Origin of the sequence: Bacteroides sp. AM23-12 (assembly GCF_003434395.1) — a bacterium.
GTDB lineage: Bacteria > Bacteroidota > Bacteroidia > Bacteroidales > Bacteroidaceae > Bacteroides > Bacteroides thetaiotaomicron.
Genome location: NZ_QTLF01000001.1, coordinates 115,343 through 230,685 on the forward strand (window position 1 = coordinate 115,343; position 115,343 = coordinate 230,685).

Here is a 115,343-nt window from a genome sequence, read left to right on the forward strand (position 1 = left end):
ATAAAGCAGTAGCTCTTGCCGCCAAATATGATCTGAAAGTCATTATGTGTACTTCGACTGCCACGCCTCCGGTATGGATGAGCCGGAAGTATCCCGAAATCCTGTTGAAGAATGAAGACGGTACGATTCTTGATCATGGTGCCCGTCAGCATGCCTCATTTGCTTCGCCGCTCTATCGGGAATTATCGTATAAGATGATTGAGAAACTGGCACAGCATTATGGCAATGATTCCCGTATTGTCGGATGGCAGCTTGACAATGAACCTGCCGTACAGTTCGACTATAATCCGAAGGCGGAACTGGCTTTCCGTGATTATCTCCGTACAAAATACAATAACGACATTCAGCTGCTGAACGACGCATGGGGAACCGCTTTCTGGAGCGAAGCTTATTCGTCTTTTGATGAGATAACCCTCCCTAAGCGTGTCCAGATGTTTATGAATCATCATCAGATTCTGGATTACCGTCGTTTTGCCGCAAAGGAGACCAATGATTTCCTGAATGAACAATGCCTGCTGATCAGGAAATATGCGAAGAATCAATGGATAACTACCAACTATATTCCCAATTATGACGAAGGTCATATCGGTGGCAGTCCCGCACTCGACTTCCAGAGCTATACACGCTATATGGTGTATGGCGATAACGAAGGCATCGGCCGTCGCGGTTATCGGGTGGGGAATCCGTTGCGTATTGCATGGGCGAATGACTTCTTCCGTCCCATACAGGGTACATACGGTGTGATGGAGTTACAACCGGGACAAGTAAACTGGGGCAGTATTAATCCGCAACCACTTCCGGGAGCTGTCCGTCTGTGGATGTGGAGCGTATTTGCCGGTGGAAGCGATTTTATCTGTACATACCGTTATCGGCAACCTTTATACGGCACGGAGCAGTATCATTATGGAATAGTGGGAACGGACGGCGTAACCGTTACTCCCGGCGGAAGAGAATATGAAACTTTTATAAAAGAAATCCGGGAACTCCGGAAGCATTATGCTCCCCGCGAAACGAAACCTGCCGATTATCTGGCCCGTCGTACCGCCATTCTTTTCAATCCCGAAAACTCCTGGAGCATCGAACGGCAGAAACAGAACCGTACATGGGATACTTTTGCACATATCGAGAAATATTACCGGACTTTAAAGTCATTTGGCGCCCCTGTTGATTTTGTCTCCGAACAGAAGGACCTGACAGAATATCCCGTGGTGATAGCTCCTGCTTACCAACTGGCTGATAAGGAATTAGTAAGTAAATGGATTGCCTACGTGAAGAATGGCGGTAATCTTGTATTGACCTGTCGTACAGCACAGAAAGACCGTTATGGCCGTTTGCCGGAAGCTCCTTTCGGTTCAATGATCACTCCTCTGACCGGAAATGAAATGAACTTTTATGATTTGCTGTTACCGGAAGATCCGGGTACTGTTGTCATGAATGGAAAGCAATATATGTGGAATACATGGGGAGAAATACTGATTCCCGCATCAGATTCGCAGGTTTGGGCGACGTATGCCAATGAATTCTATGAAGGTGGTCCTGCCGTCACGTTCCGCAAGCTGGGCAAAGGCACGGTGACATATGTCGGAGTGGACAGCCATAATGGTGCATTGGAAAAAGATATCTTGAAGAAATTATATGCGCAACTGAGTATTCCCGTGATGGATTTGCCTTATGGAGTTACGGTGGAATACCGGAATGGTTTGGGGATAGTGCTGAATTATGCTGATCGTCCTTATACATTCAACTTACCTGAAGGAAGTAAGGTTTTGATAGGGACGAAAGAGATTCCGACAGCAGGGGTATTGGTATTTTCATTATAAATAGTGGTTGATAAGATTAAAAAGATAATATTAGGTGATGAAACAAATTGTTGGATTAGTGTTAATGCTGTGTTGTACACAGATGTTGGCTCAGGAGGTTTTTCCTGATGGTAAAGCAATCCCTGACTGGTTCAGGGAAAATAAGGAAGTGAATGTGAATGCTTTGGGAAAGAAATATAGCATTACTAATTATGGAGTAGTGAATGATAGTACGATTGTACAGACGAAGAAAATACAGGAAGTCATTGATCTGGCTGCTCAGAATGGTGGTGGAGTTATAGTCATCCCTAAAGGTACCTTTTTAAGCGGCTCTCTTTTCTTTAAGAATAATACTCATTTACATCTGGAAGAAAATGCAGTATTAAAGGGAAGTGATGATATCAGTCATTTTCCGGTAAAAATGACTCGTATGGAGGGGCAAACCTTAAATTACTTCATGGCTTTGGTAAATGCAGACGGACTGGATGGATTTACTATTTCGGGAAAGGGGACATTGAATGGAAACGGACTTCGGTACTGGAAATCATTCTGGTTACGGCGTTCTATAAATCCGGATTGCACTAATATGGAAGAGATGCGTCCTCGCATTATTTATTTGTCCAACTGTAAAAATACTCAGATTGAGGGGATCAGGATTATGAATTCTCCTTTCTGGAGCACTCATTTCTATAAATGCAGTTTTTTGAAGTTGTTGAATCTTCGCATTACTTCGCCTGCCAGTCCTGTAAAAGCTCCCAGTACGGATGCAGTGGACCTTGATGTTTGTAATAATGTGCTGATAAAGAATTGCTATATGTCTGTCAATGATGATGCGGTAGCACTGAAAGGTGGAAAAGGACCTTGGGCAGACAAAGATGCCAATAATGGAGAAAATTATGATATTATTATTGAAGACTGCACTTATGGATTCTGTCATAGTGCCTTTACTTGCGGTAGTGAATCTATCCTTAGCCGAAATGTGATTGTTCGTCGTTGCAAGGTAGATAAGGCACGTGCTCTTCTAACCTTTAAAATGCGTCCCGATACACCACAAAAATATGAATATATTCTGGTAGAGGATATTACAGGAAATGTGCAGAATTGCCTGAATATAGCTCCTTGGACACAGTTCTACGATTTGAAAGACCGCAAAGATACCCCTCTTTCTTATTCTAATAACATTACGATGCGGAATATAGACATTGATTGTAATGTGTTCTTTAATGTTAAGAAGTCCGATCAATATAAATTGTCTGATTTCTGCTTTGAGAATCTGACAGTGCGGGCTAAGAAAGGAAAAGTAGATCAGAGTATAATCGATTCATTTGTGATGAATAATGTGAAGATAAACCAATAAAACGACAGAACAATGAAGATCTTTTCACTCTTTATCTTGAGTTTATTAATCACTAGTAACAGTTTGTCGGGAGCAGACTGGAATGTGTATATTGCCAAATACAAACAGGATAAGGCTTGTGCTATCAGTTATACTTTTGACGATGGATTGGCGGAGCATTATACACTTGTCGCTCCTCAATTGGAAAAAAGAGGTTTCCGGGGAACATTCTGGATCTGTGGTTCCAAAATTAATAAAGATAGTGAAACCATTAGCGACACTACACGAATGACCTGGCCACAACTCAGGGAAATGTCAGATAATGGTCATGAGATATCCAATCACGGTTGGGCGCATAAAAACTTTGCACGTTTTCCTATAGAAGAAATCAAAGAAGATATTTTAAAAAATGATAGTGCGATATTTGCCAATATAGAGGTAATTCCCCGTACTTTTTGTTATCCCAATAACAATAAAAAAGCAGAGGGAAGGAGAATTGCTGAACAGAATCGTGTAGGAACGAGACTCAAACAACGCTCTATTGGCAGCAAGTCTACTCCTGAAGATTTAGAAAAATGGATGAATACATTGATTGAAACAAATGATTGGGGAGTAGGGATGACACATGGATTAACTTATGGATATGATGCTTTTCGTAATCCCCAGCGTTTGTGGGATCATTGGGATCAGGTAAAGGCGAAAGAAGATAAAATATGGGTAGGAACATTTCGTGAAGTAGTATCTTATATAAAAGAAAGAGAAAATACGCAGCTGAATGTACTAAAGAATAATAATAAATTACTTATTACCCTGAAACTTGAACTCGATAAAGAGATATTTATTGAACCATTGACTATGGTAATAGCAGGCCAAAAGGTTAAGAAAGTTATTGTTCGGCAGGGAAAGAAGAAATTGCCGGTACAGATATCAGCTCATAAAGTAACCTTTGACTTTAATCCGTATGGTGGACTTATAGAGGTCTTGATTAAATGATTTTTGAGTAGTGTTAGTGTAATTGTAATCTTTAATTATAATATATCATGCAGAAAAAACTATTTTGTATTATAATTCTCTTTTTGTCACAGGTTAATTATATCGTTGGACAGAGCAAAGGAAATATAGTAGAGGGAAAATTTCTTCATATAAAAAATGATGTATTTTGGAATACTGAGAATCGGCAACCTATTTATAGTCAGGGAGGAGGTATATTTAAATTTGTCGATCCGAAGACACAAAAAGAAAAATTCTATTGGTATGGAGTACATTACAAAGAAGCAGAACTTTACCGCCATGACTCTTCTGTAACATATTCGGACAATCATTTTGAATCGGTCACCTGTTATAGTTCTATGGATCTGGTCAACTGGACTTTTGAAGGAGATGTATTGACAAAGAAGGAGGTAAAATATGACAAAGAACCAACTTGGGTAGGGCGGTTAGGAATAGCTTATGTTCGGGAACTGAACAAATATGCGATGTTTGTCCAACATGGAAGTCAAGTGTTAATCACTGTGTCGGATACTCCTGCAGGAGAATTTAAATGGTATCGGCAGATTAACATGAAGAATATGATTGGCACTACTAATACTGGTGACCAAACCGTGTTTATTGATGAAGACACAGGAAAATCATATCTGATTTATTCGTATGGTCGTGGCAGGAATAAAATTTATGTTTCTGAGATTGGAGTAAAAGAGGGTATGATTGACTTATTAGACTGTACACAAATTTTTCATGGCGAAGGTCGTGAAGGAAACTGTATGTTCAAATATAAAGGTAAATATTATATGTGTGCTTCTAATTTGTATGGCTGGGATTCTTCGTATGCGTATTATCTGATGGCCGATGATATAAGGGGCCCTTATATGCCGTCTAATGACATGAAAATAATGGATGGATGTACTGCAGACTATGCTCATGTCACGCAAACAGGCTTTTTTTACACAGTAAGAGGAAGTAAAGAAGAAACTGTCATTTATTGCGGGGATAGATGGGCTAATTTTGCAGGGAACGGACTGGGATATAATCAATGGTGTCCGTTGTCATTTAATGGAGATACTCCATATTTTAATTCACTTAGTTCATGGCATCTGAATATAGAAACTGGTGAGTGGAGAGTTGCCGACGACAATAATTATGTGAAAAATGGTAGTTTTGAGGCTGATAGAAAGTATATCCCAAGTGCTCGTAAACCTGTTCAAGAGCAATTGTTGGGTTGGACTACTACTATAATCGAAGGTAATCAGATAGCTGTTGGAGATTCTTGTTCACCAGTGTTGAACTACATGAACAGTAAGGATGACCGGAAAGTTGTTGTTGGAGAGAAAAGTATGAATATTAGTGATCATATTAAATTCAAAAGAAAAGTATCTCAGGTGATAACTTCTTCACCTTATGTTCCTTTACAGGATGGCTATTACACATTGTCTGCAAAAATCAGAAACAGTAATGGTTTTACTAAACTTGAAATGTATGCTGTCAGCAACGATAAAGTCTATAGTTATAGTATCAAAGAGGAACAGGCGGCATGGACGACTATTGAACTGAAGAGTGTGCTTGTAAAAGATGGTAAAGTTGAGATTGGGTTTGTTGCAGAAGGGAATGCGAATGCTTATTGTCATATTGATGATGTAGCGTTGGTTAAACGGGGACAGCATGTATATGAACTTTCAATTCCGGAAGTAGCAAAGAAAATATACAACGGACATTTGAAACTGGGAGGAACTTCTCCAACAGGAGGAAGCATTGAAGTAAATAGCTTTTATATGATGGAGAATGGAAAACCTGTAATTCCTATTATGGGAGAGTTTCATTATAGCCGTTATCCCGTGGAGCAATGGGAAGAATCCATCTTAAAAATGAAAGCGGGTGGATTAACTGTCATTCCGACTTATGTGTTCTGGAATGTTCATGAGGAGAAAGAAGGTGTTTTTGATTGGTCGAGAAATAAAGATTTGCGTAAATTTATAGAACTGTGCCATAAGCATGATATGTCTGTAATCGTACGTATAGGTCCCTTCTGCCATGGTGAAATACGAAATGGAGGTCTTCCTGATTGGTTGTTTGCAAAACCGCTGGAAGTTCGTTCCAACGACGCGAACTATCTGAAATATGTAGGGCGATTATATAAAGAAATAGCTGCTCGGTTAAAGGGGTTATATTATAAGGATGGTGGTCCGGTCATTGGTATCCAAATAGAAAATGAACATCAGCATTCGGCTGCTCCATGGGCTATTTGTTATCCGGGAGAAAGGAAAGATTTTACGTCAGCTACGTATGATTCATCTATTACCATGGTTGGTGTAAGCGCTCAGGAGAAAAAGATTACAACAGCTGAGCTAGGTGAATTACACATGCGTACTTTGAAGGAAATGGCGGAGAAGGAAGGTATGATAACTCCTTTGTATACAGCTACCGGATGGGGAAATGCTGCGGTAATAGGAAATGAAGCCATACCTGTAACGGCCGCTTATACATATCCGTTTTGGGCAGAACCATTTATGTCGCAATTCTGCTTGTTTAAGGATATTCAACGTAATCCGGACTATGAACCTGTTCGTTATGATACGGAGAAGTATCCTTCTTTCTGTGCTGAAATGGGAGTCGGGATTCAGATGATTTATGCCCGGAGGCCTATAGTAAAAGCTAAGGCGGCAGAAGCTTTGATGGTACGGACTTTGGGAAGTGGAGCGAATGGTATCGGCTACTATATGTATCATGGGGGCTCTACACCCAAGCGAAGCAATAACAGTGGATTCTTTAGTGATGAACCTATGGGAGTACCTAAGATTTCTTATGATTTTCAGGCACCTATCGGAGAATTTGGATTAATACGTGATTCATATCAGAATCTGCGGGTTCTTCATACATTCTTAAAAGACTTTAGTAGCTTGCTGGCTCCTATGGAAACCGTTCTGTCTGAGGGGTATGACCGGATAACTCCGGATAATAGAGAGACGTTGCGATATGCTGTCCGTGTAAAGGATAATTCAGGTTTTATTTTTATGACTAACTTCCAGGACCATGATACAGCACGCATTGATCAGGAAAATATACAATTCAAACTGAACCTTCAGAGTGAGAAACTGATGATTCCTGCCAAAGGTACTTTCACCTTGAAAAAAGATGTAAGTGCTATTCTGCCTTTTAATTTGCGTATGGAAGATGCGGTTTTGAAATATGCGACAGCCCAACTGTTGACTAAGATAGAAGATAATGGTTTCGAGCATTATTTTTTCTTTGCACCTGAAGGACTTACTCCGGAATATAGTTTTGATAAGAGTACTTTGAGATCGGGCAAAGCATTTTATACACCAATGCCGGGAACAAAAAGTACATTTACGGTTACTACTAAGCAAGGAAAGAAATTGAAAGTTACAACATTGACTCGTGAGCAAGCCTTGAACACCACAAAAGTAAATGATCATATTTTGATTACCCGTGCTACTGTCCTGCCGGAAAAAGATAAATGTACTCTGCTTAGTCTGGGAGAGAATCGTATTGATTATATTCTTTATCCTTCACATGTCGGTTGGAAACAGCAGTCTGCTGAGGTGGAAGCCGTTCATGTCACAGCTGATTGGAAAAAAGTTGGCGTACGTAGAATGACTGTACATGTTGAGCAGCCTTCTTTGCCTCAGGTTAATGAATATTTCTTGCGCATTCATTATGTGGGAGATGTAGCAATGGCATTTATGAATGATTCGATGATACTTGATCATTTTTATTATGGTGCTCCATGGACAATTGGTCTGAAGCGTTTCCAAAAGGAGTTGAAAGAGCATGATATGAATTTCTATGTCCGCCCTTTACATAAAAAAGCTTCTTTCTTGAATGATCTTCCAAGTGAAGTTATTCCTGATTTTACACAACAAGAAGAAATTTGTAATATTAGTCATGTAGAGATTGTCCCCGAATATAAAACAACAATTAGGTTCTGATAATATTTGTAAGGCAATAGCCTTATCTTTGTCACACTTGAATAATTAAAAATAAAATAATATTATGGCAACAAGTTTTATTAAATGTATGATGAGTATATGCTTTTGTTTGTTAACTGTACTTTCCTCTTTGGCAGGTGGGAACTATAAGACAATAAAAGTAAAAGCTCCTTTCCCCATGCAACCGATTAAAGTGTTTATTTATCCGGACAGGGATTTTAAGATAACAGATTTTGGGGCTGTAGCAGGCGGAGAAATTAATAATACAAAGGCGATTGCTGCTACTATTGACGCATGCAACAAAGCGGGTGGCGGGCGTGTCGTTGTTCCGGCAGGTACCTGGCTGACAGGTCCTGTTCATTTCAAAAGCAATGTGAATTTGTATCTGGAAGAGAATGCCGTTCTGAGTTTTACGGACAATCCGGAAGATTATCTTCCGGCAGTAATGACTTCATGGGAAGGGTTGGAATGCTATAATTACTCACCGTTGCTTTATGCATTTGAATGTGAAAATGTAGCAATCAGCGGTAAAGGCACTTTGCAACCGAAGATGGGAACTTGGAAGGTGTGGTTCAAACGCCCTCAACCTCATTTGGAGGCGTTGAAAGAACTTTATACCAAGGCGTCTACCGATGTGCCTGTTATTGAACGTCAGATGGCGGTAGGTGAAAATCATTTGCGTCCGCATCTGATACATTTCAATCGCTGTAAGAATGTGATGCTGGATGGATTTAAGATTCGTGAGAGTCCGTTCTGGACCATTCACCTCTATATGTGCGATGGCGGGATCGTCCGTAACCTAGATGTGCGGGCACATGGGCACAATAATGATGGTATTGACTTTGAAATGAGTCGTAATTTTCTGGTAGAAGACTGTTCTTTTGACCAGGGTGATGATGCTGTTGTCATTAAAGCCGGTCGTAATCAGGACGCATGGCGTCTGAATACCCCTTGTGAGAATATCGTGATCCGTCATTGTCAGATATTGAAAGGACATACCTTACTGGGCATCGGCAGTGAGATCTCCGGTGGTATACGGAATATCTATATGCATGACTGTACAGCACCTAATTCAGTGATGCGTCTTTTCTTCGTGAAAACAAATCATCGCAGAGGAGGATTTATAGAGAATATCTATATGAAAAATGTAGCGTCCGGAACAGCCCAGCGGGTACTTGAAATAGATACGGAGGTGCTTTATCAGTGGAAGGACTTGGTCCCGACTTATGAAAAGCGAATCACTCGTATCGATGGCATCTATATGGATAAAGTAACTTGCGAATCGGCAGACGCTGTATATGAACTGAAGGGAAATGCTGAACTTCCTGTGAAGAATGTGCGGATAAAGGATGTAAAGGTCGGTTCGGTTAAGAAGTTTGTGAAGAAAGTAAGTAATGTTGAAAATGTGGTAGAAAAGAATGTAACTTATCAAATGGAGGATAATAAAGACTAAGCAAAAAAGTTCATATATGAACTTTAATTTGTTTTTGAGTTCATCCCTGTTTTTTTACATGTAAACTGTACATAATTCCAGTTGAGAATGTGGATGATTCTGTACTTTTGACCATCGCTGAACTACTAATCTGAAATAAAAAGGATACTTTTCGAAGTGTCGGCATTGTGCACTTTTTATGGAAGCTTGGTGAAAGATCAGCGATGTGTTTTTTGTGAACTTACAGATCATTATTTGTTTAACTAAATTCTTTTAAAATGAAAAATGCCTTGTTTTTTCTGGCAGCAATTTTGTTGCTTACAGTTTCGTGTACTGACAATCAAATCCAGTTGAATGGTGATGAACCTGAACCGACTCCTCCGGCAGAGCGGGTCGAGCCTCCTTTGAAACGTGCATTGTGGGCTTCGATTAACGGAAGAAAAGATGCTTCTTACTATCCCGAATACAATAATAAGATATTAGTGAGCTGGCGTATGTTTCCCACCGATGATTCTTCTACAGGCTTTGACCTTTATCGGAAGAGCGGTAATGAAGAAGAGGTGAAACTTAATGAAGAACCGATTACTTTGTCGACAAACTTCCAGGATATAACTGCCGACCGTAATAAGGATAATACGTATCGGTTATGTTTTGCCGGTTCTGATGAAACGTTGGATACTTATACCATAACGGCAGTACAGGCATCGGCCGGACTGCCCTATATTTCCATACCATTGGCCGGTACCACAGGTGTCAGTTCAGAGTATTATTATGATGCCAATGATGCCAGTGTCGGTGACCTGGACGGAGATGGGGTTTATGAGATTGTACTGAAAAGGCTTTTGAGAAGCAGTTCTTCGACAGAGGACGAAGAGGATGAGTCAGAAGCCGTACAGATGGGACCTTGGCATACTACCTTGCTGGAAGCATATAAATTAGATGGTTCGTTCTTATGGCGTGTAGCTTTGGGCCCGAATGTCCCGGTGGGTAATCTGACCTCTTTTGCTGTCTATGATTTTGATGGTGACGGAAAATGTGAAATAGCGGTTCGTACCGCAGAAGGCACTGTCTTTGGAGATGGAACAGAAATAAAAGATACGGATGGGGATGGTAAAGTCGATTATCGTGTCGAAGGCTCGGCTCATATTCATGGCGGACCGGAATTTCTGTCGGTATTGGATGGTATGACAGGAAGAGAGTTGGCTCGTACTGATTATATCGCGTTAGGTAAAAGCGAAGACTGGGGAGATAACTATTACAAACGTTCTGCCAGTTATCGTGTAGGAGTGGGATGTTTTTCGGGTACTACCCCCTCTATTCTGATTTGTCGTGGAGTATATGGAAAGATGGTATTGGAAGCCTGGGATTTTCAGGGCCAAGAGTTAAAGAAGAGATGGAGATTTGATACTTCAGACGGTGTGCACGGTGATTATGCCGGACAAGGAAATCATAGTTTAAGTGTGGGAGATGTGGACGATGACGGGTGTGATGAAGTTGTATATGGAGGTTGTTGTATAGACCACAATGGTAAAGGCTTGTGGAACTCCAGGCATGGACATGGAGATGCCTTGCATTTAGGTAAGTTTGACCCGTCAAGAAAAGGACTGCAAATCTGGTCTTGCTTTGAGGCTTGTCCTTTTAAAGTAGGTGCTGCTTTGAGAGATGCGAGAACGGGAGAGACTATCTGGGATTTTCCGTATAGTGGAGATATGGGACGTTGTCTGGTAGCCGATATTGATCCCGATAGTCCGGGCTGTGAAATGTGGTGGTATAAAGGTAATGCACATTCCTGTACGGGAGCTGATCTCGGATATGGAGCCGGTTCTAGCAGTATGTCTTACAATATGGCTGTCTGGTTCTCCAATTCGTTGAATCGTCAATTATTAGACCGGAGTAAGATTGATGCGCCCAAAGAAAAACGTGTATTTACTATTTATAGATATGAAGTGACTACTATCAATAGTAGTAAAAGTAATCCCTGTTTCTATGCGGATATCTGGGGAGACTGGCGCGAGGAAATTATTCAGGTAACAAGTGATCAGACTAAACTACGCCTGTTTACGACTTGGTATCCGACAGATTATAAATTTCCTTATTTGATGAGTGATCATGTTTATGAAATGAGTGCTCTCAATCAAAATATAGGATATAATCAACCTACGCAGTTGGGTTATTATTTAGGGTCTGATTTGTATAAAAAGTAAGTAATCATATTTAAACAAAAGTCTCAGGTAGTTTGTCTCTACTTGAGACTTTTTTTGTTTTACGGGTGATAAACGATAAATAATCTATGTAAATGTACAAACTTCTATGTACTGATATTGAAACCGGGATTATCTTTGTGCTACTATGAAACTATTAATATACACAAAATGAAAAAACTGATTTTATTATCTTTATTGACTCTTCAATTTGGTTTGCTCGCTGCACAAAATGCTGATGGGCAGGGGCGTTTGTCTCGCTTGTTTAATTTCGGATGGAAATTTCATGCAGGTGACTTGAAAGATGCCTATTCTGTAAACTATGATGATAGTAGCTGGCGTGTATTGGATCTGCCTCATGACTTTCAAATAGAACAGCCGTGGGATAAGGGTGCAGGGGGAGCTCGTGGTTTTAAAGCGATGGGAACCGGTTGGTATCGTAAAACATTTAAAGCCGATCCTGAATGGAAAGGAAAACGGGTATTACTCGATTTTGAAGGAATTATGTTAATAGGTGATGTCTGGGTAAACGGTCAGAAAGTAGGAAGTACAGACTATGGGTATATTGGCTTTGAAACGGACATTACTAAATTACTAAGATATGACGCAGATAATGTGGTAGCTGTCAGTGCTTCTACCGGCAAAAAAGGAGGATCACGCTGGTATACGGGAGGAGGTTTGTTCCGGGATGTCCATTTGCTGGTTAAAGACTATGTTTCCATAGCCCGTCATGGCGTGTTTATTTCTACTCCTAAAGTAACGGAACAAAGTGCAGATATCAATGTACAGGTTGAGGTGGAAGGTATTTCCGGGAAACAGCTGGATGTGGAAATCAATGCCAGAATCTTTTCTCCGAAAGGTGAATTGGTGACGGAAACAAAGGGAATGGCTCCTAAAAAAAATAAACTGGCTACTGTTGAAGTCCCACTTCCGGTAGTTGCAGTTTCCAATCCCCAGCTATGGTCTTGTGAAACACCGAATCTCTATAGAGCAGAAATAACATTGGTCCGTGATGGAAAAGTTATCGACAATGTAACTGAGAAATTTGGTATTCGCACACTTGAATACTCTCCGGAGTTTGGCTTTAAACTGAATGGTAAGAAACTATTCTTGAAGGGTATTGCCAATCATCATGACTTAGGTGCTGTAGGAGCAGCGGCATTCGACCGTGCTATTGAACGGCAGTTCGAATTGCTCAAGAAGTTCGGTTATAATCATGTGCGTACATCACATAATCCATATTCGAAATCCTTTATGGAGTTGGCTGATAAACATGGTATTCTGATTGTAGATGAATTGATTGATAAGTGGAGCGACAAATCATATTGGGGTGGACGGGTTCCTTTTACTCAATTGTGGTATAAGATGATTCCCGAATGGATTAAACGCGACAGAAATCATCCTTCGGTTATTATGTGGAGTTTAGGTAACGAATTGCAGATGAGGGAAGATCTGGCTGGATTCCCTACCGGTGATTGGGGTGTTACGACTTATCGAATTTTCGATGTGCTTGTAAAGCGATACGATTCTACACGTAAGACAACGGTGGCTATGTATCCTTCGAGAGCTGGTGCCATCAGTAGAAAAGATGCAGATTTCAATAAGAAAGTTCTTCCTCCCGAATTGTCTACGGTGACCGAAGTTGCCAGCTTCAATTATCGTTATCCTGATTATGCGAAGTATCTCGAAGCTTGTCCCGATTTAATCGTGTATCAGAGTGAAGCAACAAGCAGTGAACTTACTGCTCCTTTTTTCGGTATGGACCGGGATAAGATGGTAGGACTTGCCTACTGGGGAGCTATTGAATACTGGGGGGAATCGAATGGCTGGCCTAAAAAAGGGTGGAATTATTCATTCTTTAATCATGCTTTGGAACCCTATCCTCAAGCGTATTTGATAAAGAGTGCTTTCAGTGATGAACCTTTAGTTCATATCGGGGTAGTCGATAGTGAGAAAGAAAGTATTGAATGGAATGATGTCATAGTAGGTCGTATGCCTCTTTCATCTCATTGGAACAGAGTTGAAGGAAGTAAGCAGAATCTGTTTACATATACAAATGCTGATGAAGTGGAGTTATTGGTTAATGGGAAATCTTTGGGTATTCAGAAAAATAAACGTGATGATATACAAAGCCGCAATATGATTTACTGGCAAAATATACCTTATGGCAAAGGAGGAAACATCATAGCGATTGCACGTAACAATGGAAAAGAAGTTGCTCGTCATATGTTGGAAACGACAGGCAAGGCGAAAGCTCTGAAAATAGAGTTGGAGAATGCAGACTGGAAAGCAGATGGAATGGATTTGCAGTATGTAAAGGTATATGCTGTTGACAGTAAAGGACGGGTGGTACCTGCTACTGAAGGTGAAGTTACGTTTGAAGTCTCAGGTGAAGCCAGACTGATTGCCGTAGATAATGGTGATCATATGACAGATGAGCTTTTCTCAGGAAACCACAAGAAGTTACATCAAGGATTTGTAATGGCTATATTACGTTCCAGTCAGACTAGTGGAAATGTGAAGATCAAGACTTCTCTGAAAGGATTGAAGAGTGCGGAAAAGAAGATGATGACTAAGTAATAAATGAAATAATAAATAAGGGGCTGTTTTAATCAAATAGCCCCTTATTTATATGCTATAGATACAACGCAAACAAACTTAAGTTCCAAGAACAATTTTCAGTTCATCGTTTTATCTTTATTTTAAAGTGTTTTTACTCAGGATTACCGGAAGTCAAACATCAGATTCAGATGTAATCCTTCATCTCCCGATTTGATTCGGATATTTCCCGGTTGACTGTTAGGACCTTGTTGCTCGATCGGCTTGAACGAGCAGATTGCCGGAATATCAAGCAAGAATGAAAGATCACCTTCAGGGAATGCAGGCATGGTATCTTTTACCCGTCCTGCCGGTTCTTCCGGAGTGAATACCCGGAAGAAAGTTCCGTCATTACGTGAATAAACGGTAAATGAAGTCTTCTCGCCCTCCAGTGTAGCCCAATAGAGATTGGCATGGTAACCCTTGAACTCAGGATATATCAGATTCTCAAAACTTTCTCCGGTAATGGTGTTGTTATAATCTTTGTGCCAGATACCGTAGTTCGTTCCTGGAATTCGGTTTTTCCATACTCTGTATGGCCCGCGTCCCATCCATTTCATGCCCGAACAGTTTTGTTCCGGATAAGAGAAGCTAAGTCCGAGATTGAAAACCTGTGCATCCATGAAAGCATCGTCGAAGCCACCGCCACCGGAACCGCGATTTAATAAGATTGCATCCATATAAAGCAAACCTTCGTTTGTCAGACGCCACACAATGGAATCTGCCGCACCTTTATATTTGGTACAATAAATGGCGCCATCGGAGGAATGACGAGTATAGCTGAGCGAAGGTTCATATCGCATCTTCATACCTACTGCTACCGGACCATCTTTGAATGGAATCTCAGTCTCACCGGATTTAATGTGACGGATCATACCGGTTGCCGCATCGAAGGTTATGCTGACTATGCTGCTCTTTAGTTCAATGGCGTCAGACGTTTGTCGGGCTTCTGCTTTTTGAGGAGCAGGCGTGAGTGTCGTTTGTGACAGGTTACGTTCAAAATATTGTTTTGCCAGATGAATCGGATAAGTCCAGTTACAGATACTTTTTCCTTCTCTATCAAAAGCCTCCAGTTCAAGAACATCACCTTTCCGGAATGAATCGGGCAGTTCAAAACGGGCAGTACCTGTTTCTCCCGGATTAATGGATGGAAGTTGCACTTTCCCTTCAGCGATTACCTTTCCTGCTTCTGCGTCTCCTTTGAGCGGAGTGCCGCACGATAAAACCTTATAAGTCATACGACACTCTTTCAGATTGGTAAAAGTATATTCATTGGTCAGAAGGAAACTGCCGTCGAAGTGGTTAGTAATGAGAAGAGGTTTCAACTGGATAGGCGACCATTGTGCACGGATGGCATAATAGCTTCCTTCTTTCTCTCGACGTGGTCCTACTACTCCGTCGGGTGCATTGGACTTGTCAGAGTCGAGTATTCCTCCTTTATCACTGCGTTTGGGAGCCTCATCGCAATATACCCAGATGAACCCTCCTGCAAACAAGGGATTGGTACACCAGCGATCCCAAAAGTCGCGCAGGCCGGCTCCTCCTCCCTGATCGTACATGGCGTGCATAAATTCGGTCGGCATGAATACTTTATAACCATTGGTGAAACGTGCTACCCCTGTCAGATAAGTAGGATAGTGATGCGTATCCAAGTCGTTAAAGTCAGCCCAGGGATGTACCATATGTCGTTTTTGTAATCTGTCATATTGGGCAAACAAAGGATCGGTTTGCGTATTCCAGCCTCCTTCGTTTCCGTTACTCCAAAGAATGATGCAGGGGTGGTTAACATCCCGTTCAATCATTTCTTTTACGAGTTTTGCACCGACTTTGGAGTCGTAACCGTTTTGCCAGCCTGCCAGTTCATCCATGTAGACAAGCCCCAGTGAGTCGCACATATCAAGAAAATGTTCATCGGGCGGGTAGTGCGAACGCACTGCATTCATATTCATTTCTTTGATGAGCAGGGCATCCATTCGGCTTAATGCAGCACTGGTGGTACGCCCTCCGTCTACAGAAAATGAGTGGCGGTTGATTCCTTTGACCACTAGTTTGGTACCGTTCAAATATACGCCGTCCTGGGGAAAGAATTCTACGGTACGGAAACCAGTGCGTGTTTCTCTGGTTTGTACGATTTTACCTTCGGGATTCTTTAATTCCAATTTGGCTACATACAGATTGGGATTCTCTGTAGACCAGGGAATGATGCTTGCCCATTCACCGCTAATCATCTGCTCCTTATCGGAGTTATTGATTGGATGAGTGATTGTTGTTTGTCCGTTGGAGGTATATACGGTTTTCCCGTCTTTTAATGAACGGACAGATACGATGATTTCATGTCCTTTGGCATCTCCTGCCATATCTACGGCGACCTGTAATTTCCCATGGTGATCAGCATTTAGTACGAAATGTTCCATGTGTACCTGTGGCAGAACTTCCAACCATACAGGACGGTATATACCGCCAAACAACCACCAGTCAGCTTTCCGTTCGGCGGCATTGATCGATCTGTTGGCTGATTCTTTGGCAACTTTCACTTCAAGCTGATTCTTTTTTCCAAGATTGAGTAATTCGGTAATATCATAATTAAAGCGATAGAAACCTCCTTGATGCATCTCACCTGCCGGCTTGCCGTTTATCATGATTTCTGCATCAGTCATCACTCCGTCAAAGAATATCTTTACCCGTTGCCCTGCCCATGATTTGGGGGCGTCAAATTTATAGCGGTAAATTCCGGTTTCATCACTGGGGCGTTGTCCTTTTATGGTATACCATCGACCGTAGGTATATTCTCCGAATCCCTGTAGTTCCCAGTTACAGGGAACCTCGATCTTTTTCCATTTGCCACTATTCTGTCCCGCAGAACAGAAAAAATCCCAGGTCTTGGTGTCGTCAATGCCTGTTCCCGAAAGATAAATGCGTTCGGGATGGGGAACTTGTGCTTGTATGGTAGTCCCATTCCACATTGCTGTGAAAATCAGAGATACCAGTAAGCATCTAAATTTCTTGTTCATTCTATAATTGATATTATGAGGAATTTATTGTTTGGATACTGTAAAACGATCTATATCCGGTGCCCATCCGAAGTCATTTCCCATTCGTACCGTATTGTAACCTTGTTTTAAGCTGACAGGGATAGTCACAGATTTCACTTCATTGTTACTGTTCAAATCTTTGAGTACTGTTTTCGTTCCATTGACAGAAACTTCCAGTTTGCGGTTTTTGTCGCAAGAGTAGAAAATAGTCATTTCATAGTTACCTCCCTTTTCGCTGTATACTTCGCTCCATTCGGCAAAGTTCTCTTCCCGGCCGCCGAGTCGGGATATTTTCATTCTGCCGGAACAATCGGAGGCAGGTACATAAACAATTGGTTTGGATTTCTTTCCCAGATCGTCGTAGCAGGGAAGATATGCCCATTCAGCCTCATAAGATACGGGTTCCAGTCGTTTTTCAGCTTCCATTTTGCATATCATTACGCTGTGTGGCTGAACAGTCTGCCGTATTTCTCCTTTCATTTTTCCAAGATCCTTCTGTTTGATTAAGTCCCGTACTTTTACGTTACCACCCAGTTCAAGGGTTTCAAAAGGAACGATAAAGTCACATGGCTGGTCGGAAGGGTTATACAATGCTACCGCTCTTGTCAGTCCGCGTTTCTGTTCGATGTCCTTTACCAGTACATAGCTTTCATTTTCATGTTGAACGACGTGTGCCTGAAGCCCTAATACATCCTGATTCAGTGCGATCAGTTCTTTGTTTTTGAGTAGCTTCAATGAGAAATCGGGAATCGTATTCATATCACATCCGATTAGCAGGGGAGAACTCATGATGCACCACATTCCAAAATGGACTTCTTCTTCGTTGGGTTTCAGTCCACGTCCGATTTCTAGCATATCCATGTCGTTGTAATGTCCGTCGGTAGCATAGGCGGAAAGATATAAGTTCTTTTCTATAATACCTTTTACTGAATTCCATCTGGGACGGATATCAGGACTGATACGCCAGGAACGTGTCAGTCGTTTTGCCCAGGTACCGGGAAAAGCCCATCGGCAGATATTGATAGATACATCCGTTCTTCCTGTATTGGCAATAGCTTGGCAAATCGTGCTGTAGCGCTTTTCTTCGTCTAGCCCCAGTTCGCGTCCGCCACAATAATCGATCTTGATAAAATCATAGTTCCATTCTTTAAGATATAAATCCATATCCTGCTGTTCATGGTCGTATAGTCCGGAGCCCACTCCATTTGCGTCGTTGTCATAGATAGAGCCGCAGGTGTTGTCTCCTGCATCCGAGTAAATTCCGGCTTTTAGTCCCAGCGAATGGATATAGTCTGAAACCACTTTCATTCCGTTGGGAAAACGGTCGGGATGCGGATGCATTTTCCCCGTTTCGTCCCGATGCCCGAAGAAGCCGTCATCTATATTGATATAGTTGTAGCCTGCCTCTTTCAGTCCGTGATTGATTAATGCGTCAGCTTGCTGTTTTATCAACTCTTCACTGATATTTACATGATAGGTGTTCCATGAACTCCATCCCATAATAGGACGGTCGATGTCTTTCTGGGCAAAAGTATTTGCCATAAACATGGTAGATAAAATGCCCCAGGCAATCAGATGTTTTTTCATACGTTTGTAGTCTTTTGTAGAAATGGATAACTTTCTTGGCAAAGATATGCAAAGTCGTAGCTTGCTCCAATGGCAAATAAGTATAGAAAGATGGAAAATCGTCCGTTTCTTGGAGAATTTGGGCGTAAAAACCGGATTAAAGCATGAAAAGTGTATGAATTTAATGGAAAACGTATGAATTTACATGTACTGACATTACAACTACCCTTATCTTTGCTAGCAAATGAAAAATACATAAAGTGATGACACATTTAAAAATCTTTTTATTGTTAATCGTTTGTGCGTTATCCGTTTTGGATGGGAAAGCACAGACTGGTATAGCGCTTACTGACGAACTTAACGGCAAGCGGATCGGAGTAATAGGTGACAGCTATGTGAGAAATCATAAAGAGCCGTTTGAGAACACATGGCATTATAAGTTTGCAAAGAAGCACGGTATGGAGTATTTTAATTATGGAAAGAATGGGAATAGCATAGCTTATTCCAGCCCGCGATGGGGAAAAGCGATGTATCTGCGATATGCGGAGATGGCGGATAGCCTCGATTATGTCATTGTCATTGGCGGACATAATGATGCATTTAAATTGGACTCTATCGGAGGTATTGATAACTTCAAGGATAAAATGGAAATTCTGTGCAAAGGCTTAGTCGAGAAATATCCGACAGCGAAAATCTTTTTCTTTACCCGCTGGAACTGCAAAAACTTTAAAGGAAGTGACTCGGAGAAAGTAGTGGATGCTATGATTGAAGTCTGCGGCAATTATAGTATTCCTATTTTTGATTGCGCAAGAAAAGGAAGCATCTATGCCGATAATGATACTTTCAGAAGAATCTATTTCCAGAAAAGCAAGAATAATACTGATACGGCACATCTGAACAGTAAAGGACATGACCGTTTTCTAAAAGTTGCCGAGAGTTTTCTGCTGCAATATTAATCTAAAAGAAAATAGTCCTCTTTAATTTTAATATGATGAATAAAAGATTATTTTGTATTCTGCTGTTGGTACCAACTGTTTGGTTGGCCTATTCACAAACATGCGATTATATCCCCCTGCAGAAGCAAGTAGGTCCTGAACATACAACGGAAAATATTGCACCTGTACAGGCTCCTTTCGCTATGCCCGAAATGAATCGTCCGGTCTTTAAAGATGTTGTGTGTTCTATTGTGGAAACAGGCGCCAAACCTGAGAAAATGGTTACGAAAGCGATCCAGAAGGCGATAGATAAAGTCAGTCGTGACGGAGGAGGAAAAGTGGTTATACCTGCCGGTATTTGGAAAACGGGTCGCATAGAGTTGAAGAGTAATGTAAATTTGCATTTGGAAGAGGGAGCCGAACTGCATTTTAGTGGAAATATAAACGATTATCTGCCTGTTGTCCTAACTCGTTTTGAAGGAGTGGAAGTCTATTCATTAGGAGCTTTGGTCTATGCTAATAATCAGGAGAATATAGCTCTGACCGGTCATGGAAAGCTGGTAGCTCCGACTACCGACTGTGAAATATGGAAACGACAATGTTATGAGTCGATAGAGAAATATGTAGAGCAATATCCGGATGTAAAAGAACGTATTGCAGATGGTAAAAAAGGACGTTCAGTCTTTCTCCCTCTGTTTGTTTCTCCGACAAACTGCAAGAATGTATTAATCGAAGGAGTTACACTGGAACGGTCACTTTTTTGGAATATAGTTCCTGTATATTGCGATGGAGTGATTATACGTGGTGTGACGGTAGACTCTCACGGACATGGGCGTACAGATGGCATTGATATCGAGTCTACACGAAATGTACTGATAGAGTATTGTTCGCTGGATTGTGGAGACGACTGTTTTACGATGAAGTCCGGACGCGGAGAAGATGGAATCCGTGTCAATAAACCCTCTGAGAATATAGTAATACGTTATTGTCTTGCCAAAAGAGGATGGGGAGGCATTGTTTGCGGAAGTGAGACAGCTGCGATGATTCGCAATCTCTATGTACATGATTGTGTATTTACAGGCACTAAAAGTGGATTGCGTTTTAAAACCCGTCGTAGTCGTGGTGGCGGGGGCGAGAATCTGACTTTCGAACGTATTCGGATGAATCTTACCGGTGCTGCTTTCTGGTGGGATATGTTGGGTGAAGAAAAGCATGTCGGCGATTTGGCAAAGCGTTTGCCGGCTCGTCCCATAACACCTTTGACTCCGTCTTTCAAGAATATTACCATTCGTGATATCATTGTTGAATCAGCTTCCTATTTTATAGACTTGAACGGTATTCCGGAGACCCCGGCAGAAAATAATCTGATAGAAAATTTAGTGGGGAAGACCAATAAACTGATACGGATGACAGATGTGAAAGGTTTTACGTTGAAGAACATAACCATTCAGAGTAAAGACCCTTCCATCTTTATTAACGATGGACGCGATGTTCTCTTTGAGCAAGCACATTTCCTGCTACCGGGCGGAAAAGTAAAAATAAAAATGCAAGGTGACTTGACGGAAGAACCTCGGTTGATTCGTTGTTTGGTGAAAGAGTATTGAGAAAAAGGATTATATTCATTTTAAATTTAATATCTATGTTACAACGCACTATCTTTTTTTTGTTCTTGCTGGGAGGCGTCTTAGTGTCTTTGGTTGCTAAAGCTGATGATAATCCGCGTACTTTTATCTTGCTGGATAAGGGATGGGGATATAGGCCTGTCAGTGATACGGGATTAAAATCTTCTATGAAGCAAGTAACTGTCCCTCATACATGGAATGCCAATTATATACCGGGTACCCGCTCCTACAACAGGGAAATGATGGTATATAGACGTGATCTTGAAATAACCCCGGATATGAAGGACAAACGGCTTTTCCTTTATTTCGAAGGAGTGAATTCATCGGCCACTGTTTTGGTGAATAATAAATCCGTAGGATCGCATAAAGGAGGGTATACGGCATTTTGTATGGAAGTGACAGATTATGCAAAACAGGGTACTAATAAACTGGAAGTATGGGTGACTAACGCATACAATCCGGAAATTCTGCCTATCAGTGGTGATTTCAATATATACGGTGGTATTCATCGCCCTTGTCATTTGCTGGTGACGGAGCAGGACTGTATTTCACCTTTGTTTTATGCTTCCCCCGGTGTCTTTATACATCAGGATAAAGTGTCGGAAAAGCAAGCTCAAATAACGGTGGAGACAATGCTTTCACTTAGAGGAAAGAAGCAAGGATTAAAAGTCCGGACTACGATTGAAGATGTCAAGGGAAATATTATTTCACAGAATATAGAGCAGAATGTAACCAATGAAAACGTAAAGCAGCCGTTTGTGATTGATCATCCTGTATTATGGAATGCCAAACAGAATCCCCATTTATATAAGGTGATAGTCGAATTACTGGATAATGGTAAAGTGATAGACCGGGTAGAACAGCGAACCGGTCTGCGCTATTTTTCAGTAGATGCTGATAAAGGCTTCTTTTTGAATGGTAAATACCTTGATTTATACGGTTTTTGCCTGCACGAAGAAGTAGAAGGCAAAGGTAGTGCATTGTCTGCAGAAGATCATGAGCGGGATATGGAATTAGTCAAGGAATCCGGTGCGACATCGTTACGGTTAGTTCATTATCCTCATTCGGAATCTATCTATCATCTTTCGGATGAGAATGGAATCGTATTGTGGACCGAGATACCGATGGTAGGTCCCGGTGGATATGATTTTTGTGGATTTATCAACACCGACGGACTTAAAGAACATGCCCGGCAAGTTTTGAAAGAGTTGGTTTATCAAAAGTACAATCATCCTTCCATATGTTTCTGGGGTATTTTTAATGAGATAAGAACCAATTATGATAATGCCGAACCGTTTGCCCGTGAATTGCATGAGCTTTATAAAGAAATCGATCCGTCCCGACTGACTACCTTAGCCAGTTGTGATGATCCTAAATTTTATCAGAACTGTTCCGACCTTATGGCATGGAATAAGTATATCGGATGGTATGGCAGCCGCAATGCTCCCGAAACAGCCGGCAATTTCTTTGATAAAGCGAAAGCAGCTTCCAATGGAAAGCCTGTGGCTATATCGGAATATGGTGGCGGGGCTAATGTGGAGCATCACTTTTCGATGAAGGAAAATGATGTAAAGCCAAGTGGGCAATTCCATCCGGAGGAAGGGCAGACCTATATTCATGAAGGTAACTGGAGTGCATTTGCGCAACGCCCGTATATGTGGGCAAAATACATCTGGGTATTTGCCGATTTTCAGTCTTCCATTCGTAATGAGGGTGGTAAACCCGGTATAAATGATAAAGGACTTGTCACTTATGACCGGAAAATTAAAAAGGATGCCTTCTATTTTTATAAAGCGAATTGGAGCACGGAACCAATGATTTATATAACGAGCCGTCGGTTCACCGAACGTCCGGAAGCGAATGTCCAGGTGAAAGTTTATAGTAATCTTCGTGAAAATACACTATATGTAAATGGAAAGAAAATAGGTAAACAGAAGAGTGACTCTCTCCATCGTGTAGTGTGGCAGAATGTGACTTTAAGTAAAGGGGAAAACCGGATTCGGGTGGAAGGAAAATCCAAAACCGGTGTGATTGAAGATACTTGTGTCTGGTATTTGAAGTAGAATTTCACCTTACCGTAGCAGATATAAATGATAAAGACAAAGTAGTTGTTTATCATCTCTTAATTTAGTGAACTTGGAGGGGTTACCGACAGTTCCATTTTTGATTGATAAAAATAATAAAAAGTAATAAGCGAAAGATGAAAAAGTTCTGTGTATTTTTGCTCATAATCACCCTGTGCAGTAGTTTCAACTTTGCCCAAAGTAAAAAAGCCGTTTCTATTTTGGGTGATTCCTATTCCACATTTGAAGGTTATCTGCAACCTGATACAAATAGTATATGGTATTATACCCTTCCAAGACATAAGACTGACGTTGTCTCTGTACGTCAAACTTGGTGGCATCAATTGATCAGAGAAAATGATTATCGGCTTTGTGTCAATAATTCTTTTTCGGGAGCTACTATTTGTAATACAGGATATCGTAAAGCAGATTATTCCGACCGTTCCTTTATAACTCGTATGGATGAGCTGGGATGTCCGGATATCATTTTTATTTTTGGTGCAACGAATGACTGTTGGGCAGGTGTTCCGCTTGGTGAATATAAATATGAAAGATGGGCAAAGGAGGACTTGTATCAGTTTCGTCCTGCTATGGCTTATATGCTCGACCATATGATTGATCGTTATCCTAATGTCGAAATCTATTTTCTATTGAATTCCGATTTAAAAGAAGAATTTAATGAGTCAGTCAGAACCATTTGTAAACACTATGATATAGATTGCATTGAATTATACAATATAGATAAACAAAGTGGCCATCCTTCAGTCAAGGGGATGGAACAGATTTGCGATCAGATAAAAAGGTATTGTACTAAATAGGCTACATTTTCATAAAGCCATTAAAACTTTATTGGCATTTATTGAAAGTGTATCAAGCATTTTGTCAGATATGATATGTTCGTATTATTTACGTAAAGCATTACGTACCTTTTTCCCTGTTTGTTATCATTCACTCATGAGGGATTGATTTACTTTTGTCGTAATACTAATAGTATTAATCAAACGAACTATCAAACTAACTAACAGAAGAAAAACATGTACGGAAAAAAACTTAAATTAGTATTAATGGTAATGTTGCTACTTGTGAGTAAATCCACTTTCTCTCAAGTAACAGAACGCGAACGTCCCAAAGAGTGGAGTCAACTGGTGAAAGGTGCCCGGTTTATGGATCGTTTTCTGCCGATGAAAGGCAATCAACTGTCATCCGACACATGGGGAACCTCCGATGTGCGTCCGCGTTATGTTGATAATGGTATTGAAGACCGTGTCTGGTCCTATTGGGGTGGAAATATCCGGAAAGGAGAAGACGGTAAATATCATCTGATGGTTTGCGGATGGCTGGAAGCCTCTCCTAAAGGACATATGGAGTGGAGAAATTCATGGGTGTTCAATACCGTGAGTGATAATCTGACCGGTCCGTTCAAACCGGTTAATATCATCGGAAAAGGACATAATCCGGAGATGTTTCAGGCAAAAGACGGGCGATATGTTTTGTATGTCATAGACGGACGTTATGTTGCGGATGATATCAACGGAAAATGGGAATATGGAAAATTCGACTTCAATGCGCGCGATCGTAGAATCATCGAAGGATTGTCCAATCTTTCGTTTGCCCAACGGGAAGACAGTTCATATGTAATGGTCTGTCGTGGCGGTGGAATCTGGATCAGCCGGGATGGTTTGTCGGAATATAACCAATTGACAGACCGTCGTGTTTATCCGGATGTGAAAGGACGGTTTGAAGACCCTGTCATCTGGCGCGATCATATCCAGTATCATCTGATTGTCAATGACTGGTTGGGCCGTATTGCCTTTTATCTTCGTTCAAAGGACGGAGTCAATTGGGTAACTGATCCGGGAGAGGCCTACATGCCGGGAGTTGCCGTACACGAGGACGGACATTCTGAAGGCTGGTTCAAGTATGAACGTCTGAAAATGTATCAAGATAAGTATGGCCGTGCTATTCAGGCTAATTTTGCGGTCATTGATACTTTGAAACATGAAGATAAGCCATTTGATAATCACAGTTCAAAGAATATCAGTATTCCATTGAATCCGGGACTATTGCTGACAGTGTTGAATGATAAGCCCATTACCGCCGGAACGAAGACTATCCGGCTGAAAGTACAGGCAGAAGAAGGTTTTCATCCACAAACCGATATGGATATCAGCTCTTTGCGTTTTGGCGCTTCCGAAGAAGTGAATTATGGCAGAGGAAGTAAAGTATTGAAAACAGAGAATGATGGAAATGACCTGATCATTACTTTCGACGGAAAAGGAAATGGGATTACCGAGAATGAATTTGCTCCTAAATTGATAGGCAGATATAAAAACGGAAAGATGCTTTACGGATATGCGCGTTTGCCGTATGTTGATTATGTGGAACCGATTCTTTCTGCGCGTGCCCCTGTATTCTCTGAATCGCAAAAAGGCTGGAACGGGAATATTGAAGTACAGAACTTCGGACAAGTTAGCTCACAAAAGGCTTCGGTCAAGATAGAGTATAAGAAAGAAGGCAAAATGGTCAAAGTGGCTTCTGCTGCCGTACCTGCTTTGAAACCCTATGAAAAAGCTGACATCCGCTTTGCGACAAAGGCTGATTTTGAAAAAGGTGAGGACTATAACTTCCTTGTGACTGTTTATTCCGGCAAGAAAGTTCTCTCTACTTTCCGTTTGAATCGGAAGGTCGTTGAATAATTGAAAGACTAACAATTGAAAGATTACCATGAAAAAGAAGATCACATTTTTATTGATGTTTGTACTGTCGTTGTCAATGGTTTCAGCACAAGGTACTTTCCGGTTTGGGACATCTGCAACACCCGAAGGCAAAACTCTTCTGGTGGATAGCAAGGGGCTTATCCTTGACGGCAAGCATATCATTCCCGTCATGGGAGAGATTCATTATTCCCGCGTGCCGGAGTCGGAATGGCGCCGTGAAATCCGTAAAATGAAGGCCGGTGGTATCAATATCATTTCTACATATATCTTCTGGATTCACCATGAACCGGAAGAGGGAAAATGGAACTGGAGCGGCAATCATAATCTGCGCCGCTTCGTCCGGATCTGTGCAGAAGAAAATGTGATGCTGGTGTTGCGTCTTGGTCCTTTCTGTCATGGGGAAGTGTATCAAGGCGGAATTCCTTCATGGGTACATGAGAAAGCCGGGCAGAATCCTAAGTATAAGATACGTGCCCGTACTTCTGGATTCCTTGAAGATTGTACGGAGCTTTATAATACTATATTTGCTCAGGTTAACGGACTTTTGTGGAAAGATGGCGGTCCTGTGGTCGGCGTGCAGATCGAGAACGAAAGTCGCGGTCCTTGGGATTATCTGGAGGCATTGAAAAATATTGCAGTGAAGGCGGGATTTGATGTCCCGTTCTATACACGTACCGGTTGGCCTGCACTTCGGGGAAAAGAGGTTTTCGGGCAACTGTTGCCGCTTTATGGTGACTATGCCGACGGATTCTGGGACCGGAAACTGGAGGATATGCCGGGCAGTTATGCCGATGCTTTCATTATGAGAGACAAACGTATGAGTAGTGCTATTGCCACAGAGACATTCTCTAAGGAGGAATTGTCGGAAGATTCCCCCTCTCTCAGTTCAAAATTGTCATATCCCTACTTTACTTGTGAGTTGGGCGGTGGTATGATGCCGGCGTATCATCGTCGGATAAATATCAATGGAAGGGAGCTTAAACCGCTGGTTATATGCAAGCTGGGTAGTGGCTCCAATCTTCCGGGATACTATATGTATCATGGTGGCACCAATCCATACAATCCTCTTCACACTATGGGAGAAACGCAAGCCTCTCCGGGTACTAATCATAATGACCTGCCTCATATGACCTATGATTTTCAGGCTCCTCTTGGCGAAGTGGGACAAGTATTCGAGACTCCCTTTCATGAAGGACGTTTTATCCATCAGATGTTGACAGACTGGGGCAGTGAACTCTTGCAGATGAATGTTGACTCATTAAGCAGGCATTATGCCCGCCGGGGTGCTTTCGAATTCTATAATGACTATGTGCGTATCAAGAATGAGAGCGGGACGTCCCATGTCACTTTTAAAGACTATCGGACTGAGGGTGCAACCATTGACTGGACTACTGTAGAACCGTTCTGCAAAGTGGATGGCCTTATCTATTTCATCGAAATCAGGGGTAAAAAGCCTCAAATCTCCGTTGACGGCAAGGTCTATACTTGTAAACTTAACAAGCAGCAGAAGGCGGGCAAGCTCAATGTCTGTGTGCTCTCATACGAAAAGGCAAAGACTGCCTATAAAATTGACGGTAAACTGCTTTATGCCAAGAATGGCGGTATTCTGTATAAGAGTGATTCATGCATCGTGGAGGAGGTATGGACAAAGTCTCCTGTCATTGCCGCCACAGTCACGGAAGTGAAAAAAGCGGATGCTCCCCGTGTTGTCCCCATGGGGCGTCAGGCAGTGGCTGCGCAACCTGTAGAAGAGGACTTTGCAAAAGCTGCGGTATACACTATTAACTATGATACATCTGGAATAAATAATTATGATAATCTTTTTCTCCGTATAAATTATCGGGGTGATGTGGCCCGTGTGTATGCTGACGGCAGGCTTGTAGCAGATAACTTCTGGAATGGAAAGGAGATGTGGGTCCGTATGGCAGATCTCGTCGGCAAAAAGGTGGAACTAAAGATTTTACCTTTACGTAAAGATGCCCCTGTCTACTTTCAGAAAGAACAAAAAGCTATGATTGAGGCGACCAAAGGTGACTATATGCTTGGGCTCGATTCGGTAGAAGTTATTGAGCGTCACACACTGGAGTTTAATGATACTTTTTAATGTCACTTGTCACTTTGTAGAACTAACCGGTTCATTATCAATGAAAAACGGGTGACAATAGATGGTGATAATAGGGTGATAATAGAATAGTAACCTCTTTTCTATTATCACCCTTATTGTATCTTTTGCTGATTTAATCTACTGATTATTAGGCTTTAAATACACCACCCGGTTCCCATATCCGCGAGTGTTAAGAACTCCGTTTTCTACCAGAAGATTCAATTCCCGTAGTGCTTTTCCCTTCAATAAACCCGTAATCTGAGAGTATTCTCTTCGAGTGATGAAGTGATTCTTTGCTAAAAAGGCTTCCAGTCGGGAACGGCGTGTCTCTTCCGGCAAGTTCGATGATTCTTGAAATCCGAATTTGGCACGGGTGACCGTCCCCGAACTGCGTCGGCGAAACCAGGGAGTAGCTCTGAAATTTACGTTGTCGAAAGAGATGGAGACCGAACGGATCTCTTTCTTGTCCATCACCGGACGTGCTTTCAAACTAGAGGAGAAATATCCGATTTCTCCCAGTTTCACATGATACCCCTCACTTAAATAATAGGATACCTTCTCTTGAAAAGCTACCATGATACCTGCCAAATCTCCCTCGGTGAAAGAAGAGGCTTCGGCTATTTCACGAAATAACCGTTTGCTGTCAATGGTTCCTTTGGATACAATTCGGGGATACAGAGGCTGTACTTCTCCGTCTCCCTTTTCATTCGGTTTTCGCCGAAAGTCATAATCTGCTGCCATAGCGTCACTTGTTTTTTGTTGGTTAATAGGATTGTTACTCAATTGATACCGCGTGTGTTAGTACAAACACTAGTAACCTTAACATGTAGACAAGGCTCGACTAATATATTTTGTCTGTTTCACGTTTTCGTTCCACGTACGTGAACCGTTCGGACTATGTACGTGAACCCAATAGTTCACATACGTGGACCGATGGGACCATGTACGTAAAACGATTTCTTATCACTACAAAGATACATTAATCTAAGCTTCTAAACAACTTAATGAACGTTTTATTTACTATTAATTCAAGGAGCTTCCGAAAGAATGGAAAGGCGGATAAATAATCTGTAATAATAATGAATAGAAAGGTTGTTTACTGTCTGTTTTATGCCTACCTTTGAGGGATATACATAAATATTTAAGAAAAGTAATGAAGATAACACAAATCAGGGAGAAAGATGGAGTCGAAGTATTAAGTGTATTAGATTTTAACTTGTTGATAGAGAAGATAAAAACAGAGATTAAGACCCGTCCGGTGACCGGATTGCGCCAAGCCCTGCATTTTGTTTTACCCGGAGAATCTTGCAGTTTTGCCGGGAAACTTCCCAAAGTAATACCCGCTGCTGTTTTCGGACGTGTGAATGGCGTGAAGCGGATGAAAGTATATAATGGCATCGTGGAACTGACCGTAGGTCCGTTGGCGGGAAAAGTAGAAGTGGAGATGGTCAAGAAGAAAGCGGCTGAATTGCCGCAGACTATGTTTGCATATATGGGATCAAGTGGAAATTCCGTGAAGATATGGACTCTTTTTACCCGTCCGGATGGTACGTTGCCGCAGACGCAGGAAGAAGCTGAAATTTTTCAGGCGCATGCGTATCGTTTGGCGGTGAAATGCTATCAGCCGCAAATCCCCTTTGATATTCAGTTGAAAGAGCCGGTTTTGGAGCAATATTCACGGCTGAGTCACGATCCTGAACCTTTCTATCGGGAAAATTCCGTGCCGTTTTATCTTTCTCAGCCCTTCGGGATGCCGAAAGAAATGAATTATCAGGAGAAGCTGCCCCCGGAAAAGTCTCCGTTGAATCGTGCTGTTCCGGGATATGATACGGAAGATGCGTTGGCATTGATGTATGAGGCTGCCTTGCGAAAGACTTTTCAGTCGATGGAAGAGGGGTGGAGGCGGAATGATGATTTGCAGCCCCTGGTAGTCCGGTTGGCGGAAAATTGTTTCCTTTCCGGTATTCCGGAAGAGGAAGTGGTGAGGAGGACTATTCACCGATATTATCATTCGAAGCAGTCTGTGCTGGTTCGCGAGATGATAGGCAATGTGTATCAGGAATGCAAAGGCTTCGGCAAGAAAAACGGGCTGACAAAAGAGCAATATCTCAATATGCAGACAGAGGAGTTCATGAACCGGCGTTATGAATTCCGCTATAATACACAGATAGGTGAAGTGGAATACCGGGAACGATGCTCATTCTATTTTCGTTTCCGTCCGTTGGATAAACGGGCGCAGAATAGTATTCTGCTGGATGCGCAAAGTGAGGGTATTGCGGTGTGGGACCGGGATGTGGACCGTTATCTGCATTCAAACCGTGTATCTGTTTATAATCCATTGGAAGAATTTATTTTTCATCTTCCTAATTGGGACAAAAAAGACCGCATTACGGAACTGGCAGACCGTGTGCCATGTGCTAATCCGCATTGGACGATGCTTTTCCATCGCTGGTTCCTCAACATGGTAGCTCATTGGCGTGGGTATGATCGGCAGCATGCGAACAGTACTTCCCCTTTGCTGGTAGGTGCGCAGGGGACACGCAAGTCTACCTTTTGCCGGGATCTGATACCGCCGGGGCTTCGCGGATATTATACCGACAGTATTGACTTCGGCCGGAAGCGGGATGCGGAAATGTATCTGAATCGTTTTGCGCTGATCAATATTGATGAATTTGATCAGATTACTTTGACGCAGCAGGGTTTCTTGAAGCATATTCTGCAAAAGCCGGTCGTCAATCTTCGCAAACCGTATGGCAATTCGATACAGGAGTTGCAGCGTTATGCTTCGTTCATAGCGACCAGCAATCAGAAGGATCTGTTGACTGATCCCTCCGGCAGCCGTCGTTTTATGTGTGTTGAGGTGACGGGTACGATTGATACGGCTCGCCCGATAGATTATGAGCAGTTGTATGCACAGGCTATGTACGAGATTTATCATGGAGAGCGATATTGGTTTGACGATAAGGATGAGGCTATCCTGACACAAGGGAACCGGGAGTTTGAACAGACTCCGCCGGCTATCCAGTTGTTTTATCGCTACTTCAAAGTTGCCGGGGATGATAAGGAAGGGGAATTCCTGTCTCCGGTAGAAATATTGGATTATCTGCAAAAAAGAACGACTATCGCTTTATCTTCCGGCAAGGCATACCATTTCGGAAGGCTGCTTCAGAAAGAAGGGATACCTTGCAAACATACGAAGAAAGGGACGGTGTATCGGGTGGTTAAGCTGTAAAGAGGGTGTGGTGAAGGTGACAATAGAAAGTTGAAACTTTTTATTGTCACCTTTATTATCACCGGTTATTGTCACCCTCTTTGTGTTGATAATGAGTTGGTTATCCTGAAAAGGTGACAAGTGACAATAAGAATGGAATAATATAAAGTATGGTTCTATAAAAGTATAATAACTGAATGTTGGTTTAGCATCTATTATCTACTCTTGTGTTATAACAGGTATTCCTTTGTCACTCAGGCCCTCCGCACTAACCTTCATCCGTCGGCATGTGGTATTGTTATAGAAACTAATTTGTGCTTTGCCTTGGCTGTTGGTTTTTACATTCGGATTCCAATACAAGGTACGGCGAAAATCAATATCGCCGGGTACACTGTTGCTGTGGTTAATATGATAGAACTTTTTCACTTGTGAATAACCGTAATAGAAAGTATGACGGATTCCTTTCTGATAGCCGTCATGTAAACCATCATTGTATGGATGAACCATAATGATGACAGGAGTGTTGGACAAAGAAGCTACTGTTGCCAGATCTATATCTGACGGAGAGGCGGCTTCAATTCCCTCTTCTTTGATTTTCTTGACGGCCCAAAGTTGTGCGTAACGATCATAAAGGGTTATCTGCCGGATATTCTCAATAGGCATTTGTTCCGGAGATAACCCTCTTGCCGGGTAGCGAGTCGCTCCTTTCTCTATTTCGAAAAAGTAAACGATGTTTTTACCGGCATATTGAAAGGGACCATCTGCGCTGTCTCTTCGCAAATGTGGAATGTAATTTTCCATATATTCTCCCAGGGTTCCGGGATAGTTCTTACCTAAATCAATCAGTTCGTTGACATCTTTTTCCACATCATAAACGAACTCCGGAGATAATTCTTTTTTGATTCTCTGTTTTTTAATGGTGACTTGCGGCAGATATTGCATTTCATCAACAAAATGTTGTTTTAAGCTGTCCTCATACTCGTCCGAGAGAACTGTAACCGTATCTTTTACCAATAAATCAGAGTAGGAGTAACTACGTGGAACAGGACTGAAATGACGGTCCAGCATAATCCGGCAGTGTTTCAGCTTTTTCTTTTCTGTAACAGACAGGCTGAGTTGCCATTTACCTTCAAGTTTGGCACTGTCCGGTAGCATGAAATAGAAGAGACCATTAGCATCTGTTTTGCAATGGCTGTGAAAGCTGGACTTGTCTTGGTTCATCCAGAAGATGACATCCGCATATGCTTTTGTCTTGTTTCTGAGCATCTCCATTATTTTACCGTTTATCGGAAGGGCTTGTTCGATATAATGTTTTACTCTGAAAGGTGATATATCTGCCATCGTCTGCCAGTCATAGCGACACCAACCTTGAACCATCATCAATAAATCTAACTTCATTCGGGTGGCGCGATCGTCTTTCTCAAAATATTGCATAGGATTGGCTACATATCCTTTTATATCAGAAGAAAGTAGCAAGTCGGTCAATATATTGTCTTGATACGAAGTGTAAATCTCCGTACCGGCATCACGCACAGAGATGGAAAAAGTACTTTCAACCGGATTCCCGTCGGAATCGTTGAGTGAAAGGCCCATATTTACTTTTTCGAGAGGTGCATAAGTCGGTTTCTCTGTCTGGGCGGACAGCTGATGGTATTTTAAAGGATGTGTATTGAATGAGAGGCGCTCGGCAAGGATATTCCCTTTTTTGTCGTATAAGGTGAATTGTATACAACCGGCCGGAAGACGGGATTTGGGCAGTTGGAAAACGTAAGGAGCATCTGCCAGCCTCATAGCCTCTACTGCATAGACTGTTCCACGACAAGATACGGATACTGCGATGGTGTCACGGGGGAGGACAGGGGATTTGGAGATTTCTATCTGGTATGCTTCTTCATTGCTATCATTTATGCGCATTACATAGCCAACTGGAAGTATGTCCGAGAAATTAAAGTCATACTTTTTACCTTCATGTTCGACAATTACTTTGTAGGAGGTCGTTTCCGGTAATAGCTCAAAGAAGCCCATGCCTTGATTATAGGTTGACAGGAAGGAAACTGAGTTGCCAGATGAATTATAGACAGCGCCTGTTATATGAAGATCTTCCCCTTTTTCTCCCCATGCTTTAAAGCCGATGCGTGAAGCTAATCCGACGACTGCATTACCGCCTTCGGGAAAAAAAGCGATATTAACTTTATCTCCTTTCTTTTCTATTTTACGCTTATTCTTTACTCCAAAGCCACTGTCCATTGCTTTTTCGGAGTAGTTACCGTCCTTTTCCGGTTCATCGTAAACTGGGAAGACGCGGGAGAAGACACAATCATCTCCAAAGTTCAGCATACCTCGTGTATAAGCACGAACTTCGTAGAAACCACTACGGTAAATCCTTTTTAATGGAAATTCGCCATGACATTGACCATTTTCTATCATTAGTTTCCGATTGGCTATCACTTCTCCCTGTGGGGTCAGAAGCTCGACATGCAGTACCTTACTTAACGGACTGAAACGGTGGTGTTCTGCTAAAACATTGTATGCTTTAAACCAGATGGTATCGCCTAAGAAGTAGCCGGTATTATCGAAATGCAGATATACTTTTTCCTGAGGGTTGCGTTTGTTGAATTGATTGATCTCTTTGATATAGTCAGACAGGACCTTTGTCGATTGGGATTGGGCAACTAAAGGCAACACTAATATATGCGCCAGTAATAGTAAAGCAGATATTTTTCTCATATTCCAATAGTATTAGTGTTCGTTTTCTTGCTGATTGCTTTGTTTGTATCAGTTCTTATGCTTGCAGTATTTAATAGAGTGGGGCTGACTAAAAAGTCAACCCCAGCTATAATTAAATTAATGAGTAGAAGAGGTACTATCAATGTCCCAATGAACAAAATAGTCGCCACTTTCGATCTTAGCACGAACTTTGGCAGCTGTTGCTGCATTTTCTTCGCTATATTTGGAACAAACTAAATCAGAGATGATAGTAGGGTCATTATAGCGTTTTGCCATACGTATCATGACCGGAAGCGTTTTGCCTTCACATGGCATTTCCAGACAGATTTCTTTCAGGAGCTCGATATCATTATGACGTTCATTACCCGGTTCTTTTTTCATGTCACGGCATAATAGACCTTTACTTGTACTGGATGCTCCCCATGTTCCACGCATGCCGGTATCAGCATAAGCATGTGTGACGGCACCACCTACACGTGTCCAGTCATTGGTGAATCCCGGATAAGTAACTCCTCCGTCCGGATAATAGCTGCTCACTCCTTCGTTCATTAACACATATCTTTCTTCAGAACGTTCGGGAAGATGGTTGAATGCTTCGATCAGCATGAAGTAAAGTTCTACGTTACGATAAATATAAATAAAGTTATCGGCTGCGTAACTCCATTTCTGCATTCTCCAGTTGCCATATGAATCCTGACTGAAGTGAGTGTTGAATCGTCCGTCACGGGAATCTTCCGAAGTGAAAGCGTTCGGATTAAAATTCTTGTCAGAATAACGTGCTATGCCTAATTCTGATGGTCTCAGGATAGGAGCGGAATAAAGATTCTGCTTGGTTGCATTTGTCTGATTCTTTTTGTATTCATACGTGATTACTGAAACTGCCGCTTGTCCATTAGGATTATCTCCTCTGAACACTTTTGAATAAGCGTTGTGGTAGTTGGCCTGGCACATCCATTTGGTGTAACTAGAGGCAGAAGCAAATGCTTCATTCATTTTAGGCAGAATCAGATCAATGACATCTTGCCATCTTCCTTGCCATAAAGCGAGTTCTGCTGCCAATGCGAAATATTCCGGGGTCATAAGGTCCCAAAATGTATAGTCACCTGCTGAAAGTGAACTGTCTGAGGCGATCCATTCTGTCCATGGCATGGTATGATTTCCGTCAACTCCGTCGAAGCCTGTTTTCAGATATTCCACACATTTGGCTATTGTCTGGTCTAAGTTCAGTTTGGGATATTGGGAATAATCTTTCATTTCGTGCATCGGATCGTCAAACCAAACGACTTCGTTATAGATTTTCGCCATAGTAAGATATACCCATGCTTTTACTCTTACAGTGCTGGCAACTAATCCTTTGTAGTGCTCCATATCGATGCTGTAGAGATGTGCCTGTTTGAATTCATAGATTTTCTGAAGATAATCGTTGCATGAGATGATCAAATCATAATATTTGGCCGGATCGGCATATTTATTGCCTGTCAGGTCCGATTCATAATTGGATAACGCATACATGTCGACATCTCTGTCAGTAGGAATCATCATTTCAGCCCGGGAATCAGTCAGGTAAATGGCTTTGTCGCCAATAGCCTGCATTTTCGTTGCGACTCCCAGAAAGCCTGCATACATTTCACTGGCTTCCTTTATATAGTCATCTCCTTTCAGCATTGTGTTGTTGTCCGGTTCAAAGAAGTCGGAGCAGGCACTAAGCCCCATCATGGCTATACCACACAACATGCTTTTTAATAGTATATTCTTTTTCATTGTCGTTAGAATTTCAAATTAACACCAAATTTTACAGATTTCGGTTGCACCATCTTTGCATAATCCAGTCCTTGAGACGTTTCGCTGTAAGAGTAAGAGAATTCCGGGTCTAGTCCCAGGTATTTCGTTGCTGTCAAAAGGTTTTCGCCTGATACGTACAAGGTACCTGAACGGAAGAAATTAAGTACGGTTTTATCAAAACTGTAACTCAAAGTCACGCTTTTCATACGAAGATAAGAAGCATCTTCCAACCATCTTTCAGAGAATGAAGTACTGCGATAAGGGTCATTGTGCTGTACGCGTGGCATATCGGTTACTTGTCCGTCCAGTGACCAGCGATTCAGTACGGCGATACTTTGGTTGCCCAGGGTATTCATGCCTTCCAGCTGATTTCGTACGGCATTGTATGCCATATTGCCTTTAGAATAGCTAAACTCGGCACCAAGTGCAAATCCTTTGTATTTAAATTGAGTATAGAAACCTCCGAAGAAATCGGGAGCTGCACTTCCTAGAGCGACACGGTCTTTGCTGTCGATTCTATGATCTCCATTCTGATCTACATAATGCATATCTCCGCCCCGGAAATAGTTACCGTTATCTGCCATTAAATTAGCAGCTTCAGCTTCTGCCTGTGTGGAGAATACGCCTACTACCTGATATCCATAGAACTGATAGGGCGACTTTCCGACTTCTGTTATCCAGTTTCCGTTAATGATTCTTTCTTCACCGCCCAACGAAGTGATCTTGTCGTCGTAATGAGCGATATTACCTCCTACAATCCATTCGAAGTCGCGGGTGCGAACCAATGAGGCTTGCACGGAAAGTTCCACTCCTTTATTGTCCATTTTGCCGACATTAGCGTAGTAAGGTGCGGAACCGTATATGGACGATGTAGGCTGCATACAGATCATATCACTGATCTTATTGTTGAAATAATCAAAAGATACATTTAAGCGGTTACGGAACAATGACAGATCCAGTCCTAAATTAAGGGAAGCATTCTTTTCCGGCTTTAAATGTGTGTTCGGTACATTGACGCGTGCAATGGCGGAGATATCCTGGTAAGCGGCTGATGAGTAATAGAACGTACCCATGTTGCTTGCGAAGCGGGTATTACCGGTCAAACTATATTCAGCACGTACATTTAGCTTGTTGATCCATGCTGAATTTTGAAGAGGCTTCCAGCCTTTGCCCAACAAGGTTACTCCTGCAGACGGATACACATAGAAACGATTGGCACTTGTTCCTGTAGACGATGCTCCGTCTACTGATACATTGACAGATGCCTGTACCAGATTGTTGTAAGTATAGTCCGCATGTCCGTAATAGCTCATCCAGTTCCACTTATTCAAGTAACCATAAAAACGACGTCCGTCGGCTTGTGTATTGCCCAGTGTCTGATAAAAGTCATTATCCGTGTTACGTCCTTCACCCACATCAAACTCGTTTTTGGTGGTGAGGATCTGTGCACCGGCGATGGCATTCAGCTGGTGGATACGATTGAACATTTTAGAATAACGCGCATTCAGATTCAAATACATATTGCTGGTTTCACCCACACCGGAACGAACCATGTTGTTTGCTGTACCATAAGTGTCTGATATGGGAACGATTGTTTTGTCCGTCAATCCGGGGATAAACATAGACTCATTGTCATAGTTATAGTACATTCCTATCAATCCGGTGAATACCAATCCGGGCAGTGGGGTATAGTTTACACCTGCTCTCAGAGTTAAATCATATTGGCGGTTGTGCGCATCTAACGTATTGACGATGGCCAATGGGTTGCTTATTGCAAAATCCATGGTTGTACATTTACCGAAATAGTAAGGTGAATACGTACTTAATATATTTCCATCCTTATCCTTGTTGTACGGACTTAGTACCGGTGATTGTGCATAGGCGGCCAGGATAGGGTTGGTTTTGATGTTCATCCCTTGTTCCTGAAAATGTCCGTTTAAGTAAGCCAGTCCGATAGTGGCAAAGATATCCACTTTCTTGCTTACGAGGATATTACCGTTCAGTTGGGTATGGAAACGTTCTGTACTGGTGCTTTCATATAGACCGTTTTCTTTGGAATATCCTAACGAAAGGTCATATTTGGCAATTTCGTCACCACCTTCTACACGGAAAAGATGATCAGTCGCATACCCTGTGTTGTACATCAAATCCTGCCAGTCTGTTTGATTATTATAAGTGTTGAGATACAATGGGTTATTAGGATCTTTCAAGAAAGGAAAGTTGCTATAGAATTTATCCATATCACTATAATATGTCATACCCGCGTCTGTCAGGTAGTTCAAATAATCTTTTCCACCCAGCAGAGGAATGCGTTTGTCACTCCAGGTTACACCGTATTGTCCGTAATAACTAACTTTGGTTTCCATGTCGTTGGAGCTGGCACCATCTGTCTGGATTAAAATAACTCCGTTCGATCCCATTGAACCATACATGGCGGCTTCTGCTCCCTTCAGTACTGTGATATTCTGGATATCATTGATATTGTATGCCTGAAAGATATCACGTGTTAAGCCTCCGATGATCGGTGATTCATTTTTGTCCGGCAAGTAGGGTACACCATTGACTACGATCAATGGTGCGTTGTCACCTGTCAGTGAACGGATACCCCGGAGATTATAATAACTGCCTTCGCCCGGCATACCGCTACCGCGTTTCACTTGTAAACCCGCTACTTGTCCTGTCAAAGCCCGGTCAATCTTAGCACTTCCTAACAGGAAATCCTTCTTTGCAATATTCGTTGCAGCAGTATAATCGGAAATCTCTGTATTATCTCCCCGGAAGGGTAGCACAACTTGTTCGTTGTGTTTGTACTGATTGTCTGAAATCATCATGATCACCACTTCCGTTCTTCCGTTCAGCAATTGCCGAACGGGAAGGTAACCGGGTGCCCAAACTGATATCACTCCGGATTTGTCTCTTAATTTAAAAGTGAACTCTCCATCGGCTTTAGTAGTCGCATTCAAGGTATCTTGTACAGACACTACAGCATCTGCTATAGGTTTATTAGTGGCAGAGATAATCTTACCTGTCAGTTTGTAGTTTTTCTGTCCGTACATGCAAGTTGCAAACAACAATGGTAATGCAACTGCAAGTATTCTTTTTATATTTTTCATATCATTCCTTATCTAGATTAATAACAATTTGCAGTCGGGCGGATGCACCAATGTTCGGGATTAAATGATGTTCCTCCATTGTGTGTAGCCACAAATTTTACATGAAGTTCAACAGGTTCGTCTCCTTCAATTGTAAATGTTCCGACTTCTCCACCATCTCTGTCATACTTATTATTTAAGCTTGATGGGTAGAATTCCGGAGCTCCACCGCCGCCACGATCGTGAGAATAACTACTCCACTTGGATCTTACTATCGTTCCTAAAAGTTTCCCATTGATATAAATGTCGCAGTCATTTTTCATGTTTGTATTCTTACCTACACCAAAATGAAATGTGTATTCACCAGGAGGTATTATGTATGGTTCAACGTCATAAGAGTTATCATTATGCAAATCAAATTTAAATGCAGTGAAATCTAATATAGTAACTTTATTATTGGGGTCTTCAGCTGTAAGCCATAAATATTCGTTACTAATTTCAGGCCATCCATATCCTGGAGTCCATGGTTTAACTTCTACGCGCGTTGTTCCTGTATATGGGACTAAGTTAGTACATGCGAAATATCTGTTTTTATCTTCTTCACTCATATATTTATACCATTTGAAGAGATCTTTGAAACGCCATATTAATACATCTTTTTGTGGCAATTTTAAAGAAGTGATGTAATAAGCAATCCCATTACTCATTCTTATTGGATTGTTAAGATCTACTTTATTAACAGTAGTTCTCCATTGCTTGCCAAAAGCGGAGGTAAGATCAGGTTTTAGGGGATTTTCGAACACCTCTTTATCGTATTCTACATCTTTGAAAAACATTGCTTGAAAGCACCAGTTTTCCAAAATAGAATCCGGACGCTCGATTTTCCACTTTTTAAGTTTTGCTTTACCTTCATCTAAAGCTTTTTTTATTAACTCATCAGATGGAATAAGAACAGTTATTTTTTTGCTTTCAGATGCTAAATCCAACCCCTTATCTAAAAAATAAGGGTTTTTTATAGTGAACACAGAGTCATAAACTGTATTTCCTGATTCATCTACTCCAATACTAAGACTGTTGTTCCTGTCGAAAATCTTTATGTTTCTTGAGAGGATTGCATTTTTGAATATGGAATACTCGTCTGATAAACCTTCTATGGTTTCCAACAATGATTTAGGAGTAACAATAATGTTATCTAATTCATAAACATAGCCATTGTTCACCTTTACCACTTTCTTTACTTTACAGTTGCTGTTGAAAATAATTTCCTGTGATCCGTTTTCTTCTGATGTTGTTTTGTTAATCATCACATATTTTCCGTTCCACATCATCAGGCGTTGACCGTCTTCGATGGTATTTGGAGAAAGGGAGGCAGTCGTTATATGACTTTTTGCCATGTAGGCTTTCTCTTCGTCGATGCCGTCGTCCGAGCTTCTCATAGTAGTCATTAGCGCATTGTCAACGACAAAAAGTGTGTAAGATACTCCGGCAGCTTCCATTTCTTTAAAGATACCTGTCTCTTTGAACAGATTGCATATAGAACTGTATGATTGTTGTGATTCTAAATATTCAATAGCTGGTGCGTCCACAATAGTCATTTCCTCATTATTGATGACAGTTGCCTGCTTATTGTAATGGTTATCCCATTCGTCCGTACAAGAAACCATCAATCCTCCCCATATGATTGCAGCGGATAAGATATATTTATATACTTTCATAATCTGATTCAATTTATTGGTTCAAACAAAATATAATCGACCTGGATGCGGAAGTCTTTTGAAATACTGGCCGCCGGATCATTTAAGGTGATTCTCATCGTATATTCCTTCATATCGGGAATTTCTATTACATCGTATAATACTGTATCAAATAACCCCATAGTTACCAGATAATTGCCATTAACGTCTGTGTCGCTCGGAAGGCTGGAGTACAGAGGGTAAGATACGGAACTTACATTCTCCATTTCGGGAAATTCCACATCTATTTGTCCTCCATTACTTCCACTACCGTAGGAACGGAAATTCTTCATACTGTTAGCATAAAAATAACGTAAGGTCACTTTATATTTTCCGGGAATCATAACAGGAGATTTCATTTGTACCCATCCTTTATAACCCAGTGAAACTGTCAGTAAATCACCATGTAAGAATCTTCTAGTTTTATCTTGATTATCATAGTTTGCATTACTGCGCAGAGTTCTGTAGGCCAGATTACCAAAGTTACTAACCGGCATTCCTTGAGAACCTACTTTATATTCATAACATGCCAGTTTGGCATCTTTCAGTTCTGTTGACGGTTCTGTTTTTGCATCTATTTCTTGTTGGAAGATCTGTCCATCTACTCCGTTAGAACCAATATAGTTGGCTACTTCCGGATAGTCGGCTAAGTCCCAGTAAATGATAAATGGCTTAAGATCCTTGCAAATAGGAAGCAGGCCTTCCAGCTGTTGTATATAACCGTTCTTTGTCTGATAGTCGCAGTCGCTTTCACGGAAAACGGTTCTCATTTCACTGCCGCCATCATAATTTAAGTAATAATTGTCATCTGCTTCCTGAGATATTTTAATAGCTGCATTTTCGCAAGCGGTTCCCCATATCTTACAAGTTGCTACTGTATCTACATCAAACTTTTTGAGATTATCGACCTTGTAACGTCCGTTCAGAATGTGATAAGCTGCATAACGATTCAGTGTATTGTTCTTATTCTCATAGTCTTCGCCGGCTCCCAACTTCTTTACCAAGTCGTCACATGAAGAAATCCCTTTACTTTGGAAAACGTCATCGGGCACTCCCAATATAGTATAGTTCCGTCGTACTTCCTGTTTGGTCCCGTCGGGCATCGTGATGGTGTCAGCAATGATATTCAAAGTGTCATGCCATCCGGTTCGTTTCAACGCTTCTGCAAGAATGTTATTCTTATTGTTCTCGAATAATTTCTGATAAACACTTTCAACCATCGGACGCATTACATCATCCAATACATAAACAAAGCCGTTGGAAGTATGTATCGCCAGTTCTTTTACGTGCGCTTCTCCATTCATATACATAGCGTTAAATCCTCCTTCAGACGCATCGTCTGCATTAAAGGTTACTTCCAGTATATCATTGGACAGAGTCTTGTCTTCCAACTCTCCACCTTTGGAAAATTCTTCCAATGTGATCGTATCATTCACCAAATGGTATTGTACCAGCTGTCTTACATAGACTTTTCCTAATTCTTCTACCGAAGAAACTTTCTTTTCCTGATAGAAAGCTTCCATAGCCTGATTGGTAGGAGCGAATAGGGTTAATTTGGCAGTTGCTTGATTCACTGCATTATACATATCTGCATATTTCATAACCTTGATCCATTCTGAAAAATCATCAGGGCGGGTGCTCAGGTAAGATGAAATAGGTTGCATGTCATATACTGCAAAAGTTTCATCCTTATAAGGATCGTCGCAGGAATAAACAGCAGCGACAATGATCAATATACAAATTCTAATCAAATTTTTCATAGCAATATAATTAATCGGTTACACCCGCATAATACGGATTTTGAACTAACAATAAATTGGCATCAATTTCACTTTGACTGATCGGCAGATACCAAGCATATTCATTACTCAATACAGAACGCAGCCAAGATACGTTGGCCGTTGAATTGTAGGTTACAATCATTTCAATAAATGAATCTTTATACCTGTAATTTTTCATTTTACCGAAGCGAACCAGGTCATACCATCTTTTTCCTTCTGCGGCAAATTCTATATTACGTTCATGCAGTACGGCTTGCAGCATTTCTTCTTCTGTTGCAGATTCAGCAGTTAAGTCCAGGTCTTTTAACCGGGCACGGTTGCGTACTTTATTAATGATTTCCAATGCCTCTTCATAACCGGCAGCGTCTTTCCAGATGAGTGCTTCTGCTTTCATTAATAAGATTTCGGCCATACGGTAAATGATGTAGTTGGCATCGTCATTCGGACGTACCTGGCTTAAATCCTGATATTCCGATCCTTTGTATTTCCAGACGCAATACTGTTTTTTATCTGCTGTTCCTGTTGCATCCAAGTCTGCATATGCTCCCCATTTAGCACGTACGGAAGCGGTAATATCACCAGCGCCATTCTCGATACTTTCATTATATAAATCTTCGCACATGGCTTCTGTATATAGATATGGTGCGGTAGCGCTGAGTGTAAAGTAGTAAGAAGGTGAGGTCCCTTTGTTTTCTTCCTGTTGGGCAAAATTCTTTTCGTCCCAATTGATCTCAAAGATGGATTCATTACTGTTTCCTTGAGTAAAGATAGTGATCCACTGTTCAGGAACTGCCATGAATACGGGGCGGCGTGTAGCTGTCGCATTAATCAGCTGATTGGCATATTCTATACAGCCGTCGTAATCTTCGCTCCACAAGCAAACATCTGCCATCAAAGCGTACAACGCCCATTTAGTAGCACGCCCTTTACTGGCACCTTCCCATTGGTCATCTTCAAAAAACTCTTTAGCAGCTCCGCTATCCAGTGCGGTTTGAATGTCCGACTTAATCTGAGCGATCATATCTTCTTCTGAAGATTTTGCGATATCGTAAGGAGCAGAATCATCTACATAAGGTTCTGTTACAATCGGAGCTTCTTTAAAGTTGCGAACCAAGTAGAAATGGCACAATCCGCGTAAGAAATAAGCTTCGGCTAAATGTGAATTCATGGTGACTTCCAGATAGGTTTTATCTTTAGCTTGTACTTCCGGTGCATATTTAATCACAGAATTGGCCATATTCAGTATTTTGTATATGGATGCCCAACTGCATAAAGCGTCAGAAGCCGTAATCTGGAAATTCTGCAATTTCTGTTTTTTAGTATCACTGTAGGCGTAGATAGAAGCACCTCGTAGCTCTCCCCAATCAACCAGTGTCCGGGTACAGGCACGCAAAGATGAATATCCTGAAGCTAATACCGCTTCTACATCTTCTTTAGCTTTCCAATAATTAGCTGTTATCTGCTCATTTTTAGGATAAACTTCAAGCCAGTCACTACAACTGCCACAAAGTAAACTCCCGAAAGCGAATAAACATATTAATATCTTTTTCATATCTGAATAGTATTAGAAACTCATATTTAAACCGAAAGAAAATCTCTTAGCGACAGGGGTCGTAGCTGTATCTATGGCCAGATTATCTTTTACAGATACTTCCGGATCCTGTCCTGTATAGTTAGTCCATGTAAACAAGTTATATCCCGTTACGAATACACTTAATGAATTTACATTAAATCTATTACAAATCTTTCTTGGGAATCCGTAACTTAATGTCATTGATTTCAAACGTACGAAAGAAGCTTTTTCTACGAAGCGGTCTGATCCCAGATAGTTTCGTCCTTCATTGTACAAAGCACGAGGTATATCCGTATTATCCCCTTCGTTCTTCCAACGACGAAGTACAGCTTTGCTTTGATTGCTTGAGCCATACATGGATTCGTTGTTCATACGAGCCATATTGACGATAGATTGTCCAAAACGTCCATGGAAGAAAGCACTTAGAGTCACTTGTTTGTATTTGACAGTTACTCCTCCACCTCCGGTTACTAATGGTTGAGTATTGCCGAGGTAAACAATATCGTATTTGTTAATAACACCGTCATGATTAATGTCCTCATACATTGCATCACCGGGATAGCATAGATAGGAACCGTTTTTCATCACAATGGGGTTACCTTTCAAGTCATTCATGACATTACCTTCTGCATCTCGAGCATAAGTAGCGTCTTTATTCTGATAAACACCCTTATAACGATAACCGAAGAATGAACCGATAGGACGGCCAACCTGTGTAATATATGCATATTCTCCATTTTTCACTTCATCGGCATTCTTTATTCCTTCTGTTACACCAGACTGTAATTCTGTGATTTTATTCTTGTTGCGTGATACATTAAAATAACCACTTACGCGCCAATCTTTATTTTCAAAGAAAACCAAATCTGTACGGAATTCCCATCCTTGGTTTCTGGTAGCTCCCGAGTTGAAGTAGGCAATATTAGAAAATCCTGTTGTAGAAGGTATTCTGTAATTTTTGTTCAAAATGTCTTCTCTGTCCCTCCAATAGTAATCAAAAGTAAATCTCAAACGGTTGTGTAAGAAACCGAAATCAGCTCCAATATTATATTCCTTAAGAGATTCCCATTTTAATTGATCCAATTGCATACGGTTGGGAGCAATGGAAGACATATTCATATAATTATCTCCTGTTGATTTAAATGCCCCCATATATACCGAATTTCCTTTAGGAGGTGTACCACTTTCTCCATAGCTCAGACGTATTTTTGCCAAATCCAACCACTTTTCTCTTGCAGCAGCAAGAAAAGGTTCGTCCTGAATATTCCAGTTTACACCAAATGCGGGAAAATAACCCATGCGTTGGTTGCGTCCCATTGCCGAACTGCTTTCTATGTTTAACAATGCCTGGAATACATAACGTCCTAACAATGTATAGTTAATCATTCCCATTCCAGAAATGCTGCGACCTTCGGATTCGCCTGACCCCATACTCTGTACAGATGTTCCTACTATTGGGTCGGATAACCCGGATGAGGCCATTCCGGATGTTTTACTAGCGTAGCTGGAACTTGTAGACTGGCTGGTATTCCAACGCAGGTTGGTGATCAAATTGTGTTTGCCATTCCAGTTTTTCATAAACTGAAGTTTGTTTTCTGTTTGTATAGACAAACTTTCGGACATTCCATCATAAGCTTGATTGGCAAAAGCGTTCATCCAAACTGAACCTGTTACAGATTGTGGCAGGAACTTGGTGTTTTTAGATGTATTCATCTTGATAGATACATAACCGCTGTAAGTGAATCCTGGTAATATTTTATAATTGGCATCAATAATAGCTCTGGTTTCCCGTTGAAGTGTATTATTCTTTGATTCTTTTGCCATAGCTACCGGATTGTAGTTAGTTGCATTACTTCCTGTATCATTACTTTTGAATACGCCCTCCCAATCAGTGGTTTGGCGAGTGAAATATTGATCCAGCGGAAGATGAGTTGCATCATCAATCACATAAGGTGACTTATTAGGCATCTTTTTAAAGGCTTCAGAACGAACGGTGGTAGCCCAGTTTGCATCTTTATCGGTTTGAGTATAGGTAACGTTAGCACCAAATCTCAATTTCTTCGAGAAATTATAATCAATACGCAATGTAGAGTTAAAACGATTCATTGAAGTACCGATTGTTGTTCCGTCATCAGTTGCATAGCCCAAAGAAAGACGATAAGTTGCTCTGTTGCCACCTCCACTCATAGAAAAACTGTTATCGGAAGATAAAGCATTTTGGCGTACTAAATCTAACCAATCGGTATTCTGATGGTATTCATCATAATATTGCCAATCCGGATTATCTCCGATTTCCGGTGTGTTGAACAACAGACGGAGGTAATTAGATGCATGGCTTACACCTACATAATTGGCACTGTTCCAAATAGCATCCTGCATTAAGGCGACATATTCGTCTCCGTTTAACATCGGGATTGTCTTGGGCTCTACTTTAGCAGTCCACTTGGAAGAGAAAGAGAAACGAGTTTTGCCTACTGATCCTTTTTTGGTAGTAATGATCAATACACCGTTGGCTCCTTTGGTTCCCCATACAGCTGTAGCTGAGGCGTCCTTCAGTACTTCTACCGATTCGATGTCATTCGGTGAAATGTTTAAGAGTGCTCCTAAATCTTCCTCATTGGCTGTTGCAAAATCAAAATCACTGGTGTTACTATCTGAGTAGGGTACACCGTCAATAACGATCAAAGGGTCGGAAGAGGCATTCAATGTACTGGCACCACGAATAAATATAGTACTTTTTGCTCCCGGATCACCACTTAATGTGATATCCACACCTCCTAATTGTCCTTGCAAAACTTCTTCGACAGATGTCACAGGAGAGGTAGCTACCAGATCTTCCATATTAATTTTTTGTGTAGCAGAAGTCTGTTCTTTCAGTCCTACTCCCAAGTCATTACGGTCTTTACGTTCAGCCACAATCTCAACCTGGCCTATTGCCTCAGACGTCGATTCCATTGTGACATTCAGTGATTTTTGTCCTGTATACTTTATTCTCTTTGTTTTCATTCCAATATAAGAAAACACGAGAGTCAGATTTTTCTCTTTTTCAGGAATAGCCAATCTGTACTGACCGTTCATGTTGGTAACAGTACCTCCCAATGAACGTTCCTGTGAGTTCATAATATTAATATTAACACCAATCAAAGGTTCTGCACTTTTCCCAAAGAGTTCCGTCACATTACCGATGATAATCTGCTGTGTCTGTGCCACTACTTCTCCTACAGTACAAAGAAGTATGACTACAGAAAAATATAATTTTGTTAACTTCATAATTCTTAAAATTCAAATTACATAAGAAGAGATTCGATAAAATGGAAACATCCGTCGTTATAACAGAATGGGAAATAATTATATTTTCCAGACACTTGGACTATTTTGGTACCGTCCTTAAGTTGGATTGAGAGAGAAGTTCCCAAATCTTTATAAACAATTGTATTTCCGCTGTAATTGACATATTCGCCGTTTTCCATCTTCGAACCCGGATAACAAGCTGAAGGAACGGAAGAGGCTACAAGGAAATAATTACTGATGTATTTCTTTAGCTCAATCTTTTCGTCACTGGTCAGTCCATTGCCGGAATCAATCAAACCTAATGAACCATCTTCATAGACCATCAGTTTGTCTGCTCCGGGAATCTCTTTGCCTGCCAATGCATTCTTTAATGTTTCATTGGTCGGAATAAAAGCAATGGTACGACCGGCCAGTCCTGCTATTGTTTCTCCGGAAATCATATCAGCTTGTTTCAACAACTGGGCAAAGCAATAATAAGGATAACGTGTATCCTGGCAGATAGCTAATGCTTTTTGCAGACTGCTTCCCTGACCGTCCTCAGTTTCAGCTTCAAACAATCCGGATATAGCGTTTGCTTTATACGTGTAAGTCTTTCCATTAGCCCATGGTTTACCGCTATTGGTGACTTCTTCAAATCCGACAAACGGGTCAATGGTACTGCCCGGCTCCAGGACACCATTGAAATGATTACTACATGTTATCTTTCCATCCTTTACAAACCAGTAGCAGAAAGCGGACTGAATAGGTACGATCTGTGTTCCCTGCTTTTTAAGTTCTACTTCCTCACTCATTACAGTATGAGCTCGTATGATGCGTTGCAATTCGTCAGAAGAAACAGCTTCCCATTCTCCTTCGGGTTTCTGTTCCAGTTTTCCTCCTTCAGCATAATAATTCAGGAAGATGCCGTCTGCTTCGAATGCGGAGTTGTCTGGAATCAGTAATGTGTATTTCTCGTTTTCTGCTCCGAATGAACTTAACAGATTAGCGCCATTCATTGCATATAGGAAATTCAGGAATCTTTTTTCATGAAAAGCAGGACCGGATACGGAGTTGAAAAGAATCGGAGTCTGTATCTTGCTTAAACCGTAAAAGCTGCCATTCACACACATCTTTCTGTTTACGTCCGATGCATAAGGGTCAAAGTTGTATTTTGTACCCGAAGCGGTAGTAACTGTGCCATTAACAATTTCTTCAGGAAAAGCTACTGAACCACTATATACATATTCATTCAAGAATAAAGTCTGGATCAACGGATCAAGAGAATTGTAGTCTGCATAACCACTGTTTTTCCAGTATGAATTGAAGAATTCACTTAATGCCGTATTATTGGGGGCAAATAAACTATATGCACGATAAGCTAATGTGTCCAGGCGTTGATAGTCATATTTATACCATTCCATTGCAATAGGAGCTAATGGAGATCTGTGGCTATGCAAATATAACGTATCCGCGTTCAATGCGCTACCATATTTTTGGGTAAGTTCATCGTTGGGCGTATAGATGGAGAATTTGTCATACATAGCCAGAAAATCAGAGTATTCTGTATTAGATTTAAGTTGGTCGTAAATAGATCCCAAAGGTTCCAAAACTTTGTTGATCGTGTGGATGTAGCCATTGTTGGCTATTAAGCCATATTCTTTCACAGATGCTTCCGAAACATTAAATCCGTCATTACCGGTCCAGGTTGAATTAGGATAGAAAGCTTCGTAATTCTTTTTTGCATCTATTTTCTTAGATGAGAAAAAATAATGTGAAAAGACTGGGACAAATCGTTCCAGATGATAAACTGTGACTGATTTGCCTGTTAAAGGATCAACTTCTCTTGTCGGTTCCCCTGAACTGCGTGTCCGGAATTTGTAGTATAATCCCGGATCAAGAATTTCGGTACCTTCATCGTAGGCTCCTTCACCTTCAGGACGGAAATTTTCCATACTACCTTTATTATAAGAGTAATAAAGTAGGTGGAATCCGATTAGTTCTTTCAGTTCCCTGGCAGGAACATCTTGTACTGTCGAATAATTATGTTCTGACAGATAAGCAGTAAAGGCATTGTTGTCCGGTGCCATAACGGTCATTAATCCTCTACCGTTCATGATTTCATAATAACCGGCACGTTCTGCTGCTTCAAGGAACATGGAAAATTGTCCGTCCATGCTTTCATCCGAAAGTAATTCCCAAGCGCTTCCTTTTACCCACCCGGGAACTTCATAATGTTCATCCATCTTATCCTCACAGGACCATAGGAAAAATGGAATAAAAGACAGCCATAGCAGCCTTCGCATAATCGTTAAGTTTTTCATAATACTAAAAAATAAATATTTCAATAATAACTAAGATGTTTCTCACGTACTTATGAAATTAATATTGCACACAAATGTCACAGTTGATACAAGTTGCATCATCAGAAGAGATTTGTGTGCGTAAACAAGTTGTCACATTGGTTGCTCTTTTCATATAATCCAATTAAGTTAAACAAAAGTTAGATTCTGTTTTCGAAAGGTACTTTATTATAAATACCTGTGAAAAACTGTTGCAAACATAAGGAGTTAGTGAAGAAATACCAATGAAGAATCGTACAAAAGCATGGAAAATACCGTCTTTTGCACGAAAATCCATGCAATGAATCCATTTTTTTATTAAGAAAGAGTGTTCAGAGAGGATTTTATTCCTTTTTCGTTGTATGGAGAATAGTTATTTATAAAACAAAACCCTAAAAGCAATATGGCAAATTTTTCAATTGTAATTGTGCCAACTAAGAAGTTGGCAAATGGCAGGCATCGGATAAGGATAGCAGTAGCGCATCGGTCTAAGACCAGATACATTCCTACTCAATTTACATTGGATTCCGCAAGTCAGCTAAAAAATGGCAGAGTAATAAGACACGAAAATGCAGCAAACATAAACTCATGTTTGCGAAGAATTATCGATGAATACGAGGAAATTCTTGCTTCCATCGGTTATTTGTCTACAATCTCGTGTACTGAACTAATACATATTATTACCTATGAACAGAAAAAGAAAGGAATAACTTTCCAGACAATAGCAAGAGAATACTTAAGTTTTATGGCAGGGGAAGAAAGACATAAATCTCATAGCCTATATAAAATAGCAAGCGAGAGGTTTATTAAATATATGAAGGGCGACTTTCCGTTAATCCAACTCACCCCTCTTCATGTACAAGAGTTCGCAGAAAATCTGTATAAGGAAGGGTTAACTGATACGACTATAAGAATCTATCTCACTCTGATAAAAGTTATATTGAATTATGCAAGTAAAATGAACTATGTGACTTATCATATTCATCCCTTTGTTCTTTTTAAAATGCCGGAATGTAATATTAGGGATCTTGATTTGTCAGTAGATGAACTGAAAAGTATTAGAGATACAATGTTTCTGAAATCTTCCTTAAGTATTACCAGAGATATTTTTATGCTTACTTATTATTTAGGCGGGATTAATCTGAAGGATTTATTGGAATACAATTTTAAAGATAAAGATTATATAAGATATGTACGCCATAAAACTCGTAACAGAAAAAAAGGAATAAATGAAATAGCATTTTCTTTGCAGCCTGAGGCAAAAGAGATTCTTAATAGATATTTGACGAAGGAAGGTGAACTGAGATTTGGAAAATATTTATCTTATAAACAGGTATACAGTTTAATTTTTCGTAATATAAATAAGGTAGCAGAGATGTCTGGTATAAAAAAGAAGGTTACTTATTACTCTGCTCGAAAAACATTTGCACAGCATGGGTATAATTTGGGGATACAAATTGAGAAAATAGAATACTGTATAGGGCATAGTATGAAAAGTAATCGCCCTATTTTTAATTATATAAAAATAATGCAAGAACATGCAGATAAAGTATTCAGGGAAATATTGGACCAATTATTATAACTTTACTCTGCTGCAAGGTATATCGATTTGATTTCAGAATAACTACTTCCTATCATTTTAGTTGCTTTTTAATTGTCTAAAGGCAATCTCACGCTTTTTATAAGACACTGTCCAAAATTTTGTGTAAATGGAAACAGGATTCAGTTGTAAGTTTCTTCTTATATCTGGATTCTGTTTTCAAAAATAAGCATAAATTGATTCATAATCAATCCCCAGTTATGAATAGGCTGTGTCCATTTCTTCTCAATCTCCATAAGTGAAAGATAGACGGTCTTTTTGACGGCATCATCCGAAGGGAATGAAAGCTTTGATTTTGTATACTTCCTGATTTTCCCGTTCAGGTTTTCAATGAGATTTGTGGTATAGATTATTTTTCTGATTTCCAGCGGGAACTGGAAGAAAACAGTCAGGTCATCCCAGTTGTTTCTCCATGAAAGTATGGCATAAGGATACTTTCCTCCCCATTTCTTTTCCAAATTGTCAAGTTCCGCTGCTGCAACCTCTTTGTTGGGTGCATTATAGATATTTTTCATATCCGCCGTAAACTCTTTTTTATCCTTATAAACGACATATTTACAGGAGTTTCTGATTTGATGTACCACACAGATTTGAGTGGATGATTGTGGGAATACGGTACGGATGGTATCCGTAAATCCATTCAGATTGTCGGTGCAGGTAATCAATATATCCTGTACTCCACGTGCCTTTAAATCAGTCAGGACACCCATCCAGAAAGAAGAACTTTCCGATTTGCCTACCCACATGCCAAGAACTTCCTTTAGGCCGTTCTGTTTCAGTCCTACACAAAGATAAACGGTCTTGTTTATGATCTTGCCGTTATCCCGTACCTTGAAGACGATACCGTCCATCCAGACTATAAGATAAACAGGATCCAAAGGGCGGTTCTGCCATTCCTGAGCAGCCTGGTTAACCTTGTTTGTAATAATGGAAATGGCTGACGTAGAGAGTTCTATTTCATAAATCTCACGCATTTCTTCTTCTATATCAGAAACACTCATCCCTTTGGCATATAGGGAGATAACAAGCTTTTCTATCGAGAGTCCACGGCTTTCATGCTTGGGCACTGCTATCGGCTCAAACTGGCCATTGCGGTCACGGGGAATAGAAATGACAGCTTCTCCATGTTCGGTTTGGATTTTCTTTGGATAATTGCCATTGCGTGAATTACCACTGTTATTACCGGCTACAGAATTCTTTTCATAGCCCAAATGAGCATCCATTTCACCTTCAAGCATCTTTTCCAATACCTGGGCATGCAACTGCTTCAGGAACTTGCTTACATCGGCTTCTGTCTTGAACTGGCTAAGGAATTCCTTGCTTAACACTTCATCGGGCACTACTTGATTCTTTTCTTTCATAATTTTCTTCATTTTGCAAATGTATAAAATAAAAAATACGAGACTCAAACTTGAATCCCGTATTTCCATTTACACAAAATATTTTATAGTGCCTTTTATAACATGCTCACAAACAGACTTTTTACTCTCTATCATTAATCTAACTTTTGTTTAACTTAATATTACTATATCATTATGAAAAACTACGGAAACTATATGAATGTATATGAATCTATGCAGTTATTAACATCGAGCGCAAGTCTTTTTTTGTTAGCCACGATACCAAACTTCTTTTTAGCAGATTTTTAATTATAACTTAATATAATTTTTAGTATTATGAGAAATGCAATGATTCGAAAGCGGCATTTGCTGCTACTATTGTTCCTCTCTTCCTTTTTCCTGTCCTGTGAAGACAAGATGGATGAACACTATGAAAAACCGGCATGGCTGAAAGGTACGGCTTGGGAAGTTCTTTCTTCCGATGAATACGGAAGTAAATATTCTATGTTTCTGGAGGCTGCGGAATTATCTGGTTTTCGTCCTGTACTTGATGGGAAAAGTATAGCTACGGTTATGGCACCGGATAATGATGCCTTTGCTGACTATCTTGAAAAGAAAGGTTATGTTTCGGTGAAGGATATACCAACAGACGACTTAAAGAAGTTAATTGGTTTTCACTTGATCTATTACTCTTATAATAAGAGCGACCTTGAGAATTTTCGCCCAGAAAACAATTCGATGGGGGAGGATGAAGAAGAATTAGGAATGCTACAACCGGGAATGTACTACAAGTTTCGTACGCATAGTACTAGCCCTGTAACAACAGAAGTCGACCAGATAAATAAGAAAACAGTAACAGTTTATCATTTAGAACGTTTTCTTCCGGTTTTTTCTCATAACATATTCAAGTCAAAAGGTATTGATGCCAAAAAGAACTATGAATATTTTTATCCAAACTCCACATGGACAGGGGATGACGGTTTCAATGTATCTAATGCAAGCGTTACAAATTATCAGATTATAGCCAATAATGGCTATATATATACTATTAATAAGGTATTAGAACCACTTGAGACAATTTATGATGCAATGAAGAAAAAAACAGAATATTCTGACTTTTTAGACTTCTACAATACATATAGTACTTATGAATACGACCAAGATCTGTCTAATAACTATAGTAATGCTGTAGGAGTAGATAGTCTCTTTCTGCATAAACACCAAAACTATGGTTTGGCTAATATTGCTCTGGAATGGCCTGTTTCTAATTACCGTCTATTTCCAGAATTGGCATCTATCTCATATAGTGTTTTTGCTCCTTCGAACAATGCTTTTGATGACTTCCATAAAAAGTATTGGTTGCCGAATGGTTATCCGACACTATCCAATGTAGATCCATTGCCTGTTAAACTCTTGATTGATCAATGTGTATATGGTGGTTCAATTGTTTTCCCTGACGAAGTGAAAACCCTTAAAAACAATTATGGTACTTCTTATTCGTTTGACCCGTATACAGTAAAAGATAAAAGTATTTGTGTGAATGGTAGTTTTTATGGGCTGGATAAGTTAGAAATGCCGGATATGTTCCAATCTGTCATAGGTCCGACTTTCCTTAATGCAAAGTATGTTGACTTTTTGTATACTTTATATCAAGCTGGTATGTTGCAGATTTATAGTTCGGATGTTACTAAGTATACCTTCTTGATAACGAGTAACGAAAATTTTGAAATCAGTGATATGAAATTAGTTCCTAACGGAGTAGAATATATGTTAGGAGAGCCGGGTGATGATGATAGTTATAAAGCCGTTTCTACGTCTACCTTGCGGCAAATCTTGAATGTACATACTGTCGCCGGTGAAATAGACCTTAAAAAACAGACAAGAGGTGTGTTCTCGACTCAAAATTCTGCTACATATTGGTTCGTGAGGAATGGAAAGGTTGCTACAAATGATAATTTTAACAGTATTTTGGGATTAACTCCGGATGAAACAACCCTTTCTTCACTTTTTGTTGATGTAGAAGAAGTGAAAAATGATGGAGCTGACTGGAATAATGGGAAAGTGTATGCATATGCAGCAAATGATGCAGGTGTATTCGGCTATACTACAGGAAAAACGATGAAAAGTCTGTTAACTTCTGCAGTTGAAAAGAAATATCCTTATTTTGTTTTTGCGCAATTGATGAGAGTAGCTGATATGTTCCATCTTATGGAGGATGGCAAAACGTATGCATGGTGGACAGAACTGTCAGGTCGTATCGTAGCTTTTATTCCTTCTAATGATGTATTGGCAAAAGCTTTGCAAGAAGGAGGGATTCCGGGAATAGAAGGTTCTGTCGGTGCTGATGGAGTTCTAAATGCTACTGTTACCGATGCCGATGCTTTGAGGACATATCTGACGAACTATATTTTCAATTCTAAATCTACTCCGCAGGTGTCCGGATGTCCTTATATTGGATCGGATACGTGGTTGACAGGAGCATATCAGGCGATAAACGGTGCGACTGTAAATTACAATGACAATGGTTCTTCTTTGTCTGTGCAGTGGAAGGGAGGGGCAGTGCGTAATGTGGTGCCTGACTATGAATATTTCCCGTTTGCATTCAGCGACGGTGCCTTCCATATAATAGATGGTGTTTTTAATTAACTGAATATCTGATAGTATGAAACAGATAAATAAAATCTTTTTTGTATTGATAGCCATTCTTCTATCCAGTGTGATGGAAATGGCAGCGCAGACGCGGAAAGTCGTATCCGGTACTGTTATTGAATTGTTGGGTACATCTGCTGAGCCTTTGGTAGGTGTCAATGTGAACATTGTTAATAATCAAAACCGCTCTTTAGGTGGTGGAATTACTAACTTAAATGGGCAGTATAATGTGACTATTCCTGAAGGAGAAACAAATCTTACGATTGTATTTTCTTATATTGGGATGCAAACCAAGCGTATAAAGTATACAGGTCAAACCTTATTGAATGTCCGTATGGACTCGGATACTAAGTCCATAGACCAGGTAGAAGTTACTGCTCGTCGTATTGAGCGTAATGATATGGGAATCACAAATAAGGAGATGGTTTCTGCTACTCAAAAAGTTAAAATGGATGATTTGGTGGCAACTGCCCCGGTTGTATCTGTGGAAGATGCTCTTCAGGGACAGTTAGGTGGTGTTGATATTGTGCTTGGGGGTGGTGATCCTGGAACCCGTAGTGCTATTCGTATCCGTGGTACCAGTACTTTGAATGCTTCATCCGATCCATTGATTGTCATTGATGGTGTACCTTATCCAACAAGCATTAGCGATGATTTTGATTTTTCTACTGCCAATGAAGAAGATTTGGGAGCACTTTTGAATATCTCTCCCAATGACATTGAATCCATAGAAGTATTGAAAGATGCTTCTGCCACTGCGATTTGGGGTACACAGGGTGCCAATGGTGTATTGGTCATTAAAACCAAAACAGGAACTACGGGGAAAACAAGTTTTTCATTCTCTTCTAAATGGACTTTAAAGGAAGAACCGAAAACAATTCCGATGCTGAATGGAAAGGAATATACTTCACTCATGCAGGAAGCACTGTGGAACTCTGCCAGATATATAGGATTGCAAAATGGAACGAACTCTTATTTGGATAAACTGACTAATTCGAATGCTATTGGTGACAATCCGGATTGGCAATATTATGACGAATATAACCAAAATACTAACTGGCTGGATTACATACGTCAGGATGCCTTGCTTTCAGACAACAGTTTTTCAATGAGTGGTGGTGGTGAAAAAGCTACTTATCGTTTTGCATTAGGCTATCTGAGTGATGTTGGTACTACTATTGGAACGTCTATGAAACGTTTCAATACTTCAATGAGAGTAGACTACAAATTCTCTAACAAATTGAATTTTGGTGCAGACTTTTCTTATTCACAAACCGGTAAAGATGCCAACTGGACAGATAATGTTCGTGCCCAGGCATTGAGTAAGATGCCGAATAAATCTCCTTATACAGTCAATGACAGAACAGGAGCTTTAACAAACGATTATTTTACATATCACGACCCTGAATTTGAAGGTAATTTTAGTGTAGGCAGTAACTATAAAAATGCTCAAAATTATAATCCTGTGGCCATGGTTTATGAAGCTATGAATAACACTGTACAACGGGAAAGTAAGGTCAACTTTCGTGCTGATTACACTATTTTGCCGGGATTTGTTTATAAAGGGCTGGTGTCTATTAATATGCGTACTACTAAAACACGTCGTTTCTTGCCGCAAGTTGTGACAGGAGTGAAGCAGGACAGTGAATATAACAACCAAAGTGGAGACGCCTATTCCGATAAACTTTCACTTCAGACTGAAAATAAGTTGATGTATATTAAAAACTGGAATAACAAGCATAATTTGATTGCCAATGCGGTAGTGCGTACTTCCCAGGACCTCAATTCCAGTTATAATAGCATTACTTATGGCAACGCCTCTTCAAGTCTGTCGGATCCAACAGTGGGAACTGCTGTTTATAAAATGGATTCAGGTGAGTCGGAAACCCGTAGTGCAGCTTTTATTGGAGTAGTGAATTATACGTTGTTGGATCGTTATGTATTTCATGGTTCAATGAATGCTGAAGGTAATTCGGCAATGGGTCGCAATGAGCGGATGGGCTATTTCCCGGCTGCGGGGTTTGCTTGGAATATTCAGAATGAACCAATTTTGGAGAAAGCTAGAGATCGCTGGTTGGATGAAGCAAAAGTACGTTTCAGTGTAGGACAGAGTGGACGTGCACCTAGTGGTTCAGGTGTTTACTTGGGAGCTTACAAAAAAGGGGATGACTATATGAATATGTCAGCTACTAAACAAGATCGTATGCAGTTAGATAATCTGAAATGGGAAACCTCGACCGAATATAACTATGGTGTAGATGTGTCTACATTTGGAGGACGATTGAGATTTACATTTGATTACTACCGCAAATATATCGAAGATCTGTTACAGAAGGAATATAAATTGCCTTCAAGCTCAAGTTTCGGGACTGTGAAATATTCCAATTCTGGAAAGATGGAAAACAAGGGGTGGGAATTCCGTGCAGACATTATAGCCTTGAGAACAAAAGATTGGACCATCAGTGGTTATGTAAACTTTAGTCGTAATGAGAATCGTATTACTGAATTGCCCGGTAATATGAATCAAGAGAATTATGAAGCAAAAAATGGTACTTATGCTGCTCGTGTGATTGTGGGACAGCCTATCGGTTCATTCTATGGTTATCGTTATCTGGGAGTTTATCAGAATACAGATGCTACGTATGCACGTGATGCAGAAGGGCAGGTGATGAATGATGCCAATGGTAAGCCTATTGTTATGAAAAATCTGACAGCTACTTGTCAGCCGGGAGATGCCAAATATGAAGATGTCAACCATGATGGTGTTATTAATCAATACGACATCGTTTATTTAGGAAATTCAAATCCTGTGGTAACAGGTGGAGCAGGATTGACTGTTAAATGGAAACAATTGTCACTCAGTGCTTTCTTCCATGGACGCTTCGGTCAATCCATTGTTAATAGTACTCGCATGAATAACGAGGCTATGTATAACGCATCTAATCAAAGTACAGCAGTACTGCGAAGATGGAAAAATGAAGGGGATGAAACGGATATTCCACGTGCACTCTTTAATCAGGGATATAATTACTTGGGATCAGACCGTTTTGTAGAAGATGCTTCATTTGTCCGTCTGAAAACACTGACTTTGAATTATGCATTCCCCAAAAAGATATGCAACAGATTCGGAATTAACTCTCTGAGTATTTTCGCAACAGGCTACAATTTGTTTACGTGGACTAACTATACCGGTCAAGATCCGGAAGTCTCTATTCCGTCAGAACCAACGAAACTGGCAACAGACGGCTCAACAACTCCTGTTGCAAGAAAATATACATTTGGTATAAATTTAAGTTTCTAATGCGATTATAATGATGAAAAAGATATTTATAAGTTTAACAATTGCCGGAGCAAGTCTGCTGCTTTCCGGTTGTAATGACTGGCTGGACGTGGTTCCCAACAACGAGCAGGTGGCTGCGGATTACTGGAAGACGAAAGAACAGGTTGAAGAGGTACTGGCACAAGGCTATTCAGAAATGCGAACAACAGTTCCATCCCTTGTTTATTGGGGGGAACTCAGAGGAGGTTCAGTTTATGCTTACCAGGATACTAAGATGCAGGATTTACAGAACTTTCAGATAACAGCCTCATCTACTCTTTGCAAGTGGGGACCGTTTTATAATGTTTTAAACGTTGCCAATTCTGTTATTAAATATGCACCGGACGTACAGGCTATCGATGAAACCTATAATGAGGCTGTAATGAACTCCAATTTGGCAGAAGCATATTTCATGCGTGCATGGATTTATTTCACGCTGGTGCGTAACTTTAAGGAAGCACCGCTTATTTTGGAACCTTATATGACTGATGATTATGCTGTTTCTGTTCCGAAGTCTTCTGAAGAGAGAATCGTTGCCCAAATCAAATCGGATATTGAGACGGCATTATCTACTGGGGCTGCCAAAGAGTTTTATGATGATGATAACTGGAGTGGCATGACAAAAGGACGCATAACAAAGTGGGCATTATATGCGTTGATGGCGGATGTTTGTCTGTGGAGTGAAGATTATGAAAGCTGTGTTGAATATGCAGATATGTTGATTAATTCAACATCTGCTTATCGTCCTGCATTTGTGGAGGATCCGACTCAATGGTTCAATATGTATAATCCCGGCAATAGTAATGAGTCTATCTTTGAAATAAATTTTGATGAAAAAACTTATGCGCAAACAGCCAATAGTCCATCTACTGTTTACCCTTGGGGGATCTCTTCAATTGCGAAATTCCAGTATTCCAAAGCGATGTGCCAGCGTTTAAATCAGGAATATACGCACTATCCGGCTTCAATACGTACTTATCTGGGTGCTTTTAAACCATCTGGAAACAGTACATCTGTAGAAGGATATTGCATTTGGAAATTTCAGGGATCTGGTTATATGCTGGATGGTGACCGAGGTACGAAAGATGCCAATTGGATTCTTTACCGTATGGCTGATGTTTTGTTAATGAAAGCGGAAGCTTTGATTTGGCAAGGTGGTGAGACAAATTATACTACCGCCTTGGAATTGATAAATAAGGTGCGTACTCGTACTCAAATCAACAAACTGGATGATGATGTTAAATCCGACGAGGAAAGAATGCTGAAAGCTTTATTGGAAGAACGGGATATGGAACTTGCTGCTGAAGGAAAACGCTGGTATGATCTGGTGCGTTTCGGAAAAGCGAAGAACTATAAGTATAAGACATCGTTTATAGATTTGATTGTAGCCAATAATTCTTCTATTGGTTCTAAATGGCTACGTTCAGTGTTGAAAGACAACAATGCTTGGTTCTTACCTATCCATCAGGACGAAATAGACCGTAACCCGGTACTGACTCAAAATCCTTATTATGATGTAACTGCAAATTAATTAATTGCTATGAAAAATATAATAAAACTTTGTTTATTGCTCGGATTCGTTGCTTATTATTCGTGTGATGATCCGTATAAAGACACGGTATATCAGGTGTACGATGTACAGCCTGCGGGCAGTTATCTTCAAAACCGTTCGAATGACTTTTCCGAATGGATAAAGATACTGAAATATGGAGACTTGTTTAATGCAATCAATCGTGCCGACGATGCTTTTACCGTACTGGCACCTACAAATGATGCTGTACAACGGTTTTATGAAAAGAAGAATATTTCTTCTATAGAGGAACTAGGACGTGAATATGCGCGTACTTTGGCTAAGTATCATATTATCAATGACTCTATTGATCAAGAAGAATTTGTGAAGGGGGGCGAACTACCTGGTAGAACACTTTCGGGGGATGCATTACAGATTACTTTTGATGACAATACTGTTGAAGGTGGGCTTAGTTCCGTGTTTGTAAATCAGGAAGCCCATGTGAGTGAATTTGCCATAACTACTGCTAATGGACGTATATATGTACTTGATGATGTATTAAACCCTGCAATAGAGACCATTTATGAACGTCTCTCAACAAAAACAGATCACAAGATTTTCTGTCAGGCATTGGAACGGACCGGATGGCGGGATACATTGAATATTGTAACATCTTTGCTTAGTGGGCCCTCTGGAATGCAAGTAGAGCAGAAACGAAATTTTACAGTACTTTCAGTATCTGATGAAGTATTTGCTGGAGATGGAATTTCTTCTTTCGATGACTTGGTTGCTAAACTGAATGCTGGCTCTGATTATGAAAATCGGGAAAACGCCTTGAATAGTTATATTGCTTATCATATACTGAATGGGGCGCGTACACTATCTGATTTTCAGGCATATGACAATATCTTGGAGAAGAAAAAACTGTGGGGTACCAGAGCTGACAGCCTGATTTTAGCCTCTGAAGTAAATCAAATCTGTTATTTGAATGATGACGGAAATGGTGCAGGCGTAACATTTGTTACTGAGAAAGCCAATGAACTGGTTAAGAATGGTTATATACAGCCTATTGATGGTTATTTGCCTATTGTGTCACAGGAGCCTGTTGCTTTCGCTTTTGACTTTTGTGATTTTCCAGAAATTGCTGCCTATGTTGCTGCTTATGGGAAAGCGCAACCTTATCAGCAACGTTCTCGCGATGAAAGTGAAGAGTATACGAACTTGGCGAAGCTTGTTGGAAGAACAGATATCGTTTCTCAGGTGGAATGTTATCAGATGACATTGGGTCCCAGTGGAGCTAAAACTTCAGAATGGAACTATTTGCAATATGGCATAGCTCGCGGATCTGAAACATATGACTGGTGGAAGCTTTTGAACTATGATATGCTTGTTATTAATATCGGGTATAATGGAACGTTGACTATGACCACACCGGTCATTTTGAAAGGAAAGTATAAAGTCACTTTGTTCTTTGCCTATGAACCTACCATGAAGTTTATGGGTGAAAGAGCCAATAACAGTAACGGAGGGTTGACTGCATTCTCATTTGATGGTTCTAATTCAAGCTCCAAATCTAGTTCTAAACGTGTTTATGACGGTAAAAAAGATGATACTAATCATACTTACGAAAGTATTACACTGTTCGATGCTATTGAGTTTGATAAAACGCAGTCACATTCTTTGAAACTGACAATACAAGACCCGACTGCAAGCACAAATGCAAATTTCCGTTTAATGTTGGATTATTTATTATTTGAACCTGTAAATTAAGTGAAGCCATGAAAGATTGTAAATATATCATAGCATCTGTCGTTGTTTCTATTGGACTGTGTGCCTGTTCGGATGATTGGAATTCACACTATTCCAAGCAGGAAACAGTTGTGGAAAACATGAACATTCAACTAGTGGATAAACCGGTCAGTGAATTTCTACAAAGTGAACCTGAATATCAGGACATGTATAAGTTGTTTGAAGAAACCGGTGTTATTGAAACAGTGAAAGAAAAAGAGTTATTATATACCATGATGGTAGTAAATAATGGTAAGGAGGTTGATGCCGAAACAGATAAAGCATTCCTTGCACAATCTCACATAACTGATGCCTATCTTTCGCCAAGTAGCCTGCAAGATGGACAGCGACTACTCATGTGGAATGGAAAATATGTGAATGTATCCAAGCCGGAAACAGATGTTACCCGTTCTTCAGTTCAGGAAATTTATTTTAATGGAGCTAAGGTGAAAAGGGTAATTCAGACTAATAATGCATTTATATATGAGTTGGAGGAATATATTAATACTCCTAAATCATTGATGGAATATTTGGAAACCCTTCCGGATGAGAATTATTCGATTTTCAAGCAAATGGTATTGGCTCGTACAGAAAAAAAATTTGATAAAGGTTCTAGTACACCGATTGGAATTGATCAGACTGGAAATACTGTTTATGACTCCGTATTTACAGTACAAAGTCAATATTTCAAGGATAAGAAGCTTGATATATATTCTGAGGCAATTCATGCAACATTGTTGGTTCCTAACAATGATTTGATAACGAAAGCGTTGAATGAAGCACATGCTAAATTAGACAAATGGGGATTACAACGAGAAGATTCTATTTTAGAGAATTGGATTTTCCAAACCGCTTTCTTCAAAGAACAGTATGAGAAAGAAGTCTTTGAAGACGAAAATAAAATAGACCTATACTCTATTTTTGATCAGCAATGGCGAACAACGGTTAATAAAGTAGATGTTAATAATCCTGTTCAATTAAGTAATGGAGTGGCTTATAAGGTAACCTCACTAAAGATTCCAACAAATAAGATTCTGATTTGGAGGTTTAAAGAAAGATTTGAGACTTTGGATCAGTTAACTGAGGATCAGATTAAAGAGTTTTATTATCCCGAATATAAATATATCGGTCAGTATGACAAAGATTTTGGTGAGAATATAAAGCTGAATAGAGTGAAATTTAATTGTTTTCCTAGTCCTGGATATTTTCAACCTAATCCTAATTGGCCGAAACTTCAGTATGGAATATTGATACTTAATGCACGGGATTCTACTAAACCCGGCAGGTTCAAGTTCAGATGTTATCAAATGGTGGATGATCCATCATCTCCTACTGGTAAGACTCCGAAAGCATATCTTTTCCCTCCTGGAGAATATACATTCTATATGGGATTCCATGGTGCTCATTCAAAAGTTGATGCTACTTTTTACATTAATGGTGAGGAAATAGCGAAAATGACTAAATCCCAAATAAGCGGAATTAATTTTGACCGTTCGGGTGGAGGCTACAATGAGCTTTATCATCACAATAACTATGATCGCGACGGAGGTGAAATTTGTAAATCATTCACTATCCCGGAAGGAGATCCAATAGAGATTGAAGTTACAATTGAATTGCCTATAGGTACTACTGCAAGTATGGAACCGCTATGCTGGTGTTTCCGTCCGACAGAAAATAATTATTAATCTTGACAGGTTAGAAAATGAAAAAGATAAATGAGATACTAAGCATTTCCGCACTGCTACTGTTTGGAGTAGCAAGTGTGTGGGGACAAGAAAGCCATAATCTGACGGGAAAGATTCTTTCGAACAAGAATAAACCCGTAGAGGGAGCTATTGTCACTGTTATGGATACAATGAACGTAACGACAACAAAAGATGGAACATTTCAGTTCTCTCTGAAAGACCCTTCGAAAGCAAAAGAAATCAGTGTGTGGGCACCTGGATATTTTTCAGTCAAACAATTGGTAAACGACCGTCAGCATATCATTATTATGATGACACCGGAAGATCGCTACAAATATAATGAATCGATGATACTTCCTTTCCGTCGTGAAGGGGAAATGGAACTTTCGGATTATACATCAGCTACCAATATCAACAAAAAGGATTTTATGCCCGGGACTAGTAAAATAGATCGTGCTTTAGCGGGACAAATAGCCGGTTTGCAAATGAAGCGCAATAGCGGTATGCCTGGAGAAGGTAGTTATTTTAACTTACGGGGAATACGTACACTGACTGGTGATAATGCACCGTTAGTGGTTATCAATGGGGTTCCCTATATGCCTGACAAGACATCTTCAGAACTGATTGGTGGCTTTACTCGTGACATCTTCCAATTCTATCATTTGCAGGACATACAGAACATTACAGTGCTAAAAGGAGCAGAAGCTGCTATGTATGGTTCGATGGGCTCGAATGGGGTAATTCTGATTGAAACTGAGGGTGCTGCATCCAATGATATGGAAACTCGGGTAAGTTACTATGGATCATTTGGAGTAAACTGGAATGAGAAAAGAATGCCGTTGATGGGGGTAGAAGATTACAAACATTATTTGGCAGATGTAGGGATGACTATCTCTTCTGATCCGCAGAATTTCTATAAGGATTTCCCTTTTATGCAAAATCCAAATGATCCGCGTTACAACTATCTGTATAACAATAATACAGATTGGCAAAATGAGATATATCGAAATAGCATTGCTACTGATCATTTGTTTCGTGTAGAAGGTGGTGACAATATTGCTAAATATGACCTTTCACTAGGATATTACCGTGAGAATGGCTTAATGGATAATACCAGTATGGAGCGTTTCCATACATTACTGAATGGTAATGTATTGGTAAGCCAAAAAGTGAATATCTTTGCTACTCTTGGTCTGGCATATTTGAACGGACATTATCAAATGCAAGGTATGGATATTGCCACCAATCCGATTTTGGCTGCTTATGGAAGATCTCCTATGTTGAGTCCGTATGATAAAGACCGGGATGGAAATACATTAAGTACTTATGCTCCTCATTATTATGGTAGGAGTACGAATCGCAGTTACAGTGTAAGTAATCCGCTTGCCATCATAAATACACTAAATGCTAAAAATCGTCAGTATGATTTGAATATGCGGGCTGGGTTACACTATAATCCTTTTCGTGAACTGACTTTGACAGGAACTGTAGGCATGTTTTATAATTATAACAATGAGCACGTTTTTATTCCTGGACAGAGCGATCCGACTATAGTACCTGTGAGTGATACATATGGATTACGCGAGAATGCAGTGAGTGAAGGAGATGTAGAAATGCTTGAAGTGTTTGTGAACCTGAATGCTAGTTATAAGAAGACATTCAATTATGTGCATCAATTGAACGCTATTGCAGGTTGGCAGATGCTGACATCGAAGTATGAATATGATGCCGGAAACGGACGCAATACAGGTAATGATTTCTATCAGACATTGGGAAGCACTAACACTATAGGACGTTATTTCTCTGGATATACTACTAATTGGAACTGGATGAATTATTATGCACATGCTGATTATACTTATAACAATATACTACAGGCATCTGTGAATATGGCTATAGATGCTGCTTCATCTACAGGTACAGATGTCTCCCGTTTCTATGTCTATCCATCGGTAGGAATTACTTTATTGGGTAAAGGCTGGAAGCTGTTTCAGAATGCTGACTGGATGAATAAATTGAATGTGCGTGCTGAGTATGGATTAACAGGTAATACTCGTTTCTCGTCTACAATGGGAGGATTTTATTATTCTACCGCTCCTTATATGCAACTTTCAACTATTGTTCGTTCTAACATACCGAATACTTCATTGAAACCGGAACGTAATGCATCGTTGAATGTAGGGCTGGACTTGTCAGTACTCCGTGATCGTTTGAGCATGTCTGTTGATTATTACAACAATCAAATCAGTGACATGATTACCGCTATGCCTACAACTTCCGTTCACGGTTCAGGAATGTACTATGCCAACGTTGGCAAAATGGAGAATAAGGGAGTTGAATTCTCTTTACAGGCATCTTTGTTACGTACACGCAATTTTGAATGGATTGTGGGTGGGAATATTGCCAAATCTACAGCTAAACTCAAAGCACTAGGTGGTGAAAAACAAGTAATACTGGATGGTAATTATAATGGCATGCAACTCGTGAATCGTGTGGGTGAGTCTCCTTACCAATTCTATGGTTATCAAGCTGATGGAGTTTTCTCGACTCAGGCTGAGGCTGATGAAGCAGCTCTTGTCAATCGTACAGGTAGAAGCTATAGTGCTGGTGATGTCCGTTTTGTTGATCAGAACGGTGATCATAGAATTGATGATAAAGACCGTGTATTGTTGGGCAGTGCATCTCCTGACTATTTCGGAGGTTTCTATACTCAATTGAAATATAAAGGTCTAGCTCTTTCCGCAGAATTCTCTTATTCAAAAGGTAATATGGCATATAATGCTGTAAGACAACAACTAGAATCCATGTCAACTACTAATAACCAGAGTTTATCTGTGCTGAACCGTTGGACAGTAGATGGTCAAAAAACAGATGTACCACGCGCAAGATGGAAAGATCCTGTAGGGAATAGTTATTTTTCTTCACGTTGGATTGAAGACGCTTCTTACTTGCGTCTAAAGAACGTGACATTGAGCTATACTTTCTCCAAGACAGTGTGGAACTTCTTCCGTTCAGGAACCCTTTATGTTACAGGTGAGAATTTGTTGACTTTTACTGATTATTTGGGAATGGATCCGGAATTCTCCTCTTCATATTCGGAGAATGTTCAAGGATTAGATTACGGTAAATTGATGCAGCCCAAAACAGTAAAAGTGGGCGTTAACTTAAAATTCTAACAATAATGAAACGAATTTATATAAATATAATATTGATAGGAGTACTAGTGTTTATAAGCACTGGATGCAGCGACTTCTTTGAAACGGATAATGATACGCAGTTGAGAGGAGACGATTACGTTAAGGAAGTTGGGGAACTTTATTCCGGTTTTTTGGGTATTGTCACTAAGATGCAAGCTATTGGCGATAAGGCTATTTATCTGACTGATATACGTGCTGAATTGTTGGAACCGACAGAGAACACTCCGAGTGAGTTATATAGTCTTTATAATTATGACGATGATTTGAGCGGAAATTCATATGCTGATCCTGCTAAATATTATGATGTTATTATTGCATGCAATGATTATATGCATAAAGCGAAAGAATACAAGGATGCTCATGAAACTTCTATTGATGCTGATCACTATAAAGGACTTATCAGTAGTGCAGTTAGAGTTAAAGTATGGATATATCTTACTTTAGGAAAGATATATGGGCAAGCTGTTTGGTTTGATGATCCGGTATATGGTATGGTCGATTTCTCAAAATATGAAACAAAAGATCTGACGGAAATCATTGATGCTTGCGATAACTTGCTAAATACTGGATATGATGGAATAGATGGTACCTATCTGATGAAATGGGGGGAATGGTTGGATCCGTCAGAAGGCTCCACATCTGTTTCCGACGAATATAAAAGATGGGATATGATGGTTCCGGAATTTTTTGTATTGAAAGCAGAAATAGCATTATGGAAGAATGACGGAGCTACAGCAGCCAGTCTGTTGTTGTCGGAAATGAATAAGGCATTCGAAGGATGCGCTAATAATTCGGGCGAAGTGAAGTATATGCGTTCAGGAAGTTATTCTACTCAGTATGGAAGACAGTATGATAATGCTACTCCGGTGAATGCTGCTACTGAATCGGTAATTATGTATGATTATAAATATAACCAGAAGAATTCATTGTTAAAGCATTTTGATTACAGCGGTGGGTATATGTTGCGTGCTGCGTTACCGGCTGTGAAACGTTTTAAGGATGTAACTTTCAATCCTCCTTCTGACGACAAAGCCAGAGAGACTTCAGATGGGCGATTTAAGGCGTTCAAAGAAATTGTAGTAGATGAAGAATATTCTATTCAGAAATATCGGGGCTTTAGTAAATCCGGACATAAAGTAGAGAACGATGATGTACATATTAATATTTATCACACTGCAGATCTTTACTTTATGTTGGTGGAAGCATTGAATCTCCAGAATCGCTATACTCCGGTATCTGTATTGATGAATAAAGGTGTGAATACTTATTTTAACAACGGTGACGTTACCTTAGGTGACCCGGTGATGTGGCAAGGATTTACCAACCAATGGACAAAATTTGATGGACGCGGATATCCGGATGCGGGTATCCGGGGAATTTTTGGAAGTTTGGGAAACCGTGAAATTTGGGAAACAGAGGATGATATGAATGCTGCATTGGAAGAAAAACCGGAACTTGAGGAAGAGTATAATTTGAGTGGACTGTCTGATGCTCAACAGAAAATAAAGAAACATAACGATATTGAGTTGCTAAAGGAAGCATTACTTGAATTTCCATGTGAAGGTAAAACTTATCCTCTCATGATTCGCATTGCCAAACGTTGGAATGATTATTCACTTATTTCCCGTTTTGTATGTGAGAAATATCCAGAGAGCAAGCAGGCTGAGATAAGGAGCAAGATTGAAAATAGTAATGCTTATTTTGTACCTTGGGATTTGACTAAGACAGCTTCTTCTCATTAATTCAAACGGTTTAACTTCATTAAAAGAAAAGTATGAAAGATATGACAAAAATAGCATGTTTGCTTTTGGGACTGATGTTATCAGTCCCCTTGGCTGCGCAAAAGACATATTATATGGATCCGGAAGGAGAGGATACCAATCCGGGAACGGAAAGTAAACCTTTTGCTACAATAATGAAAGTACAAGAGGTGGTAGCAGCAGGAGATGTAGTTTATATTAATCCGGGGATCTATGTGGTTCCTGCTGATCAACCCCCAATGACAACCACTACCAATGGACTTTATCATTGTGTGTTTGATATGAGTAAAAGTGGAGAGGCCGGTAAACCTATTTCTTATCTGGCAAATCCTAATAAGTCCGGTAGACCGATATTCGACCTTTCTCAGGTTAAGCCAGTGGGGCAGCGTGTCACTGTGTTTTATATAACTGGTTCTAATCTACATTTTAAGGGATTTGATGTGATTGGAACTCAGGTAACCATAACAGAACATACTCAGTCTGAATGTTTTCGTGTTGTACAAGGAGCCAATGATAATTTATATGAGGACCTAAAACTTCATGATGGTATGGCAATCGGATTTTATCTGACTGGTGGAAACAATAATCATATTCTCAATTGTGATGCATATAACAATTATGACACAGTTTCCGAAGGTGGGAGCGGAGAAAATGTAGATGGTTTCGGATGCCATATCAACGGGCAAGGCAGAGGTACAGGCAATGTGTTTGAGGGATGTCGTGCTTGGTATAATTGTGACGACGGATTTGATTTAATCAACTGCTTTGATGCTGTGAAGATTATCAACTGTTGGGCATTTTATAACGGATATAAGCCGAATAGTCTAGATGCTGCCGGAAATGGTACGGGATTTAAAGCCGGAGGCTATGGAATGAGTACAACTACATTGCCAAAATTGCCAAGTGTGATACCTCAACATGAAGTACGTGGTTGTCTTGCATATTATAACAGAGCCAGAGGCTTTTATGCTAATCATCATTTGGGCGGAATTATTTTTGAAAACAATACTGTAGCAGCAAGCGGAAGTAACTTTGACATGAGAAACCGTAAAGACGGTATTACTTTACCTCCTGAAGATATTTCCGGCTATGATCATATAATCAGGAATAATCTGTCTTTTGCAGGTGAAAGAGGGAGTACTATTTTGGAAATGTTAAACAGAGGTAAGAGTACCGTAGAGAACAATTCATTCGATTTAATAGACGTATTGGCGGATACTGATTTTTTAAGTTTGGATGAAACGGAGTTGCTGAAAGAGCGTAAGGCTGACGGAAGTCTGCCTGATATTAATTTTTTGCGGTTGACTTCTGATGCTGAATTACGTTTTTGGGGTATGGGATGTTTTGCCTCGAATGATGCAAGCAAACTCAAATTCGATTGGTTGAAAAAGCCGACTATCGTTGTGGTGGGTAACAGAGCAAGTGTCGTTGGACCTAATGCTGACCAATTTACGAAGATATACGTCAATAAGAACGGGGAAGAGCAGGAAGATGCTTATGATAAGACGGCCGATCTGTCGTCATATAGCGGTATCCTGAATCTGAAAGCTACCGTGGAAGATGCAAATGGAAACGTAACAAGCAGTATTACATTGAAAATAAAAAGATAATAACCGAATAATCTTAAAAGGACATGAAACAGTTTATAAATGCTCATATACTATGTTTTGTTTTGATCCTGTTGCAGTTTAGTCTCTTTTCTTCCTGTAAGGATGATGATACTGTGGGAGAACTAAAGCTTGATCGTGCAGCTATCCAAATCAAGGAAGGAAGTGAAGGTATATTGAAGATGGAAAATGGGAGTGGTGGATATCAGTTCTCTTTTTCTGACGAGGGGTATGCGTCAGCTAAATACCGTGAGAATCTAATTTATATCAAGGGAGAGAAATACGGAAAGGTGACAATGAAAGTAACCGATATGGAGGGACATATTGCTACCTTAGATATCGTAATTGTATCAAAAGTATTGAATACTGATACGCAGCGATTTGTCTGGGGAGATATGATAGAACTTAATAAGGCTAACAATTGGGCGATAACGCAAGAGGTATGTAGTATTGCTGTCACTAATTTGATGGAAGGAAAACAATTTATACTGTCATGGGATGGTGACTCTTCTGTAGGAGCAAAGGATCATGCTAAACTTCTAATTTTAAGTAATCAGGAGGCAGAGGAGCCTCAAGAACTCATTTTGGCAGGAATGGAAATCCTTCAAATAAAAGATGGACTTTGTTCAGTTGTTTTTAGTACAGATGAGAAGGTCGGAGAACTGGTGTTTATACAGTGATTCTGATTGAATAAAAATAGATTAGAGTGTTATTCTTATCTTATTGCCACTTATTGCGTATGGATTATTAAGATTCATGAGACAATAAGTGGCAATCTTTTTCTATTGGAAACATAGTAAAACTGGAAAAATATGTAATGGTTGCACAAATAGACATAGAAATGAATGATATTCTATTTCTTTCTTTGATGACCTTTCTTATTTTTGCAACATCAGATAGTTTATTTGCATATGAAAAGCATATCTATTTTTTTGTTCTTGCTTATTACTTTGGCATCGAACGCCCAAGATAATAAAGCCTCCGGACTCAACGCCCGCCAGTTTCATAAATACTGGAAAGTAGAGTCCGAATCTCCGGATTATAAAGTAACCTTTCGTGGTGATACCGCTGAAATTCTTTCTCCCAAAGGCTTAACTCTTTGGCGAAAAGAAAAGATGAGTGGCAAGGTAACCATTGAGTACGATGCGTGTGTCGTTGTTGAGGCAGAAGGCGATCGCTTGAGTGACTTGAATTGTTTTTGGATGGCTTCGGACCCTCAATACCCCGATAATATCTGGAAACGTGAGAAATGGCGTAATGGCATCTTTCTGAACTGTTATTCCCTGCAACTTTACTATATGGGATACGGTGGGAATCATAATTCTACTACACGTTTTCGCCGTTATGACGGCAACGAAGCGGCTGTTACAAATGCAAAAGCCCGTCCCGCAATCTTGAAAGAATATACAGATGCCGACCATTTGTTGGAGGCAAACAAGTGGTATCATATCAAGATAACGAATGAAAATAATAGGGTTAGTTATTATATAAATGGAGTGCGATTGGTGGATTTCCGCGATGCCGAACCCCTTACGGAAGGTTGGTTCGGCTTTCGTACCACCTTGTCCCGAACTCGTATCGCCAATTTTCATTATGAATGTTCGTCGCAGAAAACTTCTGAAATACCATTACACTGGATCGGTAATACTCCGCAGCAAAACAAAGCGGTAAGTCTGGGAGTTCCCTTCAATGAAGGAGAATTATACCCGGAGCACACTTTGCAGCTGATGACCGATAAAGGTGAAATGCTTCCGACAGATACTTGGGCATTGGCCTACTGGCCCGATGGTTCTGTGAAATGGAAAGGGATAGCCGGAGTTATTCCGAAAAATACGGAGAAACTGCTACTCAAAAAGACCGGAAAAAAGTCAAAAGAAAAAGCATCTTCAAGGACTGCCGATGATCGTAGCAATAAATTATCCCTATCTGTTGTTGAAACACCTCAAAGTATCCGCATAGAGACAGGAATTATTTCCGCTTACATCCCTCGTCAGGGAGATTTTCTGATCGACAGTCTATTCCGTGAAGGAGTGAAGGTCGGTGAAAAAGCACGCCTTGTATGTAACACTCAAAGCGAACCGGTACTTGAAAATACTTCTCAAATCGCTTTTACCAACTATACCGGAACATTGACATCGGCCACAGTAGAACGTACCGGTAAGGTGCGGACACTCGTCAAACTGGAAGGCACCCACAGAAGTGAAACCGGACGGGAGTGGCTTCCGTTCGTAGTCCGTCTCTACTTCTACGCCGGAAGTGAGCAGATCAAGATCGTACATAGCTTTGTGTACGACGGAGATCAAAATAAGGATTTTATTCGTTCCTTGGGCATTCGTATGGATGCTCCTATGCGTGAAGCCCTTTATAACCGTCATGTCGCTTTCTCCTGTGCCGATGGAGGCGTTTGGAGTGAACCGGTACAACCGCTGGCAGGACGGCGTAAACTGACACTCGGCAAAGAGGATACACTTTCTCTGCAACAGCAACAAATGGATGGCAAACGCATCCCGCCTTACGAGGCTTTTGACGGGAAGAATCGTGACCTTCTTGATAACTGGGCTTCATGGAACGATTATCGCTTGTCTCAACTCTCTGCTGATGCTTTCTCCATTCGCAAACGTGCCAATGACAATAATCCTTGGATAGGAACTTTCTCCGGCACCCGTAGCGGAGGCTATGCTTTTGTCGGTGATATTACGGGAGGTTTGGGACTCTGCCTGCATGATTTTTGGCAGTCATATCCTTCATCCCTCGAAATATCGGGTGCCAAAACTTCATCTGCAACGATCACGGCATGGTTATGGAGCCCCGAAGGAGAACCGATGGACTTACGTCACTACGATAATGTCGCTCATGATCTGAATGCCAGCTACGAAGATGTTCAGGAGGGAATGAGTACTCCTTATGGCATTGCCCGCACCACTACACTCACACTTATTCCACAGAAAGGGTATGCAGGAAAAGAAGCTTTTGCCGATGTTGCTGAATCACTCTCAGAACCGGGAATATTGCTGCCCACGCCGGACTATCTTCATGCACAGCAGGCTTTCGGCGTATGGAGCCTTCCGGACCGGAGTACTTCTTTTCGTGCGCGGGTAGAAGATCGCCTGGATGCATATATTGATTTTTATCGTAAAGCCATAGAGCAGAATAAATGGTATGGCTTTTGGAATTATGGAGATGTGATGCATGCTTATGACCCGGTCCGTCATATTTGGCGTTATGATATAGGTGGATTTGCCTGGGACAATACGGAACTGGCTTCTAATATGTGGTTGTGGTACAACTTCCTGCGTACAGGTCGTGAAGATATCTGGCGTATGGCAGAAGCTATGACCCGTCATACAGCCGAAGTGGACGTTTACCATATCGGACCGAACGCGGGATTAGGCAGCCGACATAATGTCAGCCATTGGGGATGCGGTGCCAAAGAAGCCCGGATCAGTCAGGCTGCATGGAACCGTTTCTATTATTATCTCACTACCGATGAACGTTGCGGTGACTTGATGACTGAAGTAAAGGATGCCGATCAGAAACTATATGAATTAGACCCTATGCGGCTGGCACAGCCTCGCAGTGAATATCCCTGTACGGCGCCTGCCCGACTGCGTATCGGTCCGGACTGGCTGGCGTATGCCGGAAACTGGATGACGGAGTGGGAGCGTACAGGCAACACTGTTTACCGGGATAAGATCGTAGCCGGAATGAAAAGTATAGCAGCCCTGCCCAACCGTATCTTTACGGGACCCAAAGCGCTGGGTTTCGATCCGGCAACGGGAATCATCACCAGTGAATGTGATCCCAAGCTGGAATCTTCGAATCATTTAATGACTATTATGGGTGGTTTTGAGGTAATGAACGAAATGATACGTATGATTGACCTTCCCGAATGGAAAGACGCGTGGCTGGACCATGCGGCACGTTATAAGCAAAAGGCGTGGGAATTGAATCATAGCCGTTTCCGAATATCCCGTCTGATGGCATACGCTGCTTACCACAAGCGGGATGCACTAATGGCAAAAGAAGCATGGGAGGATTTATTCACCCGACTGGAACATACACCTGCGCCTCCTTTCCGGATCACTAAACTGTTTCCACCCGAAGTTCCGGCCCCTTTGGATGAATGCGTCAGCATCAGTACAAATGATGCGGCACTTTGGAGCCTTGATGCTATCTATATGCAAGAGGTCATTCCGATGGATGAATAATAGCTAGAAGAAAGCGGTTAATGCACTGTCAGTGAAATGCATTAACCGCTTTATGAATATATCAGATGAGTCTGTCTCTTATTTCAAGTTCTGTTTCAACGGGCAATCAGCCATTTTCAGTCCATCTGCGATGCTTTTGGCATTCATGTGCGCTCCTTTCAAAGAAGTATGCGTATGGTCATTGTTATAATAATCTGCCGCTTTCTTGATACCTTTCTTTTCGAGCTTGTCAGCACTTATTTTATTCAGGTCGATAAAATAGGCTCCGGTAGCTTCGGCAGCTTCGCGTGTCCATTTGCCGAAGGAGGCAGTGTTGCGTTCTATCTTTCCGTCTTTCCACTTATTGCGTGGGGTATGGCTTAAAACGATAGGTATCGCACCCTTTTCCTGAACGTCCATGATAAACTTCCTGAGATACCAGCCGAAAGTATAAATGACTTGATATTTACCTGTTTTCTCCATTAAAAAGACTTTGCTTTCTTCTCCGGAGCCGGGCAATTCGGCACGGGCTTTTCCGGTATTTATCTCTCCAGCGTCATTGTGTCCGAACTGGATAAGAACAAAGTCTCCCGGTTGGAGTGCATGATATACTTTATCCCAGCGACCTTCGTCAAGGAATGTACGGGCGCTGCGTCCTGCCATAGCACAATTCTCAACAGATATCTTATTCAGATCAAACTCATCTGCTATCACGCTGCCCCATCCCCACATACCGTTTTTATCGTTATCTTTATTTTTAACCGTACTGTCACCGATGGTAAACAATACCGGGCGTCCTTCTTTGCGGCTCGAACCGGTAGCCTCATCCTTTTCAACAGGTTTCAGATACTTTGCCAATTCCAGCCCTTCGCAGGCGCGTATTCCGTCAGCGGCAGATTCGGCATTCACTTTGGCACCAAAAGCGCTGGTATGAATGCGGTCGATATAGAACATATATTTCACTTTATTCTTGCCGAATTTCTCAAACTTGCGGGCGCTGATATCATTCAAATCAATGAAAGGAACATTCTGTTCTTCCGCTACTTGCTTTGCCCACAAACCGAATGTTTTGTTGACACGGGTAATGATGGTGCTGTCTTTGTCTGCCCATGCATTGCGGGGAGTCAGGGAGAATAAAATCGGGTGTGCTCCTTTGGCTTTTACATCGTTGATGAAACGGCGCATATATTCGCCGTATGTGTATACGGTCTCTTGTGCTCCGGTTTCTTTGATTGTCACATTCAGACTGTCCTTGCCGATTCCCGGAATGGAGGCGCGGGCACGTCCGCTGTCATAGGGGCCGTTATCATTGTGTCCCAGTTCGATGATTACCCAGTCTCCGGCTTGCACGCCTTTGATTACATCCGGCCAGAGGCGGTTGTAGAAGGTGCGGCTGCTAGTTCCTCCCAAAGCATGATTCTCAACGGTGATTCGGTTGGAGTCGAAATAATCTCCTGCGTAATATCCCCAGCCCCATTGGCCGTTGTTGCCGTTTCCTAAAGTACCGGTGCGCATGGTAGAGTTGCCGATCAGGAATAAGACCGGATTGTTACCTTTACGGCTTGCTCCGGCAACGGGGCGTGCCGTGCGTGCTTTATTCAGACTGTCCAGTGTGTTGTCTACCACCTGATTCACATCTTTCATTGGAGAAGCAATGTTGTTTTGTGCCTGCATCTGCAAGCTGCATATGATGGCTGTGAGCCAGCATAAGCAGTGAAATACCTTGTTTTTCATTTACCTGATAAATAATGCTCTTATTTTAACTTGTAAACTTCTGTACCTGCTAATAGGAAACATCCTACACCATAATCTTCAAAATCGGGAACACTTTTGTAAGTTACCGGCTGCCCGTCTTTCGGTTCTTTGCCTGTTCCTTGTACATAGCCCAAGAAACCATTCGGATGAACTGCCTCTTTTACCATTGCATTCCATGCTTTCAGTGCAACAGGGAGATATTCTTTACGGTCGAGTAATCCGTTGCGGATTCCCCATGCCATTCCGTATACAAACAAGGCTGTGCCCGAAGTTTCTTTACCTCCGAAATTGCTTTCATCGTGGAGGCTTACGTTCCAGAAGCCGTCTGTACGCTGACATTGCTTCAAGGCTTTGCTCATGGTCAGGAAGTCATTGATATAGTCCTGACGATGTGTTTCGTCAGCGGGGATTTCATCCAATACACGCACAAGAGCTGCATATACCCAACCGTTTCCTCTGGACCAGTAGCAGTTCTTGCCGTTCGGCTCTTTGTAAGGAGGATCAAAATCCTGATCGCGCCACCATAATCCTTCTTTGGCATTGTACATACCGGCTTCTCCTTCTGTGTTGCGGGTATAGGAATACAGATCCCACATTTTGTCGTAGTACTTTTGTTCGCCGGTCATCTTGCCAAACTTGGCATAAATCGGCATTGCCATTTGTATAGCGTCAATCCAGTCCCAATCATTTACTTGCGGAGTATTTACGACCATATCGATGCTGGCTTTTATATTCCGGATCATGTTAGGGTCGGAGGGACACATATTATATAGGTCAATGTAAACTTGTCCGCAGCATTGGTCATCCGCATTGCGGGTCGTGTTTCCATTACGCATTCCCCATTTGTGGAAATTCGCCCAATCGTATGTATAGCTATAATAATCTTCGCGCGGGTAAATGCTATATAAAGCTATCAGCCCTTCATAATATACTCCGCGAGTCCAGATATTGCTGGGGCGAACTCTGCCAAAAAACGAGGGTAGGGTATAATCGGCATACTTTTTCATAAAGTAGTCGTTTACTTTTACGATGGTTGCCAAAGTCTCCTTTTGTTCGGGCAACTCTTGCGCACCGGCTGAACCGGCAGACATGCTACTCAGGAGAGTTGCTGTAATAAATGAGAGGAGTAATTTCTTCATGGTATAAAAACTGTTTATAAATAAAATTAGCTACTATAATTGATTTCACGGGCAAAGATAGGGGAATCTTTTTTCCTCTTCAATGGAATATTGTCCACAAGTATTTAAATTTGTCCATAATGCCTTCGGAAAGGGAGTGCGATGGTTAAAAAGGCAATTTATACATAGATTTGTACGATATTCTATTTTATGGGTAGACCATATCGCTTACTTTTGCACGACGTTATTCTAAATATGATAAGAACACTTTGATTAATGATAAAACTATGAAATGTACAAGCATCTTTTTTAGTTTGTTGGTAATAGCGACTTTTGTAGTTGCCCAGCCAAACTATGATTTTACTAAACTGAAACGAGAACATTTAGGACGTGGCGTAATTGCCATTCGTGAGAATCCGTCAAACATAGTCGTTTCTTGGCGCTATCTTTCTTCTGATCCGATGGACGAATCCTTTGATATATATCGGGATGGTAAAAAGGTGAATAAACATCCGCTGAAAAATGCAACTTTCTTCCAGGATTCTTATCAGGGAACAGAACCTGCACTCTATACGGTAAAAGCTATAAAAGGTAAAACAGAAAGCAATTATCAACTGCCGGCAGATGCTCCGACAGGATATTTAAATATTCCTTTGGTACGCCCCGAGGGAGGTACTACTCCGTCCGGACAAGCATACACTTATGCTCCGAATGATGCCAGTATCGGTGATGTAGACGGGGATGGTGAATATGAGATTATTTTGAAATGGGATCCGTCCAATGCACATGATAACGCTCATGACGGTTATACGGGACCGGTGATTTTTGACTGTTATAAGTTGAACGGGCAGCAGTTGTGGCGTATCAATATGGGACGCAATGTACGCGCCGGTGCACATTATACACAGTTTATGGTCTTCGATCTGGACGGTGACGGCCGTGCGGAAGTGGTAATGAAGACCGGAGACGGAACAGTGGACGGAACGGGAAAGGTGATCGGTGATGCGAATGCGGATTATCGGAATGAGCGAGGACGTATTCTGACAGGCCCGGAGTATCTGACCATCTTTAACGGACTGACCGGAGAAGCAATGCAAACGATTGATTATGTGCCCGAACGTGGCAATCTGATGGACTGGGGCGACGGACGTGCCAATCGTAGCGACCGTTATCTGGCTTGTATTGCGTATTTGGATGGAGTACATCCGAGTGTGGTGATGTGCCGTGGATATTATACACGTACTGTATTGGCTGCCTATGACTGGGATGGTAAGAATTTGAAGAACCGCTGGGTATTCGACAGTAATAATCCCGGTTGCAGAGCTTATGCCGGACAGGGAAACCATAATCTTCGTGTAGGTGATGTAGATGGTGACGGCTGCGATGAGATTGTATATGGACAATGTACGATCAATAACGATGGAACCGGACTTTATTCTACCCGCATGGGGCATGGTGATGCTATGCATCTGACTCACTTTGATCCTTCCCGTCCGGGATTGCAGGTTTGGAGTTGCCACGAGAATAGAAGAGATGGCTCAACTTTCCGGGATGCAGCTACGGGAGAAATTATTTTCCAGATAAAGAGTAATACAGATGTAGGTCGTTGTATGGCTGCTGATATTGATCCTAATCATCCCGGAGTTGAAATGTGGTCTTTAGATTCTAAAGGTGTCAGAAATGTGAAAGGAGAAGTGATTGCTTCCAGAGTCAGAGGATTGTCTACGAATATGGCTGTCTGGTGGGATGGTGATCTCTTGCGTGAGTTGCTGGATCGTAATGTAGTCAGTAAATATAATTGGGAGAAAGGACTTTGTGAACGTATCGCAGTTTTTGAAGGTGCTCTTTCTAATAACGGAACAAAGTCAACTCCTTGTCTGCAAGGAGATATTGTAGGAGACTGGCGAGAAGAAGTATTGTTGCGTACAGCCGATAATACAGCTTTGAGGCTTTATGTCTCTACCATTCCTACGGACTACCGTTTCCATACTTTCCTGGAAGATCCGGTTTACCGTATCAGTATTGCGACTCAAAATGTGGCTTATAATCAGCCTACTCAGCCCGGATTCTATTTTGGTCCGGAGTTGCGTGGCACTATATTCAGAGGATGTAAAATACCTAAAAAGTAAATTATGAATTATCGTATGATGACCGTTGCTGCGTTATTGGTAGCACTACCTGCCTGTGCGCAGAAAAAGAAAGCAGTAATCAATGATTCAAATACCCCCTTGCATTTACTGCAACCTGCTTATCAGGGTACTTATGGTGATTTGACCCCCGAACAGGTTAAAAAAGATATCGATCGTGTTTTTGCGTATATAGATAAGGAGACACCGGCCCGTGTAGTGGATAAGAATACCGGTAAGGTGATTACGGATTATACTGCAATGGGGGATGAGGCGCAGCTGGAACGCGGAGCTTTCCGTCTGGCAAGTTATGAATGGGGTGTCACTTATTCCGCTCTGATAGCGGCTGCCGAAACAACAGGTGATAAGCGTTATACTGACTACGTTCAGAATCGTTTCCGTTTTTTGGCGGAAGTCGCTCCTCATTTCAAACGTGTCTATGAAGAAAAAGGGAAGACTGATTCGCAATTGCTGCAAATCCTGACTCCTCATGCGTTGGATGATGCGGGAGCCGTCTGTACTGCCATGATTAAATTACGGTTGAAAGACGAGTCTCTTCCGGTTGACGGATTAATTCAGAATTACTTTGATTTTATCATCAACAAAGAATACCGTCTGGCAGACGGAACGTTTGCCCGTAATCGTCCTCAGCGGAATACTCTTTGGCTGGATGATATGTTTATGGGCATTCCGGCGGTAGCGCAGATGAGCCGTTATGATAAGGAAGCGAAGAATAAATATCTGGCAGAAGCCGTGAAGCAATTCCTGCAATTTGCAGACCGTATGTTTATCCCCGAAAAGGGATTGTACAGACACGGATGGGTGGAAAGCAGTACGGATCATCCGGCTTTTTGCTGGGCACGTGCCAATGGATGGGCGCTGCTGACAGCTTGTGAACTGCTGGATGTATTGCCGGAAGATTATCCCCAACGTCCGAAGGTGATGGATTATTTCCGTGCTCATGTGCGTGGAGTGACGGCGTTGCAAAGTGGAGAAGGACTTTGGCACCAGTTGCTCGACCGTAATGATTCTTATCTGGAAACTTCTGCAACTGCTATCTATGTATATTGTCTGGCACACGCCATTAATAAAGGTTGGATTGATGCGATAGCGTATGGTCCTGTTGCCCAGTTGGGATGGCATGCCGTCGCCGGAAAGATAAATGAAGAAGGACAGGTGGAAGGCACTTGCGTAGGCACCGGTATGGCTTTCGATCCGGCTTTCTATTATTATCGTCCGGTCAATGTATATGCGGCGCATGGATACGGACCGGTGCTTTGGGCAGGTGCGGAAATGATTCGTTTGCTCAACACCCAGCATCCTCAGATGAATGACAGTGCCGTGCAATATTATCAGGAAAAGCAGAAGACAACAGCTCCTATCTTTGCGGTAGATAGTGAATAAATAAAAGATTAACTTTAAAATATAGGAACCATGAAACGAGAAGCATTCAAAATGTATCTGAAACCGGGCTATGAAGCAGAATACGAAAAAAGGCATGCCGCTATCTGGCCTGAATTAAAAGCACTGCTTTCAAAAAATGGGGTGTCAGATTATTCTATATATTGGGACAAAGAAACCAATATTCTATTTGCTTTCCAGAAAACAGAAGGAGAAGGAGGTTCGCAGGACTTGGGCAACACAGAGATTGTACAGAAATGGTGGGATTATATGGCAGATATCATGGAAGTGAATCCGGACAATTCACCGGTTTCAATACCATTGCCGGAAGTCTTTCATATGGACTAGAACCCTTAGACAGAATTGATATCAGGGGGATGTTTGATTAAAAAACAAGCATCCTCCTGATACTATTTATGGATTGTTTCTTTATTATTTCAACTATCTTGACTATTTTTGTCTGGCATTTATCATTAATCTTAGAATCTATATGACACAGAGGCGCATATTACTTTTCACATTGTTCATGACTCTTGTTTTCAATGCGGCTTACGGTGGCATTGAACTCCGTTCCAAACAAATGAGAACAAGTGACGGACTTCCGAATAACTCAGTTCGGTACCTGTATCAGGATAGCAAAGGCTTCTTGTGGTTGGCTACCCTAAATGGGTTAAGCCGCTATGATGGCAACTCTTTTCTGACTTTCCGTCCGGAAATTGGTGATAAAGTCTCTTTGGCTGATAATCGGATTTATGACCTTACCGAAGACAAAAATGGTTTTTTATGGATCTCTACAACTCCGGAATTGTTCAGTTGTTATGACTTGCAACGTGCCTGTTTTGTAGACTATACGGGGACTGGTGCGCTGGAAAAGAATTATTCGTCTATATTTGTTGCTGCTAATGGGGATGTATGGCTCAGACATTCCGGCAATGGTTGTCTCAGAATGGTCCATCAGAAAGACAGACAGATGGTGTCTACGGAATTTAAGACGGAGCGTGGAAATCTTCCGGATAACCGGGTACAGTTTGTAAATGAAGATGCCGGCGGACGAATCTGGATCGGGACACAGCGTGGCTTAGTTTCCGTATCCGATGGACAGTATAAGGTAGAAGACAGATTACTCCATTTTACTTCTTCTCTGGCATTCAAGAATGATATGTATTTTCTGACAGTGGACGGAGACATCTACTGCTATCAGACTACAAAGCAAAAACTGACAAAAGTCGGTTCGCTTTCTGCTGTTGCGGGTAAGACGTCACCTACGGGAAACTTCCTGTTGAACGATAAATGGGTCATCCTTACCAATACCGGGGTTTTTAACTATGATTTCAATACACGCAAGATCAGTGTGGACTCTGGTCTGAACATCAGAAATGGTGAAGTGATTTGTGATAATCATGGTGACTTCTGGATATATAATCATACGGGATGTGTCACTTATATTTTGGCCAAGAATGGAGCAAGAAAAGAATTTCAGTTGATACCTGAAGATAAACTGGGATACATTGATTATGAACGTTACCATATTGTCCATGATTCCCGGGGAATCATTTGGATTTCTACTTATGGTAACGGATTGTTTGCCTATGACACGACAGAGGATAAGTTAGAACATTTTCTGGCTAATATAAATGATCAGAGTCATATAAGTTCGGATTTTCTGTTATATGTGATGGAGGATCGTGCCGGAGGTATTTGGGTAAGTTCAGAGTATTCCGGTTTATCCCGTATTTCAGTTCTGAATGAAGGAACCTCGCGTATTTATCCCGAATCCCGTGAATTATTTGACCGCTCGAATACGATTCGTATGTTGACTAAAATGCCGGATGGGGATATTTGGGTCGGAACACGTAAAGGCGGATTATATACGTTTGACTCGAATCTTCATTCCAAAATGTCCAATCAGTATTTCCATTCCAATATTTATGCGATAGCAGAAGATAATCAAGGCGAAATGTGGGTGGGAACCCGTGGAAATGGATTGAAGATCGGAGATTCATGGTATCGCAATGAAGTCTCGGATCCGGCTTCGTTATCAGAAAATAATGTCTTTTCTCTTTTTCGTGACCGGAAAGACCGTATGTGGATAGGTACCTTTGGCGGTGGGCTTGAACTGGCAGAACCGACGACTGATGGCAAGTATAAATTCCGTCATTTTTTACAGCAGAAGTTTGGTCTGCGTATGGTGCGAGTAATAGAAGAAGACGATAATGGAATGATCTGGGTGGGCACCAGTGAGGGTGTGTGCATCTTTCATCCGGATTCATTGATAGCTGACAGTGACGATTATCATCTGTTCAATTATACAAACGGTACATTTTGCAGCAATGAAATCAGATGTATCTACCGTGATACGAAAGGACGTATGTGGGTGGGGACATCTGGCTCCGGCTTGAATCTTTGTGAGCCGGAAGATAATTACCGTTCATTGAAATATGAACATTACGGAACCTCTGAAGGATTGGTTAATGATGTGATTCAATCAATTTTGGGGGACAATAACGGAAACTTATGGGTAGCTACGGAATATGGTATTTCTAAGTTTAACCCGACTAATCATTCTTTTGAAAATTATTTCTTTTCTTCCTATACTTTGGGTAATGTTTATAGTGAGAATAGTGCTTGTGTGGGAGTAGATGGAAAATTGCTTTTCGGCACAAATTACGGTCTGCTTGTCATTGATCCTGATAAAATTCAGGATAGCGAAACTTTTTCTCCGGTGGTCTTTACAGATTTGCATGTGAATGGTACCCAGATAAATCCTACTATGGGGGATTCTCCATTGAAACAATCGCTTGCTTATTCGGATGAAATTACTTTGAAGTATTTTCAGAATTCATTCTTGATAGATTTCTCTACTTTTGACTATTCGGACAGCGGACGTACAAAGTATATGTACTGGCTGGAAAACTATGATAAGGGATGGAGCACACCTTCTCCGTTGAATTTTGCTTCTTTTAAATATTTGACCCCAGGTACTTATGTACTTCATGTGAAGTCATGTAATGGAGCAGGTGTTTGGAATGAAAGTGAAACAACCTTGAAGATTGTCATTGTGCCTCCTTTCTGGAAGACGAACTGGGCTATGTTGGGATATGTGCTGCTGCTGATTGTAACTTTATATTTTACTTTCCGTATTGTGCGTAACTTTAACAGTCTGCGTAATCGTATTAATGTGGAAAAACAGTTGACGGAATATAAGCTGGTTTTCTTTACTAATATTTCCCATGAATTTCGTACTCCGTTAACTTTGATTCAAGGAGCGTTGGAAAAGATTCAACGGGTTGCTGATATTCCCCGTGATCTGATACACCCGCTCAAAACGATGGATAAAAGTACTCAGCGAATGTTGAGGCTGATCAATCAGTTATTGGAGTTCCGCAAGATGCAGAATAATAAGTTGGCGCTCTCTTTGGAAGAAACGGATGTGATTGCTTTCCTTTATGAAATTTTCCTGAGTTTCGGTGATGTAGCGGAGCAAAAGAATATGAATTTCCGTTTTATTCCGTCTATACCGTCTTACAAGATGTTTCTTGATAAGGGTAATCTGGATAAAGTGACTTATAACCTGTTGTCTAACGCTTTTAAATATACCCCTTCGAACGGTACGATTATACTTTCTGTTACGGTAGATGAAGTGAAGAAGACATTGCAGATTCAAGTAGCAGATACAGGTGTTGGTATTCCAAAAGAGAAGCAAAATGAGTTGTTCAAGAGATTTATGCAGAGTAGTTTTTCCGGTGATAGTATCGGAGTTGGTTTGCATCTGAGTTATGAATTGGTACAGGTGCATAAAGGTACGATTGAATATAAAGACAATGACGGCGGAGGTTCTGTCTTTACCGTTTGTATCCCGACGGACAAAAGTGTTTATTCGGAGAAAGATTTTCTTATTCCCGGTAATGTCTTGTTGAAAGAGGCAGGCGGGCAAGCACATCATTTACTGGAACTTTCGGAAGAACTACCGGAACCGGAGAAAATAGCAGAGCCTTTGAATAAGCGTAAAGTATTGATTATAGAAGATGATAATGATATCCGTGAATTTTTGAAAGAAGAAGTAGGAGTTTATTTTGAAGTTGAAGTAGCTGCTGACGGAACTTCCGGATTTGAGAAGGCTCGTACCTATGATGCTGATTTGATTATTTGTGACGTACTGATGCCCGGAATGACCGGATTTGAAGTGACAAAGAAATTGAAATCTGATTTTGCGACAAGTCATATCCCGATTATCTTGCTGACAGCATTGAATTCTCCGGAAAAACATCTGGAAGGAATTGAAGCCGGTGCTGATGCCTATATTGCGAAGCCGTTCAGTATAAAACTTCTGTTGGCGCGCGTATTCCGCTTGATAGAACAGCGTGATAAGTTGCGGGAGAAATTCTCCAGTGAGCCGGGAATTGTTCGTGCTGCCGTATGCTCTACTGACCGTGATAAGGAGTTTGCCGACCGATTGGCTGTTGTACTGGAACAGAATCTTTCTCGTCCGGAATTCTCTATTGATGAGTTTGCTCAATTGATGAAATTAGGACGAACGGTATTTTATAGAAAACTGCGCGGAGTGACGGGGTATTCTCCCAATGAATATTTGCGGGTTGTACGAATGAAAAAAGCGGCTGAGTTGTTATTGTCTGGTGAGAATCTGACTGTTGCGGAAGTTGCATACAAGGTTGGCATCAGCGATCCGTTCTATTTTAGCAAGTGCTTTAAGACTCAGTTTGGGGTAGCGCCGTCCGTATATCAACGCGGTGAAATGAAAGAACAGGGAGAAAATGAGACGGCAGAAGCCTGAGTAACCAAGCTATTCTAAATGGTAGTTTAAATCTTCTCTGTAGTGCCCGATGTGAATGATCGACCTTGTATTTGTGTACAATAGTCTATGTTCGAATAGTAAAAGTACCCTTATTTTTGCAGGAGAATATTACTATAAAATTAAAGGATCATTGATCATGAGAACACTCTTTTTTATCTTGTTTTTTGTATTAGGCTTTTGTTATATTCAGGCGAGAGGGCAGAAGCCTGCACATGTTATAATAACAGCTGGTCAGTCAAACACGGATGGACGAGTACCTAACAATCGTTTACCGGATTATATAAAGGCAATGGCTGTGGATAGTACGTATACTGCGGGAGCCTACAAATATTGCCATATTGCCCATAATCGTACAGATGGTATGTTTGTTCCATTTTGGCCATTGAGTCATCCTAAAAGTAAGCCTTATACGTGGGGATATGATGCGATTGCTTATTATTGGTTGGAACAGTTGTTTCAGGAAGATTTTTATGTTATCAAGTGGGCTATCGGTGGCACTGCCATAGCTGCTCCTGTTACTACTCCTTTTCGGGGAACTTACTGGTCTGCCGACCCGAAATGGTTGGCAGAGAATACAGCTACCAGTGAGAAAGGAAAATCTTTATTACTTTCTTTGATTGCCAATATTGATGCGAGTATTGATCAGACACTTTCCAAACTAAAGCAAGGTTATCAGATTGATGCTTTCGTTTGGCATCAGGGAGAAAGTGATTATGAGCACGGAAAAGAATATTATCAGAATCTGAAAGGAGTAGTTTCCTATGTGCGTAACCACTTGACGGAGAAAACCGGAAAAGATTACTCTGAACTTCCATTTATATTTGGTACCGTATCCAGGAAAAACAAACGGTATAATAGTGATGTTGAGGAAGGAATGCGTCGCTATGCAAAAGAAGATAAGAACGCTTATCTGATTGATATGTCGGAAGCGGAACTAATGGGAGATAAACTTCATTTTAATCAGGTTTCTGCCGAGTATATGGGTAAACAGGTATATGAACAAATTAAAAAGACTCTTTCGGATGATCCTCATGTATATGTCGCCAAATATAAAGGAGACAGAGCTTGTGCTATCAGTTATACATTTGATGATGGGTTGGCGGAACATTCAACTGTAGCTGCCCCTGAGTTGGAGAAACGTGGTTTTAGAGGTACTTTCTGGGTATGCGGCTATTATACGGAACAAGGTGCATCTGCAAAGGTACCTCGAATGACTTGGGATGAGTTGCGTGAAATGTCAAAGAAAGGACATGAGGTTTCCAGCCATAGCTGGGCACATAAGAATGCCAAACGATTGACTATAGAGCAAGTTAAATCGGAGATAGAAAAGAATGATAGTGCTATTTATGCTAATATTGGCATTGTACCTCGTACCTATTGTTACCCATATAATTATAAGACAGAAGAAATAGTCAGTATGGCTTCTAAAGGCAGGGCCGCTACACGTACTAAACAAATTTCAATCGGAGGAAAGTCAACTCCCGAACGGTTTGACAAATGGTTGAAGGATTTGATGAAAGCGGAAGATTGGGGAGTAGGTATGACGCACGGCATTAATTATGGATATGATGCTTTCAAATCGCCTTCTTTATTTTGGGAACATTTGGATAAAGTGAAAAGTATGGAAAATCAGATTTGGGTAGGTACCTTCTGTGAAGTGGCATCTTATATCAAAGAAAGGGAGGAGATACAATTGAAAGTCTCTAATAAAAAGAATGGTATGACAATTACTCCCAAGTTAAAATTAGATAGAAAACTATTTGCTGAGCCATTGACGATGGTGATTCAAGGGGAAACTATGAATGGAATTCTGGTGAAGCAAGGCAGGAAAGAATTACCTGTGTATATAAATGGGAATAAAGTTATGTTTGACTTTAATCCTTATGGAGGAACTATTAAAATTCATTTTAATTAGGGGTGTGTACGAATAAAGTTTAACCTGATAATAAAATCAATAAAATAATGAAAACAAATTATCTATGTGGCCTCTTCCTTTTATGTGTGCTAGTATGGGGAAGATCGGAAGCACACGCTGAGAAACCGCTGAAGACTCTGGATCTGTATCTTTGCATTGGACAGTCGAATATGGCAGGGAGAGGGAAATTATCACCGGAAGTGATGGATACTCTACAAAATGTATACCTGCTGAATGCAGATGATCAGTTCGAACCCGCAGTGAATCCCTTGAACCGCTATTCTACGATAGGAAAAGGACTTAGCTGGCAACAAGTAGGACCTGCATATGGATTTGCCAAGACGATGGCTACTAAAAAACATCCGGTAGGCTTAATCGTCAATGCACGGGGAGGATCTTCGATTCGTTCATGGGTTAAGAATGCCAAACAGTCCGGCGGATATTATGATGAAGCAATACGACGTGCAAAAGAAGCAATGAAGTATGGTACATTGAAAGCAATTATCTGGCATCAGGGAGAAGCCGATTGTCATCATCCGGAAGCATATAAAGAGAAGATTATTCAGCTGATGACAGACTTACGTAATGACCTGGGAATGCCTGATTTACCAGTTGTCGTAGGACAAATAGCACAATGGAACTGGACAAAGAAACCTTATATTCCCGAAGGTACAAAACCCTTTAATGACATGATAAAAGAGATCTCCACTTTTTTGCCCCATAGTGCTTGTGTGTCTTCCGAAGGACTTACTCCGTTGAAGGATGAAACGGATCCTCATTTTGATGCAGCAAGCCAGATTACTTTAGGCAAACGCTATGCTAAAGAAGTTAAGAAACTAATAAAGAAATAGCTGGTCGTTTCAGACTACACTCATTTCTGTTTAAACATATACATAGGAAATATTTATCCATTGTTATTGTCACTTGTCACTTTTCTGATTTAAGTGTTTTATAATAAAGAAGATAGGGGTGACAATAGAGGGTGATAATAAGGTGACAATAGAATGTATCTTTCATTCTTATTGTCACCTCTCCTTGATGAATCTTTTATTTAAAGTCTTGATTATCAGATGATAGATAGTCAGCTTGAGGGTTTTGCCTGCATGTGTTAAAAACATCATTTTGGGCGTCAATGTACGCTGTTTACACCTTAATGTTTCCAAGGTATGCTGCTTACATTAAGAACAAAGCCCGGTAACCTTAATATGCAAGCAAGGTTTGATTAATCTGTTAAGTCGGTTTTATGTCTTCGTTCCATGTTCATGAACCGTTCGGCTCACGTACGTAAACCCAATGGCTCATGTACGTAGACTGATGGGACCACGTACATGAAACAATCTATTGTTACTGACCGGATACATTAATCTAGCCTGCATAATAGCTTACTGAACGGTTCATTGACGGTTGTTTCTCCGTACTAATCTTTTGTTCCTATGGGGCAATATGGTTTTTGTGACACCTTCTTTTACATATCTCCTTTATGGTGGGAGAAAATGTTTTATTCTATTTGATTGCTTCCAGAAACTCTATTTCAATAATTCTCAGATTAGCATTATTCTTGTTCGCTTTTGCTTCGAGTTCCATATCATTTGCTGCTTTTGCCGCAACTTCAGTGATCTGTCCGAAAGCATCCTGATCGCTGGTATTACCTTTCAGACGGATGGTAATTTGTTTGGAACGTACCGGCTTTTCCACATTAAGATGAACATACCCCAGGCTTTTATTCGTATCTCCACTCCAGATCATAGTATTGCCGGCAAACACTTCCAAAGGATAACTGCGTGAACGCCATCCATTCAATTTGATACAGATATCGTCTATTGCAGCTTCTTTTTCGAGCGTATATGTAATCCATGCGGTGCTGAGTTTTCCGTCATTCATCCATTCGCTTCTTTCATTATCGTCGAAGCTTTGGTTTACAGTTTCATTGTTGGCTCCGGCTTTAGCGGATACAATACGTATATCACGTTTTGTGTCTTTGTAAGATGGGGTAAGAGGTGTTTCACCTTTATCCAGATTTCCTTTCAGAGTCATCTGAGGCAAATAAGTACTCAATCCGTTGCTAACTTTGACGGGAAGGGTTTCTAATGTAATTGTAGCGCTGGGGAGCCCTTCTGCTTTAGCGGTCAGAGTGATCTTGCCGGCTTGGGTAGTGCTGCGGATAAGAGCACGGTTAATACCACATTCCACAGGGAGATTGGTATTAAGAATATAATTGTCTTTTCCTTGTGCGATGCCTCCGCGCCATTCGGCATTCCCTTTCAAGTCGAATTGAATGGTACGGTTGTCAAGCGGACAGCGTTTCCCATCCTTATCTACCACTTCTACCTGTATTAATGCCAGGTCGGCTCCGTCCGCGTGGAATCCTTCCGGATTTTGTATCGTTGTCAGTTTCAGTCCGGCAGGTTCACCAACCGTGCTTACAGCATAGCGGCTTATTTCCTTACCGGCCTTGTTGTAGCTGACTGCTTCCAGTTTACCGGCTTTAAAAGCCACATTGTCAAAGGTGAACAGGAAATTGTATTCGCGTTTGCCTTTTCCTAGTGACTGACCGTTCAGGAACAGTTCTACTTCTTCACCTGTAGAAACGACATAGACCGGTTTTACTGTATTTGCGGGATAGTTCCAATGACCGATGATATAGGTATTGTCTTCTTCTGTATCTACCCATCCGTTCCACATGACCTGATGTGCAAAGAAAGCATCTTTTTCGATGCGCATAGGGTCCGTTACTCCACTTCTGCGATAGTTTTCTTCACCACGGTGGTGTGTGTTGGTATCCGAGAAAATGATTTTGGCCCCTCCGGAACTGACTCTGCGACCTGTCCCCGGACGCTCACGCCAATAATCATACCAACAGCGGATCATTGCTATCGCCAGCATGTCCTGATTGTGATTGTAGTCTGTTGCAGGTTGGTTACGATGTAACGGTCCGTCTCCTTCTTTGTGGAAAGGATAGCTGTATTCATCCCAATATTTTCTCAAACCTTCGTCGCGGCAATATTCGGTCGCCCACATCGGGTGATGTTCACTCTTGTTGATATAAAGCATTTCTCCGCCATATTCGGCTTCACGGATGTCCAGCATCTCACGAGAGCCGATAGCACGTCCGCCGAAAGGATCGTATTGGTCGCGGATAGCTTTCATTTCTATCATGTGCTCTCTGCTGATACCTTTGTTTCCACATTCGTAAAATAAGATACTTGGATTATTACGGTTGTAGATAATCGCATCGCGCATTAGTTCTGTACGCTGATCCCATTGGCGTCCTGTACGGTCTTTCTCGGAATCTCCTGCCGGCATTGCTTGAATCAGACCTACGCGGTCGCAGGACTCTACGTCTTGTTTCCATGGGGTAACATGCATCCAGCGTACCAGATTACCATTGCCTTTTACTACCAGGCCATTGGAGTAGTCACTAAGCCATGCCGGAACGGACAGGCCTACCGCCGGCCATTCATTACTGGTGCGCTGTGCATATCCTTTCATCTGGATCACACGATCATTCAACCATATTTTGCCTTCTGCAAATCGTGTCTTGCGAAAACCTGTACGAGTACTTACTTCATCAAAGACTTGATTCTTATTGTCTTTTAGAATCGTCTGGACAGTATAAAGATACCCATATCCCCAACTCCAGAAATGGAGATTATTTACTTTGGAAGCAGCTTTCACTACCCTTGTTTCGCCACCTTGTAAGGTTACTTTCTCACCTTCGAAGCTTTTCACCTGTTTGCCGTCAGCATCCAGCAAGACCACCTGGTAGCTAAATTGGCGTGGTTCACGACTGTCGTTTTTTACTTCCGATTCTGCATGGATGGTGGCAGTGCGTCCTTTTACGTCGATGTCTTTAGCATAAATATAAACTCCGGTAGTTTTCAGATTACTGTATAAAGGAAGAGTCTGATACACTTCATCTGTAACGTACAAGAATACATTCTTGGGCAGACCACCGTAGTTTGCGTTGAAGTTACGGTCGTTCCACTGGAACTTGGAGTTAGTACTTTTTTCGCGATACATCCAGTCATTGTCCGTACGTACTGCCAGTACATTGTCACCTTCTTTAATATAAGGTGTCAGGTCGAAGCCTGCCGCCATTACTCCGTTTTCGTGTTTTCCCAGATATTGTCCGTTCAAATAGAAGTCACCGGCTTGGCGCACTCCTTCAAATTCGATGAATACTTTTTGTTTTTTACCGGAAGCCGGAATCCGAAAGTGTTTCCGATACCATACCACTGTGTCCGTCAGCTGTTCGATGGACACTTTGAAGGCTTCATCTTCATTAAAGGCATGCGGTAAAGTGACCGCTTTCCACCGGCTATCGTCGAATTGAGATTGTTTAGCTTCGGGAAAGTCTCCGATTTGCAGACGCCATTCACTGTTGAAATTGTATTTTTTGCGTTCGAAAGCGTGACTATCAACAATAGCCAGCACTGCAAACAGAAATACAAATAGAAAGAGTTTGTTTCTCATGATTTCTTAATGATTAATTTTTCATTGGCAAAGAAAGTACATCAATGAAAGAAACACCCCTTAAATTAGTACGGAAAACCTGTAAGATCATACGTCGGCATCATTTATGGGTTCATTTTCATCTTCAGACAGCTTTTTCCGATAGGCAGATGGAGATACCCCGAATTGGTTCTTGAAACATTTACTGAAGTAGAACGGATCGTTGATACCTACGCTATAGGCGACTTCGGCTATGGTGAGATCTTCTGTCAATAACATTTCAGCAGCCTTTTTCATCCGCATGACACGCAAATATTCGTAAGGAGAATAACCGGTCACTCCCCGTACTTTTTTATAGAATACAGTACGTCCTAGTCCCATTATTCCGGCAAAGTCATTGACCGAAAAATCGGTATCGGTCATGTGCTCATTCAATACTTCATTCAGCTTTACCGAGAACTTCTGATCCTTGTCATTGGTACAGATAATGGAATGAGCCAATCCCGGTTCGTTAGAATATTTTTGGCGCAGTTTATCCCGTAGCTCGATTAACTTGAAGATTCTTGCCAGTAGTAAAGAGACATTGAATGGCTTCGTGATATACGCATCAGCTCCGGATTCAATTCCTTCCTGATATTTCTCTTCTATATTGAGGGCAGTCAGTAATATGATGGGGATATGGCTGGTGGTAAATTCATTTTTAAGTTTGCGTGTCACTTCAAATCCATTCATTCCCGGCATCAGAACGTCACAAACAATTAAATCAGCATCATACGTACTTGCTTTTTCAAAACCGGATGTTCCGTCAGCAGCTACTTCAACTTCAAAGTAAACTCCTATTTCTTCTCTTAGGAATTCACGGATATCAGTATCATCTTCTATAATCAAAACTTTGCGTTTGTTCAAAGGATCGACAGGAGGCTGGAAAGTATCCTCTGACGTTTCATTTCTGAGAAAATCTTTGGAGTGCTGTTCCTCTTCTTCGGTTAATAACTGATTGGGAATCAGGAAATCTTTCTCCTGATAGATATCAGAATTAGTCGGCAATAGGACGGTAAAGACAGAACCGCCTCCCTCATTTTCATCATAACTGATATTACCTTTATGTACCTGTACCAGTTCGTGTGTCAAGTGGAGACCTACTCCGACACTGCTATGAGAGAAGCTGCTTTGCATGAAACGCTTGAACAGTTCAGAACGTTTTTCTTTGGGTATGCCGATCCCGTTATCTATGACTTGTATACGAAGCTGTTGCTTGTCTTCCTGAATATCTATTTTGAATATAATCTTTCCGTTAGAAGGAGTATACTTGAAAGCATTGGATAGGAGGTTGTAGGTAACCTTGTCTAAATTGCCTTTATCAATAAACATTTTATAAGCAGGTTGTGACGGCTCAAAACTGAAATCGATGTTTTTGGACTCGCTTGTATCCTTGAAACTCAGGAAGATTTCATAAAGGAAAGCAATGACGTCCGTCTCTTCCAAAGATAAGGCCAGTTTGTTTTTCTGCATCTTTCTGAATTCAAGTAGCTGATTGATGAGGCGTAACATTCTCTGAGTACTTTTATCCATGGTTTTTAAAGGACGTTGCATCTCTTTGGGAGGATTCTCTATATTGATTAGCTTGTTGAGAGCACCTTGAATCAGAGTAAGCGGTGTACGGAATTCGTGGGATATATTGGTGAAGAATTCCAGCTTATATTCGGTCAATTGCTTCTCAACAGCGATGCGATTGCGTAATCTGTTGAAATTTCGTATGATATGGAAACTGAAATAACAGACGATTCCAATGAATACCAGATAAATCAGATAGGCCCAGGTCGTCTGCCAGAAAGGAGGAGCTATGACAATCTCCATAGTGCTTTCTTCCCCCCATACGCCGGCTACATTGCAGGCTTTCACTTGCAACTGGTATTTACCGGGAGGAAGATTACGGTACGTTGCCAAATTTTGTGCTGAAGGGATGCTCCATTCCGAATCATATGGAGGCATCCGATAAGAATATTTGGATGCTCCGCTTAAAAAGTTGAATGTTGAAAAGGCAATGACAAATGAATTTTGATAATGTTTCAAGTTTAACTGCCCTGTATAGGACATGGTTTCGTTGAGAGGGGAAGCATCCATACCGGGCAGCATATGCGCTCCATTGATGTGAAGCCCTGTGAATACGGTCGATGCAAGTTTTTCCATGTTTTCCACTTTATTGGCATCGAGAACTACCAGGCCGTAGTTCGTACCGAAAAGTAATCTTCCGTCAGCATTTATGCAAGCCGTATTTTCAGAGTATACATTCCCCAGTGTATGTGAAGAAAAATAATAATTCTCTATTTGCTTGGTGGCGAGGGTGAAGCGGGAAATGCCATATTCGGTCGCAATCCACATTTTATTGTCCTGATCTTCAACAATCGACTGTATGACTCCGTTGGGCAATCCGTCTTTAATACTATAACAATCGAAAGTCAGATGTTGGTAGTCATTTCCCGGATAGCAGATGGCAAAGCCTGCTCCCGTTGTTCCAATCCACATATTTCCTTCATGATCATTCACCAGACAGCGGATTTCATTGCTGGGGAATGTTTCATTGACATGATTGTAAAGTACGTAATTCTTGGGGGAGTTGATCAGTGAGTCCGGATGGAAGATATAAATACCGTTGTTGGTACCCACCCACATCATACCGTTGCGGTCTTCCTGTATGACGCGTACCCGTTTTTCTCCATAACTGTCTTGAAAGAAATGCTTGAATTGATAACTGTTGCCTGTTTTGACAGCCAGATTCAATCCTCCGCCAAATGTTCCTATCCACATCCGCCCTTTGCGGTCACGGTAGATTAAGTAGACATTGTCGTTTGATAAGGAGTTATTATCCTTACTGTTATATCGGTACCATTGGTCAGCCCCGATACGTAATCCTATACCACGCATACCCAACCATAACTGTCCTTCATTATCTTCGCACATACTGTATACGTTATGTGTAAACTTCTCTCTACGAAGTATATTTTTCAGGTCGGCATCATATTCATATAGGGTACCCATGCGGTTTGCCATATATACATTACCGTTTTTGCCACGTAAAAGCATACGTATCGTGTTGGAGCGGTCAGAAGCATCTTCGCCATTCGGATAGATACGTAACGTTCCTTTATTCAGAATCTCCAGATGAGATAATCCGGAGAATTCGGAACTCACCCAGATACCCCCGGAACGGTCTTCAATGATATATTGCAGATAATTGGAATTGATATGGCTGGAGTGACTGACTTCAAAAGTGAAGTGCTGCAGATCGCCGGTATTCAGATCGTAGGCAAAGAGTCCGTTTCCGTAAGTCGTAATCCAGATGATATCCCGTGAATCATGAATGATAGAGTAACGTTCTACATCGATATATCCCAAATGCTCGGATGAAAGAAACTGAAAATGTTTGATGTCGCCAGTGCTGGTATTGACATACCATACGTTGCCGGTATAGTTGTGTACCCATGCATTCCCTTTATTGTCTCTGGTGACGTTACCGTTTTTAATATTCAGGCGGGAGAACCGGCGCAGCTTTCCCGTAACGGGATCTAGGATGTAACTGCCAGTGGCGGTAAACATCACCCATTGATGTTGCAGGCGGAGGCTTCCGGTGATTACACCTGTATCTCCGAGTTCGGTTAATGAAGCGATTTTCTCCAGTCGGTTATTGGAAAGAGAGTGGCGGTAGATTTCTTTTTTTCCGGTAATGATGCAGGTATATTGGTCATAAGAAAAAATATGTTCCCAGCTTTCTCCCTGTGTATCCATTGCTTCCAGTTTGCCGTCATGGTATTTCCATAATCCTTGCTTGGTTCCTATCCATACATGTCCGGGGCTGTCATTGCTTTCGTAGACAAACAGTACCTTGTCAGAAGATAGGTTGCCTAATTCTTTTTTGTATGCCTGCGACGAGAACTGGCCATCCTGATAGACGACACGACGGCATCCGTTATTGTTATCCCACAACCAGATAGACTGGTCGGATGCAATGATTTTTTTCGAATAGCTCTGTTTGTATTCTCCGCAACCAGTGAAATCGACGAAGCGCCCATGTTTTAAATCGTAACAGCTATATAAAGAAGAGAGGGTGGCGATCCATAAAAAACCGTTAGAGTCTTCTTCCATATTCCGGATGCGTGGGTCGGCCAATGAAATCGGCAGATTAGGGTCCGGGTAGATACTGACAAAAGAGTTGCCGTCATAATAGCTTAATCCGTTGACGGTTCCCATCCACATAAATCCCTTGCTGTCCTGAAACATATATCGGATGGAATTATTCGCCAGTCCGTCACCGGTGGTCAGTTTGTTCGAACGTATCTCGACAGATGCATGTACTGAACTGAGATAGAAAGATAAGAATGCGAATATCAGCAGTGCATTTTTCATATTTGATTTCTACGATTCTACATTATTATTAATGGTTACAAAGTTAATTTTCTTTTTAGAATAGAGGATGTAATAGCGTACGGAAAAACAAAGAAACGATGTATTATCGTTCATTCTTGATGTAAATCTCAGGTGAAATACGATTTTCTAGGCTTTGTGTACGCATGTACATTCTAAACTATAAAGAAAGCTGTAATTTAGCGGCATGAAAACGGTAACTGGAAAAAACTTCCGGTTACAGAATATTTGTTTAGAGGTAGAAGATAAGAGTCAGGTAATAAAGAAGCACATTAACAACAGTAAAATGGAAATCAGTTTTCAATAGGTTTTAAAATATAAGCATAATGAAAAAGCATATAGGTATTAGTCTTTTTTTTATGGAGTGTTTCCTGTCTCTTTCGGCTACGAATTATTTTGTAGCTACCAATGGTGATGATTCAAATGCGGGCACGCTTGACAAACCTTTCGCTACTTTACAAAAAGCGCAGTCAAAAGTCGTTCCCGGAGATACGGTATATATTCGCGGAGGCGAGTATCGGATACGGGAAGAGCAGATGATGGGAGGAGATCATTTGCGCGCTTATGTTTTTGAAATGAATAAAAGTGGCACTCAGGCCAAGAGAATCTGCTATACAGGTTATCAGGATGAACGTCCGATATTCAATCTGACTGAAGTAAAGCCGGAGGGTAAACGGGTATCTGTCTTTTATGTATCAGGCTCTTACCTCCATTTCCGCAATTTTGAGATTATCAAAACACAGGTTACTATCCGGGAGCATACTCAGTCGGAGTGTATATACAATCAAGGTGGAAATCATAATATTTACGAGAATCTGGCGATGCACGATGGCATGGCTATTGGTTTTTATTTGGTGCGGGGAAGTCATAATCTCGTACTGAACTGTGATGCTTATAATAATTATGACCCTGTATCTGAGAATGGTACCGGTGGAAATGTGGATGGCTTCGGTGGGCATCCGGCTTCTGCCTCCTATACGGGAAATGTGTTTAAAGGATGTCGGGCCTGGTACAACAGTGATGACGGTTTTGATTTGATAAAGGCACAAGCAGCTTATACGATTGAAGATTGCTGGGCGTTTTATAATGGATATAAGCCCGGAGGATTTGTGGGTGCGGGAGATGGTACAGGGTTTAAAGCGGGTGGCTATGGTATGCGCTCAAAAGTGAAGATGCCGAATGAGATTCCACACCATGTAGTGAAGAATTGTCTGGCATATAAAAACAAGAACAAAGGATTTTATGCCAATCACCATTTGGGAGGAATTTCCTGGTTCAATAATACCGGTTATCAGAATCCGTCTAATTTCTGTATGCTGAATCGTAAGTCTGCCGGAGAAATAGTGGACGTGGACGGATATGATCATATTATTCGGAATAATTTGTCATATAAGCCGAGGGCTGCAGGAAAACATATTGTCGATGTGAATCGGGAGGAATGTATGATTATCAATAATTCTTTTCTTCCTGTAGATATGACCGTAGGTGAGGATGATTTTGTAAGTTTGGATCCTGCTCAGTTAACATTGCCTCGCAAAGCGGATGGAAGTCTGCCGGATATTGATTTTCTGAAGTTAAAAAGAAATAGTAAATTATATGATGCGGGAATCGGTTTTCAATTCTCTGCGCAGAATCTTTAAAATATTGTTCTGTTATTGAAGAAAAATAGCTGCATGATAGATCTATGTTGATATAATCCGCATAGATCTATCGTACAGCTTGAAGAATGAGATCTTTCTGTAGATTCAGATATTAGAGAATAAGACGTTTGATCTCCTCAGCGGTATCTACAATATATTGAGGACTGAATTCTTCCAGTTCGGCACGTGGGCGGAATCCCCATGTTACTCCACAAACTGTCACTCTTGCATTAGCAGCCGTTTGCATATCCACGCCGGAATCACCCACGTACAGCACTTCTTCTTTGGTTACTTTGGCAACTTCCAGAATATCGAATACAACGGTTGGATCGGGTTTAACCTTTATCCCTTCACGTTGCCCGAACACAGCGGTAAAATGGATTTCCGGAAAATAATGGTCAATCAATTTTTGGGTGGCTGCCTGATATTTGTTGGAAGCCACAGCAATTTGAATACCTGCATCCTGTAAGTATGAGAGCAATTCCGGAATACCGGGATAAGGGCGGCTGTCATCGGCATTATGAATGTCATAGTAAGGGACGAATTCCTTGCGTACGCGCAGTACATTCTCTTTGGACTTTTCTCCTTCCGGCAAGGCACGCTCAAAAAGTTTGTCGATGCCGTTTCCTACCATGAAGTTATATTTCTCGATCTCATGTGTGGGATATCCTAACTTATTCAAGGCATAATTTGTACTGTGTGCAAGGTCGGCAATGGTATTCAGTAATGTACCATCCAAATCGAAAATGACTAGTTTCTTCATTGAACTTCTTGTTTTTTTATGTTAATCCTGTTTTCCTTTCTTTCTGCTTACAAAGATAGGAATAAAAAACGAATCATTTCCTTGTAATTCGGAACCAGTCTACATCTGTCCATCCTCCATCATTGGTAACAATAGCCGGACGGGTACAGAACATGCCGACTTTGGCGCCAATCCATTGTCCCTCCCTTGCCTGAAAAGGGTTGCCTAATGGCAAGAACTTCTTTCCGTCAAGGCTATAACTGAAGTTGCACATCACAATGAGGTCGTTACCTCCTTCACTGGCTTTAATTTTCTTGCCGTCGCAACTGAAACGTACCTTTAGGTATACCGTGTTTTGGGTAAGACCGACAGAAGAGTTTACCTGTTCCGCTTCTCCTTTATCTGCTTTTTTACATTCAATTTGAGACAGCACAAGACCTTTGTCCGTATTTTCCAGAATCAATCCTGCATAATCCCTGCCCATTACTACCAAACCTGTACGTTCACCTTTCAGTTTTGGATTAGGCATGAAGGTCAGTTTCATTGTGGCGGTGAAATTGTCCGAAGGAGTTTTTTGCAACAACAGATTAGCTACATCCCACAAATTCTTATAATCCGCTACTACCGGATAAGAGTATAGTCTGACATAACTTTTGTCTCCGGCATAATATGCCCATTTCTCATTGATATTAGCGTGCCACTGCCATTGCGGAGAGAGTATATATCCGTCGAATTCGTCGCTTTCTTGCGGTGTACAGATGGGATATATCTTTCCTACATTCGGCTTTTTGTAGGTCATTACCGGTTCGCCGCAACCGTCACCATCTTTGTCGATACCGATTACAGGCCAGTCATTCACCCACTTCATCGGTTGCAAGTGAACAAGGCGACCATAAGCGCCTACATCCTGAAAGTGGAAGAACCAGTCTTCTCCGGAAGGAGTGTCTACCCAAGCTCCCTGGTGAGGTCCATTGACGGGAGAATCACCCTGCGCCAGTACAGTTCTCCATTCATAAGGACCATACACATTTTTAGAACGGAGTACTACCTGCCAACCGGTTGGCACACCGCCTGCCGGATGGAAGATATAATAATAGCCGTTCCTTTTATAAAACTTCGGGCCTTCACACGTCTGGTGTGCTTCGTGACCGTCGAAGATAATGCGTGAGGGGGTGATGGCTTTGGTCGCTTCCTTATTCAATTCACAGATGGTGATTACACTTTTCAGTCCGGCGCGGCTTCCTGCATAGGCGTGTACCAGATATACTTTTCCGTCTTCATCCCAAAGCGGGCAGGTATCGATGATTCCTTTTCCCGGTTTAACCAGAACAGGTTCCGTCCACGGACCTTGCGGGTCTTTGGCTTTTACCATGAAAGCGCCTTGATCCGGGTCTCCCCAGAAGATATAAAACTCTCCGTTATGGTGGCGGATACTGGGTGCCCAGACACGGTTGCCGTGTTCCGGACGTTCCGGTGTTTCAATAGGGGTGAGGGCATAGGGAACAGCAGCTCCGATAATCGTCCAGTTCACTAAATCCTTGGAATGTAGAATCTGCAATCCCGGCAGACAGTTGAAGCTGGAAGAAGTCATATAGAAATCATCTCCTACGCGGCAAGCGTCCGGATCGGAATAATCGGCATAGAGCACCGGATTCTTGTATTTACCATTTCCGAGATCGGAAACCCATACTTCGGATACATAGTTTTTCTGTGCTACCGCAGTGAAAACAGTTAGCAGGCAAAAAGCTAAAGTCTGTGTCAATCGTTTCATGATATAGGTATAATAGTTTGATATTAAAGATTCAGTTGAAGTCTCTCAATGGGGCAAAGGTAAAAAAAAGACTCCGCACAAAGGAGTAATAATTGTGCAGAGTCGGTATAAAAACTGGTAAATACTCCAGTATTTGATTGTTTAACTGTATTTGTATGCTTTGTTTAATGAATATCTTTTATTTTGACCGTTACCGGATGTGCCAATTCTTCTTTCCATTCGCGGAGATAAGCGAACCATGCTTCCGGTGTCTTATAGCCGAAAGTCTCTTTCATGGAAGTGAAAGTGGTGTGATACTGTAAGTATTTGCTTCCCGGAGATGTGATGGTGTAGAGGTAGTTGTCTTTGTCTTTCTCTTCCGATTTCACATATCGTTGGGGAATGCAGGTCCCAAGACCTACTGTTTCTTTGGCATATTTCACGGTATCGTTTACCGGCCAGTCTGTTCCCCAACTGCCGACAAGCCCTTTGTGATCCGAGTAAGATTCTGCGGTACCGACAATATCCTGAACGCCTGTACAGAACACTTCGTTCTTAATCGGCTCGTCGAAGAATGCCTCGATACGAAGATCACGGTGTCCGGCATAGAGTGTGTAACGGGTCATCATGTCCAATTCCGCATTTTGATATTTCCAGCCTGTCACTTCGATTTCTGCGATGACACGCACCGGACCGTAAGAGATGATACGTTCCGTACGGGTAGCCACCGGAGTGATATGAGTTGCTTTCTTTCCGTCCCATCCTTTGAAAGCACCCGGACCGCAACTGTCGAATACCCGGAGGACATCGTCACCGAATCCTCTTGCTAACTGTTCGTCAGTAGGGTAGAACTGAGATTCTTTGATTTCCAGTCCTTTATTGAACTTACCGTAGATATCCGGTGTCTGTTTTTCGTTAAAGTAAAGACGATAGCCTACCAGTTCCGATTCCAGTACAGGACCATGAGGACGGACCATACTATATATATTACTTGTACCAGGGACAGTGATTGCCTGTACTGACTGATGCTTTCCTTTTCTCGGGTCAGCAATGAACATTTCCGCATAAACCCGTGCCGGATAGGTTTTCGTACTCTTTTCAGAAGACAGGGTTACCTGAAATGTTTTTCTTCCGTGAGCAGGGAGGCTGGTAACGAATGCCAGTTCATCCATCTTACGGTCTCTGTTCAGGTCGTCCAGCTGAGAAGGGATTTCAGTGCTTCCTTCCATTACTACGGCAGACTTTACTTTAAATCCGGTATGCAAGTCACGCAAGTTGATTACTACCGGTTCATCCGTCTTGGCACGGTTCCAGTTATTGTTTACTTCTACAGTAATGGTTTTCTCCTGTTTTTGAGCCCAGGCGGACAGAGAGCAGCACCCGACAAGGAGTGTGATGATAAAAATATTCTTCTTCATGATTTTAAGGCATGATATTATACGTCGTATTTCTTTCTGCAAAAGTAATTGAAAAAATAGCAGACCGGCTTATCTTTGGAAGATAAATTAGTCTGCTATTTGAGCTTTTTACTCTATATAATGATTTTGTGGTTTTCTGTGGTGGAATCTCTTATTTGAAATTCAATATCTGTCCTTTGGCGTCAATCTCTTCATAAGTCTCTCCATCGACTTTCAGATTCTTGGCGCTTTTGACATTCAGTATATTCTTTCCTTTGGTTGATTCTACATAAATATTTTCGAGTGTGACACCGTCTACCTGACTGATAACGACTCCGTCAGTAGCTTCCGTCATCACAACATTCTTCACAGTTACGTTACGGATAGGCATTTCCGGAAGTCCGTTGAAGAACATCGCACGTCCCGAACCTCTGCAAATGACATTTGATATATGAATATCACGGAACGCAGGAGTCTCTTCGGTTACAGGAGGAATCGCCGTCTTCATACGGCTCAGCAGATCTTCTTCCGATTCTTCTCCGGCTCCTTTGCCACCATAGAACAGGTCGAAAAGTAACGGTTCGTTCGGTATATTGATCATATTGATGTTATTGATATAGATGTTTTCTACAACACCGCCACGTCCGCGGGTACTTTTGAAGCGCAGACCTACATCTGTTCCCAGGAATGTACAATCTTCTACATAGATATTCTTCACACCACCGGACATTTCACTGCCTACTACAAATCCGCCATGCCCATGTAATACCGTATTATTCTTTACGATTACATTCTGGCAAGGTTCTCCGCGGCGGCGGCCGTTCTCATCTTTGCCCGATTTGATACAGATGGCATCGTCACCCGCATCGAATACACTATTCAGGATCAGTGCATTCTTGCAAGATTCCAGATCGAGTGCATCTCCGTTCTGAGAATACCAGGGATTGATTACCTGAATATTATTCACTGTAAAGTCTTCACATGACAACGGATGCAGACACCAGCTCGGTGAGTTCTTGAAAGTGACTCCTTCCAGCAAAATCCTCTTGCTTTTCACGAAATTCAGTAATACGGGGCGCAACCATGCACGGATTTCATTCCATTCTTCGTCCGTGTTGATGCCTTCGGGCACATTGAAGTCTTTGCAGGCCATTGCACCTTTCAGCGAACCGGCGGTAGGATACCATATTCTTTCCTGTTCATCGAGTACACCACCCGATTTTACCAGTTTATTCCATTGCGAAGCTGTTAGTTTTTCCTTCTTCACCGGGCGCCAGCAGTCTCCGTTTCCGTCAAATATTCCATATCCTGTGATAGCGATATTCTCTGCATTACGAGCAGAAATCGGTGATTGACAGCGGCGTGTTTCCAATCCTTCGAAAGAAGTGGGGATGATAGGATATGCTTCAAAGTCACCGGTGAAGAGTATCAGGGCATTGCGTTCTGTATAAAGATTCACGTTGCTGAGCAGTTCGATAGGTCCGGTCAGCCAAGTGCCTTCTGGGATGATAACTTTACCTCCGCCACGTTGGTTTACTTCTTTTATAGCATCGTTGATTGCTTTCGTATTCAGGGTCATCCCATCCCCCTTGGCTCCGAATTTAGAGATATTTACCTCATAAGCAGGAAAAACCGGCTGCTGTACTTTCGGCATTTCGAAAGGTAAATTCTGGTAAATGGTGTCATCTATTGCGTTTTCGCTTATTGCGCACTCACTTTGTTTGCATCCCGAGACAAACGGCAAACAACATACGACCATCCAGAGGAGTCTTCTTGTCATTGTGTTCATTTAGTAACTTTTCTATAGGGTTATACATTTATTGTTTTTCTGGTATTCTCTTTCGATTTCTAAGATGGCTTCTCATAACTCTTATCTCCCTCCGCAGGCGACCTCTCGCAGGCAGCCTGCCGGAAAGGAATAAGACAAATTCATGTTAACCTAATTCTAACCTTAAAATAAATATTATGAAAAAACCTCTTAATTATCATTGGCAAAGATAAGGGGGAAACTTCAGGCAGATGTGGAGTTATTGATAGAATACGTGTATTTTTTGTCATTTATGTCTAATATTTGCACACTTCTCGTGTTTTTATGCAGAAAGATACTATCTTTGCACAAAATTTAACTATTAGAAGATATGAGTAACAACTTGTTGAAAGGAAAAAGAGGAATTATCTTCGGTGCACTGAACGACCAGTCTATCGCCTGGAAAGTAGCAGAGCGCGCCGTGGAAGAAGGTGCAACTATTACATTATCAAATACTCCGATGGCTATCCGTATGGGTGAAGTCAATGCATTAGCTGAAAAACTAAACTGTCAGGTAGTGCCGGCAGATGCCACCAGTGTGGAAGATCTGACGAATGTATTCAAGACATCTATGGATATATTGGGCGGACAAATTGATTTTGTATTGCACTCTATCGGTATGTCTCCTAACGTGCGCAAGAAACGTACTTATGATGACCTTGACTATGGAATGTTGGACAAGACATTGGATATTTCGGCTGTATCGTTCCATAAAATGATTCAGTCCGCCAAGAAACTGAACGCTATTGCGGAATATGGTTCTATCGTAGCTTTGAGTTATGTCGCTGCTCAGCGTACTTTTTACGGCTACAATGACATGGCAGATGCTAAAGCCCTGCTGGAATCTATCGCACGCAGTTTCGGGTACATCTACGGTCGTGAGCATAGCGTACGTGTGAATACGATTTCACAGTCGCCTACCTTTACTACTGCCGGTTCGGGAGTGAAAGGTATGGATAAGCTGTATGATTTCGCTAACCGTATGTCTCCGCTTGGAAATGCAACAGCTGACGAATGTGCGGATTATTGTATCGTGATGTTCTCCGACCTTACCCGTAAAGTGACTATGCAGAACTTATTCCATGACGGTGGTTTCTCCAGCGTAGGTATGAGTCTTCGTGCAATGGCTACTTACGAAAAAGGACTGGATGAGTACATGGACGAAAATGGTAATATCATTTACGGATAAAAGGTTATGAAACTACGGATCTCTCTTCTTACTATATTAATAGGTATGCTTTTCGCCTCCTGCGGCTTAAGCACAGGAAAGGTTGCGGAGCAGAAGGAAGAAGGGATTTCTGTTCTGAGATACGATAAGCTGTTGAGCGAATATGTTCGCTCCAACAGCTTTTCCGCTATGCAGAAACTGACAATGGACTATCGCCAGCCGACAAAGATTCTGATAGAAGATGTACTGTCTATCGGTACGGTGAAGGACGACACCATTTCTCAGCGTTTGCAAAAATTCTACTCGGATAGCACCTTGCTTCGTTTGCTGAGCGATGTAGAAGCTAAATATCCCAATCTTGACGAAGTAGAAAAAGGACTCACCAAAGGATTCCGGAAGCTGAAGAAGGAAGTCCCCGATACGAAAATACCATTTATTTATTCGCAGATATCCGCATTCAATGAATCAATCATTCTGGTAGATACATTGCTGGGAATCAGCCTCGATAAGTATATGGGAGAAGACTATCCTCTCTACAAACGTTTCTACTATGACTATCAATGTACCTCGATGCGTCCGGAACGGATTGTGCCGGATTGTTTCGCATTCTATCTCCTTAGCCGTTACGAAATGAACTATCATGAAGGTACTTGTCTGGTCGATCTGATGATGCATTCCGGCAAAATCAATTATGTGGTGCAGCATTTGCTTGGTTATGACGATATTGGTCAGGCAATGGGATACTCCGATCAGGAGAACGAATGGTGCAGGAAAAACGAAAAGGATATCTGGGAGTATATCTGTGCAAACGATCATCTGCACGCACGTGACCCAATGGTGATCCGCTACTATATGAAACCGGCGCCTACTGTTGATATGCTGGGAGGACAAGCCCCTGCATTGATCGGTTCGTGGGTGGGAGCACGGATTATAGCATCCTACATGAAAAAGCATAAAGATCTTAAAATAAAGGATCTGCTGGAACTTACCGATTATCAGAGTATGTTCGAAGAGTCCGGTTACCTGAAACTCTAGCCCATACCTATTACTTATTACTTATCACCTATTACCTAAAGTGGAAACTGCTCTTTACCTGTTGCCCGTTACATTGGGCGATACACCTCTTGAACAGGTGTTACCTTCTTATAATACGGAGATTATTCGTGGTATCCGGCATTTTATTGTCGAAGATGTTCGTTCTGCCCGTCGCTTTCTGAAGAAGGTTGACCGGGAAATTGATATTGATTCGCTGACTTTTTACCCTTTGAATAAGCATACTTCTCCCGAAGATATATCCGGTTATCTGAAGCCTTTGGCGGGTGGAGCCTCGATGGGGGTGATTTCGGAGGCGGGCTGTCCTGCCGTTGCCGATCCGGGAGCAGATGTGGTTGCCATTGCCCAGCGCCAGAAACTGAAAGTGATTCCTCTGGTAGGACCTTCCTCTATTATTCTTTCTGTAATGGCTTCGGGATTCAATGGACAGAGCTTTGCCTTTCATGGCTATCTGCCGATAGAACCGGGAGAACGGGCTAAGAAACTGAAAACACTGGAGCAGCGTGTCTATGCTGAAAGTCAGACACAGCTATTCATCGAAACTCCTTACCGGAATCATAAGATGATAGAAGATATCTTGCAGAATTGCCGTCCGCAGACAAAACTATGTATTGCTGCCAATATAACTTGCGAAGGCGAGTTTATACAAACCCGCACGGTGAAAGACTGGAAAGGGCATATTCCCGAATTGTCTAAGATTCCCTGTATTTTTCTCTTATACAAATAACATCTTTCAGGTGTTCGTATTCATCTTCGAAGCAACTGCTGAAAAAGCCTTTGCCCATATTTTCTTCTATCTGCTTGAAACTCCATAGCTTACTGTTCTTGAAGCGGGGAGTGCAAAGGATAGAATCATCTTTGATATCGACGATGAAAAGATAGATGAGCCGGTTGGTTGCTTCATTCTCGAAGTGATAGACAATGTTAAACTCTGGCTTGAAGTCTTCCGTTGCGTGTGGAAGCGCATTGTGCACCAAGCGGTTTACTCCTTCGGTGAGGGACTCACCATAACGGAGATAGCATTCCATCGGTATGTCAGTTTTCCCTTTATCAAGGATGGCATTCATCGGTCTGTCACAAAGAAACAGCATCCCGTGAGTAGATACGGCTATTCTTATGACCGGATTGATATAGGCATTCTTATAGTTGAGTGCTTCTATGGCAAGACTTCTTCCGATGACATCTCCTTTCGTATTGACTATGGGCACGTATTCCGTGTGCGACATCAGATGGTTGAAATACCGGATAGCAATCTGATTGAACAGGATACTCATCACAAATACGACAGGGGGAAATACCTTATAAAGTATCACCATACTTGTCTGGCTTAAAGGGTCCTGACTGGCAACGACAATACTGATAATAATAAAATGCAGGATACCGAAGATCAATGCAAAACGGGCCGAAACAACTGCCGCCTCTGCTCCTTGCGCATACAAGCGCTTATTGCAGGAGCCTATCTGTCTCAGAAAGTGGTTGATAAATCTCTTTTTATGCATATAGAGTATCAGCATCGGAATGAGGATACTGACTTCCAGGGTAAGAGGCAGAGCACCTGGCGGAACATAGTCACCGGGAATCAAGGCTGCAAGTGACAGCAGTGCCAGCATTCCGGTGGCAATATAAAGAATAAAATTAGGAATTAGCGCTCCTTTACGGTGTAGTAATAGGTATATCCCTACGATACCTATACCAGTACCGATGTAAATAGCCGTGTCTTGCGTTATAAATTCACACAATAAAATGGAAATAATAACGGGGATAAAACCCAATGACATGTTAAACGCGGAAGAAAGTGTTCCTTTATGATCCATCTTTATGTTTATTTGCCGGTTTTACCTATAAAACAAATAGGGAATGTGTTTTGTTTTCTATCGAATGTGTTTCTCTGCATGATAGGATGAACGAACGAGAGGAGCACTCTCTACAATGCTGAATCCTTTTTTTAAACCGATGGTTTTGTAAGTGGCGAATTGTTGTGGCGTCACATACTCGGCAACCGGATAATGTCGGTGTGTAGGCTGCAAATATTGTCCTATCGTAAGAATCTGGCAGCCGACTGCCAGCAGGTCGTCCATAATGGTTTCCACTTCCTGTGGAGTTTCTCCCAACCCCACCATAATACCGCTTTTTGATTTTGTTCCGCTTCGGGCGATGTGACCGATCACTTGCAGGCTGGTATCATAGTTGGCCGCACTGCGAACCAAGGGACTGATGCGTCTTACCGTCTCCATATTATGGGAAATAATATCGGGATTGGCTTCTATCACTAGGTCTACCAGTTCCATTCTACCCTGAAAATCGGGTATCAGTACTTCGATTGTGGTCTGCGGATTCAGTCGTTTGATCTCACGAATGGTATGTGCCCAATGTCCGGCTCCCAGATCGGGAAGGTCGTCACGGTCTACCGAAGTAACTACCGCATGATCTAATTTCATAAGAGCGATAGACTCCGCTACGTGTGTCGGTTCGTTGGCATCCAGTGGATGCGGGCGTCCGGTTTGTGTGTTGCAGAATTTGCAGCTTCGGGTGCAGATGTCACCACCGATCATAAATGTGGCAGTTCCTTTTCCCCAGCATTCTCCCATGTTGGGACAACGCCCACTGCTGCATATCGTATGCAGGCAGTGGGAGTCGACAATTCTTTTAGTTTCGGTGTAACGGTCGTTGGCACCGATATTTATTTTCAGCCATTCAGGCTTGCGCACTCTGTCAGCCATTACAAATTGTTGAGGAAGAAGTTGGTCAATCGTGTATATAGATGCTGACGGGTGTTGCCACCGTATATGCCATGATTACGATTGGTATATACTTGCATATCAAATTGTTTGCCCAACTGCACCAGATGCTCGGCGTATTCAGCACAGTTCTGGAAGTGAACATTATCGTCTGCCATACCATGTACCAGCAACAGATTGCCGTGCAGCTTGTCGGCCCGTGTGAAAGCGGATGATTCTTTGTATCCTTCTGCGTTTTCTTTCGGGGTGCGCATGAAACGTTCTGTATATATGGTGTCGTAGAAACGCCAGTCGGTAGGTGCGGCAACAGCTACACCGGCTTTGAACACCGGCGTTCCTTCGCTCATACTCATCAATGTCATGTATCCGCCATAGCTCCATCCCCAGATACCGATCCGGTCTTTATCCACATACGGCTGTTTGCCTAAATAAAGAGCTGTTTCGACCTGGTCTTTGGCTTCTTTCACACCGATTTTGAGATAAGTGCATTTCTCGAACGCTTCTCCGCGGCCTCCTGTGCCACGACCGTCTACACATACAACGATATAGCCGAGGCTGGCCATGTAAGTCTCCCAACTGATTCCCCAAGTATCCAGAACTTGTTGTGATCCCGGACCGCTATATTGGTACATCAGCACCGGATATTTCTTGGATGCGGAGAAGTTGACAGGCTTCATCATCCATCCATTCAAAGTTACCCCGTCCGTAGTCTGGAAGGTAAAGAACTCTTTTTGCGGGATGGCATAGCCGGCTAACGTTTGTTTCAACTGGTCGTTGGTGATAAGCGTTTTTAAGGTTTTGCCTGTGTTGTCGTTCAGTGTAACCAGCATAGGAGTATCCAGATTCGAGAATTTGTTCATGTAATACTTCATCGATTTGCTGAATAACGGCGTATTGGTTCCTTCACGTTGAGACAACTTTGTCTTTTTACCTTTCTTATCGATCTTGTAAACTGCTTTACGCAAGGGGCTTTCCTCATTGCTGGTATAATAGAAAGAACCGTCTGCTTCGTCATAACCCAGAAAATCCTTCACTTCATATTTGCCATTGGTTACTTTCTTGATAAGGTTTCCCCCCATGCTGTACCAGTAAAGATGGCTGAAACCGTCACGTTCGCTAAGCAAACTGAAAGTTTCCGGATAGAACTTGATATTATCGAACACGTTCTCCTTAATATAATAAGGTGACTCATCACGCAACACTAACTTGCAGAGCGTTGAGCGCGGATCGGCAAAATAAAGGTCGAAACGATCCTGATGGCGGTTCAATGTCATGACGGCAAGTTTGCTGGCATCTTTCGTGAAGCGGATGCGGGGGATATATCCGTCTGCATCTATCGGAAGCTTCATGGTGCGGGTCACGTGCGATTTGATGTCGTACGTACGTACTTCTACTTTCGAGTTCGGGTATCCGGCTTTCGGATACTTGTAGGTATATTCGCCCGGATAGTCTTTCAAAGGAGTAATCTGCGGTGCTTCTCCCGCGAACATCGGAAAAGAATAAGAAGGAACTTCCGATTCGTCGAAGCGGATGAAAGCAATCATGGTATTATCGGCACTGAACTCCAGGGCACGGTTGAAACCGAACTCTTCCTCATATACCCAGTCGGGGATACCGTTGAGAACTGTATTTTGCTTGCCATCTTCGGTCACCTGGCTTTCGCTGTTACCGTAGAGCAGCTTTACGAGAAATATATTATTGTCACGCACGAAAGCGATCATCGTTCCGTCGGGAGAAAAGACGGGGACCTGTTGAGGTCCGCCGTCGGACAGCCGTTCAATAATGTTGTTTGTCGTAACTCCCTTATCATTTCGTTTCAAAGGGTATATATAATGCACAGCTGTGTATGAATGCCGGTATATCGGGGTCGTTTTGGTAGCAATCAGCAATTTGTCACCATCGGGTGAGAACTGATAGCTGTCGAAATTCTTGAAGTCACATTCACGTGCCTGGTTCACGTCAAAGATCACCTCTACCTTTTCTCCTGTGCGGAATGAGTATTTGATGATTTGCGTACCGTCGGCGTTCATTTGTGTGTAGTGCTCTCCATCTGGTGTGGGGATGACTCCCTGAATATTTTCCGGACGGAAGCGTCCGGAGGTAATATCTTTTAAATCAAGTGCCTTTTGTCCTTGTGCCATTCCGGCGAGGCAGAGAAGGCAGAGGAGCAGGGCTAAACTTACTTTTCTCATTTTATAAATCGTTTTATATTTTACTTGTTTAAGGGGGTTAAGTTCATACCCTGCAAAAATAACAATAAACTTAAATACCTCAAAGTACATCCTGTTTTTGTTTGAATTAAACCCTTATTTTCTTACGCCTTTTAAATTTGTTTAGTATCGGATGACTGCTGTTTAGTTAAAAATGATGTATTGCGGAGAAAAAAGAGTCTTTCCCCTTGCATTATCAGAATGAAAAGTGATATATTTGTGATATCAAAATAATATCAAAATTTAGTCCTATGAATGCAAAAGAATTTCAGTACAATGACGTGGTTATTAATGGGTTTGTAGCCTTGTTTGTTAATTTGGCGATACTGCCTCTTCTGATTGTGATGAGCTTTATCCTTTTTAAAGGAAGTATTGTTTTGTTCCTGCTGTTGATCCTCTTTCTTGCAGCAGCTATTCTGATGATTCCCGGATATTTTTCTCAGGAACCGAACGAAGCCCGGGCTATGGTATTCTTCGGAAAGTACAAGGGTACCTTTACCGAAACCGGTTTCTTTTGGGTGAATCCTTTTATGAATAAGAAAAAGCTCTCTTTGCGTGCCCGTAATCTGGATATAGAACCTATCAAGGTGAATGATAAGATTGGTAACCCCATTCTGATAGGACTGGTGCTTGTCTGGAAACTGAAGGATACGTATAAGGCCATGTTCGAAATCGATGCACAGACGATGGCGGATAATAAAGGAACCGGACAGATGAGCGTAACCGTTGCCGGACGAATGAATGCTTTTGAAGATTTTGTGCGTGTGCAGAGTGACGCTGCTCTCCGTCAGGTGGCAGGATTGTATGCTTACGATGATAACGAAGCGAATTCGGATGAATTGACATTGCGGAGCGGTGGCGATGAAATTAATGATCAGTTGGAACACCAGCTTAACGAACGTCTGGCGATGGCCGGAATGGAAATAGTGGAAGCCCGTATTAACTATCTGGCTTATGCTCCGGAGATTGCAGCCGTCATGTTGCGTCGTCAGCAGGCTTCGGCCATTATCAGTGCCCGTGAAAAGATTGTGGAGGGTGCCGTATCAATGGTACGTATGGCTTTGCATAAACTTTCTGAAGAAGAAATTGTTGAATTGGACGAGGACAAGAAGGCGGCGATGGTCAGCAATCTGCTTGTAGTTCTTTGTGCGGATGAGGCTGCACAGCCGGTAGTCAATACAGGTACGTTGAATCATTAATAAATAAAAACAGAAGGTAAGAAGGTAGTGGCTAAAAAAGAATCTTCAATAAAGAGTTTTGTTTTGCGTGTAGATGCCGAGACAATGGATGCCATCGAAAAATGGGCAGCCGATGAGTTTCGCAGTACCAACGGACAACTTCAGTGGATTATTGCCGAAGCGCTGAGAAAGAGCGGTCGGCTGAAAAAGAAATCCGCTAAGGCAGGGAATGCTCCGTCCGAATCTTCCGATCAGGCATAACCTTTTTTAGATAGAATTGATAAGGATTATTGGAAGATATTCGATATCTTTGTGAAAAGTACTTTAAATATTACCGCTATGAATTCGAAGAGAAAAGATTTGCAGTATGCTTCTGTCTTCCTGTTGGCCGTAGCATTGACATTCCTGATGGGAAAAGGTGATAACCTGTGGTTGATATCATGGGGTGACTTGATACCGAGTCTGTTTGTGCTGTTCATTGCGGGTGATTGTCTGCACAGTTCCCTGCTCCGTATTAAACGTGGCGAGGAAGCAGGAGGTTCCCGTTGGAGTACCTGCTTTGCTTTTCTGATATTCAGCATTGTTTTCATGGGCGATTTATTCTTCATCGGCCATTTTATCATTGATAAATTACTGGGATAATAAGGGAGATGTAGCCTTACTTTTCAGATAAACAACCCTATATTCTTGTGTTATCTATCGGATAAGGTCGTGTGATATAAGTTCAATTGTTATCGTGCCACTCGGGTGAACAGATCGTTTCACCCGGGTGGCACGATCTGTTCACTAGAGTGCACAGGCCTGTGCACTCTAGTGGAACGATGAAGATGTCGGTAAGAAAACAGAGGTATGTAAGGGAGATAAGATAAGGATGTAGGTAAGAGATGCTAAGAAGATAGGTAGTATCATCTGTAAAGGACAGCCGGATGAAGGTAAGATAACGGTATACTGTCCGAAAAATCATGAGAGATAAGTTGAAATAGAATGAGAGATACCGATGATGAAAGTATCTCTCATTTTGTATCTTGTTAGTTCTCTGATATTTATAAGAAAAGAATGAGAGTATGAGAGATAAAAACATAATTCTTTTCTGAGAGGCTGGGGGAATGGATGGATAAATCCCGATAGAATCTGAGTTTAATGCCAATATGTAAATAGGTATACCTTGCCGCAATTGTTAGAAAAGAAGATAAACTAAAGCATTTAGTTTACTTTAACTATGAAAATTAGTTTATGAACTAAAACTTCTCGTTATTTGCAGTAAACAATGTTGTAAATATGAAAGGATTAACAGTAAAAGAAGAGGAATTGATGGGGTATTTCTGGGAGAAAGGCCCTTTGTTTGTGAAAGAAATGTTGGCTTTCTATGAGGAACCGAAGCCTCATTTCAATACGTTATCTACAATTGTTCGCGGGCTTGAAGATAAGGGATTCCTGGCTCATCATACTTTTGGGAATACTTATCAGTACTATCCCGTTGTCAGCGAAGAAGATTTTCGTAAAGGGACATTGCGGAATGTAATCAGCAAGTATTTCAATAATTCATATTTGAGCGCTGTTTCATCTCTGGTCAAAGAGGAGGATATTTCTTTGGATGACTTGAAAAGGCTTATAAACGAGGTGGAACAAGCTCATCAGAAATAATAAAGAATAACACAATCTAATACAAAACAATACTATGCACATTTTCTTCCTCATATATATGTTGAAAACAGCGCTTTGTCTGTCTGTTTTTTATTTATTCTACCGCTTGTGGCTAGGCAAGGAGACATTTCATCGATTCAACCGGATGGTGTTGATCGGGCTTATATTGGTTGCATTTGTCATTCCTTCGCTCAAAGTTTCACAGAACTTCCATTTACCACAGATTGAGCAAGTGTTTGAACGTCTGAATATTCCGGAAGAAGAAACGGAGCAAGAACATGATTTGCAGAAAATGGAGCAGGTCACAACAACTACGTTACATACACAATTAGAGAAAGAAAGGTCTGATTTCACTATTTTGACCCTTGGCAATTTGGGATTTCTGTATCTGGGTGGAGCATTGCTGTTATTGTTGCGTTACATATTTTCCATAGCATGTATATACCGTTTGATTCGTAACAGTGAGAAGAAGTGTTGGAAAGGAAAAATCAGATTGGTGGTCCATCAGCAAAATGTGGCACCGTTTAGTTGGAGACACTATATTGTGCTATCCCGGCAGGACTTGGAGGAGTATGGCGAAGAAATTATAGCTCATGAGTATGCGCATATCATGCACAAACATTTCCGGGACCTATTATTGGCGGAGATTTGCCTTTTGTTCCAGTGGTTTAATCCTGCAATGTGGCTATTCAGAAAAGAATTGAAAACTGTACATGAGTTTGAAGCAGATGAATCAGTTCTGAAAGCAGGGATTGATGCAAAGAAATATCAGCTTTTATTAATTCAAAAGACTGTTGGAACAAGGCTGTATTCTATGGTGAATAGTTTTGATCACAGTTCACTTAAAAAACGTATTACTATGATGTTGAAGAAAAAATCAAATCCTTGGAAATTATCAAAATACTTGATAGTATTTCCGTTGGCAGCTATTACAGCTGTTCTTTTTGCCCGTCCGAATCTTCTGAATATGAATAATCAGGAGGGAAATGCATTCATACAGGATACATTGGATGTGAGACATTTCGAAGAGATTCTGGTTTCTAAGAGTTATGCAGAATCGGACACTGTACAAATTATAGAAATCGATACTCTAAAAATGCATATCCCTGTGGGATATGCAGGATGGTCAATTTCGGAATCAAGTTCTGATGATAATGTCATCAGTTATCGGAAAGGTGTTTACCAAAAGGAGAAAGGAATACTACGTTTGTCTTCCACTACTCCGTGGACAGAAAGTGACTTGGCGGATTTTGTTCATCGGGTAAAAAAAGGAATGCTTAAATCGTTGAATGAACTCTATGGAGTTAAAAAGCAGCAGAACGCTCATCCTGCACTTGCTCATGAAGTGAAGACCTCTCATACTGTGAAGTGCATTTATTATGTGAAGGATTTCTTTAAGATTTATTGTACGGATGGAGGAACCGGGCATGATGGACAGCTTATTCTTTTGGATGGAAAAGAAATTTCTTACCAGCAGTTGAAGAGCTTATCTCCGGATGATCTGTTGCATGATGTATGG

The 115,343-nt window shown here is 41.4% G+C and carries 63 protein-coding genes and 1 pseudogene (2 of these 64 running past the window's edge); 41 read left to right on the forward strand and 23 right to left on the reverse strand.

Translation table 11 applies throughout. From position 1 onward, the window contains the following. The 8 genes and pseudogenes from DW640_RS00395 to DW640_RS00425 form a co-directional block, all read left to right on the forward strand. Positions 1-1,820 carry the 3' portion of a beta-galactosidase gene (locus DW640_RS00395; RefSeq protein WP_117576827.1) on the forward strand. Its footprint begins 283 nt before the window's first position, so only the last 1,820 of its 2,103 coding nucleotides appear in the window; the start codon falls outside the window, past its left edge; it ends in the stop codon at positions 1,818-1,820. Positions 1,821-1,857: 37 nt separating this feature from the next. Beyond that, positions 1,858-3,156, forward strand: a complete 1,299-nt coding sequence (locus DW640_RS00400; RefSeq protein WP_072066964.1) for a glycoside hydrolase family 28 protein — start codon at positions 1,858-1,860, stop codon at positions 3,154-3,156. 12 nt (positions 3,157-3,168) lie between these two features. Continuing rightward, positions 3,169-4,128, forward strand: coding sequence for a polysaccharide deacetylase family protein (locus DW640_RS00405; RefSeq protein WP_117576829.1), 960 nt, complete (start codon positions 3,169-3,171; stop codon positions 4,126-4,128). Between the two features lie 47 nt (positions 4,129-4,175). Further along, positions 4,176-5,090, forward strand: a pseudogene (locus tag DW640_RS24285) (family 43 glycosylhydrolase); the annotation flags it as partial. A gap of 666 nt (positions 5,091-5,756) precedes the next feature. Beyond that, complete coding sequence (locus DW640_RS23880) at positions 5,757-8,075, forward strand: beta-galactosidase (RefSeq protein ID WP_072066983.1); 2,319 nt, start codon at positions 5,757-5,759, stop codon at positions 8,073-8,075. 88 nt (positions 8,076-8,163) lie between these two features. Continuing rightward, positions 8,164-9,528, forward strand: coding sequence for a glycoside hydrolase family 28 protein (locus tag DW640_RS00415; RefSeq protein WP_072066984.1), 1,365 nt, complete (start codon positions 8,164-8,166; stop codon positions 9,526-9,528). Between the two features lie 257 nt (positions 9,529-9,785). Further along, positions 9,786-11,711 (forward strand): hypothetical protein, encoded by a 1,926-nt coding sequence (locus DW640_RS00420; RefSeq protein WP_117576831.1) that lies wholly within the window; start codon positions 9,786-9,788, stop codon positions 11,709-11,711. 168 nt (positions 11,712-11,879) lie between these two features. Then, a complete protein-coding gene (locus tag DW640_RS00425; protein WP_117576833.1) occupies positions 11,880-14,288 on the forward strand; it encodes a glycoside hydrolase family 2 TIM barrel-domain containing protein in 2,409 nt (802 codons plus the stop codon). A 143-nt stretch (positions 14,289-14,431) separates the two neighbouring features. On the opposite strand, the gene DW640_RS00430 is transcribed toward DW640_RS00425, so the two are convergent. Then, positions 14,432-17,317 carry a glycoside hydrolase family 2 TIM barrel-domain containing protein gene (locus DW640_RS00430; protein ID WP_117576835.1) on the reverse strand — a complete coding sequence of 962 codons (2,886 nt, stop codon included), beginning with the start codon at positions 17,315-17,317 and terminating at the stop codon, positions 14,432-14,434. Between the two features lie 24 nt (positions 17,318-17,341). Further along, positions 17,342-18,925, reverse strand: coding sequence for an alpha-galactosidase (locus tag DW640_RS00435; RefSeq protein ID WP_117576837.1), 1,584 nt, complete (start codon positions 18,923-18,925; stop codon positions 17,342-17,344). A gap of 242 nt (positions 18,926-19,167) precedes the next feature. Here DW640_RS00435 and DW640_RS00440 point away from each other — a divergent pair, with 242 nt between their 5' ends. The 6 genes from DW640_RS00440 (at position 19,168) to DW640_RS00465 (ending at position 28,345) form a co-directional block, all read left to right on the forward strand. After that, a complete protein-coding gene (locus tag DW640_RS00440; protein ID WP_008764375.1) occupies positions 19,168-19,860 on the forward strand; it encodes an SGNH/GDSL hydrolase family protein in 693 nt (230 codons plus the stop codon). A 32-nt stretch (positions 19,861-19,892) separates the two neighbouring features. Then, the gene (locus tag DW640_RS00445) at positions 19,893-21,443 is read left to right on the forward strand and encodes a glycoside hydrolase family 28 protein (RefSeq protein WP_072066967.1); all 1,551 of its coding nucleotides are present in this window, start codon (positions 19,893-19,895) and stop codon (positions 21,441-21,443) included. Positions 21,444-21,478: 35 nt separating this feature from the next. Further along, on the forward strand, positions 21,479-23,524 hold the full coding sequence (locus DW640_RS00450; protein ID WP_117576839.1) for a glycoside hydrolase family 2 TIM barrel-domain containing protein: 2,046 nt from the start codon (positions 21,479-21,481) through the stop codon (positions 23,522-23,524). A 137-nt stretch (positions 23,525-23,661) separates the two neighbouring features. Then, the gene (locus DW640_RS00455; protein WP_117576841.1) at positions 23,662-24,342 is read left to right on the forward strand and encodes an SGNH/GDSL hydrolase family protein; all 681 of its coding nucleotides are present in this window, start codon (positions 23,662-23,664) and stop codon (positions 24,340-24,342) included. A gap of 216 nt (positions 24,343-24,558) precedes the next feature. Beyond that, the gene (locus tag DW640_RS00460; protein WP_199610187.1) at positions 24,559-26,220 is read left to right on the forward strand and encodes a glycoside hydrolase family protein; all 1,662 of its coding nucleotides are present in this window, start codon (positions 24,559-24,561) and stop codon (positions 26,218-26,220) included. A gap of 28 nt (positions 26,221-26,248) precedes the next feature. Next, positions 26,249-28,345, forward strand: a complete 2,097-nt coding sequence (locus DW640_RS00465) for a beta-galactosidase (protein WP_117576843.1) — start codon at positions 26,249-26,251, stop codon at positions 28,343-28,345. A gap of 138 nt (positions 28,346-28,483) precedes the next feature. Here the strand turns inward: DW640_RS00465 and DW640_RS00470 are convergent, their stop codons facing one another. Next, complete coding sequence (locus tag DW640_RS00470) at positions 28,484-29,086, reverse strand: HU family DNA-binding protein (RefSeq protein WP_011109146.1); 603 nt, start codon at positions 29,084-29,086, stop codon at positions 28,484-28,486. A gap of 412 nt (positions 29,087-29,498) precedes the next feature. Here DW640_RS00470 and DW640_RS00475 point away from each other — a divergent pair, with 412 nt between their 5' ends. After that, positions 29,499-31,577, forward strand: coding sequence for a BT4734/BF3469 family protein (locus tag DW640_RS00475; protein WP_117576845.1), 2,079 nt, complete (start codon positions 29,499-29,501; stop codon positions 31,575-31,577). Positions 31,578-31,775: 198 nt separating this feature from the next. On the opposite strand, the gene DW640_RS00480 is transcribed toward DW640_RS00475, so the two are convergent. The 8 genes from DW640_RS00480 to DW640_RS00515 all read right to left on the reverse strand — a co-directional run bounded on the left by DW640_RS00480 (position 31,776) and on the right by DW640_RS00515 (position 49,835). Next, on the reverse strand, positions 31,776-34,283 hold the full coding sequence (locus DW640_RS00480; RefSeq protein ID WP_117576847.1) for a hypothetical protein: 2,508 nt from the start codon (positions 34,281-34,283) through the stop codon (positions 31,776-31,778). 117 nt (positions 34,284-34,400) lie between these two features. Further along, positions 34,401-36,044: a hypothetical protein gene (locus DW640_RS00485; RefSeq protein ID WP_233525414.1), complete on the reverse strand. Its 1,644-nt coding sequence runs from the start codon at positions 36,042-36,044 to the stop codon at positions 34,401-34,403. A gap of 5 nt (positions 36,045-36,049) precedes the next feature. Then, positions 36,050-39,178, reverse strand: a complete 3,129-nt coding sequence (locus tag DW640_RS00490; RefSeq protein WP_117576851.1) for a SusC/RagA family TonB-linked outer membrane protein — start codon at positions 39,176-39,178, stop codon at positions 36,050-36,052. 17 nt (positions 39,179-39,195) lie between these two features. Then, a complete protein-coding gene (locus DW640_RS00495) occupies positions 39,196-40,872 on the reverse strand; it encodes a fasciclin domain-containing protein (protein ID WP_117576996.1) in 1,677 nt (558 codons plus the stop codon). 8 nt (positions 40,873-40,880) lie between these two features. Further along, positions 40,881-42,650: a DUF5108 domain-containing protein gene (locus tag DW640_RS00500; RefSeq protein WP_225665144.1), complete on the reverse strand. Its 1,770-nt coding sequence runs from the start codon at positions 42,648-42,650 to the stop codon at positions 40,881-40,883. A 10-nt stretch (positions 42,651-42,660) separates the two neighbouring features. Continuing rightward, positions 42,661-44,223 (reverse strand): RagB/SusD family nutrient uptake outer membrane protein, encoded by a 1,563-nt coding sequence (locus tag DW640_RS00505; protein ID WP_117576855.1) that lies wholly within the window; start codon positions 44,221-44,223, stop codon positions 42,661-42,663. A 12-nt stretch (positions 44,224-44,235) separates the two neighbouring features. Beyond that, positions 44,236-47,514, reverse strand: a complete 3,279-nt coding sequence (locus DW640_RS00510; RefSeq protein WP_117576857.1) for a SusC/RagA family TonB-linked outer membrane protein — start codon at positions 47,512-47,514, stop codon at positions 44,236-44,238. A 17-nt stretch (positions 47,515-47,531) separates the two neighbouring features. Then, entirely contained in the window at positions 47,532-49,835 is a 2,304-nt protein-coding gene (locus DW640_RS00515; RefSeq protein ID WP_225665145.1) for a fasciclin domain-containing protein, read from the reverse strand. A 421-nt stretch (positions 49,836-50,256) separates the two neighbouring features. Between DW640_RS00515 and DW640_RS00520 the strand changes: the two genes are divergently transcribed. Beyond that, positions 50,257-51,435, forward strand: coding sequence for a phage integrase SAM-like domain-containing protein (locus tag DW640_RS00520; protein WP_117576859.1), 1,179 nt, complete (start codon positions 50,257-50,259; stop codon positions 51,433-51,435). 158 nt (positions 51,436-51,593) lie between these two features. Here DW640_RS00520 and DW640_RS00525 read toward each other — a convergent pair whose 3' ends face one another. Further along, positions 51,594-52,814, reverse strand: a complete 1,221-nt coding sequence (locus DW640_RS00525; protein WP_370448808.1) for an IS256 family transposase — start codon at positions 52,812-52,814, stop codon at positions 51,594-51,596. 327 nt (positions 52,815-53,141) lie between these two features. On the opposite strand from DW640_RS00525, the gene DW640_RS00530 reads away from it, so the two are divergent. The 10 genes from DW640_RS00530 to DW640_RS00575 all read left to right on the forward strand — a co-directional run bounded on the left by DW640_RS00530 (position 53,142) and on the right by DW640_RS00575 (position 74,516). Beyond that, a complete protein-coding gene (locus tag DW640_RS00530) occupies positions 53,142-55,439 on the forward strand; it encodes a fasciclin domain-containing protein (RefSeq protein WP_225651597.1) in 2,298 nt (765 codons plus the stop codon). Between the two features lie 16 nt (positions 55,440-55,455). Further along, the gene (locus DW640_RS00535) at positions 55,456-58,743 is read left to right on the forward strand and encodes a SusC/RagA family TonB-linked outer membrane protein (protein ID WP_072066978.1); all 3,288 of its coding nucleotides are present in this window, start codon (positions 55,456-55,458) and stop codon (positions 58,741-58,743) included. A gap of 13 nt (positions 58,744-58,756) precedes the next feature. Beyond that, positions 58,757-60,292, forward strand: coding sequence for a RagB/SusD family nutrient uptake outer membrane protein (locus tag DW640_RS00540; RefSeq protein ID WP_016268534.1), 1,536 nt, complete (start codon positions 58,757-58,759; stop codon positions 60,290-60,292). A 9-nt stretch (positions 60,293-60,301) separates the two neighbouring features. Further along, positions 60,302-62,041 carry a DUF5108 domain-containing protein gene (locus tag DW640_RS00545; protein ID WP_117576863.1) on the forward strand — a complete coding sequence of 580 codons (1,740 nt, stop codon included), beginning with the start codon at positions 60,302-60,304 and terminating at the stop codon, positions 62,039-62,041. A gap of 8 nt (positions 62,042-62,049) precedes the next feature. Beyond that, entirely contained in the window at positions 62,050-63,744 is a 1,695-nt protein-coding gene (locus DW640_RS00550) for a hypothetical protein (protein WP_008759841.1), read from the forward strand. Positions 63,745-63,761: 17 nt separating this feature from the next. After that, on the forward strand, positions 63,762-66,920 hold the full coding sequence (locus tag DW640_RS00555; RefSeq protein ID WP_072067747.1) for a SusC/RagA family TonB-linked outer membrane protein: 3,159 nt from the start codon (positions 63,762-63,764) through the stop codon (positions 66,918-66,920). 5 nt (positions 66,921-66,925) lie between these two features. Beyond that, complete coding sequence (locus DW640_RS00560) at positions 66,926-68,683, forward strand: hypothetical protein (protein ID WP_016268532.1); 1,758 nt, start codon at positions 66,926-66,928, stop codon at positions 68,681-68,683. A 32-nt stretch (positions 68,684-68,715) separates the two neighbouring features. Next, positions 68,716-70,311, forward strand: coding sequence for a rhamnogalacturonan lyase domain-containing protein (locus DW640_RS00565; protein WP_032850051.1), 1,596 nt, complete (start codon positions 68,716-68,718; stop codon positions 70,309-70,311). A 23-nt stretch (positions 70,312-70,334) separates the two neighbouring features. Beyond that, positions 70,335-70,988 (forward strand): hypothetical protein, encoded by a 654-nt coding sequence (locus tag DW640_RS00570; RefSeq protein WP_072067745.1) that lies wholly within the window; start codon positions 70,335-70,337, stop codon positions 70,986-70,988. A gap of 231 nt (positions 70,989-71,219) precedes the next feature. Next, positions 71,220-74,516, forward strand: a complete 3,297-nt coding sequence (locus tag DW640_RS00575; RefSeq protein WP_117576865.1) for a DUF6250 domain-containing protein — start codon at positions 71,220-71,222, stop codon at positions 74,514-74,516. A 78-nt stretch (positions 74,517-74,594) separates the two neighbouring features. Here DW640_RS00575 and DW640_RS00580 read toward each other — a convergent pair whose 3' ends face one another. Continuing rightward, the gene (locus tag DW640_RS00580) at positions 74,595-76,229 is read right to left on the reverse strand and encodes a rhamnogalacturonan acetylesterase (RefSeq protein WP_181982082.1); all 1,635 of its coding nucleotides are present in this window, start codon (positions 76,227-76,229) and stop codon (positions 74,595-74,597) included. A 20-nt stretch (positions 76,230-76,249) separates the two neighbouring features. Further along, positions 76,250-77,389, reverse strand: coding sequence for a glycoside hydrolase family 88 protein (locus tag DW640_RS00585; protein ID WP_008759848.1), 1,140 nt, complete (start codon positions 77,387-77,389; stop codon positions 76,250-76,252). 266 nt (positions 77,390-77,655) lie between these two features. On the opposite strand from DW640_RS00585, the gene DW640_RS00590 reads away from it, so the two are divergent. The 6 genes from DW640_RS00590 to DW640_RS00615 all read left to right on the forward strand — a co-directional run bounded on the left by DW640_RS00590 (position 77,656) and on the right by DW640_RS00615 (position 88,474). Further along, positions 77,656-79,497 (forward strand): rhamnogalacturonan lyase, encoded by a 1,842-nt coding sequence (locus DW640_RS00590; protein WP_117576867.1) that lies wholly within the window; start codon positions 77,656-77,658, stop codon positions 79,495-79,497. Positions 79,498-79,500: 3 nt separating this feature from the next. Beyond that, positions 79,501-80,898 carry a glycoside hydrolase family 105 protein gene (locus DW640_RS00595; protein ID WP_008759850.1) on the forward strand — a complete coding sequence of 466 codons (1,398 nt, stop codon included), beginning with the start codon at positions 79,501-79,503 and terminating at the stop codon, positions 80,896-80,898. Between the two features lie 30 nt (positions 80,899-80,928). Further along, positions 80,929-81,243, forward strand: a complete 315-nt coding sequence (gene rhaM / locus DW640_RS00600; RefSeq protein WP_008759851.1) for an L-rhamnose mutarotase — start codon at positions 80,929-80,931, stop codon at positions 81,241-81,243. Between the two features lie 142 nt (positions 81,244-81,385). Then, positions 81,386-85,687, forward strand: coding sequence for a two-component regulator propeller domain-containing protein (locus DW640_RS00605; RefSeq protein WP_117577002.1), 4,302 nt, complete (start codon positions 81,386-81,388; stop codon positions 85,685-85,687). Between the two features lie 157 nt (positions 85,688-85,844). Beyond that, a complete protein-coding gene (locus tag DW640_RS00610) occupies positions 85,845-87,623 on the forward strand; it encodes a polysaccharide deacetylase family protein (RefSeq protein WP_117577004.1) in 1,779 nt (592 codons plus the stop codon). A gap of 44 nt (positions 87,624-87,667) precedes the next feature. Next, the gene (locus DW640_RS00615; protein ID WP_370448178.1) at positions 87,668-88,474 is read left to right on the forward strand and encodes a sialate O-acetylesterase; all 807 of its coding nucleotides are present in this window, start codon (positions 87,668-87,670) and stop codon (positions 88,472-88,474) included. Positions 88,475-89,126: 652 nt separating this feature from the next. On the opposite strand, the gene DW640_RS00620 is transcribed toward DW640_RS00615, so the two are convergent. Then, positions 89,127-92,096: a sugar-binding domain-containing protein gene (locus DW640_RS00620; protein ID WP_117576869.1), complete on the reverse strand. Its 2,970-nt coding sequence runs from the start codon at positions 92,094-92,096 to the stop codon at positions 89,127-89,129. An 87-nt stretch (positions 92,097-92,183) separates the two neighbouring features. Then, positions 92,184-96,479, reverse strand: a complete 4,296-nt coding sequence (locus DW640_RS00625; protein WP_117576871.1) for a hybrid sensor histidine kinase/response regulator transcription factor — start codon at positions 96,477-96,479, stop codon at positions 92,184-92,186. Positions 96,480-96,823: 344 nt separating this feature from the next. Between DW640_RS00625 and DW640_RS00630 the strand changes: the two genes are divergently transcribed. Then, positions 96,824-98,137 carry a right-handed parallel beta-helix repeat-containing protein gene (locus DW640_RS00630; RefSeq protein WP_103877564.1) on the forward strand — a complete coding sequence of 438 codons (1,314 nt, stop codon included), beginning with the start codon at positions 96,824-96,826 and terminating at the stop codon, positions 98,135-98,137. 112 nt (positions 98,138-98,249) lie between these two features. Here the strand turns inward: DW640_RS00630 and DW640_RS00635 are convergent, their stop codons facing one another. From DW640_RS00635 to DW640_RS00650, 4 genes are all read right to left on the reverse strand, one after another. Further along, the gene (locus DW640_RS00635) at positions 98,250-98,900 is read right to left on the reverse strand and encodes an HAD family hydrolase (protein ID WP_008764399.1); all 651 of its coding nucleotides are present in this window, start codon (positions 98,898-98,900) and stop codon (positions 98,250-98,252) included. Between the two features lie 73 nt (positions 98,901-98,973). Next, entirely contained in the window at positions 98,974-100,650 is a 1,677-nt protein-coding gene (locus tag DW640_RS00640) for a glycoside hydrolase 43 family protein (RefSeq protein ID WP_022470485.1), read from the reverse strand. Positions 100,651-100,814: 164 nt separating this feature from the next. Beyond that, positions 100,815-102,047: a DUF4861 domain-containing protein gene (locus tag DW640_RS00645; protein WP_016268518.1), complete on the reverse strand. Its 1,233-nt coding sequence runs from the start codon at positions 102,045-102,047 to the stop codon at positions 100,815-100,817. A gap of 151 nt (positions 102,048-102,198) precedes the next feature. Beyond that, the gene (locus tag DW640_RS00650; RefSeq protein ID WP_011109161.1) at positions 102,199-103,815 is read right to left on the reverse strand and encodes a glycoside hydrolase family 28 protein; all 1,617 of its coding nucleotides are present in this window, start codon (positions 103,813-103,815) and stop codon (positions 102,199-102,201) included. A gap of 349 nt (positions 103,816-104,164) precedes the next feature. Between DW640_RS00650 and DW640_RS00655 the strand changes: the two genes are divergently transcribed. From DW640_RS00655 to DW640_RS00665, 3 genes are read left to right on the forward strand one after another with little or no spacing between them, the layout of a single operon-like run. Next, the gene (locus tag DW640_RS00655) at positions 104,165-105,022 is read left to right on the forward strand and encodes an enoyl-ACP reductase (protein ID WP_008759864.1); all 858 of its coding nucleotides are present in this window, start codon (positions 104,165-104,167) and stop codon (positions 105,020-105,022) included. Between the two features lie 6 nt (positions 105,023-105,028). Beyond that, a complete protein-coding gene (locus DW640_RS00660) occupies positions 105,029-106,036 on the forward strand; it encodes a GldB family lipoprotein (RefSeq protein ID WP_008759865.1) in 1,008 nt (335 codons plus the stop codon). Between the two features lie 40 nt (positions 106,037-106,076). Next, positions 106,077-106,781 carry an SAM-dependent methyltransferase gene (locus DW640_RS00665; RefSeq protein WP_008764403.1) on the forward strand — a complete coding sequence of 235 codons (705 nt, stop codon included), beginning with the start codon at positions 106,077-106,079 and terminating at the stop codon, positions 106,779-106,781. On the opposite strand, the gene DW640_RS00670 is transcribed toward DW640_RS00665, so the two are convergent. Genes DW640_RS00670 through DW640_RS00680 form a run of 3 tightly spaced genes read right to left on the reverse strand, consistent with a single transcriptional unit; the run spans position 106,747 to position 110,984 of the window. Then, the gene (locus tag DW640_RS00670) at positions 106,747-107,868 is read right to left on the reverse strand and encodes a hypothetical protein (protein WP_008764404.1); all 1,122 of its coding nucleotides are present in this window, start codon (positions 107,866-107,868) and stop codon (positions 106,747-106,749) included. The genes DW640_RS00665 and DW640_RS00670 overlap by 35 nt on opposite strands. A gap of 57 nt (positions 107,869-107,925) precedes the next feature. Then, entirely contained in the window at positions 107,926-108,774 is an 849-nt protein-coding gene (gene lipA / locus DW640_RS00675; RefSeq protein WP_008759868.1) for a lipoyl synthase, read from the reverse strand. Then, a complete protein-coding gene (locus DW640_RS00680; RefSeq protein ID WP_008759869.1) occupies positions 108,774-110,984 on the reverse strand; it encodes a S9 family peptidase in 2,211 nt (736 codons plus the stop codon). The genes lipA and DW640_RS00680 overlap by 1 nt, the downstream gene beginning before the upstream one ends. 269 nt (positions 110,985-111,253) lie before the next feature. Here DW640_RS00680 and DW640_RS00685 point away from each other — a divergent pair, with 269 nt between their 5' ends. The 5 genes from DW640_RS00685 to DW640_RS00710 form a co-directional block, all read left to right on the forward strand. Further along, positions 111,254-112,201: an SPFH domain-containing protein gene (locus DW640_RS00685; protein ID WP_008764407.1), complete on the forward strand. Its 948-nt coding sequence runs from the start codon at positions 111,254-111,256 to the stop codon at positions 112,199-112,201. Between the two features lie 27 nt (positions 112,202-112,228). Then, complete coding sequence (locus DW640_RS00690; protein WP_008764408.1) at positions 112,229-112,441, forward strand: Arc family DNA-binding protein; 213 nt, start codon at positions 112,229-112,231, stop codon at positions 112,439-112,441. A 78-nt stretch (positions 112,442-112,519) separates the two neighbouring features. After that, positions 112,520-112,822, forward strand: a complete 303-nt coding sequence (locus DW640_RS00695) for a hypothetical protein (protein ID WP_008764409.1) — start codon at positions 112,520-112,522, stop codon at positions 112,820-112,822. A 636-nt stretch (positions 112,823-113,458) separates the two neighbouring features. Beyond that, the gene (locus tag DW640_RS00705) at positions 113,459-113,824 is read left to right on the forward strand and encodes a BlaI/MecI/CopY family transcriptional regulator (protein ID WP_008759873.1); all 366 of its coding nucleotides are present in this window, start codon (positions 113,459-113,461) and stop codon (positions 113,822-113,824) included. Between the two features lie 34 nt (positions 113,825-113,858). Beyond that, on the forward strand, positions 113,859-115,343 hold the 5' portion of the coding sequence (locus DW640_RS00710; protein WP_061473390.1) for a M56 family metallopeptidase. 132 nt of this gene lie beyond the right edge of the window; the window shows 1,485 of its 1,617 coding nt (coding positions 1-1,485); its start codon is at positions 113,859-113,861; the stop codon falls past the right edge of the window.

What these genes read in the sequence shown, in the direction of transcription:
- DW640_RS00400 (WP_072066964.1), top strand. Translation starts at nt 1,858, where the DNA reads ATGAAACAAATTGTTGGATTAGTGTTAATGCTGTGTTGTACACAGATG.
- DW640_RS00405 (WP_117576829.1), top strand. Translation starts at nt 3,169, where the DNA reads ATGAAGATCTTTTCACTCTTTATCTTGAGTTTATTAATCACTAGTAAC.
- DW640_RS00415 (WP_072066984.1), top strand. Translation starts at nt 8,164, where the DNA reads ATGATGAGTATATGCTTTTGTTTGTTAACTGTACTTTCCTCTTTGGCA.
- DW640_RS00420 (WP_117576831.1), top strand. Translation starts at nt 9,786, where the DNA reads ATGAAAAATGCCTTGTTTTTTCTGGCAGCAATTTTGTTGCTTACAGTT.
- DW640_RS00425 (WP_117576833.1), top strand. Translation starts at nt 11,880, where the DNA reads ATGAAAAAACTGATTTTATTATCTTTATTGACTCTTCAATTTGGTTTG.
- DW640_RS00430 (WP_117576835.1), bottom strand. Translation starts at nt 17,317, where the DNA reads ATGAACAAGAAATTTAGATGCTTACTGGTATCTCTGATTTTCACAGCA.
- DW640_RS00435 (WP_117576837.1), bottom strand. Translation starts at nt 18,925, where the DNA reads ATGAAAAAACATCTGATTGCCTGGGGCATTTTATCTACCATGTTTATG.
- DW640_RS00440 (WP_008764375.1), top strand. Translation starts at nt 19,168, where the DNA reads ATGACACATTTAAAAATCTTTTTATTGTTAATCGTTTGTGCGTTATCC.
- DW640_RS00445 (WP_072066967.1), top strand. Translation starts at nt 19,893, where the DNA reads ATGATGAATAAAAGATTATTTTGTATTCTGCTGTTGGTACCAACTGTT.
- DW640_RS00450 (WP_117576839.1), top strand. Translation starts at nt 21,479, where the DNA reads ATGTTACAACGCACTATCTTTTTTTTGTTCTTGCTGGGAGGCGTCTTA.
- DW640_RS00455 (WP_117576841.1), top strand. Translation starts at nt 23,662, where the DNA reads ATGAAAAAGTTCTGTGTATTTTTGCTCATAATCACCCTGTGCAGTAGT.
- DW640_RS00460 (WP_199610187.1), top strand. Translation starts at nt 24,559, where the DNA reads ATGTACGGAAAAAAACTTAAATTAGTATTAATGGTAATGTTGCTACTT.
- DW640_RS00465 (WP_117576843.1), top strand. Translation starts at nt 26,249, where the DNA reads ATGAAAAAGAAGATCACATTTTTATTGATGTTTGTACTGTCGTTGTCA.
- DW640_RS00470 (WP_011109146.1), bottom strand. Translation starts at nt 29,086, where the DNA reads ATGGCAGCAGATTATGACTTTCGGCGAAAACCGAATGAAAAGGGAGAC.
- DW640_RS00475 (WP_117576845.1), top strand. Translation starts at nt 29,499, where the DNA reads ATGAAGATAACACAAATCAGGGAGAAAGATGGAGTCGAAGTATTAAGT.
- DW640_RS00480 (WP_117576847.1), bottom strand. Translation starts at nt 34,283, where the DNA reads ATGAGAAAAATATCTGCTTTACTATTACTGGCGCATATATTAGTGTTG.
- DW640_RS00485 (WP_233525414.1), bottom strand. Translation starts at nt 36,044, where the DNA reads ATGAAAAAGAATATACTATTAAAAAGCATGTTGTGTGGTATAGCCATG.
- DW640_RS00490 (WP_117576851.1), bottom strand. Translation starts at nt 39,178, where the DNA reads ATGAAAAATATAAAAAGAATACTTGCAGTTGCATTACCATTGTTGTTT.
- DW640_RS00495 (WP_117576996.1), bottom strand. Translation starts at nt 40,872, where the DNA reads ATGAAAGTATATAAATATATCTTATCCGCTGCAATCATATGGGGAGGA.
- DW640_RS00500 (WP_225665144.1), bottom strand. Translation starts at nt 42,650, where the DNA reads ATGAAAAATTTGATTAGAATTTGTATATTGATCATTGTCGCTGCTGTT.
- DW640_RS00505 (WP_117576855.1), bottom strand. Translation starts at nt 44,223, where the DNA reads ATGAAAAAGATATTAATATGTTTATTCGCTTTCGGGAGTTTACTTTGT.
- DW640_RS00510 (WP_117576857.1), bottom strand. Translation starts at nt 47,514, where the DNA reads ATGAAGTTAACAAAATTATATTTTTCTGTAGTCATACTTCTTTGTACT.
- DW640_RS00515 (WP_225665145.1), bottom strand. Translation starts at nt 49,835, where the DNA reads ATGAAAAACTTAACGATTATGCGAAGGCTGCTATGGCTGTCTTTTATT.
- DW640_RS00520 (WP_117576859.1), top strand. Translation starts at nt 50,257, where the DNA reads ATGGCAAATTTTTCAATTGTAATTGTGCCAACTAAGAAGTTGGCAAAT.
- DW640_RS00525 (WP_370448808.1), bottom strand. Translation starts at nt 52,814, where the DNA reads ATGAAAGAAAAGAATCAAGTAGTGCCCGATGAAGTGTTAAGCAAGGAA.
- DW640_RS00530 (WP_225651597.1), top strand. Translation starts at nt 53,142, where the DNA reads ATGATTCGAAAGCGGCATTTGCTGCTACTATTGTTCCTCTCTTCCTTT.
- DW640_RS00535 (WP_072066978.1), top strand. Translation starts at nt 55,456, where the DNA reads ATGAAACAGATAAATAAAATCTTTTTTGTATTGATAGCCATTCTTCTA.
- DW640_RS00540 (WP_016268534.1), top strand. Translation starts at nt 58,757, where the DNA reads ATGAAAAAGATATTTATAAGTTTAACAATTGCCGGAGCAAGTCTGCTG.
- DW640_RS00545 (WP_117576863.1), top strand. Translation starts at nt 60,302, where the DNA reads ATGAAAAATATAATAAAACTTTGTTTATTGCTCGGATTCGTTGCTTAT.
- DW640_RS00550 (WP_008759841.1), top strand. Translation starts at nt 62,050, where the DNA reads ATGAAAGATTGTAAATATATCATAGCATCTGTCGTTGTTTCTATTGGA.
- DW640_RS00555 (WP_072067747.1), top strand. Translation starts at nt 63,762, where the DNA reads ATGAAAAAGATAAATGAGATACTAAGCATTTCCGCACTGCTACTGTTT.
- DW640_RS00560 (WP_016268532.1), top strand. Translation starts at nt 66,926, where the DNA reads ATGAAACGAATTTATATAAATATAATATTGATAGGAGTACTAGTGTTT.
- DW640_RS00565 (WP_032850051.1), top strand. Translation starts at nt 68,716, where the DNA reads ATGAAAGATATGACAAAAATAGCATGTTTGCTTTTGGGACTGATGTTA.
- DW640_RS00570 (WP_072067745.1), top strand. Translation starts at nt 70,335, where the DNA reads ATGAAACAGTTTATAAATGCTCATATACTATGTTTTGTTTTGATCCTG.
- DW640_RS00575 (WP_117576865.1), top strand. Translation starts at nt 71,220, where the DNA reads ATGAAAAGCATATCTATTTTTTTGTTCTTGCTTATTACTTTGGCATCG.
- DW640_RS00580 (WP_181982082.1), bottom strand. Translation starts at nt 76,229, where the DNA reads ATGAAAAACAAGGTATTTCACTGCTTATGCTGGCTCACAGCCATCATA.
- DW640_RS00585 (WP_008759848.1), bottom strand. Translation starts at nt 77,389, where the DNA reads ATGAAGAAATTACTCCTCTCATTTATTACAGCAACTCTCCTGAGTAGC.
- DW640_RS00590 (WP_117576867.1), top strand. Translation starts at nt 77,656, where the DNA reads ATGAAATGTACAAGCATCTTTTTTAGTTTGTTGGTAATAGCGACTTTT.
- DW640_RS00595 (WP_008759850.1), top strand. Translation starts at nt 79,501, where the DNA reads ATGAATTATCGTATGATGACCGTTGCTGCGTTATTGGTAGCACTACCT.
- rhaM (WP_008759851.1), top strand. Translation starts at nt 80,929, where the DNA reads ATGAAACGAGAAGCATTCAAAATGTATCTGAAACCGGGCTATGAAGCA.
- DW640_RS00605 (WP_117577002.1), top strand. Translation starts at nt 81,386, where the DNA reads ATGACACAGAGGCGCATATTACTTTTCACATTGTTCATGACTCTTGTT.
- DW640_RS00610 (WP_117577004.1), top strand. Translation starts at nt 85,845, where the DNA reads ATGAGAACACTCTTTTTTATCTTGTTTTTTGTATTAGGCTTTTGTTAT.
- DW640_RS00620 (WP_117576869.1), bottom strand. Translation starts at nt 92,096, where the DNA reads ATGAGAAACAAACTCTTTCTATTTGTATTTCTGTTTGCAGTGCTGGCT.
- DW640_RS00625 (WP_117576871.1), bottom strand. Translation starts at nt 96,479, where the DNA reads ATGAAAAATGCACTGCTGATATTCGCATTCTTATCTTTCTATCTCAGT.
- DW640_RS00630 (WP_103877564.1), top strand. Translation starts at nt 96,824, where the DNA reads ATGAAAAAGCATATAGGTATTAGTCTTTTTTTTATGGAGTGTTTCCTG.
- DW640_RS00635 (WP_008764399.1), bottom strand. Translation starts at nt 98,900, where the DNA reads ATGAAGAAACTAGTCATTTTCGATTTGGATGGTACATTACTGAATACC.
- DW640_RS00640 (WP_022470485.1), bottom strand. Translation starts at nt 100,650, where the DNA reads ATGAAACGATTGACACAGACTTTAGCTTTTTGCCTGCTAACTGTTTTC.
- DW640_RS00645 (WP_016268518.1), bottom strand. Translation starts at nt 102,047, where the DNA reads ATGAAGAAGAATATTTTTATCATCACACTCCTTGTCGGGTGCTGCTCT.
- DW640_RS00650 (WP_011109161.1), bottom strand. Translation starts at nt 103,815, where the DNA reads ATGAACACAATGACAAGAAGACTCCTCTGGATGGTCGTATGTTGTTTG.
- DW640_RS00655 (WP_008759864.1), top strand. Translation starts at nt 104,165, where the DNA reads ATGAGTAACAACTTGTTGAAAGGAAAAAGAGGAATTATCTTCGGTGCA.
- DW640_RS00660 (WP_008759865.1), top strand. Translation starts at nt 105,029, where the DNA reads ATGAAACTACGGATCTCTCTTCTTACTATATTAATAGGTATGCTTTTC.
- DW640_RS00670 (WP_008764404.1), bottom strand. Translation starts at nt 107,868, where the DNA reads ATGGATCATAAAGGAACACTTTCTTCCGCGTTTAACATGTCATTGGGT.
- lipA (WP_008759868.1), bottom strand. Translation starts at nt 108,774, where the DNA reads ATGGCTGACAGAGTGCGCAAGCCTGAATGGCTGAAAATAAATATCGGT.
- DW640_RS00680 (WP_008759869.1), bottom strand. Translation starts at nt 110,984, where the DNA reads ATGAGAAAAGTAAGTTTAGCCCTGCTCCTCTGCCTTCTCTGCCTCGCC.
- DW640_RS00685 (WP_008764407.1), top strand. Translation starts at nt 111,254, where the DNA reads ATGAATGCAAAAGAATTTCAGTACAATGACGTGGTTATTAATGGGTTT.
- DW640_RS00695 (WP_008764409.1), top strand. Translation starts at nt 112,520, where the DNA reads ATGAATTCGAAGAGAAAAGATTTGCAGTATGCTTCTGTCTTCCTGTTG.
- DW640_RS00705 (WP_008759873.1), top strand. Translation starts at nt 113,459, where the DNA reads ATGAAAGGATTAACAGTAAAAGAAGAGGAATTGATGGGGTATTTCTGG.